The sequence below is a fragment of the Capnocytophaga sp. oral taxon 336 str. F0502 genome (genome assembly GCF_000411575.1).
In the GTDB taxonomy this organism is placed as follows: Bacteria; Bacteroidota; Bacteroidia; order Flavobacteriales; family Flavobacteriaceae; genus Capnocytophaga; species Capnocytophaga ochracea.
On sequence record NZ_KE150489.1, the window covers coordinates 478,209 to 590,448 of the forward strand.

Below are 112,240 nucleotides of genomic sequence, written 5' to 3' on the forward strand. Positions count from 1 at the left end.
TTAGAAAATCGATTCAATAATGTGCCCATTACTTATGTATATCAAGACGATTTTAACCCAAAAGGCATCGAACGTAAAAAACCTTGGGGTACAGGGCACGCTATGCTTTGTGTAAAAGAGTTTGTAAAAAACCCATTCCTCATCATCAATGCCGATGATTATTATGGCAAAGAAGGCTTTCGTTTAATGTACGAAGCGCTCAATGCTGGTAAAGAAAAAACTTTCTTCTCAGGAGGATATCTACTGAAAAACACCCTTAGTGAAAACGGAACTGTTTCACGCGGTATCTGCGAAGTAGACGCCAATCATCACCTACTCTCTATCAATGAAGCTACCAAACTGCGTAAAATTAACGAAACTACTGCCGTAGACGAAGCTACGGGCGCCGAGTATCCCCTAAGCACCTACGTATCTATGAACTTCTGGGGATTTACTCACGAAGTATTGGATATAGCCGACCGTTATTTCAAAGAATTTGTAGCCGAACATAAAGATGACCCTAAATCCGAATTTTATATCCCTATGGTAGTACAACACGCCATTAAGGATTACGGATATAAATTAGAAGTATTACCCAATCACGACAACTGGTTCGGTATGACCTATCACGAAGACCTCGCAATGGTACAAAACGAAATACAAAAATTCGTAGATAAAGGCGAATACCCTGATAAATTCTAATAAAATGTTTAACCCGTAAGAGATAATAAGTTTTTTACTTCTTATCTCTTACCTCTTACCTAAATAAAAATGAAAGAAATAGCCAATCAATTTAACTTAAAAGGAACCCTCCTTTCTGTGGAACCTTATGGCAACGGACACATCAACCGTACGTATTTGGTAAAAACCACCGATACAAATTATATCCTTCAAGGGATTAACAGCAATGTGTTCAAAACCCCTAATAGCATCATCAAAAACATCGAACTGCTCTGGGAAACTGAACCTAACAATCACATCATCCTCCCGATGATGAAAGCTAAACAAGGAGGATACTCCGTAAATGCTGAGGGCATTGTATGGCGAGTATTCCCTTTTGCCGAAGGTTATACTTCTTATGAATTCATCGAAGCTCCTTGGCAAGCCGAAAAAGCTGCCACTGCCTTTGCAACTTTTATGAAAACCTTTGCCAATATCGATACCTCTCGATTGCAGGCTACCATTCCTAATTTCCATAACGGAGATTTACGCTTCCAACAACTCGAAGATGCTTATGCTCAGGCAACTCCTGCACGCAAAGACAAAGCTGAAAAGCTATACGAATTTGCGCAAAAACACAAGGTAATTTTCGACCTTATCCAAAAAGAAGTAGACGAAAAGCGCATTCCTATACGCGTAACCCACAACGATACCAAAATCAATAACGTACTCATCAATAAATCCAATCCCGATGATTTTAGAGTAATCGACCTTGATACAGTGATGCAAGGTATCTTACTGTACGATTTCGGCGATATGGTGCGCACTTCGGTTAGCCCCACCGAAGAAAACGAAGCCGATGAAAGCAAAATTGTTTTCAATACCGAGTTCTTCGAAGCGCTTTGTAAAGGTTTTTCAGTAATGAACCCTGTGATGACTCCCTCAGAGAAAAAACATATCGTCGACGGAGCCAAATATATGATATTCATTATCGGTATTCGTTTCCTCGCCGATTATTTTAATAACGATGTGTATTACAAAATCTCATATCCTGAGGAGAATTACATTCGTGCCCGTAACCAGTTCGTGCTCTTTCAGCGTTTGGAAGACAAAGAAAAAGAACTCAGAGCAATTGCTAAAAAGTACTTTAAATAGGTAATACAAACTTTTAGTTTGAAACTTTGCCAAAGTTGAAACCAAACTAATTTTTAATTTAAAATCTATTTTTTTTACTATGAGAAATGTTTTTATAACCCCCCTTTTACTTATTTTACCACTATCTACGTTTGGACAATCTCCATTCTCAGTGAAAAAAGTAGGAGAAAAAGGAAGTCCTATTTTGTTTATTCCAGGACTTGGCTGCTCCAGCGATGTCTGGCAAGAGACTGTACCTGCTCTGATCACTAACCACACTTGCTACCTGCTTACCTTAGCGGGGTTTGGAGGAATTACCCCTGTAAAGAATCCAAGTTTGGACTATTGGACAGATGCCATTATCTCCTATATCAAAAAGGAGAACATCCAAAAACCTACGATTGTAGGGCATAGCTTAGGGGGCATCCTTGCTATGAAAATAGCTGCTAAAGCCTCTGACCTACTTGATAGAATAGTGATTGTAGATGCTCTGCCTTGCTTGCCTTTGCTTTCTGATCCTAATTTTAAGATAACACCTAACAAGGATTGTACTCCTATGATCAAGGAACTTACAGCAATGCCCAAAGAAGACTTTGAGCGTTCGCAAATGGCTTCAATGATGTACTATACAACAAAGGAAGCCAAGAAGCCTACCATCGTTCAGTGGAGTGTAGCCTCAGATAGGGAGACCCTCGCCAAACTTGTGTGTGAAATCTCTAATACAGACCTCAGAGAGGAAATAAAACAGATAAAAGTGCCTGCCTTAGTGCTCTTAGAGTCCGTATTTACATATTCAAAAGACAACATAAGAGATCAATATCAAAATTTATCTTTGAGAGACCTTAGATATGCCAATAAAGGGCTCCACTTTATTATGTATGATGACTTTGATTGGTATTTGACTCAGCTAAAATCCTTTATAAGATAAGAAATATATTGTCTCTACAAGAAATATCTATTAGAATTGTCTTTGACAGCACTCCCTTTTTCCATTATATTATTTAATTAAGTAATTTCTAAACAAAACTAATAACTAAAATTAAAACTATATGAAACACTTAGAACAAAAGTTTCAAGAAGTATTCGGTGCTCCTGCCGAAAAACAATTCTTCGCACCAGGACGTGTGAATCTCATCGGTGAACATACCGACTACAATGGCGGTAATGTGTTCCCTTGCGCTATCGACAAAGGTACTTACGGTCTCGTAAAAAAACGCAATGACCGCAAATTCCGTATGTATTCTGAAAACTTTGCCGACCTTGGCGTAATGGAGTTCACTCTCGACGAACTTACCAACGACAAAAAACACGATTGGGCTAACTACCCAAAGGGTGTGATTAAAATGTTCCTCGAAGCAGGACAAAAAATCGACTCTGGTTTCGATATTCTCTTCTCTGGGAATATCCCTAATGGCGCAGGGCTTTCTTCTTCTGCTTCTATCGAGATGCTCACTGCTATTGTGCTAAAAGACCTCTTCCACCTCTCTATCGACCCTGTGGAAATGGCGCAATTAGGCAAGAAAACTGAAAACCTATTCATTGGGGTAAACTCTGGTATTATGGACCAATTTGCAGTAGCTATGGGTAAGAAAGACCACGCTATCCTTCTCGATTGCAACACCCTTAAATATGCCTATGTCCCTGTGGTACTCAAAGATGAGGTAATCGTGATTGCCAATACTAACAAACGTCGTGGTCTTGCCGATTCTAAATACAACGAGCGTCGTGCAGAATGTGATGAAGCCTTAGCCGAATTGCAAACTAAATTGCCTATTAAAGCCTTAGGAGAACTCTCTATTGAACAATTTGAAGCCAACAAAGACCTCATCAAGAGTCCCGTTCGCCAAAAAAGAGCTAAACACGCAGTATATGAAAACCAACGTACTCTTAAAGCACAAAAAGAGCTTTCAGCAGGTAATTTAGCTGAGTTTGGTAAATTAATGAATCAATCGCACATTTCTTTGCGCGACGATTATGAGGTAACAGGCGTAGAACTCGATACTTTGGCTGCTCTTGCTTGGGAACAACCTGGGGTAGTAGGTTCACGTATGACGGGAGCTGGCTTTGGCGGTTGCACTGTAAGCATAGTGAAAAAAGACAAAGTAGACGACTTCATTAAAAACGTAGGCGAGGCTTACAAAAACAAAATAGGTTATGCCGCCGATTTCTATATCGCTTCTGTAAGCGACGGTGCTAAAAAACTATAAACAAGACCAAAGTATGATAACCATCAACAAAAGCCTGTTCGGTACTCACAACGGACAGGCTGTCTATCAATATACCTTACAGAATGCGAATGGCTTTCGCGTGTCTGTTTTGAACTTAGGCGGTACTATTACCGAAATAGCTGTAAAAGATAAGCACAACGTACTTAAAAACGTAGTATTAGGCTATGCGCATTTGGAAGATTACATAGGTAATGGCGCTTATAATGGAGCTACCATAGGGCGCACTTCAGGGCGTATTCACAACGCTACTTTCACCATCGACGGGAAAACCTATCATCTATTTAAAAACAATGGTGAAAACTCATTGCACGGCGGTAAAGAAGGTTTTAGCAGTAAAATCTTTGAAGTAAAAGAGCTCGCTAATGGTTTAGAAATGCACTACACAAGTCCTGATGGTGAAGAAGGCTACCCTGCAAAAGTAGATTTCAAAGTGATTTACACTATCACTGAAGATAACAGTCTACACATTGCTTACGAAGCCGTTGCCGATGCCAAAACCTACCTTAATATCACCAACCACAGTTATTTCAACCTTTCAGGTGATATGGAAATGAATGGCGATACCCAAGTACTACAAATCGCTGCTGATAATATTTGTGAATTGGCAGAAGGATTGATACCTACGGGTAATTACATAGCTGTAAAAGGTACTACTTTCGACCTCCGTAAAGGTAAAGTTATCGCTGAGGGTATTGCCGAAGGGCACCCTCAATTCAAAATCACTCGTGCCTACGACCACCCCTTTGTGCTCAACCACAGCGGACTCAAAGGTGCTCCTCAGTTGGTATTACATTCTCCTTATAGTGGTATTACTATGGAAGCCTATACTACCCAGCGTGTGGCTGTGATTTACACTGGTAACTTTTTAGATGATGTTCCTGTATTCGATAAGGTATGTACACACAAAGAAAAGCCCGCTAAAAACCCACGATTTGTAGGAGTAGCTATTGAGATGCAAGATTTCCCTGATGGCATCAATCAGCCGAAGTTTGGGGTAAAACCCTTAGAAAAAGGGGAAGTGTACAAGCAAGAAACCGTTTATAAGTTTCTTATTAAATAACGAATAGTCTTGTTAATTATTAATTGATAATTATTAATCGTGAAAGTTTATATTGAAGTAGAAAAGCTCATCAGTTATGCGGTACTTCATAACTTGGTGAAGGAAGACGACCGTATTCTTGTTACCAATGCTGTTTTGGAAAGTATTGGCTGCGATAGTTATACCGAGTTTACAAAAGAAGAGCAAGCTCAAATCGCTAAAGAGGTAGCCCAGATAACTTATCCTACGGAAGTACTCGACCGCTTAGTGCAGTGGGCAGCTGAGAACGGCACCCTCACTACCGATACGCTTACTTTCCGCGACCTACTGAACTCTAAGATTATGGGACAGGTATTACCTCGTACATCGGTAATTCGCAAAGACTTTTGGCATACTTACCAAAGGAGCAAAGAGCAGGCAACCCAACAGTTTTATGAGCTCAACAAGCAAAGCAACTACATACGCACCGATAGGATTTCTAAGAACATTCTGTGGGAACACGAGAGCCCTTATGGCAATTTAGAGATTACTATTAACCTTTCTAAGCCAGAGAAAGACCCTCGTGATATTGCTGCCCAAAAAGATGTGGTAGCCACTAACTACCCAAAATGTTTGCTCTGTAAAGAGAACGAAGGCTATATGGGACGTGTAAATCACGCTGGTAGGCAAAACTTGCGCACGATTAAGCTGGATTTAGCCAATGAGGAATGGTTTTTTCAATACTCCCCCTATATCTATTACAACGAGCATTGTATCGTCTTTTCGAGTGAGCATCGCCCGATGAAGATTGACAAGGCTTGCTTTGAGCACGTATTGGGCTTTGTAGAGCAATTTCCTCATTACTTCCTCAGTTCTAATGCCGATTTACCTATTGTGGGAGGCTCTATCCTCTCACACGACCACTTTCAAGGCGGACGACACGTTTTCCCTATGGAAAAAGCTACCATAAAAGAACGCGTGAGCTTTAAAGGCTTTGATGATGTAGAAGCAGGCATCGTAAATTGGCCTATGAGCGTATTGCGATTGCGCGGTGAGAAAGACCGCCTCATCGCCTTAGCCGATGTCATCTTGCAATCGTGGATAAACTACAGCGATGAATCATTAGGCATCTACTCACATACTGAGGGTGTGCGTCACAATACGGTAAACCCTGTGGCACGTTTTAAAAACGGCAAATATGAACTCGATTTGGCTTTGCGCAACAACCGTACGGATACTGAGCACCCTATGGGTATCTTTCACCCTTACGAACATCTGCACAATATCAAAAAAGAGAATATTGGGATTATTGAGGTGATGGGCTTAGCGATTTTACCTGGTAGGTTAAAGACTGAAATGGCGAGCATTAAAACCTTGCTTAGTGAAGCTATTACAGCTGGTAACTCTTTCAGCACTGTATATTCCCAAATGAACGCTGACTCTGCTTTGCAAAAACACACTCAGTGGTTAGAACGTTACGTGAGCTCCTCCCCTACTCCACTTTCCATAGAGAACTTAGATAACTTTATTAATAGGAGTATAGGCGATACTTTTTGTGAGGTATTGGAGAATTGTGGCGTGTTCAAACATACTCCAAAAGGAGAAGAAGGGTTTAGGAGATTTGTTGCTCAGGTAAAGTGCGAGCCGCACAGACAGATTAATTAGCAAATGAGAAAATTAGCAAATGAGAGAATGAGAAAATAAGAGAATTAGTAGATGAGAGAATTAGTAGATGAGAGAATTAGTAGATGAGAATATTAGTGGGGCTATGAGTATCTTTAGTAACTCTGGGGAGTAATTGCTAACAACCGTGAATAATTTAGACATTAGTTGTTTGTGGCTAATTGTGCTTTACCTTTTGTATTTTAACTGATAATAAATAACTTATCTATTAAACAATAAAAATAAATACTAAAATATTTGCATAGTATAAAAAATAGTCGTAATTATGCACCGAAAATAAAGACATATTAAAAGCGTTAGCTTTTGTTCTGTTGTCAGAAATCTGGTACATTTCAAAAAGTAATACAGTAACAAAAAGTTGATGCCTGCGTTATAGCGTGGGTTACACTTTCTGTATTACAAAGTTTACCAGAACTCCTGACAACAGATAGTAAGTAATTCACGCTTTCTGTTTTTATGAAAAAAGCGTTAGCTTTATTCTGTTGTTGGGAATCTGGTACATTTCTACAATTTAAGTAATACAGAATAAGTTAGCTTATGGAGCAAAGGAAGCGCAATTGTGTCTTCCTTTGCCGTATGCAACTTCTCTTCTAAGAATAAAGATAACACTCCAGATTTATAACAAAAAATAAAAATATCAATAATAGGCGAAAACCGAAAAGCCTATAACAGAGTAGGTATTATTTTTAAATTTTTAACCAATGAAAAAAGTATTTTTGTATGCATTTTTAGCTATCTCATTAGTTTCTTGTGGGGGATTAGCTAAACAATTTGTAACCTTTACTGGTGACCAACCTTTACAAGAAGGTAAGAGTCGTATTTATGTAATGTTCTACAGTATGAATTCTACACCAATAATATCTCTATTTTGTAATGAGAATTTAATTGGTACAATTGATCACAATGGGTATTTAGCTTTTGATGTCCCATCAGGAGAAAAGTATTCTTTAGAGGCTACTACTGGGCGTCGTGAAGGCTACACTTGGAATAGTAATGCAGGTGAAGAACACTTTACAATTAATGCTAAGGACGGAAAGTCTTACTACCTAAAGCTAAGTTTTGGAAAAAGAGGAAAAGTAGGTGTTTATACTTTTGACTACATACCTAAAGAAGAGGGTGAAAGACTTATCAAAAGATTCCCTAAACCTAAATTGAACTATATAGAAGAAGATGAATAGTCTTCTATATTCAAAATTAACTTATAAATCTGACTGTTTGAATTGCACTATTAATTCAAACAGTCTCTAAAACTCAAAAACAATGAAAAAGATAGTATTTTTAATGCTTTGCCTATTGATAGGGGCAAGCTCTTATGCACAACAAAAGAAAACAGTAAAAAAGAAAACTGTTAAAAGTTACACAACAGAACAAGCTATAGCTTATGTAGAAGACTACTTCAACTTCTATCAAGCTGATTGGGCTTATGATAATATTGAAGCACGAAAAGTGTCAAATAACACCTTTTATATAAAGGTACAAGTTTGTAGTTCAAAAGGTAGTTGTTATGAAACTGAGTATGACTACACAACCAATACTTCCCAAAGGACTAATAAAAAGAAAGAGTTTTGGTGGGATACAAAACTCTACACCCTCGTTATTGGTTCTGGCGGAAAGTATAAAATGGAAGAAAAGTTTAACTATTAACCTAAACTACAATGAAAAATATAATATTTTTAACAACACTATTATTCATTACTTTCTGCTATGGGCAAGAACAACAAAGCTATGAAACTCTCAAAAAATTAGCTGAACAAGGAGATGCTAATGCTCAATACAAATTAGGTGATGCCTATGATCTAGGAAAACTTGGATTAAAAAAATCTGAATATCAAGCTATTTACTGGTATGAAAAAGCTGCTGAGCAGGGAAATGGTTGGGCTCAAATTTCATTAGCATCACTTTATGAATTTAGTGAAACAGAAAAAAACAATATGAAAGCTCTTTATTGGTATGATAAAGCTACAGAATATGAAGACTCAAGAGTTAGTGTACAAGCGATGTGGCAGCTTACAGGTATTTATGAGAAGAAAGGAGAGTACCAAAAAGCTTTTAATTATTACAAAAAGTTTGCTGAAAAAGAAGATGCAAATATTGAAGCAAAAATAGGATATTACTATTCAACTGGTGTAGGTGGAATTGAAAAATCTTATGAAAAAGCAGTCTATTGGCTTACGAAAGCCGCTGAAAAAGGCAAAGCTACTTCTCAATTTAACTTAGCTTTATGTTATGAAAATGGAAATGGAGTAAAGCAATCCTATTCAAGAGCTGCTTATTGGTATAAGAAAGCGGCAGAACAAAATTTTGCAGGAGCACAACATAATTTAGCTTCTCTCTATTATTCTGGTAAAGGAATAGAACAATCAAAAGAAAAAGCTATATATTGGTTTCGTAAAGCTTGTGAAAATTTCAGTGATAGTTCTTGTAAAAAATTGAACGAATTAAAAGGAAATGATGATGAGTGAAAACAACAACTTTTTTTCTTCTAATGAATCTAATTCGGACTCTATAGAAGAAGCCATCAACTCTGCTGTAAAATAAAAGTTTTACTAAAATTTACTACTTAAAATTGCAATTATTAGTGGAACTTACAGCTTTTGAAAAAGTATATTGCCTCAGTCCCAGTGACACTGTATTTTTATATAATGCAGCTACGGTATCCACAGAGAGCAAAAATTACAATTGTGCACTTAAACTATATCAAGAACTTAAAGACTTAGGGTATGATGGTGATGAGATTCTTTTCATAGCTACCAATAGAGATATAGGGCAGGAAGAATCTTTTGCTGATAAAAAACAACGTGACTTAGCACTGAAATCTGGGGCTCACAGAAAGCCAAGAGAAAAAAGATATCCTTCTAAACGTACTGATATAATAAAAAATATTGTCTTTATTTATGTAAAGCAAGGTAAGGTTAACGAGGCTCTCAAAGCATTTGAAGAAGCTAAAAAACTATACCCTAAAGATGCCTCCATAATCCTTGCTAAAGCCAATGTATACTTGCTGTTAGATAACAAAGAAAAATTTAAACAATTAATGCAAGAAACCACTCAATTAGAACCTAAAAATTCTGATATTCAATACAATATTGGTGTGATTAATATGCAACAAGGTAATATTTAGAAGCTCGCAAAGTCTTTGAAAAAGCTCTTAGAATTAAGCCCGATTATACTGATGCGGCTCTTAACATCTCAACAACCTATATCAACGAAGGAAATGCTTTGATTGAAGGAATGAATTCCTTAGGAGCATCAAAAGCTGATAAGAATAAATTTGAAACTTTAAACGCTCAAAAAGATAATTTATTTAGAAAAGGAGCCGAAGAGTTAGAACGCTTCACTAAAGTCAATGGTAAAAATCAAAATATCTTAACTCAACTGAAAAATATCTATGGAACTTTAGGTGATAGTCGCAATTTTCAACGTATTAAAAATTATTAGACGAATAATATGGCAGTTAAAAATTTTTCAGGTAAAACCTTTGTTGCTTTTGTAGATATTTCAGGCTTTAAAGTAATGATGAGTGAAGATAAAAGCCGAGCTGCTGAGGCATTGGATAAATTCTACCAAATAGGATATGAGATATTGCAAAGTTATCATAAGGTAAGTGGTATCTTTATTTCTGATTGTGGAGTGTTATTCGTTTCACAGACTACCTCAATAAACGAACAATTGAACACAATATTAGAAGTTGTTAAGAATATTAACCAAAGAATGTTATATGAAAACTTTATGCTAACAACTAACATTGCTTATGGTGATTTCTCTTACCAAGATAGAGTAGAATTTAATGGAATTTCAAAAAACTTATTATTTGGAAATGCCTATTTAGATGCTTATTCTGATAACACTTCCAAACCTAAAATGGAACCTGGAATGTGTAGAATCTTGAGTAAAAACATAGAAGAGACAAGTTTCTTAGACAGTAATCAGTTCCTAATGAGAAAGAAACAACATTACTATTTTTATTGGAATGTAAATATTCCAGAGCAAATTGCAAACTTTGAACAAGATTATAAAAATGCCAAGTATGATGGTATTTTGCAATCACTAAAAAAATATCATTAAAATTCAAACGGAAAAAGCAGAAATACTTACAGAACCGAACTATTGAGTACTATTAATTCTGTACTTATATTAGTGCGGAGAACAGCTTGATTTTTGGTAGCAAATGACTTAGAAACAGGTGAGAACAAACATTTAAATATTAACAATTTGATCTTTAAAAACAAAATATACCATTCCTTTTTCTCAGGAATTATGGGGTATTTTACTCTATTAGACCAATTAGGATGTATTTTGCAATGTATTAAAGAAATATAGTGGTATTTCTAAAAAGAACAAGAAGCTTTACTTGGTCTTAGAAATTGCTTGGTTCATAACTATGGATTAGCTAACAAGATTTACAATCAAATATTAAAACCTATGAAAAACATTCTTCTTATCATTACCCTATTCACCTCCTTATCTCTCTTTTCACAAGTGAGAAAAGAAGTAGAAAATGGTATTTGGGTAACCTTCCCTAAAAATCCGCAGTATAGTGTAGCACAAGGGGCGCGACAGTATATCGCACAAACAGACAACGCGGTGTGTATGGTGCAGAGTGTAGACCTACCTCAACGCACCCAATATTTAGCGGCTGAAAGAAACTTTTCAGAGGCAGAGAAAAAAGAAGTAGCAGATAGTTTTCTCAACAACTATACTCAAGGGGTGATGGCTTCCTCGGGCAATACCGCACAGATAAGCTCTATCAAAAAAGGAGCTCTCTATGGTAGAAAAATAAGCTATTCAGCGGTCAATCCTGCAACGGGTGAAGTTACTCAACGCAGTAGTGTCGTGCTTTTTGTTCGTGCTAAAGTAGTGTCGGTAGAATGTATAGCAATGAATAACAGCTCCAAAGCTACTACCGAGATGAATAGCTTTTTAAACTCTATTACGGTTAAGTAGCTTCTTATAAACATTTAAAAACTTTGTCAAAGGAAGCAGCGTGCGCTACTTCCTTTGGTATTTTTTTTATTATAAGTAGGGATAAATTTTTAGCATTAGCAAATTTGAAGATTGGAAAATTAGTAAATTAGGAAGTGACGGAAATTAGTTGGAGAATCTCGGAAAGACTCAGATGGTTCGGACAAGTGGAATGAGCTGAGGAAGGGAGTAGGAGGATTCGGAAGAAAACGGAATTTTTCAGAAGAGAGCTGAGAGGGATTTTGGTGAAAAAAGGGTGTAAGATGGGTGGGGTTAGCTTATAGAGAGCTTATAGGAAGCTTATACGAATCTTGGACGATTGGTATAGAAGGGGTGTGTAAAAAATTGATTAATAGTATAATACAACAAGGCTAAAAATGTTAAAAACGGGGTTTCGAGACGAAAGAAAGAGGAAGAGGTGATAGGCCTTAGGCCATAGGCACTAGGGGGAGTGTGACGGAAAAGGGGGAATGCGATGACGGGGAAGCGAAAGAAACCTTCCTCCTATCACATACTCCGCTCTCGCGGACTTCCATTCAAAGGGGGAATGTGATGACGGAAAAGGGAAGTAATCACGAGGGACGAATGGCGAATAAAGAGGGACGGGGGTGACGAATGACAAAGGAACAATAGAAGGAAAATGAGGGTTTTATTTTCGTGAAAGGCAGGTCTACAAAAAATAAGAGTTTATAATAATATACAGTAGATTTGGTTTTAGAAAAGTAACATTCTGTATATTATTTTTATTATTTTTTATATCTTTGCATTTTAAAAGTGATTTTATACGATGAAAAAACGCTTCTTACTACTCCTTCTATTCGGTTTAATACTCTGTCTTACAAAAGTATGGGGGCAGACACACGTGTCGGGTAAAGTGATTGATGAAAACGGCAACCCCGTAGCTTATGCCAATGTGATTTTTGCAAAAACTACCATTGGAGCTTATACCGACGACCAAGGGCGGTTTTCTCTGTATTCGGAGAAAAGACAGAAGGATTTGGAAGTTTCACTTATAGGATACAACACTAGGAAAATACATTTAGACAAAGACAACACCAAGGATTTGGTAGTGGTATTGGTGGAAGGGGAATTGCTCGAAGAGGTAACAGTTGTAGCGAAACCTACTAAGGCACTTTCTAAAAAAGAGAACCCTGCCTATACCGTATTGCAAGGTATTTGGAAGAATAAAAAGAAGCGTGGACTACAAAACGCTACGGCGTATCAGTTTAAAAAACATAGTACAACGGAATTGGGGGTGAACAACCTCGATACCATCTTCTTAAAAAAGGCTTTAGGAAAGGAATATGACACTATCAGGCGTATTCTTTCTGAGAAGAAATACAAAGAGACCTTCTCTCTACCAATGTATCTCACTGAAAAAATAGAAACGGTTTACGGCAACAATCAGTTGGGGAAAAAGCGAGTAGACATAGAAGCTGAACGTGCTCAAGGGATTGTACAACAAGGTTTTGGATTGGAACGCGTAAGTCAGTCGTTTGACGATTTTGATATTTACGACAACACTTATATGATACTGAACAAGCCCTTTGTGAGTCCGCTAGCGGAGTTTGGTTATGGCGTATATCTGTACGTGCTGAGCGATACGATTCAGAGAGACGACCGCTCGTTCTATCGCATCAACTTCTTTCCTCGTGATGACCAAGATTTAGCATTAGAGGGAAAGTTTGAAGTAGACACTAAGACTTATATAGTGAGTTCGATACAGATGCACACTACGGCTAAAACGAATATCAACTTAGTACGTGGACTTTCTTTTGAAAAATACTTTACCATTGCCAACGACAGTATTTACCTTCCTGAACACGAGATACAAGAAGGAGACTTTACACTCCTAACGAAGAAAGATGAGGAAAAGGGATTGTATGTAAAGAACTACATCACTTTTTCGGATATTGTTCTCAACAAGCCTAAACCTGCTAATTTTTATGACGAGCAGGTGGTAAAGGTAGCGAAAAATCAGTTTTACAAAGACGATAGTTATTGGGACGCAAATACCTTAGGAGGGGCAGACCTCACTAAAACGAAAGTTCTGATTCGGGAAGTGGGGAGCAATAAACGCATCAAGATGATAGGTGATGTAACTGATATCGTGACGTCGGGCTATATTCCTATTGGCAATTATATGCAGTTTGGCAGGTTTTGGCAAACTTTCTCGAGCAACAACGTAGAGGGTTTACGGCTAAGAGCTGGCTTTCGTTCGTTCTTCTCTACCGATGACCGCTTCCGCGCCTATGTATACGGAGCTTATGGGGTGAGAGACAAAGAGTTTAAATACGGTATCAGTGGTAAATACCTTATCTCTCACAGTCCGCGTATTACCTTTGGTGCAGGCTATCAGAACGACAATTTGCAATTGGGTACCTTTGTGATGCACGACGATACCAAATTAGATTTTGAAAATACTACCAACTTTATCATTGCTCGTGGTGAGAACTATTATCTTACCCGCAACAGAAAAGTACAAGGTGTTATTAACTATGATATTGTGCCTAACTTGCAGTTTTCAGTATTTGGTACTTACCAAAAACTCACTTCGGCAAGCGAAGAGAACTTCCTCATTGCCTACCGAAACCCCAAGACAGGCGAGGAAATTCACGAATACGACAACTTTTATACAGGGGCACAAATTACCTTTACCCCCAACAGAAAGGTATTTGGCTATGGGGTGGAACAGCGTTATGGCAAAAAGCTCTTCCCGATGTATACCCTTAAATACTCTAAAGGCGTAGACGGTGTATTAAACAGTAAGTTTGATTACGACAAAGTACAAACGATACTCTATAAACCAATTCCCCTTTTCGGGTACGGTATTTTCCACGCTACGGTGGAAGCAGGGAAGGTATTCGGTACAGCACCTCTGATAGCACTAACTCCTACTCCTGCAAACCAATCGTATTCATCAGCTCCTAACACTTTTGCGCTTTTAGATTACTACGATTTCATTACCGACACTTATATCAATGGATATTTTGAGCATCATTTTGATGGGTTCTTGTTCAACCGCATTCCTTTCTTGCAAAAAACGCGCTTTAAGAGTTTAATATTTGGACGATTTGCTTACGGAACACTCTCTGACAAGAACAAACAAGCTAATATTACCAATATTATATTCAATTCACCTGAAAAACTGTATTGGGAATACGGATTTGGGATTGAGAACATAGGGTTAGGAAACTTTCGCTTTATACGAGTAGATTTCGTATGGCGCAACGATTTCAATGATGTGAATGGGGTGCGTAATCCTAAGTTTGGCGTACGGATTGGGATAGTACCATCGTTTTAGGTAAAAGGTAAAAGATAAAAAGGAAAAGGGAAAGCGAGCGAGGGCTCACAGCTGGGTATGTGAGCAAAAGGCAAAAAGTAAAAAGTAAAATAGATACTTTCTAATGAAGCAACAAAATATAAACAACTTAGTTCGGTTAGGAGAACTACTTTCTAAAACCGAACAATTCAACGATATATTTGATAAAGCAGAACAGCAGAACAGTTGGTTTACGCGTGCTAATGTAACATTTGCCTTTAAATCGTGGAGTGAAGCCCTCAGTGAAAACAATGTACAACAATGGCTGTCGCAATATCAATTACCACAAACTACTTCGCCTAAAAAAATATTGATTATAATGGCTGGTAATCTGCCTTTGGTAGGCTTCCACGATTTGTTGTGCGTATTGGTAGCAGGACATAAGGCAATAGTGAAGCTCTCCAGCGACGATGGCGTACTACTTCCCTACCTTATAAAACAGATGAAGGCTTTTGCCCCTGAATGGGCAAAAGCGGTAGCTTTTACAGATGATAAAGTAACTGAATACGATGCCGTAATAGCTACGGGTAGCGATAATACCGCACGCTATTTTGAGTATTACTTTGGCAAGAAACCCCATATTATAAGGAAAAACCGCCATTCAGTAGCCGTACTTACAGGTGAAGAAACACCTGAGGAATTGCAGGATTTAGGTAAAGATATCTTTTTGTATTACGGCTTGGGTTGCCGAAGTGTTTCTAAACTATTTGTACCCCAAGGTTATGATTTCGACCTATTATTTCAGGCTATCTACCCGTATAAAGACATTATTGAAGAACAAAAATACGCCAATAACTACGACTACAACAAAGCCGTTTACCTAATGAGCTTGTATAAACTACTCGAGAACGGTTTCTTACTGCTGAAAGAAGACGAACATTACGGTTCACCTATTGCGACTCTTTTCTATGAATATTACACCAATAAAGAAACCCTAAAAAAGAAATTAGCAACCGACAGAGAAAAGATACAATGTGTAGTAGGTCATAATTTTATAGATGGTGAAATACCCTTCGGGCAAACGCAGACTCCTAAACTATGGGATTACGCCGATGGTGTAAACACGCTTACGTTTTTACTAAATTTGTAACAACTAAATAAAAAGAATTGTTTACATAGAAAAAACACAGATTAACAACCTACTAACTATAAGACAGTTAAGAAATAATTTTATCGTTTTTGTAAAAAAAATGTTCAAAAATATTGCAGGTATAAAAAAAAGTAGTACTTTTGCCACCGCATTAAAGGAGAAGTAGTACTTTAATGGCAGAAAGGTCCGTTCGTCTAGGGGTTAGGACGCAAGGTTTTCATCCTTGTAACAGGGGTTCGATTCCCCTACGGACTACTAAATGCAACTATTAGAAGTATCTTCAAAGGAAAGGTACGGCGATAAAAATAAAACTAATAAAGGAAAATGGCAAACCATAAATCAGCATTAAAAAGAATCAGAAGAAACGAAGCAGCTCGTTTACGCAATCGTTATCAACACAAGACGGCTCGTAACGCCGTGAGAAAACTACGCGCTTTGGAAAATGTAGAAGAAGCCAAAGATCTTTTCCCTAAAGTAGTTTCGATGATTGATAAACTTGCTAAGAGAAATATTATTCACGCTAATAAAGCGGCGAATTTAAAGAGCAGTTTAGCTAAACATATTAACAAGTTAGCTAAATAGTCATTTAGGTTTTAGATTTATCACTAATAGCCAGATTTATGTAAGTAAGTCTGGCTTTGGTGTTTTCAGTAATACAAGAGGTTATGAAGTACAGATTTTATATATTATTCAGTTTATTAACGTGTTTCATTTCGTGTAATGACGACAAAGAGACTAACAAAACAAGGCAAGCGCACAAAGTTAAATCAATTGACTTTGAGGAGTTCAAATTGATAGACCTTACCCCTAAAGCTCAAGAGGATATGAAGCATTGGAAGAGTTTTCAATCGCTGATGCAGGTGATTGTTTCGATGGCTCCTGCCAAGATTAAAAACACAGATGATTTAATGCTCTCAAACCCCGATAGCCTCTTGGTGTACAGTAGACTGTACCCTATCAACTCTAAAACTGAAAACATCAATAGCTTAGTAGAACGTGATTGGCGAGCTCCCGCAGAGGCTTCGAAAGATACTGTTTTTAGGTTTGAAAAGAAAAAGAACAATGAGGTAGCCTCTTTACAATGGAGTAGATTTTTGGTAGCAAACATTCCTTATACTTTTTCTGTAGTTTTAAAAAAAGTAAACTATCCAAAAGTAAACCTAAATTTCTCAGAGTCCAACAGCGATGAACTATCGGCAACCTTTGGATTAGATACGCTTAACTCCTCGACAAGCAACGTAAAAAAGACCACCCTAGAAGACGATTGGAACAGATATCAGATTACTTTTTCACCTAAAAAATCAGCTCCTTACACTATAAAACTTTCCTTAGATGAGAATGCTAAAGAGAATGACAATGTAATTCTGTATCGTTCTGTTTTAGAACTTCCTGCTAAATACTTTCACAAAGTAGGACAGTATTCGGACAAGATTGTGGGGGAACATTCGGAAGTAGAGAGCTCTTATTATTCAGTATTCTTTTGGTTGGTGCAGATAGAAGATGCTTTACGGGAATTACTCAGCGATGACGCTACCTTTCCTGAAAAGATAAATGTTCCTACTGTGAAAGCACGTCTTAGACTTTTCCAAACACAGATAAAAGTCTTAGCTGACAATGTAAAGAACAATCCAGATTTTAAAGAAGAAGAGCTTAAAAGCAATATTTCGCTATTAGGACAAACGTTTAACAGTGTGATTGCGCGTATCAATAACATCTATGGAAACGACTTAGAAGAACGAATGAAGTTTATTGGTACACAAGACACCGATAGTATACCTAAATAAACCTTATTAATTTTATCATATGAAACGAATACTAATTTTATTTTTCTTTACACTGACCACACTGTATGCACAAGAGTACGAAGTAACAGGTACTGTTACTGATGACGCTAAAGACCCATTACCTGGAGTTTCGATAGTAATTAAAGGAACTACCAAAGGTACTCAAACTGATTTTGATGGTAAATACACTATCAAAGTAAAGAATGGTGATATCTTAGAGTTTTCTTATATAGGAATGAAAATCAAACAAGTGAAAGTTACTGGACAGAAGATTATCAATGTAGTTTTAGAAGAAGATAATGTTACACTTCAAGAAGTGGTGGTAACAACAGGTTATGTAGGTAAACGTAATAGAAAAAAAGATAAACAAAAGAAAGCTGTTGCTTATGACATTTATGAACCCTCTCGCGAAACTTATAAAGCGATAGACGAAAGTGGCTTTAAAAGTACAGCTACAGATCCCGTAACTACTTTCTCTGCTGATGTGGATAAAGCTTCCTACAGCAATGTGCGCCGTATGATCAACTATGGGCAAAAACCTGATGAAGATACAGTACGCATAGAGGAACTTATTAATTATTTTGATTATAACTATACACCTCCAGCCGAAGGTAGCAAAACACCTCTCAATGCTACAACAACGCTAAGTAGCTGTCCTTGGAATCCTGATAATTATTTGTTGCGCATTGGATTACAAGCAAAGAAAATAGATCTTACCAAAGCGCCACCTTCTAATATAGTGTTTCTAATAGACACCTCAGGTTCTATGGACTCACCTAACAAGATGCCGTTGCTAAAAGCATCGTTCAAATTGCTTTTGGATAATTTACGTTCAGAAGATAGGATAGCGATTGTAGTTTATGCGAGCCAAACAGGAGTTTTACTGCCTTCCACCTCAGCTAAAGAGAAGAAAAAAATATCTAAAGTGATAGACGATTTGGTAGCTAGTGGGTCTACTGCAGGAGGAGCTGGATTGCAAACCGCTTACAAAGTAGCTAAAAAGAACTTTTTGCCCAAAGGCAATAACCGTATTATCTTAGCAACCGATGGCGATTTCAATGTGGGAATTTCTTCACGTGATAAGTTGCAACGTTTGGTAGAAGAGGAACGTAACAATGGTATATACATTTCTGTATTAGGCTATGGTATGGGAAATTACCGTGATGATATGGCAGAGACTATTGCCGATAAAGGAAATGGTAACTATGCTTATATCGATAATCTTACCGAAGCCAAAAGAGTATTAGTGAATGAATTTGGCGGTACACTTTACACCGTAGCTAAAGATGTGAAATTGCAGTTAGAATTCAATCCCCAATACGTGAAAGAATACCGATTGGTAGGCTATGAAAACCGTGCTTTAGCCAATGAAGATTTTGAAGACGACAAGAAAGATGCTGGTGAAATAGGTGCTGGACATACCGTAACTGCTTTGTATGAATTGGTACCTGCCAAAGGCGCTACAACCGATGGGTTGCGCTATCAAAAACAAGTAGAAAAAGGATTTGCTAACGAATTAGCTTTCCTCAAAATACGCTATAAAGACCCTGTACTAAAAGATGCTAAAAGCGTAGAAGAAAGCACTCCTATCCCTTTTACACTTACTGAGTTCGCTAAAACAGATGATGATTACCGCTTTGCATCAGCCGTAGCTGAATGGGGAATGCTCTTAAGGAACTCTAAATATAAAGCTAAATCCTCATACTCTCAGGTACTTGACTTGGCTAAAAACGCTATAGGTAAAGATGAGGAAGGCTACCGAAAGGAGTTTATCCGATTAGTGGAAGTTTCGGAGAAACTGAAGTAATGAGCTAATGAAAGCCTCACCTCACTTCACATACTCTGCTCTCGCAGACTTCTCCAAAGGAGAGGAAACAATTCATAAAAACGAGTATTTACGGAGCAAAATTGTTCTAACGCTAAGCTATATAATAAAATTAATCTTTATGAAGTATTCAATGACCTTAGGGATACTTTTGCTTGTAACAATTACAGCAAAATCCCAAACGCTCGCCGAGCGTATCAACGCTAAAAATGTAACTTTAATAGATGTGCGTACTCCAAAAGAATACACCGCGGGGACTGCTGAAGGAGCCATTAATATTCCTTTGGAAGAGATGGGTGCCCGATGGCAAGAACTAAAAGGAAAAGAGAATATTGTCCTCTTTTGCCGTCGCGGTATACGCGCTGGCAAAGCACAGGACATTCTTAAAATGCACAACATTACAGCTGTGAATGGCAAAACAGTAGAACACGTAAAATCGTTACAGAAAGTAAACTTAGTCGATAAGCTCACTTTTAAGACTGATAAACCTACTACTTATTTTGTAAAAGACGGCAAGAATGTGAGACAAGTAGCCATAGCTTTAGGTGAAGGAGGAGTGCTAAAAAAACACACTACCAGTATCCCAGCAACTCTTATTATGGTGAAAGGAACTGTACGTTTTCTTATCAATGGAGAAGAAATTGTGCTCAAAGACCTCGATACCTATCAAATACCCGTAGATGTAGAACACGAAGTGATAGGAGTAGAGAAAGAAAATGTATTTATAGTTACGAAGGGAAATTAATCAATTAGCTATTTACAAGATATATAACTTTGCCAAAGCTCGTAGCACAAGAGACTATTAGAGTTTTGGCAAAGTTTTTTATTACTTTTTACCTAAAAAGCAAGGTTATCAATCAATCTTACTCCCTCGGCGTGTACGACTATAAAAGCACGGTAGTCTTTACCTGCTTCTTTTTTGGTAATAGATTGCAAAGTATGCGCATCGGTAATGGTAAAATACTCTAAGGTGAAGTCGGGCTGTTGAGCAAAGACTTCTTCTACCCACGCTTCTACTTCGGCAGGGCTATGAGTAGCAAAACGTTCTTTGGCAGCGAGTAGAGTGCTGTAAATAATGGTAGCACGCTGTTTCATCGACTCGCTGAGGAGAGCATTGCGGGAGCTGAGAGCCAAACCATCGGCATTGCGCACGATTGGGCAAGGAACAATGGTTACTGGCAAGCCCTTTTGTCGCACCATTTGCTGAATAATAAGCAGTTGTTGGTAATCTTTTTCACCAAAATAAGCTCTATCGGGCATTACAATCTCAAAAAGTTTTTTAACAATCGTGCCTACACCATCGAAATGACCAGGGCGAGAAGTACCTTCCATCACTTTGTCTAATCCTGCAAAGTCAAAAGGTTCAGCGACTACTTCTTCGCCATAAATATCGGCTACGGTAGGGGCAAAAATAAATATCTCTTTACTGAACTGAGCAATCTTCTGAGCATCGGCTTCTAAGGTACGCGGGTATTTCTGCAAATCGGTAGGATTGTTAAACTGTGTAGGGTTCACAAAAATGCTCACTACCACTATATCATTCTCTTGTTTAGCTTTTTTTACGAGTGATAAATGTCCGTCGTGTAAAGCGCCCATAGTGGGCACTAATCCAATTGTTTTTCCTTGATTTTTAAGGGTTTCCAATAGGTTATGGAGTTCCTTTTGGTGTGTGTAAATCATCGGTATCAAATCTTTTTTGGGTGCAAACTTATATAAAATTATGGATATGTGCATAATTTTTTGTACTTTTGTGCCTTCTAAGAGCTAATTAAAATAACTAATTACTTTTTATGAAAGATAAAAAAGTACTCTACGTATCGTCGGAAGTGTTGCCTTATTCGCCCTATAGTGAGTTGGCAAAGATGTCATTTGAAGCCCCGAGAATGGTGAATAACAATGGAGGGCAGATACGTATTTTTATGCCCAAGTTTGGTAATATCAATGAGCGACGTCATCAGTTGCACGAGGTGATACGCCTTTCGGGGATGAATATTATTATCAATGACATTGATGTACCTCTGATTATTAAAGTAGCTTCTATCCCTAAGGAGCGCATACAGGTTTATTTTATTGACAACGATGAATATTTCAGGCGCACTGGCACACTCTTTGATGGGGAAAACAATATGTACCCAGACAACGATGAGCGTTGTATTTTCTTTGCTAAAGGTATTGTAGAAACTGTTAAAAAACTTAATTGGTTACCCGATATTATTCATATACACGGTTGGGCATCGGCTTTGTTGCCTCTTTACTTGCGCACCTATTATAAGGATGAACCTATCTTTTCAGAAAGTAAGATTGTTACCTCAGTATTCGATAGCGATTATGAGGGAGCTTTGGACAGTACGCTTATCAATAAAGTGGCTTTTGACGGTATTAGCAAAAAGACGGTAGACCCGCTAAAAAATCCTACTTATTACAATTTGATGCGTGTCGCTATCAAGTATTCGGATGGAGTTGTAGTGGTGAGTGAAGATATGCCTGAGGATTTCCAAACCTACCTGAAAAATCTAAGAAAGCCTGTGCTTTACAACAGTGATAAGGAAACTTTCCAAGATTCTTACCGCGAATTTTACACTAAAATATTAAAGAAATAACAAACGAATGAATAACATACAGAAGATTTTATTTTTTGCTACTATAGTAACACTTTTCAGTGCGTGCTCAAGTAATGATTTTAACGAGATAGATGGTGGACTGCTAAAAAATCCTAATTTTGACACTAATGTATTTACAGCTACTATTCAGGTAAGCCAAGTAAAAGAAAGTGCGGTACAAACCAACGGTTTAGGAGGATATTTATTAGGACAGTATAGCCAAGTTCCCTTTGGTACTAAATCGGCTACCATAGTGGCACAAGTAACATTACCAGCTGTTAATCCGACTTTTGGAACTAAAACACAAGCCTCTGAAAATAAGGATAATAAACAAGAAAAAGAGAAAGTAACCGAAGCTTATTTATACATTCCGTTCTTTAATCCGAACAGTTCTAATAGTAAAGCTACTTATAAAAAAGATGGTGAATATACCCTAGATTCTCTTTATGGACATAAAAACGCTTCTTTCAATATAGACGTAAAAGAGCTCAACTATTATTTAAGTGATATTGATACAGATCTCAACGCTAAAGTATATTATTCTAATAATACTGACCTTACCAATAATTTGGGAGCATCGATAGTGTCAGGTACTACTACCGCTACCTCTTATACCATCAGTAATAAATCTATCACCCGCTATCAGTTTGACAACCCACGAACTACAGAAGATGAAAGTAAAAAAGTACAAGATGTATTAGCACCAGGGTTGCGTATTCCACTAAGCACAAATTTCTTCCAAACAAAAATTATCAACAAGGAAGGCAGTAGCGAACTTGCTAACGCTAATGAATTTAAAAAATATTTTAAGGGGATAAGCGTCAGTGCTTCTAACTTTTCAAAGGATTTAATGATCCTCCTAAATATGGCAAATGCAAAAATAGAGATTGTATATAGCTATGAAACTTCAGGAACGAATTCTACAACTACAGAAACTCGTAAAAATCGTTATGAACTTTCATTGAATGGCATTACAGTAAACTTATTTAACAATTCAGGAGAGAGTTTGACTGATAGCAGTAAAATATACCTCAGCGGAGCCTTAGGACAAACGGCTTCGATTACTATCTCAAATACAGATATTGCCAATATTAAGTCGCAAAAACTAATGGTAACCGATGCGAGTTTATTGTTATATGTGGATAATTCAGTAAGCTATACAAAAGAGCCTGAACGCCTCTTTATCTATAACACCCAAACAGGAGCTGTACTTGTAGATTATCAGTACGACCCAACATCAAATGCTGATTCGTCTACTTATTCATATCTCTATCATCTAGGAAAATTGCAAAAAGAAAACGGAAAAGGAGCTTTTTACCAATTGAGGATTACCAATCATATTTTAAATCTGGTTAATGAAATAGGAACAAATGTACCTTTAGGAATAGTAGTAGCTTCTAATATAAAAAACACTAACTCAGGAGCATATTTGAGAGACACTAATACAAAAGGCAAAATACTATCTTCAGCAGTGGCTACTCCTTTGGGTACTGTTATAAAAGATGTAAAATTGCGTATCAGCTACACTCAACCTAAATAGTGATGGATTTAAGAGATCAGTTAAAATCACTTTTCCCTGACCATATAGAAGAGGAGATACCTCAAGAAGCTCCTTCTAATATTTGGTTGCAGGATGAACCTTTACTATGCAAATACGAAAAACGCAAAGGAAAACCCGTAACCGTAATTGAGGGCTATAATGGCGCAGAAGCCGATTTTAAGATTTTGGCTAAAGAACTCAAAACGTACCTTGGCGTAGGGGGAACTGTGAAAAACGATACTATCCTCATACAAGGTGATTACCGTGACACTATTATGCAACTTCTCAAAAAAAAAGGTTTTAAGGTGAAGCGCATAGGCGGTTGAAAACAATTGACAATTCATAATTAACAAATTAGTAATATGAAATTATTAGAAGGAAAAACAGCTATTATCACTGGTGCTAGTAGAGGCATTGGGCGTGGTATAGCCAAAGTATTTGCATCCCACGGGGCAAATATTGCTTTTTCGTACAGTTCGTCAGTGGATGCTGCAATGGCATTAGAGAAAGAATTAGCTACAAAAGGTGTGAAAGTAAAAGGCTACCAAAGCGATGCTTCTAACTTCGCACAGTCGCAAGAATTTGTAGATGCAGTGGTAGCGGAATTTGGCACAGTTGATATTCTAGTAAACAACGCAGGTATCACTAAAGACAACCTACTGATGCGCATCAATGAAGAAGATTTTGATAAGGTAATAGAAGTAAATCTCAAATCGGTGTTTAATATGACCAAAGCGGTACAGCACATTATGCTTAAACAACGTAAAGGTTCTATTATCAATATGAGTAGTGTGGTGGGCGTGAAAGGCAATGCTGGACAGTCAAACTATGCGGCTTCTAAAGCGGGAATTATCGGCTTTACCAAATCGATTGCCTTAGAGTTAGGCTCTCGAAATATCCGTTGCAATGCTATCGCTCCAGGCTTTATAGAAACCGAAATGACAGCTGTACTTGACGAAAAAGTAGTACAAGGCTGGCGTGATGTTATCCCCCTAAAACGTGGCGGACAACCCGAAGACGTAGCGAATGCTTGTGTGTTTTTAGCCTCTGAAATGTCGGCTTACATCACAGGGCAAGTGCTCAATGTTGATGGAGGAATGCTCACATAATTTTGTTATATCAGAAAAACTTTTTATTTTTGCCGAATGTTAATAAAAAAATATATCATCATCGGTCTGCTGACTGTGCTCTTTACTTCGTGTGGAGAGTATCAAAAAGCCTTAAAATCAAAAGAAGGAAGCGTAAAATACACTGAGGCTGAAAAGCTATATAAGGCTAAAAAATATAAAAAAGCGACACGCCTTTTTGAACAAATAGCTTCAGAATATGCGGGTAAGCCACAAGGAGAACGTATTTATTATATGTTTGGAGATTCTTACTATCAGCTAAAACAATACAGTTTAGCGTCTTATCAGTTTGAACGACTTCAGAAATTATATCCTCGTAGCGAAAAAGCTACAGAGTCGGCTTTCTTAGAAGCAAAATCGCTTTACTTGGAAACTCCTAAATATAGTGTAGACCAAACTTATACTTATCAGGCTCTTGAGAAATTACAATACTTTTTGGATAGATACTCTGATAGTGAATATGCTAAAGAAGCTAACGAGCTAGCCTTAGACTTAGTAACTCGCTTAGAGAAAAAAGAGTTTGAAATAGCTAAACAATACGACCAAATACGCGACTATCAAGCAGCAATGAAGTCGTTAGACAACTTTTTGACCAATAACCCAGGTAGTGTCTTTAGAGAAGATGCGTTGTACACGCGTTTGCATTCAGCTTACGAGTGGGCTATAAATAGTATAGAAACTAAGAAAGAAGAACGCCTCAATACCGCTAAAGAAGCTTACGACAACTTATTGCGTGCCTACCCTGAAACTAAATACAAAAAGGAAGCAGAGAATATGCTTACGAAAATAAACACATCATTAAAAAGTTTTACATCACAAAAATAATATCATTACATTATGGATTTTAAGAAAATAGATGCTCCTACCACTACTGTTACTTATAACAAATCGGCTATAGAAGCACCTACGGGTAATATTTATGAAGCTATCTCTATTATTGCTAAAAGAGCTAACCAAATAAATGCCGAAATTAAAAAGGAATTAGTAGAAAAATTAGAGGCTTTCGCTACTAATAATGATAGCTTGGAGGAAATCTTTGAGAATAAAGAGCAAATAGAGGTATCTCGCTTTTATGAGCGCTTACCTAAACCACAAGCTATTGCTGTAAAAGAATGGCTTGAAGGTAAGATTTATTACCGTGAAGCCGAATAGAATTGGGTATTTATAGATTATTTGTTAGGCTTTAAGCAGTAAGCGTTTGCTTGCCGTTTAGAGCCTTTTTCTAATTATATTTCTGAATTATGAATATCGTACTTGGTATCACTGCAGGTATAGCGGCTTATAAGACACCTCAATTAGTACGCTTGCTCACCAAAAAAGAGCACAATGTAAAGGTAATTCTCACTGAGAATGCAAAAGAGTTTGTAACACCTCTTACCCTCAGTACAGTATCTAAAAACCCTGTGCTAACAAATTTTTCCTCTCCTGAGGGCAATTGGTATAGCCACGTAGAGTTAGCTCTATGGGGAGATGCGATGCTCATCGCTCCTGCTACGGCTAATACCATTGCTAAAATGGCTCACGGTGTATGTGATAACTTACTGTTGGCTACTTATTTCTCCGCTAAAGCACCCGTATTCATCGCCCCTGCAATGGATTTGGATATGTATGCTCACCCTACGGTTACAGAGAATTTAATTAAATTAAAGTCTTTTGGTAATCATATCATTCCCGCAACTTATGGCGAACTTGCTAGCGGACTTGTAGGGCAAGGACGTATGGCTGAACCCGAAGATATAGCCCTGTTTTTAGAGAATGCACTTACCGAAAATCTTCCTTTTAAAGGTAAAAAAATTCTCATTACTGCAGGTCCTACTTACGAGGCAATCGACCCCGTACGTTTTATAGGAAACTTTTCTTCTGGCAAAATGGGGATTGCCCTTGCTAATGAAGCCGTACGACAAGGAGCTGAGGTACATTTAATATTAGGTCCCTCTACTGAAAAGAATATTCACTCACAAATACACTTGCATAGGGTGGTAAGTGCTCAGCAAATGTACGAAGCTGCTGTAATCGAATTCTCTACTTGTGATATCGCTATCCTTGCCGCTGCTGTGGCTGACTATACGCCTGAAACTGTAGCCTCCGAAAAAATTAAAAAGAAAGGCGGTAATCTCAGTCTTACCTTAGTGCCTACCGTCGATATATTGGCATCTTTAGGAAAAATCAAAACTACTCAGACGCTTATAGGTTTTGCCTTAGAGACTGAAAATGAAGTTGCCAATGCCCAAACCAAATTGGAGAAAAAGAATTTAGATGCTATTGTACTCAACTCCTTGCGCGATACAGGTGCAGGCTTTGGTACCGATACTAATAAAGTTACTTTTATTACTAAAGAAACACAAATCAGTTTTCCTTTAAAAACTAAAGAAGAAGTCTCTAAAGATATTTTGACGCAAATATTTGGTATTCTTATAGAAAAGTAATATTTTTGTACTTTCAATCTTATAAAAATAAAACAAATGAAAGCATACATCTTCCCTGGTCAAGGAGCCCAATTTGTAGGTATGGGGCTTGATTTATACGAAAAATCTGCTGAAGCCAAAGCTCTTTTTGAAGCAGCTAATAGCATTCTCGGCTTCTCCATTACTGATATAATGTTTAGCGGTACTGATGAAGACCTCAAACAAACCAAAGTTACCCAGCCTGCTATCTTCTTGCACTCAGTAATCCTTAGCAAAGTACTTGGTAAAAATTTTGCTCCTCAAATGGTTGCAGGACATTCATTAGGTGAATTTTCTGCTTTAGTAGCCAATGAAGCCCTCTCATTTGAAGATGGTTTGCAATTAGTAGCCAAACGTGCTACCGCTATGCAAAAGGCTTGCGAATTACAACCTGGTACAATGGCTGCCGTATTAGGCTTAGACGATAGTAAGGTTGAGGAACTTTGTGCAACAGTTGACGGAATTGTAACCCCTGCCAACTATAATTGCCCAGGTCAGTTGGTGATTTCAGGTGAACTCAAAGCTGTAGAAGCAGCTTGCGAAAAGATGAAAGAAGCAGGAGCTAAGCGTGCTCTTGTATTGCCTGTAGGCGGAGCTTTTCACTCAGTACTGATGAAACCTGCCGAAGAAGAATTGGCAGCAGCGATTGAGCAAACGACTTTCCATAAACCGCTTTGTCCAGTATACCAAAATGTAACTACTACGGCTGTAAGCAATGAAGCTAACATTAAAAAGAACCTCATCAAGCAACTTACTGCTCCTGTGAAATGGACACAAAGTGTACAACAGATGATTGCTGATGGTGCTACCGAATTTATTGAAGTAGGACCTGGCAAAGTACTACAAGGCTTGGTGAAGAAAATAAACAAAGAGGCAGTGGTAGCTTCGGCAGAAATATGATACAAGTAGAAAATTTACATAAATCTTTTAATGGAACTGAAGTGCTCAAAGGTATTTCTACTACTTTTGAAAAAGGTAAAACGAATCTGATTATCGGGCAAAGTGGTTCAGGTAAAACTGTGTTCCTCAAATCACTTTTAGGTCTTTTTACCCCCGATTCGGGCGACATTATCTACGATGGGGTGAAGTACGCTGATATGAAACGCAAAGAACGTGTAGCCTTGCGTCAAAAAATGGGAATGGTATTCCAAGGAAGCGCTTTATTCGACTCTATGACGGTGCTCGAGAATGTGATGTTCCCTTTGAAGATGTTTTCTCAGAAAACACCTGAAGAAATACGCGAGCGTGCTAATATAGTATTGAGCCGTGTAAACTTAGTAAATGCTGATGATAAATTACCATCAGAAATTTCTGGAGGTATGCAGAAACGGGTTGCTATTGCTCGTGCGATTGTAAACCAACCCAACTATCTGTTTTGTGATGAACCTAACTCGGGACTAGACCCTAAGACCTCTATCGTAATAGACAACCTTATTCAGGAAATTACTGAAGAGTTTAACATCACCACCGTAATCAATACTCACGATATGAACTCAGTAATGGAAATAGGGGCTAAGATTGTATTCCTAAAAAATGGTTATAAAGAATGGGAAGGCACTAAAGAAACTATTTTCCGCACCGATAACGAAGCAGTTACTGACTTTGTGTATTCATCGGAGCTATTTAAGAAGGTAAGAAAGGCTTATTTAGAAGAACACGAGGATTAAGATTAATAATTAAATTTCTAAAAAGGCTACCCATAAAATTTATAGGTAGTCTTTTTATTATTAGAGAATTAAGGGAATTTATATTCTAAATCTCACTTAAAAAGAAAAGCTCTCCTTGGAGAAAGGAAAGCTTTCATTGGTTTACTATAAACCCGTGTAAAAATATTTACACAAAACAACACAACTAAATCTTATGAAGCGGTCTGGACGGGACTCGAACCCGCGACCCCATGCGTGACAGGCATGTATTCTAACCAGCTGAACTACCAGACCTTCAGTAAATTTGTGCAATTCATTTCTTCATTGCGGTTGCAAAGGTACTACTTTTTTTATTACTTGCAAATTTTTAGAGTGTTTTTTTAAACTTTTTTTAATCTTTCTTTATAATATATCTGATAATAAACATATTAAAGTATTAGATATTAAAGGTTGTATTGGCTGTTTTTAAATGTAATTCCACTGCATTACTATCGGTAAGGCTTGTAATATAACAAGTAATGCCCATCACCTTGTCATATAACGAGCCATTTTTGCGATACTTTTCAGGTAACTTTTTAAGCAAAAGTTTATCAAATGATGTTTCACGTCCGTTTTCTTGATTGATAATAGCTGTAAAAAAGATATCTAATAAATGTTGCAAAACCACATAGCCCGATACTTCTTTTTCTACTACCTCATCGGATTGGTATATACGTTCCACACTACAATCTATTACATCAGTGATTTGGTGGCGATATTTACTATCATATAAAAGCGACTGGTGAAATTCTCCTGCCAAGATTGCATCTTCATTTTGCAAGAAGATGTCGGTAGCATCTTGTATCAAAGCTCCTATAGCAACTGCGCGCAAATAAGCAATACGTTCTTCTTTAGTTTGTAGTTTGCTATATTTATAAGTATTTATCTTATCTGAGATGATACCACCTAAATACTCTAAGGCTACATCTTCGCTGATAAGTCCTAAGTTGATACCGTCTTCAAAGTCTATAATAGTATAACAGATATCGTCGGCTGCCTCTACCAAGAAAGCTAAGGGATGACGTGCATAACGCAATTCACCATTTACACTATTAGATTTTAGTCCTAAAGTTTCAGCCACCTCTTTGAAGAATTTTTTATCGCCTTGGAAAAAACCATATTTCTTATCAGCTATACGGTCAGTAGGACGTACAGGTAATGATTCTTTAGGATACTTAGTAAAAGCTCCTAAGGTAGCATAAGTAAGCCGTAAGCCCCCCTCTGCCCCCAAACGTGTTTCATTAAGGATTCTAAAGCCATTGGCATTCCCTTCAAAACTACACAAATCAGCATACTCGGCTTCTGTGAGTAAATGTTTGATAGCAGTTCCTTTTTTGAATTGAAAAAACTCTCCTATAGCCTTTTCACCACTGTGCCCAAAAGGTGGATTACCAATATCGTGTGCTACCGCAGCTGCTGCAATAATGGCTCCAAAATCATTAGTTTGGTAGCCCAATTCGCGCAAGTGAGGATATTTGGTGAGCACGTGTTTACCCACAGCACGCCCTAAACTACGCCCCACTACCGACACCTCAATACTATGTGTAAGACGTGTGTGTACAAAACTTGTTTTTGAAAGTGGAATTACTTGTGTTTTGTCTTGCAAGCTACGAAAAGCACTTGAAAAGACCACACGGTCATAATCCATATCAAAACTGAGTCGTGTTTCATCTTCATTTTTTCGCAAACGAAGACTAGTATCACCATATTTATTAAGAGAGAGTAAGTTTTCCCAAAGCATTTTTATTGTTTATTTAAGGTACGGGGTCATAGCCACTTCCTCCCCAAGGGTGGCAACTACATATACGCTTAATAGCCAACCAGCCTCCCTTAAAAAAACCGTACTTTTGCAAGGCTTCTAAAGTGTATTGCGAGCAGGTAGGGGTATACCTGCACGTAGGAGGCTTAAGTGGCGAAATGGCTACTTGATAAAAGCGCACTAAATAAATGAAAAGATACTTCATTTCATTAGTTATTAGTCAGTAGTTATTAGCCGTTAGTTTTCTAACTACTAACAACCAATTTCTAACTACTACTTAGTAAATCGTTCAATTACTTCGTTGCTTACACCAGTATTAGAGAAGCCTCCATCGTGGAAGAGGTTTTGCATCGTTACTTTGCGAGTAAGATCGGAGAAGAGAGATACCGTATAATTGGCACAATCTTGAGCGGTGGCATTACCCAGTGGTGACATAGCATCGGCGTAGGCGATAAAACCGTCGAAACCTTTTACGCCTTGTCCTGCAGTAGTAGCGGTAGGTGATTGTGAAATGGTATTCACTCGCACTTTCTTGTCTTTACCAAAGAAATAGCCAAAACTACGCGCAATAGATTCTAAGTAAGCTTTATTATCAGCCATATCGTTATAATCAGGGAAGGTGCGTTGTGCTGCCATATAAGTAAGGGCAACAATACTACCCCACTCGTTCATTGCATCATTCTTATAAAGCACTTGACATACTTTGTGAAAAGAAAGCGCTGAAACGTCCCAACCTTTTTCGGTGTTCACATAGTTAGACTCGGTATAAGGAATGTTTTTGCGCACGTTTACCGACATACCGATAGAGTGCAACACAAAATCCAACTTACCTCCTAAAATCTCCATAGCTTTAGTTACCAAGTTTTGGAGATCGTCCATATTGGTAGCATCGGCAGGAATGATTTCAGAGCCTGTTTTTTCGGCTAAGTTTTTTATTTGTCCCATACGCATTGCTACGGGAGCATTGGTAAGTACAAACTTACCACCTTCTTCGTGTACACGTTCTGCTGTTTTCCAAGCAATAGAATTTTCGTCTAAGGCACCAAAGATGATACCTCTTTTTCCTTTTAATAAATTATACATAATTTTTTCTTTTATAAAATGAATTTTGTTCCTATGGGGCAAATGTACAAAATATTTCTGTATAAATAAAAAGCTACCTGACATTTTAGGTAGCTTTCTATCTGTATACAATAAGTGTATTACTTTTCAAACGCTTTTAAAGCATTGATAATAATAGCAATACACTCTCTTAATTCCGTTTCATTCATTACCAATGGCGGAGCAAATCTAATGATATTGCCGTGAGTAGGTTTAGCGAGCAAACCATTATCGCGCATCTTTAGGCAGATATTCCAAGCAGTGTCACTCTCTTCGGTATCGTTGATAACCACCGCATTTAGGAGCCCTTTACCACGTACTAAAGTGGCTATTTTTGAAGTTTTGATATATTCGCCGATTTCTTTGCGGAAAATCTCACCCAAACGAGCAGCATTTTCAGCCAAATGTTCATCTTTTACTACCTGTAAGGCTTCAATCGCTACGGCTGCTGCCAAAGGATTGCCTCCAAAAGTACTACCGTGTTGTCCAGCTTTAATCACGTGCATAATACGGTCATCGGCAAGGACAGCACTTACGGGATACACTCCACCACTAAGAGCTTTCCCCAGTACCAATATATCTGGTTTTACATTCTCGTAGTCTACTGCCAAACGTTTCCCGGTACGCGCTACTCCTGTTTGTACCTCATCAGCGATAAATAGTGCATTATACTTTTCGCATAAGGCTTTTGCTCCGCTTAAATACCCCTCGGAAGGGACGTATACACCAGCTTCACCTTGTATAGGTTCTACTAAAAAGCCTGCTACTGTTGCTTTATTATCAGCAAGAACTTTCTCCAAAGCGACTAAATCGTTGTAAGGAACGGAAACAAAACCAGGTGTATAAGGTCCAAAGTTCTTACGCGCATTTTTATCAGATGAAAAAGATACAACTGTAGTGGTACGCCCGTGGAAGTTCTGGTCGCATACGATGATGATGGCAGCACTTTCAGGCACCCCTTTCTGTTCGTACGCCCATTTGCGACATATTTTAATAGCTGTTTCTACCGCTTCAGCTCCTGTATTCATCGGGAGAACTTTCTCGAAGCCAAAATACTCGGTTACGTACTTTTCATACACTCCGAGCTTATCGTTGTAGAAAGCGCGAGAAGTGAGTGTAAGAGTTTGTGCTTGGTCAGTAAGCGCTTTGATAATACGCGGGTGGCAGTGACCTTGGTTTACGGCAGAGTAAGACGAAAGAAAATCGTAGTAGCGTTTGCCTTCGACGTCCCACACATATACCCCTTGCCCTTTGCAGAGTACGACGGGTAGTGGGTGATAGTTATGGGCACCGTACTGATTTTCGAGTGTCATTGCTTGTTCTGAGGTTAATTTATGTGTTATCATATATTTGTGTTATATACTTTTAAAGATAAAATAATATTCATTCTATTACAAAACTATATTTTCATATTTACTTTGTGTCTAATAGTAATTTTTCTATCGTAAAAAACTTGGACAAAGATACAACAATAAATTAAATAATCCTATATATTCATATAAAAAAAGAAGTTTAACGCCTAAATTTTCTTTATATGAAATAGTTTATATCGTTTTATACTTGTAGTATTTTTTCTTTTCACAGAAATAATTCTGCAGTATTTCATACTTTTGAACAATAATTTTATTACAGTGTTAACTATTGATTTTCTTTGTATTAACATTAGATTTTATATTTATCCAAAAAATAGAAAAAAGATTTTTTGTAAAAAATTTCTTTTTATTAAAAAAATATTATACCTTTGCCTCAATTAAAAAATCATAGATTATGGCAGATACAGTATTACAACCAAAAAGTACAGACGTAAAAACAGATACGGAAGTACAACTGACAGGTGCACAACTACAACAAATGCTTGATGCTCACTGTCAAGATATGAAAGCAGGAATGCCAGGATTCCTTTTCTATGGAATTTTGAGCAGTACTGATGGTTCTATCTTAAGTAAAGCTTCTGCTAATGAGGAAGCTTCAAGGATAATTGAGCAAGGCTCTGCTTTTCACCTTACTATTGTTGATCAAGTAAAGAAAGTTGTAGATGGTAATGGTTTAGGAAAATTGGAGTTAGATTATATCCTTATTGAAACAGATAAAATTACGTTTATGCTGATGATTTCAGCTTTAGGTAAATTCTTTTCTATCACCGCTTTAGATAGACCTAAATCAAATATTGGTATCTCAAGAGCTTTACTTTACAAATGTAAAAGAGAATTTGGGACACTATTAGATGATTTTTTTTAGTATTTTTACAAAAAACTATAAAAGCACAAAACAAGAAATATCTGTTTTGTGCTTTTTTATATCAATCAAATAAAACTCTTATAATATCTTATTATTAGCATCTATCATCACAGCTCCTACAGTAGCGTTGCTGGTCTCATCGATGAGGATAGCACTACCCATTGGAGGATTGCTTTGGAAAGTGTCGTATACTAATGGGGAAGCCGTTTTGAGTCGGATTTTTGCGATTTCATTGAGTTTTACACTTTCTACGCCTTCAGTTTGGTTGAGGGTATTGACGTCTATTTTATACTCTATTTCCTTCACAATTGCTTTTACAAGTTTACTACGCTGTTGCAACAAGTATTTATTACCTTCGCGCAATTCGCGTTTATCCATCCAGCATACAATAGCCTCGATATCTTGCCCTTGCTGAGGCTCTGCTCCTTGTTTGGCAAAGTAGTCGCCACGAGAAATATCGATATCGTCTTCGATGTGTAGTACTACTGGGTCACCTGCCTTTGCTTCTGCAACTTCTTCGCCGTTATACTCTATCTTACTGAGTTTTGTACTAATACCTTCTGGTTCTACTATTATCGCATCACCTTTGCGATACGTGCCCGAAATGACTTCTCCCGCATAACCACGGTAATCGTGTAAAGCTTCGGTTTGTGGGCGTATTACATACTGCACCTGAAAACGAGGTTGGTCATAGTTGTCTTTGCTAATTTCTACTGTTTCCAAAAAGTCTAAAAGCGAATTACCTTTGTACCAAGGCATTGCCTCAGTGGTATTCACGATATTATCGCCTACAAAAGCCGAAATAGGGAAATAGTGCACGCTCTTCAATCCTAAACGTTTGGCAATCTCTTCGTACTCTTGCTTGATATTGTTAAACACCTCTTCGCTATAACCTACCAAGTCCATTTTGTTTACGGCTACCACTACCTCTGGGATATTGAGCAGGGAGGCGATGATTGAATGGCGACGAGTTTGTTCGGTTACGCCATTGCGAGCATCTACCAAAATGATTATGAGCTCGGAATTAGAAGCCCCCGTAATCATATTGCGGGTGTATTGGGTATGACCAGGAGCATCGGCGATGATAAATTTGCGTTTGGGAGTAGCAAAGTAGCGGTAGGCTACATCGATAGTAATCCCTTGTTCGCGTTCAGCACGAAGCCCGTCGGTGATGATAGCGAGGTCGATACCATCGTCGTTCTTATTTTTTGATTGTTGTTCCAATGCTTCGAGCTGGTCGGCTAAAATACTTTTGCTATCGTATAACAATCGACCTATAAGGGTACTTTTACCGTCGTCTACGCTACCTGCGGTGATAAATCGTAATATATTCATTTGCTTTATTTCTGTTGAGTAAATATAATTTGGTGCAAAAGTACAAACTAATTGGCAAATTAGCAAATTTGGAAATTAGTAAATGGGGCACGAACTACAAGAAATGCACCAGCAGAGGCGGACTTGTAGAACGGGGTCAGACAGGTGAGAGGTGCGAGTCACGCGGGCGATAGAGGGTTAGAGCTATCGGAAGAAAACAGAGAAGTTCGAAAGTGAGTTAAGAGTGATTTTGGTGAGAAATGGTCGTTAGGAGGGTATGGTTAGCTTATAGGGAGCTTATAGGAAGCTTATACGAATCTTGGACGATTGGTATAGAAAGGGTATACAAATAGTTGATTCATAATATGATACAACAATGATAAAAATGTTAAAAACGGGGTTTCGAAGCGAAAGAAAGGGAAAAGGCAATAGGCCTTAGGCCATAGGCACTAGGGGGGAGTGTGAAGGAAAAGAGAATTGACGGGTCGGGAAATTAGAGAATTAGCAAATTTGGAAATTAGTAAATAGAGTGAGAGGTTCTGGACTATAGGCCATAGGCATTAGGAGGAAGTATGACGAAAAGATAATAGACGGATCGGGAAATTAGAAAATTAGCAAATTTGGAAATTAGCAAATGGAGTGAGAGGTTCTGGACTATAGGCCATAGGCACTAGGAGGGAGTATGACGAAAAAGGGGAAATTAGTGACGGGAAAGGCGAATGAAAAATGGAATTTTGTTATATTGAATTGATGTTATTTAACTCTAAGGGGCAAAAGAAGAACCAATAATAACTCGTATTAAAAGTTTTACTACAAAAAACTTTACTATTAATACCAAATTTTATATTTTTGCGCAAAATAAATCAGAGCTAAAAACAAGCTCATCGCTTAACTGAAATAAGAAAATGAGCTTCTGAGACAATTAAAAGATTATAAGGTAAAAGGTAAAAAAGATGACAAGTGATAAAATGAGAATTGTATTTATGGGGACACCTGACTTTGCTTTGGCGTCGCTAAAAGCATTAGTAGAGAACCATTACAACGTAGTAGGTGTAGTAACGGTAGCCGATAAACCTTCGGGACGCGGACAGAAGCTACACCAGTCGCCAGTGAAACTCTATGCCGAAAGCAAAGGGATACCAGTGTTACAACCCATAAAACTAAAAGATGAAACTTTTGTAAATGCACTGAAAGCCTTACAACCCGATTTGCAAATAGTAGTAGCCTTCCGTATGTTGCCCGAAGTGGTATGGCGATTGCCTAAATACGGCACATTCAATCTGCACGCCTCTCTTTTACCTAACTATCGAGGAGCAGCTCCCATCAACTGGGCAATTATCAACGGGGAAAAGGAAACAGGGGTAACGACTTTCTTTATAGACGAGAAGATTGATACGGGAGCTATTATCGCACAAAAGGTTACACCTATTGGGTCTCACGAAACAGCGGGCACCTTACACGACAAACTAATGGTGCAGGGCGCTGAATTGGTACTAAAAACCGTAGATAGCATTGCAGAAGGGACTTGCACTACCCAACCACAAAACAAAGAAGTAACTTTTGCCGAAGCTCCTAAGATATACAAAGAGACTTGTAAGATAGATTGGCAAGCGGAAGGAATGACAATAGAGCGTTTAGTGAGGGGAATGAGTCCCTACCCTACTGCGTGGACAGCGTTTGTACAAAAAGGAGAAGTGTTAAATGTAAAAGTATATGATGCTCTTTTCGAACCTGTCTCTCATCAATATCCTATTGGGGAACTCTTAGTAGATAAAAAGGGACTACGTGTAGCTGTGAAAGATGGTTATATACAGCTATTAGAATTGCAATTACCTGCTAAAAAACGTATGAAGACCACAGACTTGCTAAATGGGTTCAGCTTTGATAATACCACAATACTATAATGACGAGTCGTAGCACGACAGGCAATTAAAAAACTTTGGTAAAAATTGATTTTCTAATCAGATAATTGACAAACTGGCTAATTGGCTAATTAAAATATTTATCTCTTCTTCTGTATTAAAGCTGTGTAAACATATTCTCAGGCGTTCTTGTCCCGCAGGTACGGTGGGTGCTAAAATCGGTAATACGCCTATATCTTGGGCTTGTAGTACTTCGGCAAGTGCTTTCACTCGTTCATTGCCTGCTACTACTATGGCTTGAATGGCTGAATCAGAAGGAATAAAACCTTGTATTTTGTATTTGGCAATTTGCGTTTTAAAATACTGTATATTATGATGCAGTTGTTCTATTGATTTAGTTGTCTGTAAGGTCTCATATCCTGCCCTAATAGTTGCCACACTATGTGGACTCATAGCAGTAGTATATATGAAAGAGCGTGAAAAGTTCACTAAATACTGTATCACCTCATCTGAAGCTAAAACAGCAGCTCCGTGTGCTCCCAAGCCTTTCCCGAAGGTAACGATGCGGGCAAAAATTTCTTCTTCTACCCCCAATGCTTGCACCAATCCACAGCCGTGTTTGCCAAACACTCCTATGGCGTGAGCTTCGTCTACCGCTATATAAGCCCCATACTGCTTTGCTAATGTTACCAAACGCACCAAATCAGGACTATCACCGTCCATTGAAAAAACTGTTTCAGTAACGATGAGCACCGTTTTATCAGGGGAAGCAAACTTTTTTAAGAGCTTTTCTAAATCGTCTAAATCATTATGTTTAAACTTATAGGAGTTGGCTAAACTCAGTGAAATACCGTCGCGTATAGAAGCGTGACTGTAACTATCGTATAAGATAATATCACCTCGCCCTACAATACAGGAGAAGAATCCCACATTGGCATCATAGCCCGAATTGTACAAAAGAGCTGTTTCGGCGTTATGAAAATGAGCTATATAGCTTTCGGTTTCGGAAAAGATAGGCAAGTTACCCGAAAGCAATCGCGATCCTGTAGCCCCGTGAGGTGCTGTTTGTTGAGGGAGTAATTCAGAGATGCGTTTAGTAATCTCAGAATTTGTACTGAATCCTATATAATCATTGGAGTAGAAATCAATAGCAAAATGGCGTTGTTTGAGACTGCGTAAAGCATTGTGAGCCTCACGTTCAGCTAATTTTTCTTCGATGTGTTTCATTTGAATATTCTTTTATTCTTTCTCCTTTACAGGAAAGAAAAAGGCTCTGGGATGTGCTTTAAAGGCTCTCCATACGCAACGACCTAAATATTTTAGTTCAAAAGCAGGGACTTCGCGAGAACGTAAGGCTATCCATAGCGACAGACCAAAACTCACAATAAAGTTACCTAAACCGATGATGCCTATCCCTAAAATACACCAAAGGATATTCTCCAAGCTAATGATAAAATTCATACCATACAAGCCATAAGCTAAATTACCACTGGCAAAGGTGATGTGGCGTATATCGATGGGCAAACCGAAGAAATGACCTATTGCCCACGCACTTCCCATAAAGACTCCAAACCAAATATTTGAGACGACACTCGGCCACTTTTGTTGCATCCAGTTAGCAACGCGTTGCATACGTAATTTGCCAAAGAAGCCTTTAAGAAAAGGGTGTTCGGAAAGACGATAATAGAAGTTGTTAAAGTTGTTTACACTAGCTACGTTGCCTGCTATAATACCCGATAAGAACAGAAATATCCCTGCAATACAAGCGTGCAAGAATACGGGAGTGTGCCATATATTCAGGTCTTCCAAGAGATGTAAACTCTTTTTGGTAGCGATATTATAACCACTGAGATAACTCATTCCTATCGCCAAAAGCATAGACACAGGAAAAGCCCCAAACACATTGCCCACAAAGGCAATGAACTGCGAACGGAACAAACGCGTGAAGAGTGCTGAGAATTCGGTGTAGTGTTTCTGTTTTTCTTTATTGTTATCGTTGTCGCTGAGGCTCTCTAAAGTCTTAGCAATCGTAGAAGCCGTCATCGCAGGTTGCTTGGTAGCCAAAGTAGACCCTGTGAGGTAGATGAGCACAAAACCAATAGCGTAGTTTAAACTGTAGTTTAGCGCACGAAAAAAATCACTTTGGTCGGGTTGCATCGACATATAGAGTTTTACCAAACACATAAAACCCACGATAACGCCACCCCACAAAGCTGTTTTGAGCATCTTGAAGTACTCACCGGTAGTAGAAGTAATATAGTGTTCACCTGTCTTTCCAGTATAGTTCGTAATCTCGTAGGTGATGTTATAAACACTATCATCTATCAGCTTTCGAATATTGTTCTTCTTAGAATTAGTTTTCACCATATCTAAGTAGAAGGCAATTGTTTTTTCACATTTATCAGCTTCTTTTTCTATAAACAGGTAGTTATAGAGTCGCTTGATGCGTTTTATTTGCTGACGAATGAGCAAAAGAGTTTGGTTCACACTGAAACTCACCCCATATTTAGAAGTATTGGCATCAGCTTTGTTTACGAAATCCTCACACTGACCAGCTAAGATATTCAGCTGTTTGTAATCGAGTTCATGGTCTTGTATATATAAATAAGGCTTATCTTCCTTGGAAAGAGTACGTGCAAGATTGTTCAGTTCATCGTCGAGAGCGATAAAGGGGCTGTTGAGGTGAGCATATTCAGGCACCATACGGCGCACATCAGTTTGCAAGGCGAGCCCTCCCATACGTTGGGAGAGAATCATTATAGCCAAAAGGATTTGCTTGGAAGTAGTTTTGCTCTCACTATCCTCATAGAAAGTAGATACAGCAAGAATTTCAAAGAGTTCTTTCCAGTTATCTAAAGGAATTTGATTTACCCATTTCACATCGGAAGGACGGTAGAAGAGTTGGTTGAGTACGTATTGTATATTCTCTTCCGAAGGCTGGTCGGGCAAAAGCTGACGACTGATACGACGACGCAATTCTTTGAAGAAAGAAACACTGTTCAGCAGACCAGCATCAGTAAAAAGAATTACTTTTTGTTTATTAGCAAATACGTTATGGAGCTTTTCCTTGAAGAAAGCGATGCACTCGGGTTTGTGTTTGATTTCAGTGATGAGTTCATCGATATTGAGAGGAGACTTTTTATTTTTACTTTTGCGACGAAAGTAGTTCACTACATCAAACACGAAGTCAATATCTTCATAGTCTGATGAGTGCATATAAGTCTCAAAGATTTCATAAATAGATTTATATTCTTTTGCGAATCGTAACATATCTTACAATAAATAATTAAGAATTGATAAATTAGAATGGTGCAAAGGTACGAAAAAATTGTCAATCTGCTAATTTGTTAATTAAAAAAGGCTGCCCGAGTAGGACAGCCTTTTGAGTTCTTATCTTTTATTTTTCAACTTATTAGAAGTTGTAGCGTACTCCGAAGCTAAAGGTACGACCTTCGCCAAAGTACACTTGGTTTCTCACATCGATACCTTGGTAAGTTTTACTACTATCAGTGGTGTGAATGCTTGTATATGATTCAGCGATGTAATAAGTATCTAATAGGTTATAGGCGTGAGCTGAGAAAGTGAGACGTTGCTTATCAGTAAGTTGCCATCTATAAAAAGCAGAAAGGTCAAACAAATGATAAGCAGGTAATTTTATAGCTCCTTTTTCGGCTACTGTCTTTTCAGAAAAAGTACCAATATTCAAATTAGCATATAGGTTATCTATATAGCGCCAATCGATATCAAAATTCAAATTCTTCACGGGCAGTACAGTTAATCCTAAAGAAGCTGTTGTTTGAGCTGTTTGCCCTACTTTTGCCTTATCTAAGTATAGTTTGAGCTCTGCAGCCCTACCAACAGGCACCTCATTTCCTTGTAAGTCTATAGCATTACCATTCTCATTCAAAAGAGTTCCTGAGGCATCACCTTTGTAATACCAGTCACCAAATGAGAACATACCATTTAGTTTTAAGTAATCAGTAATAGTAGCTTTGAAATCTACTTCCACCCCATTGTGTATTTCTTGAACACCCAAAATATTTGCATAGCCTGTATTACTGCCACGTCCTCCTGAAGAACTTCCGAAAGTGTAAGTTTGACGAAGGAATCTATCTTTCCAAGTAGTGTGATAAAGGTTTAAATTACCACTGAAGAATTTAGATTTAAAACCATATCCAGCTTCTACTCCAAATATCTTTTCATTGGTAAGCGAAGGATTTAAATAGTTTAGATTGTTAGGATATACAGCGTTGAAGAAAGGTTGCTTAGAATAATATCCTATGTTAGCATACACATTATGCTGTTCGTTGATATTATAATTCACTCCTCCTTTGATATTATAACCTATCAAGTTTTTAAAACCTGTTTTAGTATACATTACCGAATTAGGATTTGTACTTATGGCGCGTGAAACTCCATCTTTCAAAAAGTTATCAATACGTTGGTATGACTGCATAGAGGTAGAACCTTGTAAGAAAGCTGAAAAATGATCGTCGGAGTATTCTAACTGTGAAAAAAGTCCCATCCATTTCACTTCCCCTTCACTACTATAACCTATACGATTTTCAAGAGGTTCTACTTTCTGGAAAGGATTCCAAGAGGGCTTAGTAGATACCGCAGAACGAATTACGGTAGGGGTTGCCAAATTCTTGTTGTTATTTCGTGTATTATCAGTATAACTATCGTTACCCAACAAATCAGTTACTACTTGGTAGTGATAACCATAGTAATAACGACCATCAAGCCCCATATTAATAGTAAAGTGATTATTAATCTGGTGTTGCAGGTTGGTAAGGATACCATACCAGTCGTGTGAGTTTACTGATCCATTTAAGGTAAAACCTTCACCATAACCTGTAAAAGCTCGACCTCCACCTGGATTAGCAATTGTTACGTTCTTTCCTGCTTCTCTTGGGTGTTGCATAGGGAGTAAATCATCTACTGTCTCTCCGTTGTTATAACGCACCACTTTATCGAAATCTATCTGTCCATCATCTCTACGGAAAGAATTTAAATAGTTTTTCTGAAGTGAATAAGTGGTTGTACCACTAGCAGTAGTTTTCGAAGAGATTGAATGTGCCACCCCCGATGAACTTGTTCCCATACCACGCCCTAATGATGCATATACTACAGTACTAAGGGAAGTACTTTCATTGATATTCCAATCCCAATTGAGCATTGCTACTGGTTTGTGATAAACATTTTTCTTAATGGTGTGTTCTTCACCATTTAAGTATCCCCAATCTGAATTATAGCGACGGTTGGGTTTGTCTTCTGAACCATATTTCTGATAATCAGAAATTAGCGGACTTATATTACGTTGATTATGCCATTGTGGAGCCCCTGTGAAGGTAAATTGGAAACTATGCTTTTTAGAAGGTTCATAACCTAATGCAAAATAGTAGCTATAGCCATCAAACTGAGTACCATCTACATATTTACGTCCTGCATTTTTGCTGAACAACACAGAAGCCGACCAACCAGTAAGACTCTTTCCTGTATTGTAAGAAACCGTACCTTTATATTCTTGATTAGTACCATAGTTGAAAGATATATTCCCTCCTTCTTGCATATCCGAAGCACGCAAAATGAAATTCATAGTACCACCTACCGATGCAATCGCCAACTTAGATGCGCCGAGTCCACGTTGTACCTGCATCGCGGAAGTTACATCTGAAAGCCCAGTCCAGTTACTGAAGTATACGGTACCACCTTCCATATCGTTTACAGGCATACCATTAACCATTACAGCCACATTCCTACTGTCAAAGCCTCGAATATTGATTTTAGAGTCACCAAAGCCTCCTCCCCCTTTTGTAGCATAAACAGAAGGCGTTCTATTGAGTACTTCAGGAAGTTCACGTGTACCTAATTTTTCTATAATTTCGGTAGCTTGAATAGTAGATACCGCCACAGGTGTTTTACGCTCTTGTGCAATGTCTAACAAGGTACTTTTACCTGTTACAATTACCTCTCCTAGGGTTTGTTGGTCGCTTGTAAGGGTAATTCGCACGTGCGCCTTACCATTCACAAGTTTATACGAAACTGTCTTGGTAACATATCCAAGATAAGAGAACTCTAAGGTTCCAGTAGGTGAGTCTACATTCAAGGAATACTTACCGTCCATATCAGTAGAAGCTCCTTTGGTAGTCCCTTTAACCAAAACATTTGCTCCCATTAACGGAGCGTTGTAATCACCATCAATTACTTCACCTGTAATAACTCCTTGCTGAGAGTAAAGCATTGATGTGAGAAAAAGTACGGCTACATTTAAAAACCAGCTTTTCATTATATTAGTTAAATTAGTTACGAATGGTTATGGTCAGTAGTGAGCTAAGAAATACTATTTATTCGGAGCAAAGTTACTAACTTTTTTGATATCCCCCAACAGATTTGTCAAAATATTTTCTAACATATTTATTAACAAGGATTCTACTTACACATAAAGCATTAAGTACAAGTATGTTGTACGCTTAAAGTTATGTATACAGCAAAAATAAAGTGTTAAATTTTAACTATTTTTTAATCTTTTGTAGTAGATTTGCGCTCTAAACCGAGCTCATACAGCAATGAATAGACAAAAGAAACATACCCAAGCCTTTGTTCTGGTAGCACTTTTATTCTTACTTTTTGGAGGTTTAACAGTGCTCATACAGCTTTTATTACCTCATCTTCGTGATGTGTTTCAGTTGCATTATTCCGATGCAGCCTATATTCTTCTATCTTTCTTCTTGTCTTACCTATTTTTTTCTATCCCTGCAGGTTTTATTCTCACTAAAATAGGCTATCAGCGGGGCATTATCTTAGGTCTTTTGCTTATCTCTTTGGGTGCTTTGCTCTTCTATCCTGCTGCCGGGGAACGCTTATATTGGGTATTTTTAACTGCTATCTTCGTATTAGGCTGTGGCGTTACTTTCCTACAAGTGGCTATGAACTCTTATATAGTGATTTTAGGCGACGAAGCCACTACGCCTAGCCGGCTCACTTTCTCTCAAGCTTTCAACGCTATAGGCACTACTATTGCTCCTATATTTGGAGCCGCTTACTTACTGAGCAACGAAATAAGAAAAGAAGCTGAAATAGAAGCCTTAGACACTACAGATAAGCTTATTTATTTCCGTGAAGAAACCTTTTCTATACAATTACCTTTTTTGTATATAGCCTTATGGGCACTTGCTTTAGCATTTGTTTTTGCAGTAGTTAAATTACCTTATGTTTATAGAATAAAAGAAGAAGTAAATAAAGACAGTTATTGGAATCTTCTCAAGAAAACTCCCTTACTGTTGGGGACTATAGGTATCTTCTTGTATGTAGGTGCTGAAGTAGTGATAGGAAGTTATGCAGTAAACTACTTCATCAATATGAACATCACTAAGGATATTTTAGAGAGCCCCTCTATGTGCTTTATTGTAGAAACGCTTGGCTTATTGGCAGGAAAACCTCATCTAACCTCAGCCGACCCCAAGGCTATTATAGCTGTTTTTCTCACTTTCTACTGGGGAGGTGCTATGTTAGGACGCTTTATCAGTGTTTATCTCATCAAGTGGATTGCTCCCGCCAAAGTTCTCATTGCTTTTGCTATAGTTGCCATCTCTCTTATTTTGTTTTCTATCAATACCGGTGGTTTGCTCTCAATGTGGACTTTATTAAGTATCGGCCTCTTCAACTCTATGATGTTTCCCACTATCTTTGCACTTGCTTGTGAAGGGATAGACGAACTCAAAACTCAAGCTTCAGGTATCCTTTGTACGATGATTGTCGGTGGCGGACTCTTGCCTATTCTGTACGGTTTCCTTACCGACTATATAGGTTTCCGCTTATCATTCCTCACCTTAGTAGTTTGCTACGGTTATATCGCCTTCTTTGGCTTTTACAAGAACAATAAATAATTTATTAAAGGTTAATGGTCAATAAAAAACTTAGTCAGAGTCCAAGGACTCTGACTAAGTATATAATTTGCTAATTTTCAAATTTGTTAATTTGCTAATTCCACGAACAGTTCTTCTCCTTCTTTTACTACTTTCGCTACTTTCTTACTAGTAAGACCTTTAATGGCTTTATCCCATTTCTTGTTAGAAAATGCCGTTTGTGTTTTGAGAGCATCTAAAAGCAGTCTTTCTGAGGTTTTTAAAAGCTCAAACACTACTTTCTCGTCTTCCGAAAGCTCTACTTCTTTCTTCTCAGGACGCATTTGTGGGAAGAAAAGCACTTCTTGTATGCTCTCATTATTAGTGAGGAACATTACGAGTCTGTCCATACCGATACCCAAACCTGAGGTAGGTGGCATACCGTATTCAAGAGCACGCAAGAAATCTTGGTCAATGAACATCGCTTCGTCGTCGCCTTTTTCTGAGAGTCGCAATTGTTCTTCAAAGCGCTCACGTTGGTCAATAGGGTCGTTCAATTCCGAATAAGCATTGGCAATCTCCTTACCGCATACCATTAACTCAAAACGTTCAGTAAGGTCGGGGTTGTCGCGGTGTTCTTTGGTCAGTGGCGACATCTCTTTGGGGTAATCGGTGATGAAAGTAGGCTGAATGAAGTTACCTTCGCATTTCTCACCAAATATCTCATCTATCAGTTTGCCTTTGCCCATCGCCTCGTCTACCGCAATACCGATAGACTGTGCAAAGGCTCTCAATTCGTCTTCTGTCTTTCCAGTAATGTCAAAGCCTGTGAACTGTTTAATAGCATCAGTCATCGTAAGGCGTGGATAAGGAGCTTTGAAATCTACTGTATGTTTACCAAAGGTCGCCTTAGTAGTACCATTCACGGCTATAGCGCAATGTTCGATTAAGCGTTCAGTGAAGTCCATCATCCAGTGATAATCTTTGTAAGCCACATAAATTTCCATAGCCGTAAACTCAGGGTTGTGAGTTCTATCCATACCCTCGTTGCGGAAGTTCTTAGAAAACTCATACACCCCGTCAAAACCTCCTACAATAAGACGTTTTAAGTAAAGTTCATTGGCAATACGCATATACAGCAGAATGTCCAACGCATTGTGATGGGTGATAAACGGACGTGCACTAGCTCCCCCTGGGATAGCTTGTAGTATAGGCGTCTCTACTTCCAAATATCCTGCATCGTTAAAAAACTGACGCATAGCATTGAAGAGTTTAGTGCGCTTGATAAACACTTCTTTCACTTGTGGATTTACTACCAAATCTACATAGCGCATACGGTAGCGTTGTTCAGGATCGGTGAAGGCATCGTGTACTTTACCATCGGCATCTACCTTAGGCATAGGTAGCGGACGTAATACTTTTGAAAGTAGCGTAAAGTTCTTTACCAATACGGTTTTCTCACCCATTTTAGTGATGAAGAGTGTTCCTTCAGCACCTATAAAGTCGCCTAAATCCAATAACTTTTTGAACACCTCATTGTAAAGCGTTTTATCATCGGTAGGGCACATCTCATCGCGGTTGAAGTACAATTGCATCGTGCCTTCACTATCTTGCAAAGTAGCAAACGAGGCTTTTCCTTGTACTCGCAACGACATTAATCTACCGGCTACAACCACTTGTTTACCTTCTTCATAATGGTTGGCTACGTCCTTAGAGGTAGTATCAACCGGATATAATGGAGCGGGATAAGGGTTTATCCCCAATTCTTTCAATTTAGAGAGTTTTTCTCTGCGAATGATTTCTTGTTCTGATAACATCTTTTTTAATGATTAACGCTTAATGATAAATGGTTAGTGGCTAGTGATTAAATGGAATACTTTTAGGGTGCAAAAGTACGGCGTTTTTTTGACTTACACAATAGTATTCGCAAATAAACACAACGTTCATATTTAAAGTTTTAAGAGTCTTCTCCCTTACAATCCTATTTATTCTGTAAAACAATTCTTCATAATGTGCTTTTGCTAGCAAAGATACTAAGTTATTTCTAAATGTGAACACTGTGCATTGACGTACTTTTATATTCTCTATACACCTCCCATAATACACAAAGAGAGACTAAAAAGTAACTATGCTGATGTTCACCTATAAAAAAGACTACCTAAAGAATTATATTTAGGCAGTCTTTCGTATATGATGTATCGTTTTATGCTATCCAAAAACGTGTAAAGCTTCAAAACTTACCAAAGTAAGATAGCCTAACACAAAACCTAAAAGGGCTATCCATAAGATGTTTTTCACATACCAAAAGAAATTAATCTTCTCCATACCCATAGCTACTACCCCCGCAGCCGAACCGATGATAAGCAAGCTACCTCCTGTACCAGCCGCATAGGCAATGTAGTGCCAAAGACCACTATCCATAGGTTCTTGGAACATACCCATACTAGCCGCTACTAATGGTACGTTGTCTATTACAGCAGAGGCGAAACCTAAGAGCAAAATTACTACGTTTGTACTTGGGATAGTCTCATTCAATGTTTGTGCAAAGTTGAAAAGCGTACCGATAGTTTGCAATGAAGCCACTGCCAAGAGGATTCCTAAAAAGAATAGTATGCTGGAAAACTCGATACGGCTCATCGCACGGTGAATACTGAATTTATCCTTATCAGTTGATGAAAGTTCTCTAATAGGTTTTAATTTTTCAGAAATAAACCACATAGTAGCCAATGAAAAAAGCATCCCTATATAAGGAGGTAAGTGTGTAATCGATTTAAAAATAGGTACAAAGATAATAGAGATAAAGCCTATTACCAACACAGGCATACTGCTCTTGTAAGTAATACTCTCTTCGCTGTTAGAAGTGTCTATTTTCCCTTTGAATACAGGTAAAAACGAAGCAACTAACAAAGGTACTATCAAGCATACAATAGCAGGAATAAGTACGTATTCTACTAATTTAGCAGCGGTTACTTTGTTTTTTACCCAGAGCATAGTAGTTGTTACGTCACCGATAGGAGACCAAGCCCCTCCTGCATTGGCAGCGATCACAATGAGGGAAGCATACCAAATGCGCTCTTTTTGGTCAGGTATGAGCTTACGTACAATGGTTATGAGAATAATGGTAGTAGTAAGGTTGTCGATAATAGCAGAGAGAAAAAAAGCAATAACACCTATAATCCAAAGCAATTTTACTTTGCTTCTGGTGCGAATCATCCGCTTGATGATTTCAAACCCACGGTGCATATCAATGATTTCTACAATGGTCATTGCACCGATTAAGAAGAAGAGTATTTCGGAAGTTTCAGCTAAGTGATGTCGTAGTGCTTCATCAATAGCATTACTGTTGTTAGCTATATCTACGGGTACTAACACTCCGTTGAGCACTTCTAGTACATCAAGGTTAAATACTTTAAGTATCGTCCAACAGATGACAGCCATAGCTAAGGCTGAAATGGTTTTGTCTACCTTTATTTGGTGTTCGGTAGTAATACAAAGATAGCCAATGAAAAAAATGGCAATAATCCACGCTTCCATATAATAAATTCTATTTTAAAAATTAACGTGGCGCAAATGTACTAAAACTTCTCGTTATATACCAAATCTTTTTAAAAGTTTTTATTCGCAGATAGGGCTTGGTACACCACTCCTTGTATCTTTTGGCGCACCAATCGGTTTACCAAAAGTTTATTGTCAGAAGAGGGATAAGTGCGGTTCGAGAGGATAACTATTACTATTTCATTAGTGGGGTCAGCCCACGCAAAAGTGCCTGTAAAACCGGTATGTCCAAAGCTATCCATTGGCACACAACCACAAGTAGGACCTGATTTGCCTAACTGTGGTTTATCGAATCCTAAGCCCCGACGGTTACCTTCTGGACAGTAGTTACAAGTGTTGAAGATTTTTATGGCCTGAGGTTGCAAGAACCACGTACCACCGTAATATCCTTGTTGGAGGTACATTTGCATCACTTTGGCTACATCGTCGGCAGTTCCAAAAAGTCCTGCGTGCCCACCAACCCCTCCTAAAAGAGCAGCTCCTTGGTCGTGTACGTACCCTCGAAGCTCCTGAGAACGAAAGGTCTTTTCATCTTCGGCAGGTGCAATATTTACAGGAGAGAAGCGTTGCAAAGGAAGAAAAGTAAGCTGATAAGCTCCTAAACCTCTATAAAAGTGCTTCTGAACGATTTCTTGTAGGGGCTTCTTGTTTTTTTTTTCTATGTACTTCTTGAAATAATAATAAGGGAGGTCGCTATATAAGTACTTTTTATCTTTGATAAGCTCACTCTCGTCAATTGTTTTATAAATACTGTCAGCATATCCTTCTCTAAGATATAAGTCTTTGGCTACCTCAGTAGGGAAGGAATCACTTTTGGTAGTGCTGTAATACTCAGGCGAGGGTTTCCTATCAAGATCTAAGGTTTTTCGGTAAAAAGGAATCCACGACTGGAACTGAGCATAGTGCGAGAGCACATCTTTCATTGTCATATCTCCCTTGTTTGTATGTTTGAGCTTGGGTAGCAAATCCTCAAAAGTATCTACGGGTTTGAAATCTCCACGCACATAAAGGCGCATCAGTTCAGGGAGAGTAGCCAATATCTTCGTAAGCGAAGCGAGGTCGTAAATAGTGTTGTCGGTCACTTTATTGGCTGGATTGTAATCTAAAGTACCAAAATTCTTGCGATAAACTACCTTTCCTCTTTTGGCAACCAATACCTGCATCCCTGGCGTCATCTTTTGTACTACGGCATCAAGAGCAATACTGTCTATCTCTTTTAGTTTAAGAGAATTGAGTCCCACGCTTTCAGGTAAGCCGTAAGCTAAGCGTCCTATTCTAGGAGTAGCAATTGAAGTGCCTACGGGTAAGTTAGGGTGTGCTGTTACAGGCAAAACTCCTTTGCCCTCAATAGCACCAAAGATGAGTTGAGCAGCTTTCTCTTGCGCTACTTTGTGGTTTTGGTAAGCAAATACAATAGCTTTAATAGAAGCTATATTTTTCACGTCGAGCATCGCATAGGGTCGAGTAAACACTGCGAGGATTACCTTCTTTTTCTTAGCAATATGCTCTAACCATTTCAGTTCGTTCTCTGTAAACTTGTATGCGTCCCAAGGGGTCTTATCTGGTTTGTGCAACCCGATAATAATCGTGTCAAAAGATTCAACTGCTTCATATAGCTGTGCCTCATTCTTAGGCTCAATAAGCACGGTCTCTGCGTATTTGCGTAAGGTGGAATAAAACGCCCAACCACTGTCGTTGCCAAACTTCACATAGGCTATTTTTCGCTTGTCTAAGTCTTTTATAGGCAGTATATTTTCCTTGTTTTGCCCTACCGTAATCGCATTTTCAAACAGTTCCTCAGTGAGCAAATCATCTTCTACCGTGTGCAAAGTCGAGGTTACAGTGCTTTCGTCTAGCTGTTTAAAAGATGTGAGCCCCACTTTGTATTTAGCCATTAGTATTTTCTTTACTGAATGTGCTAAACGTTCCTCACTGATGCGTTTGTTCTGGTAGGCTTTCTTCATTGCCTCAAAACCCTTAGCTACATTAGCTGGCATCAGCAAAATATCGTTACCCGCCAAGAAGGCTTCTACTTCCACTTCGCCTACGGGCAAGTATTCCGATACCCCTTTCATACCAAGTGCATCGGTAAAGATAAGCCCTTGATAACCTAATTTCTTTTTGAGTAAATCAGTAATAATAGCACTTGATAACGACGAAGGTAGCCCTGTTTTAGGTTCTAAGGAAGGAATATTAAGGTGCCCTACCATTATGCTAGCTACTCCTTCTCTGATGAGGGCTTTAAAAGGGTAAAGTTCTACCTCGTCAATACGGTTAGCGGCGAAAGATATAAGCGGTAAAGTTTTATGAGAATCTTTAGATGTATCGCCGTGACCAGGAAAGTGTTTAGCACTGCCCAACACCCCTACCGACTGCATCCCGCGAGTAAAAGCAAGCCCTTTTTGGGTTACATTCTCTTTATCCTCGCCAAACGAACGATTTCCTATAATAGGGTTATTCGGATTTGTGTTAATATCAATATCAGGAGCAAAGTTAAACTGCATACCCAATTGTTTGCAGTGTAACCCTATGCGTCTACCGGTACGTTCTACAAGATAGTTATCTTTGATTGCCCCAAGGGTCATATTCCACGGGTAAGCATAAGTAGAGTCCAAGCGCATCGCCAATCCCCACTCGGCATCCATTGCCATAAAAAGCGGAATTTTAGAGAGTGCTTGGTATTCATTAGTGAGCTTTGCCTGACGCTTCGGTCCTCCTTTGGAGAAGATAATCCCTCCAATGTAGTATTTCTTTATGAAGTCTTTTACCTCTTCGGCTTTTTTTGTGCCTATATGGCTTGAAAATACCGATACCATAAACAGTTGCCCAATCTTTTCATCAAAGCTCATTTTGTTATAGGTGTCGTTCACCCACTGCTGTTGTGCTTGGGCATCGATAGTTGTTAAAGGAGATTTATTCTGGGCAAGTGTAGTAAATAGTGATAAGTTAAAAAAAGTAATTAGTAAATAAGTCTTTCTCATTTTTTAAGATAAAAAGTAAAAGGTAAGAAATAACAGATAAGAGGCGTTTTACTTGCCTTTTACCTTGTTACCTCTTACCTTTTACCTATTAAAATTCGTCTATGTTATAGGCTTTAAGTTTGTTGTAAAGTGTTTTACGTGTAAAGCCTAACAGCTTAGCTGCTTCTGTTTTATTATTATGGGTCTCGTGTAGCGCACTAATAATGAGTTCACGCTCGTTTTCTTTGGTTGAAAAAGAAAAACGCTCGGTAGGGAAATGGCGTGTTTCGGTAATTACAGGCTCTGGCAACTCATTTTCGGTAATATAATCACCTTGTGTGAGTAAGGCAGCGCGTTTCACCGTGTTCGATAGTTCGCGCAAGTTACCTCCCCAAGTGTATAAAAGCATCTTTTGTACCGCCTTTTCAGTAAACCCTTGTACGTTCTTATGTAGCTTTTCATTTGCTTTTTCCAAGAAGTATGAAGCAAATATCATCAAGTCGTCTTTGCGCTCACTTAGCGAAGGTACTTTTATCGAAAACTCGTTCAATCGGTGATAAAGGTCTTCGCGAAACTCTCCTTTTCCTACTGCTGCCAATAAATCTTCGTTGGTAGCTGCCAATACACGAATATCAACTTCTATTTCCTTAGAACTACCAATAGGTTTAATACGGCGCTCTTGTAGGGCACGTAGCAACTGTATTTGGTTGTCATAGCTTAGGTTTCCTACCTCATCAAGGAAAATAGTACCACCATTTGCCTCTTCAAAGTGTCCTTTCTTATCGGTAATTGCTCCCGTAAACGAACCCTTTACGTGACCGAAGAACTCACTCGATGCAATTTCTTTAGGAATAGCACCGCAGTCCACCGCAATAAAAGGCTTGTTACGACGCTCACTTTTCAAGTGAATAGATTTGGCTATCACCTCTTTACCCGTACCACTTTCACCGGTAATGAGTACCGACATATCCGTAGGGGCTACCAAACTGATAAACTTATTCAGCTTTTTAGAAGCGGCACTTACACCTTCTATATATGAATTTTCGTTAGTAACAACAGGCTGAGCAGCTTTGCCAGGGCTGTTGTCCGCCTTCACATTTTCCTTCTTAGGTAACGAAGCCGTACGCGTACTGCTTTGTGCATTCTTAATAACATTCAGTACGTCCTCTTGTTGGAACGGTTTCGATATATAATCAAAAGCACCCAATTTCATTGCCTCTACCGCAGTCGATACTTCCGCATAGCTGGTCATTACCACTACAGGCAAATCTGGATATACTTCTTTCACCTTTTTCAAGAAATTGATACCGTCACCATCGGGCAAACGTAAATCAGTGAATACTAAACTTAGCGATGCATTTAGGCTTTTCTCCGCTTCTTCTAAATTATAACATCTTACTACTTCATATCCATTGCGCTCCAAAAATTTACCTAACATTTTGGAAAAAACTACATCATCTTCTACTAAAAGAATTGGATTCTTCATACTTTATATATGTCTTTTTAAATTAAAAAATATACTGTTTTTAGCCGTTCTCTCACTTATCATCATATGATAAAAATATGAACATCAGCTTTGTGCGTTTAAAAAGCGCTCTTTAAAACAGGACAAAAATTTTGCAAATATACAAAACTTTTCTAATAAACATACTATATTAATAAAAAAAGACTTTCTTTTTTCAAGAAAGTCTTTCTTCAATGCATATAATATAAATACTACTACTAACTCCCAATATTTGTTAGTACTTTAAGCTAGCTTGGCTAAACTTAAAGGAATGTCTTAAAATAGTTTAATAAATGATTGTGTTTAAACAATTAAAATTTTAGCAATGTTCTTAATATAAAAGTTGTTTCCCAACAACACAATGAAATGAAATTTAATTTTTAACAACAGTTTTGTTTAATGATTCTTATCTAACAATGTTTCTTTTAGCAATTTTTTCAGTAATTTAATTTTTAACCATTTTCTGTTTGTAACAAATCATTTATTTTATTACTATGCACAATAAGTTTTATCAACTTACGCTTACTATATAGAAAATTCCGTGCCAAAATACCGTAAATCTGTTCATAACTACATTAAAATACTTATTATCAATATAATAAGTTATTAACAACCTGTTGATAACTTGTTAGTATCCCGTGCGTAACCTGTGTACAAAGTGTGTAGTTATACACAAAACGTGTAAATATGTAACTTTTTTTACACACTATCATTCCTCAGTCCAACCCCTCCTATACAATGTCATCTCCTCCCCTTCTCTTCATCTTATTTTCATCTTAACCTCAATTCAACCATCAAATTCATCTCACAAGTGCTACTTATCCCACAAGTCTGAGTGTACAAAAGAACTATTTTCTCCACTACCCTTCTGTCAATTCTCTACTAATTGCCCGTGTAGCTCGTCTCTACCCGTTGTGCTACACCCTCACATTACCTTCACCATTCGTCCCTCGTTATTCGTCATTTCTTTACTTTCCCGTCTCTACATTCCCCCTCTTTGAGGAAGTCCGCGAGAGCGGAGTATGTGTAAGGGGGAGGTTTCTTTCGCTTCCCCGCCACCACATTTCCCCTTTGAACGGAAGTCAGCGAGAGCGGAGTATGTGTAAAGAGGAATGTTACCCCCTAGTGCCTATGGCCTAAGGCCTATCACCTATTCCTCTTTCTTTCGCCTCGAAACCCCGTTTTTACCGTTTTTAGCCTTGTTGTATTATATTATGAATCAATTATTTATATACCCTTTCTATACCAATCGTCCAAGATTCGTATAAGCTTCCTATAAGCTCTCTATAAGCTAACCCCACCCTCCTTACACCTTTTTTTCATCAAAAACGCCCTTAACCTTCTTCTGAAAATCTCCGTTTCCTTCCGAATCCTCCAATGTATCACTTTTTACGGCACACACTTTGCCAAAGTTTGAAACTTTGGCAAAGTTGATGTTCCAAAAAGTTACTTCTCTCATTTTCTCATTTTCTCATTTTCTCATTTGCTAACTAACCACTAACCATTAACCATTAATCATTTCTTCATTCGCAATTATTTATTATCTTTGCCCCCGTATGAAAATCCTGATTATAGAAGACGAAAAGGAACTGCGCCTCACCCTGCGACAGTTCCTCGAACAAGAACACTTTTTGGTGGAAACAGCGAAAGACTACCCTTCGGGGCTAGCTAAACTTGCCGACTACGACTACGATTGCATTCTTTTGGACATTATGTTGCCCAACGGTAGCGGTATGCAATTGCTCGACGAGCTTAGGGCGATGAAAAAGAACCATTCGGTGCTTATCATCTCGGCGAAAGACTCAGTAGAGGACAAGGTGCTTGGACTCGAAAAGGGCGCTGACGATTATCTTGCAAAACCTTTTCACCTCGCCGAACTCTTGGCTCGCGTCAAATCAATTATACGGCGCAAAAACCAGCAAGGTGAGGAAGTGATTACCCTCAAAAACGTACAGCTCTTCCCCGAAACCCGTACCGTGAAGGTAGGCGATACAACGCTTACTCTCAACCGAAAGGAATACGACCTGTTGTATTACTTTATCATTCGTCCTGAACGATTGGTGGAGAAAACTACCCTTGCCGAAGCCGTCTGGGGAGACTATATCGACCAAGTGGATAGCCTCGATTTTATCTATTCGCAAATAAAGAATCTCCGCAAAAAGCTCAAAACTGCCGAAGCCGAAATAGACCTGCAAGCGGTTTATGGCATTGGTTATAAATTGGTATAACTATGAAAATATCACTGAAAAACTACACCTTGCGCTACCTCACACTCACCTTTTTGCTCATCTTGGCGGTGTGGGCGGCGGTGTTCTACGCTTATATTTTAGATGAGGTGTACGACAATATCGATGACGGACTGAAAGACAAGAAGACGCTTATTATTCAAAATATCCTTCGCCACCCCGAACTGTTAAAGATAAATGAATTTGGTATCGAGGACTTTAGAGTGTACCCTTCGCAAGAAGATTTCTCCGACCACAATATTCTTAGTAATGCCTTTTTCTATATGCCTTTTGATGATGAAGACGAGCCATACAGGGTACTCAAAACCAGCTTCTACGACCGCGATATGAACCCTTATACGCTTGAAATACGCACCTCTACGGTAGAAAAAGACGATTTGCTGTTCAATTTAGCCATTGCGCTGGGGGTATTGTATGTGGTGTTGGTACTCTCAATGTATCTTGTCAATCTGTTAGTTATCAATAAAATATGGAAGCCTTTCAAGGGGATACTCACAGCTATTCGCCAATATGAAGTAGGGAATAAAAACAAACTACAGCCCATCGTTACCGATGTAATTGAGTTCAACGTGTTGCACGACAATATCCAGCAAATGTGGCAACGCAACGAAGTGGTATTTGAAGAACAGAAAGTGTTTATTGAGAACGCTTCACACGAATTGCAAACACCCTTAGCTATTACCCTCAACAAATTAGAACTATTAACCGATGACCCTTCACTGACCGAAAAGCAATTAGTTCAGCTCAGCGAAGTCAAGCAGTCACTAATGCGAATGACTCACTTAAACAAGTCGCTACTGATGCTCACCCGCATAGAAAATCACCAATACAAGCAAGCCGAGAGCATATCGTTTCAAGCACTCACAGCAACTATTATAGAAGATCTCAGTGATTTAATAGCCTTTAAAGAATTGGAAATTACGGTGAAAGAAGATAGTGATTTTCAAGTGGAAATGAATAAGGATTTGGCAACGGTACTCGTGTCGAACTTATTGCGTAATGCCATTAAATACACCGAAAAGGGAAGGGAGATACAAGTCCGTTTAGAAGAAAACTGTTTTCAAGTGAAGAATACTGCCAAAGACGGAATACGCTTACACCCCAACAAGATTTTTCAGCGCTTCCACAAAGGGCAACAGGACGCTACTTCCACCGGCTTAGGCTTAGCTATTGTAAAGTCTATTGCCGATAGTTATCAATTGCAGGTGAAGTATAGTTTTGAAGAGGAAATGCACTGTTTTACTTTAAAGAAGAAATAAAAAACAAAGGCTGTCCGAAAAACATAAACAGCATAAACTTTTCGGACAGTCTTTAATCATTAACCACTAATCATTAACCACTAATCATTAACCACTAATCATTAACCACTAATCATTAACCACTAATCATTAACCATTAATAAGATAGGACAGTGGTCGCTATGTTTAGCCTCGGGGAGAATAAGTGCGCGCTCCATACGGTTTTCTAAGGGAGCAGATACCAAGTGATAATCGATGCGCCAACCCTTATTGTTGTTGCGAGCATTCGCGCGATAGCTCCACCACGAGTACTGATGTGCTTCTTTGTGGAAATAGCGAAAACTATCAATAAAACCACTCTTCATAAACTTATCTAACCACTCGCGCTCTACGGGAAGAAAGCCCGATACATTGGCATTTCGTATGGGGTCGTGAATGTCTATCGCCTCGTGACAGATGTTATAGTCACCACAGATAACGAGGTTAGGCACCTTCTGTTTCAGTTTGTCTATGTACTTTTGAAAGTCAGCCATAAAAGTCAGTTTGAAGTCAAGGCGGTCAGGGTTTGTACCTGAGGGCAAGTACAGACTCATTACTGATAGCGTCTCAAAATCGGCGCGAAGCACCCGCCCTTCCCTGTCCATATAGTCGATACCCGTACCAACTTCCACGTGCTTAGGTTCTATTTTAGAGAGTATTGCTACGCCACTATAACCTTTCTTCTCTGCACTGTGGTAATACTGATATTTATAGCCCAATTCCGAAAAAACTTCCGTAGGGATTTGGTCTTCTGTAGCTTTAATCTCTTGCAAGCACAACACATCGGGGTTAGCGCTTTTCAGCCAGTCGGCAAAGCCTTTCGTAAGCGCTGCCCTAATGCCATTTACGTTATAACTGATAATTTTCATTAGTAGCCTGTTCCTTTTTCTCCTTTTAAGATAGCAATGCCGTTCGATGTACCAATGCGTTGTACCCCTAAGTTCACGTACTGCATAGCTGTTTCGTAGTCGCGTATACCTCCTGAGGCTTTTATTTTTGCCTTGTCTTGCACACATTCTTTCATTAGTTTCACATCAGCAAGGGTAGCTCCTCCTGAGCCAAATCCTGTAGAGGTCTTTACAAAGTCCGCTTTAGCATCAAGAGCCATACGGCAAGCCAAGCGTTTTTCTTCGTCAGTGAGGTAGCAGGTTTCGAGGATTACTTTTAGCACTCTATTCTCACCTACACAGCGTTTCAGCGATATAATTTCGTCTAACGCTTTGTTCACTTCACCAGATTTTAACAAGCCTACGTTTAGCACCATATCAATCTCGTCGGCACCATCGGAGAGAGCTTCACCCGTCTCAAAGTATTTTGCTTTAGCCGACATTGCTCCTAAGGGGAAGCCTACTACGCTACACACCTTGATATCAGTGCCTGCTAAAAATTTCTTAGCTGTTGTTACATAACAGCTATTCACACATACCGAATAAAAATCGTACTCCACTGCTTCTTTGCAAAGGGTCTCAATATCCGCAATGGTAGCCGTTGCTTTTAGAAGCGTGTGGTCAATTAGTTTGTTTAATTCCATATTGTTTTAGTTAAAGTTTAAAACTGAAAAGAATCCAACCGATTCTTTCCTTATTGTCAATTCTTATTTGTTCTTACACTCGTGTTATTACAACTTTCTTCTTAATAGTTGTAAGTAAAGGGAAGTCTAACGCACTTACTTCTGTTTGAAATCTTACAATTTCCGCCTGCGTAGCTCTAAATATTTTTGGCAAAGGTAGATATTTTTTTTCTAACAACAAAGATAGTAAAGCGAATCTAAGGGTTAAAAAGAGTGATTATCTCTGATTTACAATATCGTGGTTGCTTTTGCGTCACATTTCTCGTCATTCATCATTCGTTATTTCTTCTCTTTTTTCCGTCACATTTCCCCTAGTGCCTATGGCCTAAGGCCTATCACCTCTTCCTCTTTCTTTCGCCTCGAAACCCCGATTTTAACATTTTTCCCATCGCTGTATTATACTATTAATCAACTTTTAATATACCCTTTCTATACCAATCGTCCAAGATTCGTATAAGCTTCCTATAAGCTCTCTATAAGCTAACCCCACCCTTCTTACACTCTTTTTTCACCAAAAATCCTTCCAACACACTTTTTATATTTTTCGTTTTTATCCGATAACTAAGACCAGTCCAATTTGTCCGACAAGTCAGACTCGTCAAAAAACCTTTTTTATCACTACCCATTTGCTAATTTCCAAATTTCCTAATTCTCTAATTTTCTCATTCTCTCATTTTCTAATTTTATTTATCTATTATAAAATTTGCTCATTAATAAATTAATTCATACCTTTGCACCCTTGATTCGATATTAAAATTATGGCAGAAGAATTATATAACGAACAACAAAATTCAGCTGAATATTCAGCAGACAATATCCAATCCCTTGAAGGAATGGAACACGTGCGTATGCGCCCCTCAATGTACATCGGCGATGTGGGCACGCGCGGGTTACACCACCTTGTATACGAGGTGCTTGATAACTCTATCGACGAAGCGCTCGCAGGCTATTGCGATACTATTTCGGTAACCATTAATGAGGATAATTCTATCACCGTGGAAGACAACGGTCGCGGTATCCCAGTAGATGTCCACAAGAAAGAAGGCGTTTCTGCCCTTCAAGTGGTAATGACTAAAATCGGTGCCGGAGGTAAGTTCGACAAGGGTTCTTATAAAGTATCGGGTGGTTTGCACGGGGTAGGAGTTTCCTGCGTAAATGCCCTTTCCGACCATCTTACTGCTACCGTATACCGCGACGGCAAAATATGGCAACAAGAGTACCAACGCGGGGTAGCGATGTACCCTGTAAAACAAGTGGGCAACACCGATAAACGCGGTACTAAGGTTACTTTCCACCCCGATGAAGTAATTTTTGAACAAACTATTGAATACAAATACGATACCCTCGCAGCCCGTATTCGCGAGCTCGCTTATTTAAATAAAGGAATTACTATCACCCTTACCGACCTTCGCAACAAAGACGAAAAAGGTAACTTTATCACCGAAAAATTCTATTCACAAAACGGACTAAAAGAATTCGTTAAATTCCTCGATGGCAACCGTATGCCTATCATCGGAAACGTGATAGCTATGGACGGTGAAAAGAATGGTATCCCTGTGGAGGTCGCTATGATTTACAACGATTCATATAACGAGAACCTACACTCTTACGTCAATAATATCAACACTTCCGAAGGAGGTACTCACCTACAAGGTTTCCGTATGGGGCTCACTCGTACCCTCAAAGCCTATGCCGATAAATCAGGCTTGCTCGAGAAGATGAGTAAAGATAAAAAGAACCCTGTGGAGATTGAAGGTGATGACTTCCGTGAAGGGCTTACCGCTGTCATTTCGGTAAAAGTAGCCGAACCTCAATTCGAAGGACAGACAAAAACCAAACTCGGTAACCGCGAAGTAACCTCAGCCGTATCTCAAGCCGTAGGACAAATGCTCGAAGATTATCTCGAAGAAAATCCTAACGATGCCAAAACCATTGTCGAGAAAGTGATTTTGGCTGCTCAAGCACGTCAAGCAGCGCGCAAAGCTCGTGAGATGGTACAACGCAAGAGCGTGATGAGTGGTGGCGGTCTTCCTGGTAAACTTGCCGACTGTTCTGAAGAAGATCCAGCAAAATGCGAACTCTTCCTTGTCGAAGGAGACTCAGCGGGCGGTACAGCTAAACAAGGACGTAACAAAGATATCCAAGCGATACTACCCCTCAGAGGTAAAATCCTCAACGTCGAAAAAGCAATGCAACACAAGGTGTTCGATAGCGATGAAATTAAGAATATCTATACCGCTTTGGGTGTAACTGTGGGTACTGAGGAAGATGCCAAAGCTCTTAATTTGAGCAAGCTCCGTTACCACAAAGTGATTATTATGTGTGATGCCGATGTAGACGGTTCGCACATCACTACTCTTATCCTTACGTTCTTCTTCCGCTATATGCGAGAACTTATAGAGAACGGACACGTGTATATTGCCACACCACCGCTCTATTTAGTAAAAAGCAAAAACAGCAAACGCGAAGAGTATGCTTGGAACGACAAACAACGCGATGCGCTTTCAGCTGAAATGGGCAATGTGAATATCCAGCGTTATAAAGGTTTGGGTGAAATGAACGATCACCAGTTGTGGGATACCACTATGAATCCCGAACACCGCACCCTTCGCCAAGTAACCATCGACAACGCTACTGAAGCCGACCGCGTATTTTCTATGCTGATGGGTGATGAAGTACCACCACGTCGTGAGTTCATTGAGAAAAACGCTAAGTACGCTAAAATCGATGCGTAGTTATAGTATAACAAGCAATAAAAAAGCGCAACACTTGTAACCAAGTGTTGCGCTTTTTTTTAACCATTAATCGTTAACTTCTTACCATTGTAGCAAGTTTTTCTCCCGTATATTCATCTATTTGAGTGAGAACTTCGTCTATTACTGAAGACTCTTTGCCATCTTCGCTCCACAAGCCTCCTTTGAAGTAGAGTTTTTCATCTTTAAACTCAGCAAAAGCTCCAATAGGTGCTGTACAGCCACCTTCCAAAGTGCGAAGAAAATCGCGTTCTAATTGAGTAGCTATATAAGTATAATCGTCGTGGAGAGGGAGTAGTTTTTTCTGCAAGGTTACGTTATCCTCGCGCACCACCACTACGATAGCTCCTTGCGCAGGTGCAGGTAGCATCCAATCCAGTACCAAGTGTTTTTCAGGTAATTTATTAATGCGTTCCAAGCCCGCAGCAGCAAAGATAGCCCCATTCCAAGGGTTATCGGTGAGTTTTTGCAAGCGGGTATTTACATTTCCCCTTAAACTCTCTATATTATGATGCGGGTAGCGGTGTAACCATTGCGCCTTGCGTCGCAAACTGCTGGTGGCTATAGTTGCTATTTCAGCCTCCAAAAACGAAAGGTCACCCTTGTATACTAATACATCGTGAGGATTTCCGCGCTTGAGCACTGCCCCTACGACGATTCCTTCAGGTAAAGCCGTGGGTACGTCCTTCATACTATGTACGGCAATATCTATTTCGCCATTGAGCAAGGCAATATCCAGCGCTTTGGTAAAGATACCGGTAACTCCCATTTCGTAGAGCGGTTTGCTTAGCTCTATATCTCCGTGAGATTTAGTGCTTACTATCTCAGTGGGATAGCCTAAGGTTTTTAATTGGTTTTGTACCGTTTTAGCTTGCCAGAGAGCCAACTCACTATCGCGTGTACCTATACGTATGGTGTTCATTGTATTGAATTTAGAGCGACAAAAGTACAAAATAATTATCAATTAGCAATTGAGAACTGATAAATTTGCTAATTACCAAATTATTTGTATCTTTGCCCAAAACAAGACAATATTAATATGCTAAAATTACATATTACAAACGAAACTGATCAATTAGAAACTGTGATTTTAGGCACAGCTACTAGCAATGGACCTACTCCAAAGCTCGAAGAAGCCTACGACCCTAAATCGGCGGAGCATATCAAAGCGGGTACTTATCCCATAGAAAAGGATATGGTTGCTGAAATGGACGCTTTTTGTGCAGTACTCCAAAAATACGGCGTAACCGTTTATCGCCCTGAAATCATTACTGACTGCAACCAGATATTCACTCGCGATATCGGTTTTGTGATTGAAGATACTTTTATCAAAGCTAATATACTACCCGATAGACAAGAAGAATTTCAGGCTATTGAGTACATCGTAAAACAAATAGACCCTAAAAAAGTGATTACCCCTCCTGCTGATGTACATATTGAAGGGGGCGATGTAATGCCCTGGAACGACCATATTTTCATCGGGACTTATAAAGGGGAAGATTATAAACAGCAAATCACAGCTCGTACTAATGTAGCAGGGGTGGCTTTTATCCAAAAGCTCTTTCCTCAGAAAAAGGTAAAGGAGTTTGATTTGGTGAAATCACAAACTGAGGCGCGCGATAATGCCCTCCACCTCGACTGTTGCTTCCAACCGATTGGTAAAGACAAAGGAATTATCTACAAAGGCGGTTTCCGTTGTGAAGCTGATTATCAGTATTTGGTAGACCTCTTTGGCAAAGAGAATCTCTTTCATATAGAGCGAGAGGAAATGTACCATATGTTTAGCAACATCTTTTCTATTAGCCCAGAGGTGGTGGTTTCTGAAAAGAATTTTACACGCTTGAATAACTGGTTGCGCTCACAAGGTTTTACCGTAGAGGAAATTCCGTATGCCGAGATTGCCAAACAAGAGGGATTGCTAAGGTGCTCTACTTTGCCTCTCAGTCGTTGTGGCAATTAACAAATAACCAAAATGACAAAAAGACTAATTATTTAGATTGTTTACATATTTTATTTTTTTAGAATAAAAGTTCGTCGTATCTTATGTGATTTACGGCGAACTTATTATTTTTGCGCTTGCGAAACACAACTACTGATAGTATCAATTACTAAAAAACTATGTCACAACCCACTATATCTAAGAATAAAACCTTTTACTGCATTGGGCTCAGCTACCAGAAAGCTGATGCAACGATGCGTGGAATGTTTAGTCTTACCCCTGAAAACAAAGACCAATTGCTCTCCCAAGCTAAAAGTGAAGGCTTTGAGGAGCTATTGGTGATTTCTACTTGTAATCGTACGGAGCTCTATGGTTATGCCGAACACCCTTTTCAGCTGATACAACTGCTCTGTGAAAATTCTAATGGGTCGGTAGATGATTTTCAGAAAGTGGGTTACGTAACAAAAAACAAAGAGGCTGTGCATCATCTTTTTGAAGTAGGTACAGGTTTAGATAGCCAGATTCTTGGGGACTTTGAGATTATAGGGCAGATAAAACAAGCCTTTAATCTCTCGCGCGACAAAGGTCTCGCCAATGCTTTTTTGGAGCGATTGATGAATTGTGTTATTAACGCCAGCAAGCGTATCAAGAACGAGACGGCGCTTTCTTCAGGGGCAGCCTCAGTATCGTTTACGGCGGTGCAGTATATTATGCAGAATATACCTAAGGTGTCGCAAAAGAATATTCTTCTCTTTGGTGTAGGCAAGATAGGTCGCAATACGTGCGAGAACCTCATCAAGCACACTCAGAACGAACATATTACTCTTATCAATCGCACGCGCGAGAAAGCAGAACAAATAGCGGGTAAGTTTAATGTAATAGTTAAAGATTTTAACGAGTTACGAAATGAAATTAGCAAAGCTGATGTACTCATAGTCGCCACAGGGGCTGCTACTCCTACGGTGTATAAAGATTTTATCAATCCGGCTCAACCGATACTCATTTTAGACCTTTCTATTCCTAAGAACGTGGAGGAACAAGTGGCAACACTTCCCAATGTAACCCTTTTGCATATGGACGAGCTTTCTAAGCGCAAAGACGAAGCCTTAGAGCGTAGAAAAGAAGCGATTCCACAGGCTTTGGAGATTGTAGAAGAGGTAAAAGAAGAGTTTTTCCAATGGTTAGACAACCGCAAGTTTGCGCCTACTATCAAAGCGTTAAAAGCGAAACTTGAAAGCCTTAAAGAAGCTGAAATGGACTTCCAGCGAAAGAAAATTGAAAACTTTAACGAGCAACAAGCTGAAATGATAAGTAACCGCATCATTCAGAAGATAACCACGCAATTTGTAAATCACTTGAAAGATACCTCGTCAATAGATGAAAGTATCAGTTGGGTACAAGAGGTGTTTCAGTTAGAAGTATAAGACATCTATATAAGAAAAATAAAAAAGACTGCTGTGTAGCAGTCTTTTTTATTTTTTAAGTATTCAGATAAGGATAATCAAAATTTATTTAGAAGACGGATTCGTCGTCAATAAGTTTTAAAACATTTAAGTATTTAGAGGAGCTGAGGTATTTTGCATCGTTGTAATAAGCAAAAATCATTGTTTTTTCTTTGATAGTTTCAATGACTTGTTTATATATGTTTTCGGGCAATACAGGGCAACCTAAACTTCTGCCCATACGCCCCGTACGAGCTATATAATTTTCATTGGCGTAATTGGCAGTGTGGATAACTACTGCACGTTTGGCTAAGTTACTATTATAGCCTTTTTCATCGCCGTACAACATTAGGCTAAATCCTTTACTACCGATGTAAGTGGCACCTGTAATGTAAAAGCCTATACTACTTTTGTTAGATTCCATCGCATCTGAAAAAGAGGAGGACTTTATTTCTCCACTATTTCTACCGTGTGCTACATAGGTGTAATACACTATCTTCATCTTCTCTAAGTCGATGGTATAAAAGCGCTTAGAGCTACTATCTTTTGTAAAATCAATAATAGAGAAGAGGTCTTTTTCGTTTAAGCGGTGTTGCTTTCTGAGAGATTGATAGCCTATATAAGCGTAGCGAAAAGCTTCGAAGCTAAGGTCGTATTGGGCGGCGTTTAGCTCGTTATACAAATCTTTAATGTTAAGTTCGACTTTTTTTAAGGCTAATAGTTTTTCTTTGCTAAGATGGGAATTTTGGGCGTGTACGAAATACAAAAAACTGCTTAATACAAAAATAAGGAATAAGAAAAAATACTTTTTGTTCATAGTGTTGTTGTTCGAAACATTTTTTAATTGTTAAATAAGAATTCATTGCGGGTGCAAAGGTAGTATATTTTTTTTACGTTGTATCAGAAAGGTGACACTTTAACATTTATTTAACACGTTTGAATAATTTCCACAATACCCATAAGAAGTAGCGTAATAGCCTTTGTGATGGTTGATAGCAGTATTTTTCAGCCACACCATAGCGCAATAATTGTACCAATTTGATGTTGATAATGCCAAAAATTAGAAAATGAGGAAATGAGAAAATGAGGAAATGAGAAAATGAGGAAATGAGAAAATGAGGAAATGAGAAAATAGGGATTGTTAGTTTATTCAACTTTGGCAAAGTTTTAAACTTTGCCAAAGTTTGAGATGAAAAAGCGATGTGTTAGGGCTGTTATGGGGTTCGGAAGGAAACGGAGAAGTTCGGAAGAGGAGAGGGAGAGATTTTGGTGAAAAAAGGGTGTAAGCAGGGTGGGGGTAGCTTATAGAGAGCTTATAGGAAGCTTATACGAATCTTGGACGATTGGTATAGAAAGGGTGTGTAAAAAGTTGATTCATAATATAATACAGCGATGCTAAAAATGTTAAAAACGGGGTTTCGAGGCGAAAGAAAGAGGAAGAGGTGATAGGCCTTAGGCCATAGGCACTAGGAGGGAGTGTGACGGAAAGGAGAAGGGATAATTAGGGAATTAGCAAATTTGAAAATGAGAAAATGGGTGGTGTGGAATCTTAGGGCATAGGTAATAGGGGGGAGTATGACAGAAAAGGGGGAGTGTAGTGACGGGAAAGGGGGAGAAATGACGAATGACAAATGCGGACTTTCTTCAAAAGGGGATTGCGGTGGTGGTAAGACGATGCGAGCCATACGGACAGGTGATGAATGAACGAAGGCGCAATGAAGATAAAGTGAAGGCACAATGAAGATAAAATGAAGACACAATGAAGATAAAGTAAAAGTACAATAAAGATAAAGTAAAAGCACAATGAAGATAAAATGAAGGCGCAATGAAGATAAAGCGGAGGTACAATGACGATAAAGTGAAGGTACAATGAAGATAAAGCGGGGGTAAGATGAAGGAGAAAAGAAGCTATTTTAGTGTGTTTGGGTATTTTTTCAGTATATCTTTTTTTGCTTTTCAATTTTATTCGTATCTTTGCACGCTAAGTCAGCAGTAAAGAACTCATTCTATCAAAAGATTACGAAAAATACTTGTCCGTTTCTTCCTTATAACCCTTGTGTTACTTGGGGTTACGGCTCTGCTTTTGACCTTACCCGCCACCCAAACCTTCATCGCTAAAAAGGTGGTGAACTACCTGAATGAAGATTTTGACATCGACCTGAATATAGAGCGCATACATCTGAAAATCAACGGGGATGTGGATATCAAACGAGTGCTTATTCGCGACCACAAGCAAGATACGCTTATTTCGGCAAAGAAACTCACGACTTCTATTTTAGACTTTAAACAGCTGTTTGACGGTAATTTGTACTTTGGACACATAAAGGGTGATAGTCTCATTTTCAATATGAAAACCCATAAGGGCGATACTTTGTCTAACTTGGACGTGTTTGTAAACAAATTCGATTCGGGGGAACCCAGCACGGGCAAGTTTGTGATGAAGGCAAAAAGCATCAAGCTAAAAGACAGCTATTGCCGTATTTCGGACGAGAATAACGCCAACCCTTCTATCTTGAAAGTAGACCATCTGAACACTAAGCTAAATGACTTTAAAATCTTGGGTAGCAAAGTGTTTTTTGAGATGCAAGAAGGGAACTTCCGCTTTGATGACAAACTGAATGTTACCCACCTAAATACACAGTTCAGCTATACCGATAGCTTGATGCAAGCCAAGGATTTGCGACTGCAAACGGCATTGACGGACATTCAGGGTACTATAACGATGTTCTCTCACAACGGTAGTTTTGGCGATTTTGTGAATAAGGTAGTCTTTGACGTTAATCTGCCCAAAGCTACGGTAAACACTACCGATTTGAACGCTTTTTACAATGGTTTCAACGGAGGTAGAAACATTGTGTTAGAGGGCGTAACGATGAAAGGAACGCTGAACAACTTTACTATTCCGCAGGGGAAAATATCTTATCAGAACACACTTATAGAGGGAGATTTAACTTTCCAAAACCTATTAGCAGAACACGCTAATATAGCCGTGATAGGCAAAGGTGTATATGCCGAGAGCATTTATAACGATTTGGCTTACTTAATGCCTAAGGATTTGGGTGAAAATATTCCAGCGGAACTACAAAGGTTAGGGATGTTTTCAGTAGAAGGTGATTTTGCTTACAGAACTACTTCGCTACAAGCCAATGTACTGCTGAAAACCAATGACGGCGAAGCACATATTGACGGCTCTTTGGAAGACCTTACCCATACCGATAAAACGGCTTTTAGAGGCTCGCTCACTACGAATCAGTTTCATTTGGGCAAGATTTTAGACGACCCGACTATGGGCGCACTCACTGCCGATATGACAGTGCGCGGACAAGGATTGAACTTTAAAACTATGCAACTCTACGCCAATGGCACGGTTCATTCGGTGGGCTACAACGGTTATAACTACCAGCGCATAGGTATCAATGGGGAGTTTAGGAATCAGGTGTTTAACGGCAAAATAGACGCAAAAGACCCGAACCTTACAATGAACTTCAACGGACTTGCTGACCTATCGGGCAGAAACAACAAATTTGACTTTCAAGCGGATATTGCTATTGCCGATTTGCACGCTTTACGCTTTATGGAAATGGACAGTGTATCGCAGTTATGTGGTAAGGTAGTGATAGACATTTCGGGCAATCAGTTGGACGATATTGTGGGTAAAATATCATTTAAACACACCAATTACATCAATTCAGCAGGAAGTTTTACCTTTAAAGACTTCGAGGTCGTTTCAACCTTGAACAATGGAGTGAAAGAAATCGCGATTAATTCGCCTGATATTGTGAGCGGGAATGTAAGAGGAAAGTTCAAGTTAGCTGAGCTAAAAAAGGTAATGCAAAATGCCGTGGGAAGTATCTATGCCCAATACAACCCGTATAAGATAGAGAAAAACCAGTACGTAGACTTCCATTTTGATATTTACAACAAGATAGTAGAAGTGTTTGTGCCCAAAGTGAAGATAGGCAGAAACACTTTCATCAACGGGAATATAGATGCCGATAAAGGGAGTTTTAAGTTCCAAATGAAGTCGCCCAGCGTGAATGCATACGGCACTCAGATAGACAGTATCAGTCTTGAAATAGACAATAAAAACCCGCTGTACAATACTTATTTTGAAGTGAAAAAAGCCGATTTTGGGGTGTATGCCATTCAAGATTTTAACCTGATTAATACCACTATCAAAGATACGCTTTTCTTCCGTACTGAGTTCAAAGGGGGAGATACCGGCAGAGATACTTATGAGCTGAATTTCTACCATACTTTGAACAAGAAACAACAGTCGATTATAGGGATTAAGAAATCACTGATAAACTTCAAAGGCAATGCGTGGTATATCAACCGCGAGAATGCGATGAATGAGTACAACAAGATTGTGCTCAACCGCACTGCCGATACGATTAAGGTGAGCAACTTCAAGATGGCGCACCAAAACCAATATATGAACCTCAGTGGGCTCATCACTACCAAAGATTATAAGAACCTGCACTTAGTTGCCCATAACGTAGCGATGGACAAGATAGTACCCGAAATCAAAGGGCTCAACCTCACGGGAACGCTCAATGGTAACGTGTCGCTTACTCAACGCGGGAACTTATATTACCCTTCGGCAGACCTTTTTATACGCTATTTTAAACTGAATGGCTATGACTATGGCGATTTGGAAGTGGGTATCTTTGGTAACAGTGATTTGTCGTCGTTTGATGTAGGGGCGTTTTTCTCTAACGGGCGGGCTCTTGGCTTTGCTACGAGAGGGAAAATTAACTTAGACAAGAAGCGGGGTACTTTGCTCGACCTTACGGCTTATTTTAGAGACTTTGAGCTCTCGCCTTTTAATCCGTTCTTGGAGGGAATCTTCTACAACCTTAGAGGCACGATGTCGGGGCAAGTGAAGATAGACGGTAGCGTAACCGACCCACTGATGGACGGCGAACTCACCTTGCACAAAGCAGGTGTGGGGATTACGTACCTGAAACTCAACACTGATATTCAGGAAGGTGCACGGATAAAGGTAAACAACAAAACGTTTGATATAGACAACTGGCTACTGACCGATACCGCTTATAAAACACAAGCCAAACTGAATGGTTCGATTAGGCATAACAAACTATTAGATTGGTTTTTAGACCTAAGATTGCAAACCCTTGGCAAGCGCTTTATGGTGCTCAATACCCCTTATACTGATGATGCGCTGTTCTACGGGACTGCCTTTATCAAAGGGAATGCGAGCATTAAAGGAGCATTGGACGAAATTGCGATTAAGGTAAATGCGAAGACCGAAGAGGGTACGTCCTTCAAAATACCGCTCAGCGATAGTGAGAGTGTGGGCGATGACTCGTTTATCACTTTTGTAGAGAAGGGCGATAAAAAAGTAAAAATTAACCGAGAATTGGAGTCTATCAAGGGGTTAGAACTGAACTTTGAGCTTGATATTCTTCCTACTGCCGAAGTGGAAATTGTGATGGATAGAAAAACGGGTAGTAACCTTGTGGGGCGTGGGGCAGGTACGCTCCTTATTGAAATCAATACCAACGGTAAGTTCAATATGTGGGGGGACTTTATCACCTATTCGGGCTTTTATAATTTCAAGTACGAAAACATCATCGACAAGCGTTTTACGGTGCTCCCAGGGGGGTCTATTTCTTGGAGTGGCGACCCGCTAAGAGCCACTTTGCGCGACTTGAAAGCGGCTTATAACCTCAGTGCGAACCCAAGTACGCTATTGGAAAGCACCCAGTATAACCGGAAAATCAACACTCAGGTAATCATCAAATTAGAAGGAGAATTGATGCGCCCCGAAACCTTGTTTGACATTACTTTTCCTGATAGTAGTCCGAGTTTGGTATCGGAGCTCAACTACAAACTTGAAGACCAAGACCGCAAGCAGTTGCAAGCCTTTTCGCTCTTGGCACAGGGTTCGTTTATGAGCGAAAAGAATACCGATAACCGTTTGGTAGCTTACAACCTCTTTGAAACGGCAGCAGGCTTGTTTAACCAATTGCTCTCGGACGAAGACAACAAGCTGAACTTGGGAGTATCGTACGAAGCGGGGATTAACGACGGTTCGTCCGACATCAACAGTGACCGTTTGGGCTTTACTGTCTCTACCCAAATCACCGATTGGGCGAGTGTGAATGCCAAAGTGGGTATCCCTGTGGGAGGAGTGAGCCGTACGGCGGTGGCGGGTAACGTAGAGGTACAATTCCGCTTAAACTCCGATGGTAGCCTGACGGCTAAAATATTCAACCGAGAAAACGAATGGCAACAGTATATGCTCGACCGTATAGGGTATGCCCAAGGGGTAGGACTGACCTATTCGGTAGATTTTAATACCTTTAAAGGGTTGATGCAAAAGATATTTAAAAAGGGAGGCAAAGTGATAGAACCCAAGACAGAGAAGTAAAAAATATTTATCGCAATAAAACTTTGGAACAATAATTGCTATTAGACAGAGACTAAATCATTAAAAACACTAGAAATGAGAAGAATATTTATTGTAGCTTTTGCTTTATTTTTAGGCGTATTTCAGGCACATAGCCAGCAAGTAGACAAGGCAAAAAAGCTATTGGACGAAGTGTACAACAAGATGGTTGCTTACAATAATATCTATATAGATTTTAAGTATAACCTCGATAATATTGCTGAGAATATCAATCAGGAAACCAAAGGTAATGTAACCATTGCCAAAAACAAGTATGTGCTGAATTATCTGGGGGCTACTAAAATATACGATGGTCATAAGACCTATACCATAGTACCCGAGAATGAAGAAGTAACCATAGAGAAAAACGCTAATGACGACAATGCCATTACTCCTTCAAAAATGCTTACCTTCTATAAGAAAGGTTATAAGTACAAATGGGATATACAGCAAAATGTACGCGGGCGCAAAATACAATATGTAGAGCTAAAACCGCAGAAAGCTAATACTGATGTAAAGCAAATTCTGTTGGGGATAGATATACAAACTAAACACATCTACAACCTTATTGAAATAGGAAAGAACGGTACTAAAACCACTATCACAGTGAATACTTTTAAAACAAACCAGCCTATTTCGAACAATATCTTTAAATTCGACCGCGAGAAGTACAAAAAAGACGGCTATACTATCAGTGAATTATAGATGAAGATATTAGACCGCTACATTATCACTCAGTTCCTTACTAACTTTTTAGGAGCACTCTCTATACTTGTTCTTATCTTTGTATTCCACACTATCTTTACATACATTGATGAGCTAGCGGGGCGTGGTTTGGAGTTATGGATTATATTCAAGTTTCTAATCTATTTTATTCCGCAACTTATCCCTATCATTATGCCCTTGGCAGTGGTAATAGCCTCTATTATGACCTTTGGGGCATTTGCCGAAAACTATGAATTTGCTGCGATGAAAGCCTCAGGTATTTCGCTAATGCGCGTAATGCGTCCGCTGATTATACTGATGGCATTACTGAGTTTAGGCACTTTCTTTTTAGCCAATAATGTAATTCCAGTAGCTTATCGCGAGGTGTATACCCTTAGATCGAACATTGCCAAAGTGAAGCCTGCTATGGCTATAGCCGAAGGAGTATTCTCTAACATAGGGGAGGATATAAGCATAAAAGTAGGGAAAAAAAGAGGTGATAATGACGAGTTTTTAGAGAATGTGCTCATTCACAAAAAGACTCCAGATAAAGTAAATCGCACTGTAATCAATGCCAAGCGAGGAGAACTTAAGAGTTCTAAGACTAATAGCAACTTCTTACAGCTTATTTTGGAAGACGGGACTTATTACGAGGATATTAAAACCAACTCTTATGAAGCCCAACAAAAAGAACCTTTTGCCAAGGTATACTTTAAAAAATACATCATCAATCTTGACCTTTCGCATTTGAACAATGTAGATTTTAACGAGAAAACCGATGCTACTACCTATCGTATGATGAATGTAGGACAGCTTAATTACGCTATCGACTCACTCCGCACCGATTTCAAACAGAATATTACTGACTATGGCAATAATATGTTTCGCCGTACAGGTTTCTCAGTAGCCCCTTCTACATCCCCTTCTTCCGAAGTAAAAAAACAAGAGAAGCCTAAACCTGCTAAGGAGATTACTTCGGTGAGAGAGCTCTTTAACAAACTGAACAACACACAAAAATCAATGGTACTTGATATGGCTATCAATACCAACCAAGCTCAGTTAGACAATGTGGAGTTCCGGCAAAGCGACCTTGAATATCGCTATAAGTTAATGAACTTACACATTTTAAATCTCAGCGATAAGTTTGCTCTTACGGTAGCTTGTTTTGTGCTCTTTTTCGTAGCGGCACCTTTAGGAGCTTTCATTCGCAAAGGAGGGATTGGTATGCCTTTGGTAATAGCAATGATACTGTTCTTAGCTTATTATTTTATAGGAATGTTTATGAAAAATATAGCTGAGAACAACACTATCAACCCAGCCTTAGCACCGTGGATACCTGCTTTGATACTTCTGCCTTTGGGTATTTACCTCACTACAAGGGTTACTACTGATAAAGAAGTGTTCAATTTCCCTATTACCAATAAGCTAATGCGCTTTGTAGAAGACAAAGTGAAAGAAATAAAAGGGAAAATTAAAAAGAACAAGTAAAAATCGATAATATCTAATTATAAGTTCATCAATGGATATTCAGAGTATTGAGTATCCATTGATTTTTTATAACATCACAATACCGAAAAAAAATGATAAAACCAATCATCAGAGGTAAAGCTAGCGATAAGTTAGGTATGAGAGTAGAGAAAGAGCTATATTATTTAGATGTAATATAAATTAATATCCGTTTTCTACTTTTCTTTTGGTATATTACTCATATAGTGTACTTTTGTCGCATATTTCACTAATTAAATTACTCGACATATGGAGACAGAAATTTTAGCACGGGTGCAGTTCGCACTGACGATTGCCTTCCATTACATCTATCCGCCTTTAAGTATAGGGCTTGGACTACTAATGGTAGCCTTTAAAGGTATCTACCTACGCACTGGTAAAAAAGAGTATGACACGCTCGCCCGCTTCTGGACGCGCATCTTCTCACTTACCTTTGGTTTGGGTGTTGCTACAGGGATTGTAATGGAATTTGAATTTGGTACCAACTGGGCTACCTATTCGCGTTATGTAGGTGATATCTTCGGTAGTGCTTTGGCGGCTGAGGGTGTTTTTGCTTTCGCACTTGAAAGTACCTGCCTTGGTATTGTACTTTTCGGTTGGAACAAAGTAAAGCCTATATGGCACTTCTTGGCTACCCTTGGGGTGTGGTTAGGCTCTATGTGTTCAGCTATCTGGATAGTAATAGCCAACAGCTGGCAACAAACCCCCGCAGGTTATGTAATTGCAGGCGAAGGTATGCAAGCTAAAGCCGTAATCACCGACTTTTGGGCGATGGTGTTCAATCCTTCGAGCATAGACCGTATATGGCACGTGTGGCAAGGAGCGTTCTTGGCTGGTATTTTCTTGGTATTGAGCGTTCACGCTTGGTATTTACTCAAAGGTCGCCACGTAGAAATCTCTAAAAAAGCCTTTAAAGTAACTCTTATCATCGGTACCATTGTGTGCTTGTTGCAATTGGTTTCAGGACACAGCTCAGCTGATGGTGTAGCTAAAAACCAGCCTGAGAAGTTAGCAGCTATGGAAGGGCACTTCAAAACAGGTCCTGGTGATGCTTACATTATTGGTTGGGTAGACAAAAAGAATGAGGAAACTCACGGGTTGAGTATTCCTAAAGGACTTTCCTATATGGTGCATTTTGATGCTGATGCTCCTGTGACAGGTCTTGACCAATATCCAGTGGAAGACCGTCCAGGACAAGTGAATGCTGTATTCCAATTCTATCATATAATGGTAGCTATTGGTATGTTTCTCATCGCACTCACTCTCTATGCTTCTTTCTTATTGTGGAGAGGTAAATTATACAACAAACGCTGGCTCTTGCATATTTTTGTATGGAGTGTACTATTGCCACAAATAGGTAATCAAGTAGGTTGGTTTGCAGCCGAAATGGGTCGCCAGCCTTGGATAGTGTACAAACTCTTGCGCACGAGCGAAGCTCTTTCTAAATCGGTATCGGCTAACCAAATACTCTTTGCGATTATCTTATTCACCGTTATTTATATCATCCTCTTCGCTCTATTCATCTACTTGATGAACAAGAAAATCGTTCACGGTATAGATGAACACGAAACTCAAGAACAATTACAAACAGCATAACATTATACAGATATGGAAACATTTTTAGGAATCGACTACCCTACGTGGTGGTTCATCATTATAGGATTTTTGATTACAGGCTATGCTATTTTAGACGGCTTTGACTTCGGCGCTGGAGCGTGGCATTTGTTCTTCGACAAGAAAAAAGAACGCCGCGTAGCTCTGAATGCCATAGGTCCTGTATGGGACGGTAATGAGGCGTGGTTAGTAATTGGAGGAGCTGGTATTTTTGCTGGTTTCCCACTAATGTATGCCGAATTGTTTTCGGCTATGAACACGCCTTTTATGCTTTTCCTCACCTTTATTATTTTTAGAGCGGTAGCTATTGAGGTACGTGGCAAAGAAGACAGCGACCGTTGGCGCAACACTTGGGATACCGTATATAGCGTGTGTAGCATCGTATTGCCTGTGCTCTTAGGCGTGGTAATAGCCAATGTACTACAAGGACTTCCGTTAGACGAGAACTTTCAGTATACCGGAGGAGCGCTCTTTACTTTCCTTACCCCTTATGCATTACTTGTAGGAGTAATGACACTCTTGCTCTTTATGGTACACGGAGGTTTGTATTTGCTTCTCAAAACTCACGGTGATATGCACCACCGCATAGAGAAACGCATTAACTATGCATACCTCGGCTTTTTGGTAGTGTTTACAGCAGTAGCGATTTACAGTATGCTCACTCCTCATTTAGCTGAAAATATTGCTAATAGCACTGCATTGAAAGTATTCCCTGCGTTATTGCTCCTCAGTATCTTAAGCGTAGCTTTCTTTATGAAGAAAAAAGACTATAAAAAGGCTTTTGTGGGTACTATTCTCACCATCGTTTTTTTTATGGTGATAGCAGCACTGAATTTGCACCCTACTTTCTTGAGAACTACTTTAGAAACAGGCAATAGTATTACCGTATACAACGCAGCAGCTTCTCAAAAATCATTAGAGATTATGCTCACTATTACTGCGATAGGGGCGCCGTTATTGCTTCTCTACACCTATTTCGCCTACAAAGTATTCTGGGGCAAAGTAGAGATTGATGAAAACAGTTATTAATACAAGCCTTATAGGCACTATAAAATAAGAAAGAGAGAAAAGGTTTTAAAACTTTTTCTCTCTTTTATTTTGGTAGGTAAAAAATAATTCGTACTTTTGCGCCCGATTTAAACCATTATTAAATAACAAAGCTATGTATGCAATTGTAGAGATAGCAGGGCAACAATTTAAAGTTAGCAAAGACCAAAAAGTGTTTGTTCACCGTTTGCCTAATCAAGAAGGAGAGAAAGTAGCGTTTAATAACGTACTCCTTTTAGATAACAACGGAACCATCACTGTAGGCGCCCCAGCTATAAATGGAGCTTCCGTAGAAGCAAAGGTTTTGAAACATTTGAAAGGCGACAAAGTGCTCGTGTTCAAAAAGAAAAGACGTAAAGGTTACAAAGTTAAGAACGGACATCGTCAGTTCCTTACGCAAATTGTAATTGAGAACATCGTTGCAAGTGGTGCTAAAAGTACCCAAGCAAAACCTAAGACAGAAAAAGCTCCTGTTAAGTCAGCAAAAGCTGATGATTTGAAAAAGATAGAAGGTATTGGGCCTAAAGCAGCAGAAGCCTTAGTAGCAGCAGGGGTAGACACCTTTGCTAAATTAGCTAAGAAATCAGTTGAAGAAATCAAAACCATTCTATCAGAAACAAGTTCAACCTTGGCACACTTAGACCCTCAAACTTGGGCAGCTCAAGCTCAATTAGCCGCTGACGGCAAATGGGACGAACTTAAAAAATGGCAAGACGAGTTGAACGGTGGTATCGTAAAATAATTGTTAAACCTAAAAATCTAAGAAAAAATGGCTCACAAAAAAGGTGTCGGTAGTTCTAAGAACGGTAGAGAATCTCACTCTAAACGCTTAGGTGTTAAAATTTTCGGTGGTCAAGTTGCCATCGCAGGAAACATTATTGTTAGACAACGCGGAACTCAACACAATGCTGGCGAGAATGTGTATATTGGTAAAGACCATACTTTGCACGCTAAAATCGATGGTATCGTTAAGTTCGAAAAGAAGAGAGATAACAAATCATTTGTTTCTGTTATTCCATTAGAATCATAATAAAGTTTTTTAATGTTACAACAAAAAAAGCCTTTGGAATTCCAAAGGCTTTTTTTGTAAATAATACCATCTTATTCTACTATAATAGTGTATTTAGGGTCTATATTAGTACGCAGGTCAAAAACAAAATCAAAAAAAGCTGCATCATCTTTCTTACCTTGTCTTATCCGCTACTTTACTTTGTTTTTCCTTCGTTTTATTTCCCTCAAAATTAGTGTTTTCTCACCATCTTTAACTATTCATTACCAACTACTTATACACCCTTTCTATACCAATCTTCCAAGATTCGTATAAGCTTCCTATAAGCTCTCTATAAGCTAAGCACACCCTCCTAATAACCTTTTTTCATCAAAATTGCATTCCAGCCTCTTCTGAAATCTTCCGTTTTCTTACGAAGGCTCCGACCTTCCATCACCCATCAGTATTTCTGGTATTATGTTAATGTCAGTTCGATGTATATAAACTGATTTACAATAGTATTTGTGTTATAATCTGTGAAATCCAGCAACGAAGTTGCCAATCCGTGCACATCACAATTGTCAATTGAAAGACTATCCGTGTAATCCGTGCGAGACTTTCAGGCAACTTGCTGCCTATTTGTTTGATTTTTTTTAAAGATTTGTAAGATTTCTGTAGCGTAAGCTACACTTTTTTACATCGAACTCACGTTATATTATTAAAAAAGGTCAGCAAAACTCTTCTTGCTGACCTTTTTCTTCTGTTTTTATTATCCTAATCTTTACTGTATCGTAATCGTATTGAGTTTGTTATAACCTGTTTGAGTTTCCCATACGTCTTTGTTAGCCAAACGAATGCTGTATTCCGGACGATGAGCAAGACTTTGGTAAGGGTCTGGTAAATTCAAATAAATGTCATAAAGCCCTTTGGAAAGATGTTGAGGTAAAGTAATATCTGCTTTCACTTTCACAGTCTTACCTGCAAACCAACGTCGAGGATCGTCATTGAGTTTAAATACTTGTTTTTCCGAAGTGCCTTTTCTCACTAAAACAATCTGCACATTACGACGATTATACGGCGAAGCAAAGCCCTCATTCTTGAGTTCAAGCTCTATTTGCAAATGTCCTCCAGGCACTGGGTTGCCCGTAAATTTACTGTAATTAAGTGCAAAACGATAGCCTAATTTTCTTTTCATATCGTCCATACACCTGTTTTTCCAACTATTAATAGTACCCTCGTGAAAGTCCATATTAATATAACTCCAATGGTACAAAGCCATTTCTCTTAAAGCATTACTACATTCTGTAAAACTATTAGGCGAGGTGCAAGTCTCTCCGCCCATCACCACATACTGGGTCTCCCGCTCCATATACTTGCGGTAGTTTTCATTAGGATAAGTACCCATATTAGGAGCATCGGCTAAAAAGCAATCGTTATGGAAGCCTATGCGTGATAAGTCACTGCTATTATAAGCATTTCCCTCTGTAAGATTCGTATGCACATTTATGTTTTGGGTAAATATCTTTGCCATTGGGTAGCGCACACACACCATTCTGTCCTTAGGTAAAATGCTCAATTCTTTAGCTAATACCTTTCTGCGGGCTTCATAAGCTCCTGCGTTTTCTTGGGGTTCAAAGCCGTAATGATTGGTGTAATACCATTCGCCCCAAACACCCACAAAACCTGCTTCCCATACAGCTATGATATCAGCATTTTCACGAATTATTGGTGCCAATTGGTTAAGGTGTCTTTCCGTCCAATACCACGAGGTATCTCCTCTACCATTGTAATAATCTCCTTGGTCTTTTGAATAAGCAAAGCGTAAAACCACCTTAGAGCCTCCTTCGCGAATGACTCGCATATTATTCCGAATCCGATTTAAAAAGTACTCCGGAATGTCTTTCTCTCGAAAGTTATTCATATAATAAATCGTGAGAATAAGACTTATCCCCTCCTGATTTCGCTTCTGTCTCACCCAATCTGCATTAAGTGTCCAATCGCCTTCCCCTTGGTCTTGATGGGTTAAAAAACCTCTTTCAGGATTTAAAAACACCTCATTAGTACCTTCATATCTCACTGTCTGATTGAGAGAAGGAACTGCTGGGGGCGTAACGGGTGGTATAGGGGTGGTAGTAGACGTAGTAGTAGAGGTTTTGGTAGTAGGTGACTGTGTACCTCCTCCATTGTTAACGTCATCTTCTTTGCTTTGGCAAGAGATTATGGTGGTTAGTAAAACAAAAAATGTTAAAAGATATTTTTTCATAGAATTTTAAGTTTACAATGCATAATTTATTATTTAATCTTTACAAAATAAGGCAATCGCTCCAAAGGTACTTTTAGGGTGTATGCTTTGCCTCCTTTGTACTTTTTGCCTTGTTCGTCTTGCCAAGTGCCTTTGGGGAGTTTTACCGTGCGAATATCGCTTTCGGTCATTACAGGGGCTACTAAATACTTATCGCCCAGCATATATTGGTCTTTGCAATTAGCGAAACCCTGATGAGGAAAAGCGTACTCCATACTGCGCACAATAGGTTCTCCTGTTTGTGCCGATTTTTTAGCTTCGGCTATGATATAGTCGCCTAATTGTTCGTGCCATTTGGCATATTTGATACAGATAGCCAAATTCTCTTTCGATAGAATGCGCCAAGGAGCTACTGAGAATTGCATCATAGGCATCATCGAATGTATTTGGCAAGAGCGCACGATGAGCTTCTGATTGAACTTAGTAGGGTCTACATTCAAGAAACTGCCGTATTCCCCTCCGCCTATCATATCGGGGCAGGCGAAAGCATAACCGTTGAGTCCTGCGGCTATCATATCGGGGACTAAACGGGCTACACCGTCCCAAGAGTAACTCTTGTCCCCCAAACGCTGTACCAAAGCCTGTCCGCCCAATTTCCAGCAAGCGCGGAACTCGTTGTAAGGAAATTCTAGGCCTAATTTACCCCAGAGATAGGTCTGTTCAGTATCGTAAGATTTTTGGTCGAAAACGTCTACATCTTCCGCCAAATAACGCTCTGGGTCACCTGCATCAAACTTAAATCCATCAATGCCGTATTCTTTTTGTAGGTCTTTGAGCATATTCACAAAGTAAGCAAAGGCTTCGGGATTGCTCAGGTCGTAGCAAGCGCTGAGCCCATTCCACCAATCGAGGATAGCAGGGGTGTCAGTTCCTTTTTTCTTCACTAAATAGCCTTTGTCGCGCAAGAAGCGGTATTCTTGGCTATCAGGCGATACAAACGGGCATACCCATACCATTACTTTGAAGCCCATTTGGTGGAGCTGGTTTATCATTTCCTTAGGTGTAGGAAACTTATCGGGGCGAAATTGCCATACGCCATAGTCTTTTTGCCAGTTGTCATCAATCATTATTACTCCCGTTGGCATTCCGTTGTCCAGAATGGCTTTGGCGTAGGCTAAAACGTCTTTTTCGTTCTGATTGTAAATAAGTTCTATCCAAGTGTTGTATTGTGGTTTGGTAAAGAACACTTCGGGGGGGATTACCCCTGAAGGTGGAAAATATTGTTTACTCACTGCCTGATAGGCACTTTTGAGGGTAGAGCCTGCTGTGTGGCAACTCACCTCAGCCCGTGAAGGAGTGATAAGTATCTTTCCGTCTTTAAATTGGTAAGCAAAAGGAGCTTCCGAAGCGATATAACGCCCTTGATTAGAATACAGAAAGGGCACTGATTGGTTGTTAAAATTCTCGGTGCGCAAGTTGTAAATGCGCTCCGATGGTTGGTAAGGCATCTCTTTGCCTACGCCCGTAAAGCCACCCCACCATTGTTCATTGGGTAGTAGGGTGATTTCAGTGGGCTGTTGTGCGCTCGCCCATAGCGAACTGCACAAAGTAATAAAAGCAAATATTCTTTTCATTTGTATGTTTTTAGTCGTTAGTTATTAGTTCTTAGCCGTTAACTTTTTACCTCTTACCTAAAATAAATTCTGAGGGTGATACCCCAAATTGTTCTTTAAAAGCTCTTGTGAAATACGACGGACTATCGATTCCTACTTCGTAGCATACTTCACTGATGAGCTTATCGGTAGTTTTAAGCAGTTCGGCAGCTTTGTCTAAGCGTATTTTGCGAATGTAGTTCGCCAAGGTAAGCTCGGTAGCTTGTTTGGCAAAGCTGTACAACTTAGTGCGGTTCATACCGAGTTCAAGGCAGAGGTTATCTACCGAGAAATGTGGGTTTTGCATATTGGTCACTACCAAGTGAGTGAGCTTGTCTAACTGTTCTTGTTGTTTTTTATCAATCACCTTCTGACGGATATTCTCAATAGGAGCGTGTTGTTTGCTCTTGTTGAGCAAGTTGCGCACATTGGTTTTGAGCAGTTTCACATCAAAAGGTTTCGTAAGGTAGGCATCAGCACCTAACTCAATTCCTTCTATTTGCGACTCTATTTGCGATTTCGCCGTGAGCAATATCACAGGAATAAAGCACGTTTGCAGGTTCTTTTTCAGGATAGCACAAAGCTCAAATCCGTCAATTTTAGGCATCATCACATCCGATATGACCAAATTAGGAAAATGCTGGTTGCACTTCTCAATCGCTTGTTCGCCGTCGGAGGCGAGAATGATGTTGTACTCTTTGATAAAGATGTTTTTGAGTATCATCAGTACCTCGTGATTGTCGTCTACTAAAAGCAAGATAGGTTTATCTTCTTGAGGCAAATTTAACATTTCGTCCTCTTCTTCGCCTATGTGTTCATACTCAACCGCATAGTCCGATAAGTATTCTTTCAGCTGAAAAGCACTGTCTTGCAACTTCTGTTCGGGCAATAAGTAACTATCGTCCATAGGGAAGGTGATGATGACTTCGGTACCTACATTGGGCTTACTGCTAATGATAATCCCACCGCGATGCGCTTCAACTAATGATTTTACCAAAGAAAGTCCGATGCCCGAACCTACTCTTTTTTGTCCTTGTCCCTCTACACGGTGAAACCGTTCAAAGATTTCAGATAAGGTATTCTTCTCCAATCCTACGCCTTCATCTTGCACTTTTACCACCAACTGTTTGCCTGGCAAGGTATGCGTAGTGTTCTCAAAGGCGTTCTTGTAGAGCGGTGTGAGCTCGCTCAAATTCTCTACCGAAATCGATAAGCGTATAGTGCTTCCCGCATTGGAGTACCTAATAGCATTGGAAAGAATATTCGAAAGTATCTTGCTAAAATACTTCTCATCTAACCACAACTTTACTTCTTGTTCAGGTAGTGTTAATTGCAAGGTTATAGCCACTTTGCTTGCCCACTCCTTAAACTCGTTGTAAATGGCTTGCACATAGCTGTTTGCCAAAATATAATTGGCTTTTAGCTGAGGTGTATACACGTCCATACGGTGTATCTCAAGCAGTTCGTTCACCATATTACTGAGCTTACCCGTATTGCGTTTGAGGGTATGCACATACTTATTGGAAGGCATTTCCTCTTCCATTTCAGTTACTGCGTGGCTCATTAGGGTAAGTGGTGTACGGAACTCGTGTGAGACGTCTGTAAAGAACTGCATTTTCATCTGCATTAGCTCTTCTTTATGTCGCTCTTTTTCCTCTTGTACAGCTATGGTATGCTTCATTTGCGTCCATCGCATAAAGTACCTAAAACCTATGTACAGCAAGCCTGCAAGGGCAAATGCATAGAGGGTGTATGCCCACCACGTAAGCCAAAAAGGAGGCTTGGAGACCACTGTAAGCTCGGTCTGCGCTCCGCTCCACTGTTGCCAATCGCCTACCTCTACTAATAGTTTGTAAGTACCATAAGGGAGCTTTTGGTAAGTGGCGTGTGGGGCAGGGTCATTCACGGCTATATAGTGCCAATCAGTGTCGTAATCCTCTAATTTATAACGGTAGCGCAATCGCTGAGGTGCATTGTATGACAAAGTGGTGAAGTACACCGAAAAATCGTTGTTCGGGTACGCTATCGAAAGCGCATCGGTAAACTCTATAGACGAATTGACTACTTTGCCGTTGTTTTCAAACCTGCTAAAATGTACTCTTAGGTGAGCTGACGAAAACATCTGCGCTTGTGGTTTGAAATAGTTAAAGCCGTGTGAGCCCCCAAAGTACAGATTCCCCTCAGCATCTTTGCAAGAGGAAGCCGTCCCGAAACTGTGTCCTTGCAAGCCATCGTTGTTGCTGAAAGCCGCAAAACGCTTTAGCTTTGTATCAAAGAAACTCAAGTAAAAGCCTCCACACCACACATTGCCAAAAGCATCTACTTCCACACTTTCAATATCGTTAGAGGTTGCCCCTTCTTCTATACCGTAATGTTCGGCAGTATAAGTGAGTTTGCCATTAGCGTTATCAGTGAGAACCACCTTGTTGAGTCCGCTACCCATAGTGCCTATCCAATAAGTATCTTTGTCTTTATCAATTGCCCAAAGATAATTACTACTCAGGCTGTGCGGGGTTTTAGCGTCGGCAGCGTATTTGAGCACACGCACTACCTCGCCTTTGGCATTGAGTTGCAATCTGTTTAAGCCCATTACCGAGGTTATCACAAGTTCGTTCTTAGCTTTATCCAAATATATTTTGTGGAGCTTGTTAGTAGATAACCTACGAGGTTCAGGCGTTGTTTCGGTAAAAGTGTATACGTTTTGCCATTGTCCTTTTCGCTCTTCAAAGCACTCCAATCCTGAATAGGTAGTAATCCACAAACGGTGAAAGGTATCGAGCTTGATATCAAATATATAATCGTTGCACTGTGTTGCAAACGAACCGATAATGCGTCGGCTTTGCTTGTCTATCACCCATACCCGTTCCCGAACCGATACGTACAAGTGTGCTTTATCGCTTTGAATACTCGTAACGTTAGGCGAAAGCTCAGGAGCATTGCAATAGTGCTCGTCTAACTGCTGACTCTGGGTGTGAAACCTAATCACTCCGCCGAACTTATTGCCTATATACACATAGCCATCGGGGTCGTAGTGCATCGTGCTTACAAACTCCGAACCCACTTTGCTCTGGGGTTTTATCCATACCGTCTTAAAGAATGCATCGCGCGTACTGCTGTACGATACACCATTAGACCAAGCCGATACCCACAAATTGCTGTCCTTGTCTAAGAACACACTGTTGATATGATTGCTTGCCGAATACGGATTCAAAGGCGAGTGACTGTGTTCTTTCAGCAGAGAAAGACTTTTTTTATCCAACTGAAAGATACTTTCTTCATTCACTACCCACACGTATTGCCCGCTCAATGTAAGAGAAAGCAAATGTTTGTTCAGGTCAAATTCCTTTTTAGCAACTATCGCATAGGTGTTATCGGGCTTACAGGCGTACTTCACTAAGCTATCTCGGTAAATCACCCACAAGTAGCCATCGGCATAGAGCATCTTTACGATACCCGAACCTATGTTGTTCACCTTTTCAGGTAGGGCTTTTAGTCTACCCTTGTCACGAACGTAAGCCGATAACCAAGGAAACCCCGAAAGCCACACTTCTCCTTTTTCGCTCACTGCTATTTGCGGATTGAGTTGCGAAGTAGTGAGTTGTGAGGCAGAGCCAATAGGCAATGTTTTCAGTGTAAGTGCCTTCTCGCGCTGATTCCATACTACTTTAGCACGCCTAATTTGGTTTTCACTCAAAAGCCAAAGTTCATTGTTTGTGCCTTTTTGTAAGAGTTTTACTTTGGTATAGAAAGCCAAATCAAGAGGGTCGTCTATTTTGAAATTGACAAACTGTTTGAGCCGAATATCAAAACAAGCTACTCCTGCTTCGGTAGCTACCCAAAGGTAACGCCCCATAGGTTGCAAACTGTACACACGGTTGTAGTACACCGAGTTGATAGGGTCTTGCTCGTACTTGTAGGCATCAAGGGTATAGCCATCGAAACGGTTCAGCCCTCTGTGGCTGCCTAACCAAATAAAGCCCAACGAATCCTGAGCAATGCAAGTAACGTTGTCGTGCAACAGACCTTCATTGCGCGTAAGATGGTGGAAAAGAAAAGTTTCTTGAGCTTGAATTCTCACCACCAACTCTTCTGTGAAAGCGATAGGAAAGAGAAAATACCACAACAGCAGGATTCGCAGGAGCTTTATCGTTCTGTTCATTTGTCAAAATTTCATTTAGAGGGCAAAGATATAAAATCCTTATCAAAAGCTCAAAATACCCAAATCTAAAAACTGATAAGTAACCTTCATTTCTTCATCTTAGATTCGCCTTACCTTCATCGTAAGTTCGTCTTTTGTTCGTCTTTTGTTCGTTGTAGAGCCACTGTAGAGCCACTGTAGAGCCACTGTAGAGCCACTCTTCGTTCACCTCTTCTTCGTCTTTTCTTTACCCTATTCGTACAGATTACACCTCATCACTATCCTATGGGGTTACCGTAATTTTGATAGTGCGGTATTCAGTGTTGTACTTGTACTCGTCAGCACTTACAGTTCCTACATCAGTTTTATAGCCGTCTTTTGAATAGCTTTTAAAACCACTGCTACTGCCCACTACCACTACCTCATAAGTTCCTGCTTTGTCATACGTATGAGTGTATTTGGTCACACCAGAATCATCGGTAATAGTAATACCTTTTCCTGTATCGAAAGCCTTATAGTCAATAGCTCCAAAGTTAGCCGATTCAACAAAATAATCGCCTATATAGCCAATGCCAGCACCCACGGTAGTAAACAGAATCTGAATATAAGAAAGTGTTGCCATTTTTTTGTTTACAGCACTTTCCCACGCTGAAATGGTACGACCAATATCAAAAGTGTAATCGGTATACTCAGTTTTGGGTTCTACAAATAAATCCCAAACAGTATCGTCTTTGAAGGTTACAGCTGTATCCCCTTCGGCTATACCTCCCAAACGTATCACGATAGGAAACTTTGTTTCTTCGGGGTGTTCGCTTTGGTCGTTAGTACTTTTCAAAGTAGTTGTCGCAAACTTCATTCGTAAAGTCATCTTCTTGTTACTTCCTACTTTGGTGTTTACATTAAGGCGCAAAGCTTCATACCACCAGTTAGGGTGTTTGGCATTCACTTTTACTACATTTTTACCTATGGTAGCATCGGTTACTACTTCGGCTTGACTGCCAACTAAGTTATCACCGCTATTGGCGTTGCGCACTTCAAAAGCGCCATTGGCTAAAGTAGTGCTCCCTACTTGTGTAGAAGTAAAGTCTACTTTGTAAGGTTTCACATCAGGGTCGGTAGGGCGATAGTTTTTACCTTGCAATTCCTCAGAAGTTTTCCCTTTGAGTAAATTGTCTATACTCTTTTGGTAATCGTGCCCTTCATCACCGGTGTAAATAGCCAAAGCATTTACATTGTGATGAATAGTAAAAGTTACGGGGTCGCCTACCTTCACTTGGGTTTTATCAGCTGTTACTGATAGGTCTACGTCTTCAGGTTTATCCTTAGTACAAGCACCCAAAGCCGTGAGTAGCAAACTGCTAATGAGTAATATATATGTTTTCATTTTAATATCCAGGATTTTGAGTTAAATTCTTATTTGCGTCCAATTCGCTAAGCGGAATAGGTAATAGCTGGTGATAAGGGCGAACATTCTCAGGCGCAGCAGGTGCTGGAATACGGCGTTCCTCCCCACTGATAAACGGATTGTTGATACGCCAGTTTTGGAAAGCTTGTACCAAAATGCCACGGCGTACGAGGTCACACCAGCGGTCGGTGGTTTCTCCTACAAGCTCGCGTGCACGTTCATTTAAGATTTCAGTGCGGAAAGCGGTATAATCATCGCTGTAATGTTTAGCTGTCCACATAGCAGTACCTGCATAGTCATAACCATAAGAGGAGGTTTTCCAATCGGGTACTACGGTGTTTACATCGTTGATATGAGTTTTATCCAAATCACGAGGCAATACATCGCGGTGTACGATGCGTCCGCCTGCTTTGTTAGAGATACGAGCGCGTTTGCGCACTAAATTCACCGCATCGTAAGCGCTTTGCACGTTGGTGCCATTCATTGTTAAAGAAGATGAGGGTGTGTAAGCCCCAGGTGAATGGTTTACCTCGTTATAAGCCTCTGCATAGATAAGGAGTACATCAGCAAAGCGAAGTAGCGGTTCATCCATACCAAAGTTCTTGTAGTTATACGAAGAGGTATCAGCTAGTGGGAAACGGCGGAACTTACCGATACTCCACATTACCCAGTTATTGTTTTCGGTAGCCTTACTAAGAGGTTGGTCTACACGGGTATCTTTGTAAATATTGTAGTCCCAACCCCATAACTTACCATTGTCGAGTACTTGCACACGTGGGCAGTTCCACAACCGGCGAATAGAGTCGGAGGGTTCATAAATCATACGGTGGTAATCGGAACTGGAGATGTTATCCCACGAACCTCCTAAGTTCTCATTCCCTCTCATTCCGTAAAGCATTCCTGTGAGGGTACCGGTATCGTCACCTGTAAGACCTTGTACGCACCAAATAACTTCTTTTGGAGCTTCGCTTATTTTGGTTTTAGCGTTGAATACATCGGGATAGTATTCTACTAATTGGTAGCGACCGCCTTGTATGACCTCTTTGGCATAGTTCATTGCTTTGGTGTAGTTTTCAGTAGCCGAACCAAGCACTTCACGTCCGTCGCGTTGTGCTACTGAGGCAAGCCACAAGTGTACTTTAGCTAAGAAACCGCGACAAGCATCTTTGGTAATACGTCCGTATTGGTAACCATTGCCTGTATTGCCTTTTTCGGCTACGTGAGCCATCGAGTAAGTAAAGTCGGCAATGATTTGCTCAAACACTTGCTTTTGTGGAGTACGAGGCACTTTGAGGTTGTTGAGTGATTGGGTTTCTTTTAGTACCAAAGGCACATCGCCAAACCAACGCACCAAATCGAAGTACAAGTAAGCGCGCACACCACGAGCTTCGGCTACATAGCGTTCCCAGTTATTGATGCGACCTTGGTGTTCGGTTACATTATCGATTACCGAGTTGCAGTTCTTAATAGCTGCATAATGTTGTTGCCACATTTGGGTAATATAATCGTTGTCTGACCCAAACTTGTAGTTGCGCAAGCCTCCCCCTTCGTCCCAATCGGCACGTTTGGCAAGGTCGGTACTGATTTGTTTAGTGCCGTGTCCTGTAACATACACATCGGTGAGGTAACGGTAAGTACCGTTCATTGCTTGGCGAGCATCCAATTCATTTTCATAGAAAAATTGAGATGTAGGGGTGCTCTTGGGGGTTTCTTCCAAGAACTTGCCACAACTGCTCAATCCGAGGCTTGCCCCTATTGCTATAATGGTGATAATATGTAATTTCATAATCTATATCTTTTAAAAACCAACTTCTACTGAGAATAAAACCGATGTAGGTCGTGGGTACGGACTCATATCGAGGCCTGGGGCTAAGCGGGCAATAGTTCCATAGCCCGTATTGGCTTCGGGGTCAAACCCTGAATAGCGCGTCCAGAGTGCAAGATTGGTACCGGTAACGCCTACACGCAATTTGTTGAGTTTGTAAGGTTCTAATACTTCTTTAGGCAAGTTGTAACTAAGAGTAACAGTTTGCAAACGCAAGAAAGAACCATCTTCTACCAAGTCACTGCGGAAAGCGTTTTCAGCCCAGAAACCACCTCCAAAGAGCGGGAAGTTACGGTCGGGGTGTGCTTCCGACCACACGTTGTTATAAACGCTTTGTGTGATATTGTCGATATTCTTAGTGCCTGTGAGGTAGTAAGCATTACCGTTTACTACATCGTTGCCATACGACCAACGCAAGAAAGCGTACAATTCCCAACCTTTATAGGAGAAAGTGTTACCTATACCACCCGTGTGCAACGGGTTTACATCGGCTACGGGCACACGGTCATTAGTATCGATTACACCATCGTGGTTGATGTCTTTCACACGCAAACCTCCTAAAGCGACGTTAGGCCCTGGCTGAGCGTTATCCACTTCGTTTTGGTTGTGGAATACACCATCGGCTACATAACCATAATAGATACCTACTGGCATACCTACACGCAAGAGCACATCACTTTTGATTTTGGAGTTGATGCCACGGTCGTAAAATTGTTGATACTGACCTTCGTCTAACGAAAGGATTTTGTTTCGGTAGAAAGAAATATTGAAATCGGTTGTCCATTTGAAATCGCCTTCACGCAACCATTGTGCATTGAAGCTCACTTCGAGACCTTTGTTTTCCATTGAACCTGCATTCTTCCACGCTTTTTGGAATCCCGAAGTAGAAGGGATATTCACTTCCAAAAGCATATCGTCTATGCGTTTGTAATACAATTCAGTAGAAAGGGTGTAACGGTTTTTGAGGAAGGACAAATCTAAACCGATATTGTATTGCTTTTGGCTTTCCCATTTAAGATTGTCGTTAGCAATATTGCTGGTATAACGACCAATTTCCACTTTGTTACCGTCTAATACTACTTTGTTTTTAGCGAGTTGTGCTAAAGATTGGTAAGATGGGATTTGGTTGTTACCTGTCATACCGAAACTACCGCGCAAACGCAAATTGGAAATAGCTTCTATTTTCTTGATAAAGTCTTCTTCGTGAGCATTCCAAGCCAAAGAAACGGCAGGGAAGTAACCGTATTTGTTGTTCTTACCAAATTTAGAAGAACCATCGGCACGCAAAGAAGCGTTGAGTACATACTTGTTGTTATAACTATAAGTAGCCCTACTGATGTAGGATACTAATTGGTTGCCATCATAAGTGTACAAAGGCGCATAGGTTACTAACCCTTGGTTGATACCCCAAATACCTTGTTTGGTATCCTCGAAGTTAGTAGACTTATTGTAAGTATAATCTGTCCAATACTTATTGGCTTCAAAAGCGCCCATTATAGAAAAATAGTGTTTATTGATGCTCTTAGAGTATTGCAAACGGGCTTCATATACCCAGCTGTTCTCATTGCGATGAGAGAGTTCCATACGTCCGCGTTCTGACTGTCCGAACCAAGTGTCAGGTCCCCAAAAACGGTCTTGACCAATAGTGTGTAAACGGTAAGAAGCACTGGTGTTAAAAGTCAAATCTTTAAGCAGTTGATAGCTGAGGTATACATTGGCGTTGAGCTCGTTGTATTTGGTATTGATATCCACTTGGTCTACTGCTACCTTAGGGCTCATCGTACGAATATTAGGATAGCTCATCAGGGTACCAAAACCAGGGTAGTCTAAGAAAGGAGAAGTTTGCAAAGCTTTGAGAACCACTCCATTTTGAGACCAATCGCTTACGGGATTTTTATCCTTAGAAACGGCATAAGAGAGGTTGATACCTGCATTCATCTTATCGTTAATCTTCTGTGAAAGGTTGAGACGTGAAGTAAAGCGATTGAAAGCAGAACGTTTGATAAGTCCTTCTTGGTTCAGATAGCCCACTGAAAGCATATAGCGGGTTTGGTCGGTACCACCCGTGATACTACCGTTAGCTTCGTTTTTAGTACCTGTTTGGGTAACTTCTTTCAGCCAATCTTTTACGGCAGGGTGATTCCAGCCTTTTTCGGCAATCATTCGTTGCCAAAAGTCTATTTGAGGTTGATTGCCCCAAGTACCATAGTCGAGCATTTTGTGAGCATAATCTTCAGCACTGAGTACCTTCAAAGGGATATTAGGCATCATATCAATAGAACTTGCATAACTGAAATTGAATTTTGGTTTGGCGAGCTCTTTTCCTTTTTTGGTGGTGATAAGCACTACCCCATTAGAACCGTTAGACCCGTAGATAGCTGCTGCTGCGGCATCTTTGAGGATTTCCATTGACTCAATGTCGTTAGGGTTTAAACTGAGTAGCGGATTGGTAGCCACATCTTCATTGGTGTTGGTTACCCTTTGAGTAGGCATAGGCACCCCATCAATAACAAAGAGCGGTTGTGTACCTCCTGTGATGGAGTTCACCCCGCGAATTCTAAAGGTGAGTCCGCTGGAAGCAGAACCATCGGAAGAGATGATTTGCACCCCACTCACTTTACCTTGCAACGCTTGCAATACCTGCGACGGACTGCTTTGGGCAATATCTGCCATCTTCACCGAAGCTACTGCTGTAGAGATATCGCTTTTGCGCTGTGTACCGTACCCTACAAGCACTACTTCATCAATCTGAGTTACCTCAGGTTCGAGAGATACATTGAAAGTACGTGTTTTACCTACGGCTATGGTTTTGGAGCGATAGCCCATAAAGCTCACTACTATTTTATCGGTAGGAGCTACACTTAGGGAGAAACGCCCTTCAAAATCAGTAGCCGTACCTGAATGCGCGTGCTCTACGGCAACGCTTGCACCAGGGAGGGGTTGTTTGTTTTCATCGGTAACTACCCCTGTAATAGTTACTTTTTGCGCCAGCATTGGGATACTGAACAGCAAAATACAAATGCTAATGATGCTTTTCATTATATAAAATTTAAAGTTTTTTCTTTGGGACAAAATTAAGGAATACTTAACAAAAAGCACTTTACTTATTGTACATTTTTCTTTACTAAAAGTTATTTTTCTGGTAAAAACGTAAGTAATCAATAAGTTAACGTGAGCTCAACGTAAGAAATATCGTAGTATTTATGTTACGAAAAATATACAGAATAGAAGCACAAGGGCTTTTTAAAAGGAAATAAAAAGGAATTATAAGTAACCAGTAAAAGTGTTTTTTGGTTGAAAAGAGCTTGGGTTAGCTTATAGAGAGCTTATAGGAAGCTTATACGAATCTTGGACGATTGGTATAGAAAGGGTATATAAGTAGTTGATTAATACCATAATACAACGATTAAAAAGTGCTAAAAATGAGGTTTCGAGGCGAAAGAAAGAGGAATCCTCACCCCGACCCTCTCCCAAGGAGAGGGGGAATGTAGTGACGGAAAATCAAAAGAAACCTCTCTCTTTACACATACCCAGCTGTCGCTGGCTACTTTCAAAGGGGGAGTGTAGCGACGGAGAAGGGGGAATGTAGCGACTCACTTATTCGGTAAGCCCCCGAACCCCCGAAGGGGGACAAGCTGGAAAAGGAGACAAACCTTTCCCTTCACACATACCCAGCTGTTGCTGGCTATCTTCAAGGGGGAGTGTAGGGACGAATGACGAGAGACGAATGACGAAGAAATGACGGTGCGAGATACACAGGCGGATAAAATTAGTAAATGAGTTAATTAGCAAATTAGCAAATGGGGGCGGAAGAATTAAATAATGTATATAGAAAAGACGAACAAAGAACGAACAATGAGTGGCTCTACAGTGGGTCTACAACGAACAAAAGACGAACAAAAGACGAAGAAAAGACGAACAAATGATGAACAAAAGACGAAGAAAAAGTGAAGGTAAGTTAAAGCTAAGATAGTGATAAGAAGAAAGTTCGGTTGTATTTATCAATGCAAAAAAAAGGGGATACCAACGCAAAAGCGAAGGTATCCCTTTTTTTAATATATTTAATGATTAAAAATCGATAGAGGTATCGTCTTCTCCAGAGTCTTCTTCTTTCTCCTTGCTACAATCTATTTGGATTTGTACATTCTGAGGAGCAGGGAATGCAGCTTTGGAAACAGCTAAGTCAGCATCGGCATAACACTTTTTCATATAGTATCCCCAAATAGGTAGAGCCATTGTAGCTCCTTGTCCATAAGCCATACTACGGAAGTGTACTGCACGGTCTTCGCCTCCTACCCATACGCCTGTTACAAGATTAGGCACCATTGCGACAAACCAACCATCGCTGTTGTTTTGGGTAGTACCGGTTTTACCAGCTATGGCATTGGTAAATTGGTAAGGATAGCCAGTCATCACATTTTTATATACAGCGTTGTAGCTATCAGCTCCTTTGGTACGTAATCTCGCCCCTGAACCGTAGCGAGTAACACCTTCCAAAAGATTTACTACCGCGCGAGCTACTTCGGCATTTACTACATCGTGAGTTTCAGGAGTATTTTCGAAGAGTACTGTACCGTTTTTATCTTCAATACGGGTAATCAGTACAGGTTTTACATATACGCCTTCATTGGCAAAAGTACCGTAAGCACCTACCATTTGGAAAACAGTGGCATCGGCAGTACCTAAGGCGATGGAAGGAGCTTGAGGCATATTGGAAGTAATCCCTAACTTTTTCACTAAGTTAATGACAGGAAGAGGACCTACTTTATCCATTAAATTCACCGTAATAGAGTTCACAGAGTTTGCTAATGCATATTTGAGAGTCATCATCTTACCGGTAAAGTTACCTGTGGAGTTACGCGGGCACCACGCTTGCAGGTTACCATATTTATGGGCTTCTACACAAGTTTGTATATCGGGCAGCTCTAAACAAGGAGAATAGTGGAGCTGGTCAATAGCTGTGGCATAAACAAAAGGTTTGAAGGTAGACCCAGTTTGGCGAGCTCCTTGTATGACTTGGTCGTACTGGAAATGTTTGTAGTTAATACCACCAACCCAAGCCTTGATATGCCCTGTTTGGGGTTCCATAGACATCATTCCTGTGCGCAAAAAAGCCTTGTAGTACAGTATAGAATCGCGAGGGGTCATTACAGTGTCTTTCTCACCTTTCCAACTGAATACGCGCATATCGGTCTTTTTATAGAAAGAGTCGCGGATTTCCTTTTCGGAATAGCCTAAATACTTTAAGTGAGCCCAGCGATTAGAGTTTTTCATTGCCTTTTCAATTAGGGCTGCGTACTCATCTTTTGAGACCTTCACGAAAGGGAACATAGGGTTCTTTTTAGGGTTATTTTCGGCGTCGAAAGCCTTTTGTAGTCGTTGCATATGAGCTTTAACGGCAGCCTCAGCATAGGCTTGCATCTTAGAATCGATAGTAGTGTAGACTTTTAGTCCATCGAGGTATAAGTTGTGCTTGGTACCGTCTGGCTTAGGATTGTTTTCAATCCAGGTTTTCATATAAGTGCGCAAGTATTCGCGGAAATAGGTAGCCAAGCCGTCGTTATGGCTCTCAGGAGTGAATTTAATTTTTAAAGGCAGTTTTTGTAGAGAGTCTTTTTCCTCTTGAGTAATGTAATTGTTCTTTGCCATTTGGGCAAGTACTACATTACGCCTATTGGTGACGCCTACTTTATTTTTCACTGGATTATAAAGAGCGGAGTTTTTAAACATTCCGACCAGCATTGCTCCCTCTTCTATCTTGAGGTTTTTAGGTTCTTTATCGAAGTAAATTTTGGCAGCAGAGCGTATACCATCGGCATTGTTATTAAAGTCGTAGACATTAAAGTACATTGCCAATATTTCTTCTTTGGTATATTGTTTCTCGAGACGAGTAGCAATGACCCATTCTTTTATCTTTTGAGTATAACGCCCTAAGCCTCTTTTCTTTTCTTTATGGAAGAGCTGTTTAGCCAACTGTTGGGTAATAGTTGAAGCTCCTCCTCTGCTACCGAAGAAAAACATTGCGCGCAAGGTGCCACGCACATCAATACCTGAATGCTCATAAAAGCGTTCGTCCTCGGTAGCAATAAGCGCATCGACTAATGATTTGGGCAAATCTTTAAACTTAATAGGGGTACGATTCTCGTCTAAATAGAATTTTCCTAAGGATTTACCATCGGCGGTAATTATTTCGGTAGCCAAATTGGTTTCGGGATTTTCTAAGTGTTTGAAGTCAGGCATCTCGCCTAATAGTCCCAAAGACGCTGATAAGAACAGCAACATAATTGCTACAATTCCACCAGCAAAGATATACCAAAACCATTTTACGACGGGGCTTATACCCTTTTTGGTTTGACTATTGTTTTCTGTGTCGTTTGTTTTTTTCATATCTTATTTATTAGTTTATCAATGAAAGTTTACTTTCTGTTTTTTACTTCCTCAACTCTTAATCCTACTTCAGTAATTCCTTTGAGCACAGGCACGCCGTTGTTATCGCCTATTTTTCGCATTGCTTGTTCTATTTTTATGAGATATTTACCTTTAGTAGGAAATGTAAAATTCTCTTTATACCACAATTTACTCTCTTTTACGGCTGAATAGCCATAGCCTAACCATTTACCTTCGGGAGTAGCCATTTCGTACTCCAAAGTGTCTACAATTACTTTATTGCTGTTAGGCAATTCCATTTTAGTAATGAGAAACAGATTGCTGAACTCATAATGTTCGTCATTTCGGAGCATTATAAAAAGGTTTTTCTTTGCTACTGTGTCGTTTTCTTCTAATTCAAAAAACATAGGTTTATGCTGTTCCCAACCATTGGGTAGGGAAACATATTGGCTATATTCCACCCCACTATGGCAAGAAATAAGCAAGGTAAAGAAGGTTAGCAGGCTAAGAATTCTCATCTTTTGGTGTATTGTCGTTATTATTAACTTTTTGTTTGTTTTTATAATTAGGGTTCTTTTTGTTATTCCCATTGGTATAATGAGTATTTTTAGGTTTCGCTTGTGGCTTTTGAGCTTGTTTTTCGTTTGCTACCTCTGCATTGTTATTGTTTTTCTTAGCTCCTTGATTGGACTGTGATTTCAGTTGTTTAGAGGAGTTATTATTGTTGCTTTGAGCAGATTTAGCATTCTTTTGACCTCCTTTATTGTCCTTTTTATTGTTGCGTTTGTTCTTTTTGCGCTTAGGAGTATCGAAACGGGTAATGCTATCTTCTTCTACCGGAGCGAGTTCAATGCCCTCATATACTGAGGTACTCTTACGAGAAGACAAATCGGTTACAATGGCGTATTCTTCGAGTTCCTCGATAGGTTCGCCTTTTTTATTAATTTCTAAGATTTCTTTTACACTGTCTACAGATAGTCTGTGCCAAGTAATAGGGTTTTCATCATAAGTGAACCACATTAATCGCTTAAAGATGTCTATCTTTTGACAAGTAGCCATACCGCGTTGTGTATGGAGTTTTGTATCGGTTCTTGGGAAGTCTTGCAGAGCATCTAAATAAGTATCGAGCTCAAAGTTCAAGCAACATTTTAGCTTGCCACATTGCCCTGCTAATTTCTGTGGATTTAAAGAGAGTTGCTGATAGCGGGCAGCCGAAGTAGAAACACTTCTAAAATCGGTAAGCCAAGTAGAGCAACACAATTCGCGCCCACAAGAGCCTATACCGCCCAAGCGAGCTGCCTCTTGACGGAAACCTATCTGGCGCATTTCTATACGCACTGAAAAGGCTTTTGCCATATCCTTAATAAGTTGGCGGAAATCTACGCGTCCTTCAGCTGTATAATAGAAAGTAGCCTTAGAGCCATCACCTTGAAATTCGACATCTGAGATTTTCATTTCGAGTCCTAAGGCAATAGCGAGCTCGCGTGATTGTTTTTGTACTTCAATCTCTTTGGCACGTGACTGTTGCCACACATCTATATCGTGCTGATTGGCTTTGCGGTATACGCGGGGCAAGTCGCCTTCCCAATCTATTTTTCGCTTCTTCATTTGCGAACGCACCAACTCACCTGTGAGCGTTACTACCCCCACATCGTGACCTGAGGGAGCTTCGGTAGCTACGACATCTCCCATTTGCAGAGGGAGCTTGTCGACATTGCGGAAGTATTCCTTTCGACTGTTTTTAAAACGTACTTCCACGCAGTCGAAAAACTCTTGTCCACCAGCTAATTGAGTATTAGCAAGCCAATCGAACACTGAGAGTTTTACACTCCCAAAGCTACTGGCTCGACAGTTGGATATACACCCTTTTTTTGTATGATTGATTGTGCAACTATTGCAACTCATTTTCCTGTTTATTATGTTAATAGTGTTTAGGTAACATACTACCTCAATCGGCAAAAATACAAAAAAATATAATTAGAGCAACAATGTTTAGTGATTATTTTCTTTATTTTTAGGATTATTACCTTAATATAGTCTGTTATTTTAGGTTTATAGACAGTATTTCTAAAAGAGATTTTACAGTAGGAATTGGAGGGAGGATTATATTTTCAGTTTGGTTTTTTAATCTGTTTTTTACGGCTTCGGCGGTAGTTTTACCTATACAAAATATCTGTTGTTCAGCGGTAAGGGTATTGCACGAGCAGTAGCTTTCTACTCCCGACGGACTGTAAAAGAGAATAGCACTTGCGTTCTCTTTTATCTCAATAGGAGTATATTCAGTTTTATAAGCGGTGATTTCTTTTACTTTTAAATTGTTTTCAACAAAGAAGTTGGGGAGGGTATTAAGGCGTTGAGTACCTGCAAAGAAAGCGATAGAGGTAAGTTTTTTTAAGGAAGTTAAGTTTTGCTGTAAATGTTGAACCAAATCAGAGGCATAGTGGGCAAAATGCAATACATTAAAACCGTTTTGAGTGAGTAGTTGTTGAGTTTGCTCACCTACACAAAGAACAGGAGTCTCTTTTAAGGTAGTTGCCAAAGGGTGTCTTGATAGGCTCTTCACTGCATTTTGACTGGTAACAATGAGCAAGTCGTAGGGCGGTGTGAGGCTCATTGTTATAGGGCTTACGGTGATAAAGTTGTGTTCGATGAGGTGTATAGGAAGAACTGAAAGGATTGCTTTCTGTTCTTGGGATAAGACTTTTGTAGAGACGATGGTTTTCATATTTGTTATTTAATAAAAAAACTCGGTGAGTATTGCTACGCACCGAGTTTGGTAATGTTAAAGAGGGGTTCCTTCGTTGGTTTTGAAGCGATACTCTAAATAAGTATAGGCATCGCGCGGTAGGATTTTTATCCATCGCTTGTATTTCAAGAACCACTTGAAACGGATAGAGCTAAATAGCCCTTTGGTTAAATAAGCTGCTATGAAAGGGTGCGCATTTAGCACGATACGTCCTTTATAGGCTTCCTCCTTAATAATGCTTTCAAGTTCTATATTGATTTTATCAATTAGAACGATAGGCGCTTCGATTTCGCCTTCTTTGCTTGGATTCTCTTCTTTTGTTTTGATGTTTAGTTCTTGGCGCACTCGCTGGCGTGTGATTTGTATCAGACCGAACTTGCTGGGAGGCAAGATTTTGTGTTTAGCACGGTCTTCGGCCATTTCATTGCGCAAGTGATCGAATAATACACGGCGGTTTTCGCTATTGCCCATATCGATAAAATCGACGACGATGATACCACCCATATCGCGCAATCGGAGTTGTCGTGCGATTTCGGTAGCAGCGATGAGGTTTACGGATAGAGCGGTGGTTTCTTGGTCGTTATTTTTATTGGAATGGTTGCCACTGTTTACGTCTATCACGTGTAAGGCTTCGGTGTGTTCTATTACGAGGTAAGCTCCTTTTGGCATCGATACGGTGCGACCGAAAGCCGTTTTGATTTGTCGTTCGATATGGAACTTTTCGAATATAGGCACTGATGAGTGATAGAGTTTTACGATATTCTCTTTCTCAGGAGCAATTTCTTGTACGTATTTTTTTATCTGTTCATAGAGTTGCTCATTATCTACGTGAATACCTGTAAAGGAATCGTTGAACATATCGCGGAGGATAGCCCCCGTTTTGTTCACTTCACTCATTACCTTAGAGGGAAAAACCGCTTTTTGAATTTTTCGGCACATCAAAACCCAACGATTGAAGAGACTTTGCAAATCCTTGTCGAGTTCCGCTACTTTTTTACCTTCGGCTACGGTGCGTACAATCACACCAAAACCTTTGGGTTTAATGCCTTGCAAGAGTTTACGCAAGCGTTCTTTCTCGGCTTTACCTTCTATTTTCTGAGAGATAGAAATGCGGTCAGAAAAGGGAACCAACACGAGGTAACGACCTGCGATAGAGAGTTCAGAGCTGATACGAGGACCTTTGGTGGAGATAGGTTCTTTTACTATCTGTACCAGTATAGGTTGATTAGGTTTAAGTGTTTCGGCTACAGAACCATTTTTATCGATATCGGGTTCTAAGGGAAAATCTTTAAGAGAAAAGTCTTTTAGTTTTCCAGAGATTACCCATTTAAGGAACTTCAGTAGAGAAGCTAATTGGGGGCCTAAGTCGTGATAATGCAAGAAGGCGTCTTTTTCGTGACCTACGTTTACAAAAGCTGCATTGAGCCCTTGTATAGGTTTGCGTACCTTAGCGAGCATTATATCTCCTACTCCTAAGCCGTTAGTATCTTCTTCTTTATGAAGTTCGATGAGCCTACCGTCTCTGAGCAAAGCAAAATCTACGTAAGAGGAACCAGAACGAATGATTAATTCTTTGTCCACTTTGTTGGATTTTAGTTAAACAATACTACTTTAAAGAGAAAAAGTAGTTAAAAACTACTTTTTCTTTTTGTGGCGATTAGCTCTCGCTCTTTTTTTGCGTTTGTGGTTAGCCACTTTATGTCTTTTTCTTTTTTTTCCGCTTGGCATAACTTAATTATTTAATATATTGTGATTTATTAATACAATGTTATTTTTTCGCTTTTTTATCAGTTTTAGCTACTTTTACCTTAGCTTTAACTCCTTCAACGAATACTTTTGCAGGTTTAAAGGCAGGAATGTTATGAGCGGGAATTTTCAAAGTGGTATTCTTAGAGATGTTACGTCCAGTTTTTTCAGCTCTAGTTTTGATAATAAAGCTACCGAAGCCTCTAAGATATACGTTTTGACCACTTTCTAATGTGTTGATTACTTCGTTCATAAAGTTTTCAACCGTTAGTTGAACGTCGTTTTTATCAAGACCCAACTTGTCGGAAATCTTTGATACAATTTCTGCTTTTGTCATCTTTATATTGTTTTTATTAATAATATTCTCTAAATCCTTTCAGCGTGCAAAGGTACAAATTAATTATTTAATAAACACTATGTTAGAACAACTTTTTTTATTTTTTATTTTTTAGTATCTGATAATTAGCTGTTTAAAATACTGTTTTCTAATATTTTACAATTAAAATATACTTTTGCCATATCGCGGTAGATTTTTACGTTACTGATTGAAAATAAGTTTTAACTATTATCTTTTAACTGTAAGCTGGGCTACGTCGTGCCAAAAAGAGGGGTAGGATTTGCTCACGACTTCTTTATCGGCTATTTCGAGGGTAGTTTTTAGCATCAAAGGTGTGAAAGCCATTGCCATTCGATGATCGTTATAGGTAGCAATGCTAATGCCAGAACGCAAGTGTGGGCAAGGTGCTAAATGCAAGCTATCGTGAGTAATACTTACTTCTACTCCTAACTTTCTCAGTTCGGTTTGTAGTGCTTGAAGGCGGTCGGTTTCTTTGATTTTAAGAGTGTGTAAGCCTGTTAAATGACACTCTAAGCCCATTGCTACACAAGTAACGGCAATGGTTTGTGCTATATCGGGGGTGGCATTTAGGTTATACTCGAAACGCTTTTGCTGAGGTTCAGCTACTTTTTCAATGGTTAATTCATTACCTTTGAATGAGGAGTGCACTCCAAAAAACTCATAAATAGTTTTTAAGGCACTATCACCTTGCAGGCTATGCGGTTTAAAATAGGACAATGAAAGGGTGGTGCCTATGGGCGATAAAGCAACAAAAGCATACCAATAGGAGGCGGAAGACCAATCGGATTCTACTTCCCAACTGTTATGTAGTAAGCTTTTTCCTTTCATTGTGTTTACCTTTATAGTATTGGCTTTGAACGATACTTGCTCTTGTCCTATGCAATGAGCTAAGAGATTGATAGTCATTTTTAAGTAAGGCAGAGAGGTAACTTCGCCTTCCAAATGCAAGGTGAGTCCGTTAGGCAAAGCAGGAGCAATAAGCAATAAAGCTGAACTGTACTGACTACTGACGTTGCCTTGGATATGTACTTCGTTGTTAATAAGCTTTTTTCCCCTTATATATATAGGTGGGAATCCTTCTTTTTCAGTATATGTAATATCGGCGCCTAACTGTTGTAATGCATTTACTAATAGGTGTATGGGTCTTTCTTTCATTCGGGGAGAACCTGTGAGGAGGACTTCTTTGCCCTGTTGTATTGCGAAATAAGCGGTGAGAAAGCGCATTGCAGTACCTGCGTGATGAATGTCTACAACTTCTGTATGAGAGCTAAGAGCTTGTTGTAGCAGTAGGGTATCATCGACAGTGGAGAGGTTTTGCACAGTGAGTTCAGGAAAGAGCGCTTGCAATATAAGTGCTCTATTGCTTTCGGACTTGGAGCCTGAGAGCAACAAATGTTTTCCTGACTGTAATGTGGAATGAGGTAATTGTATGTTCATAAGGTAAAAGGTAAAAGGTTAATGGGTGATAGGTGTTTAATAGAGTGCAAAGGTAGGGAATAATGCTGATAAAACCAAAAATGCTGATAATTAACTTTTGCAAAGGTGCGAGCCACACAGGCAAAAACTTTGGCAAAGTTTGAGATGAAAAAGCGATGTGTTGAGACTGTTAGGAGGATTCGGAAGGAAACGGAGAAATTCGGAAGAATTAATTCAGGTAAAAGATAAAAAATGAGCTGTAAGGAGGGTGGGGTTAGCTTATAGAGAGCTTATAGGAAGCTTATAGGAAGCTTATACGAATCTTGGACGATTGGTATAGAAAGAGTATATAAATAATTGATCCATAATATAATACAACAAGGCTAAAAATGTTAAAAACGGGGTTTCGAGGCGAAAGAAAGAGAATCCTCACCCGTCCCTCTCCCAAGGAGAGGGGGAATGTAGGGACGGAAAAAATAATGAAACATCCCCCCTAGCCCCCTCAATGAGGGGGAATGTGGCGAGTTACTTATTTGGTAAGCCCCCGAACCCCCGAAGGGGGACAAGCTGGAAAAGCTGACAAACCTCCCCTAGCCCTCTCCAAAGGGGGAATGTAGAGACGTGGGATTATATCGGTTGTGGTTTTACCTTTTAGCTCTTACCTGCGTAAGCTTTGCGTTAAACATTCTTAAAAGATTCTTAATTGATACTTAAAGTTTCACAGGAGTAGCGCGATGGCATAGGGGATGTGAAGGAGAATTATATAACGAAAAGTGTATAATTTTCAGAGAGTTATAACAGAAAACAGGTAGAGATATTGGGTAAAGGTAACAGAGGAGTGTAAAAAAAATAGACAATTATTTTTGTGTAGATATTTCTTTTTCGTATCTTTGCACCGTGTATAGTACCCAGTGGGTATGATTTATAATGTTTTTAGCAATGTTTTAATTCGTATTTTAAAATGAAAGTAAGCAATTTTTTTAAATACATAAGTGTTTTTCTGCTTTTATACTTCCTTGGTATTGAAGGAGTGCAAGGACAGCATAATAAATTAATTTCTGCACAAACAAATTTTTATTTTGTTTGTGCAAGTGCTACTAACAACGGAAAACTTCAACCTAACAACCCTAACGATAAATCGGGTTTTAGAGTTAGGGTGCGTTGGTCTCCCCCCTTACCAAATGCAGATAATAAATATATATTCGAACTTTCTGATGCAAACGGAAGTTTTAATAACCCGACTGTCCTACCAACTCTAAATACAAATTTTTGGCCTTCAAAAAGTACCTTAAATACTGCTCAAACCTTTGATGCCTATGTAACTTTCCCTAATAATTTAAATGGAAAGAAATATCGTATTCGGGTGCGTTCTACTAATCCTGCAAGTGAGTTAATAGCTACTATTGACAATAGTTCTGAACAATATTTCGAAGGCTCATATATGAATGTTATACAAGCTTTAAGGACTACTCCTTCTGGTAATGTAAACCTTTGCCCTGGACAATCATTAGAGTTATCCGTTTCTCAGATTTTTGCTAATACAGGAAGTACTAATATTTCAGATTATACTTATATTTGGTATAAAAAACCCGTAGGAGGAAGTGGTCACGGTGTAGTTATTCCTAACCAAACAGGACCTAAACTAACTGTAACCGAACAAGGTGCTTATGCTGTTGCTATTGACTATAGTGGTAATTGTAGTGAAAATAAATCAAAATCTGACTTTATTTCTGTAAGAGTTACAGGAGGAGGGCAATCGTTGGTGTTGAGTAGTTCGGCTACTGAGATATGTAGCTCAGAGAGCTTTACCCTTACTGCTACCCCTGCGGGCAATGAGACTTATACGTGGTATCGCGACAATACTAAGTTGGGCGAAACTAACGGGGTGGCTACCTATGTGGTGTCGCCCCCCAATAATCTTCCGGGTAAATACCGCGTACAGATAGGCAACGGTAGTGCCTGCGATGTGCGCTCCAATGAAATAGAAATAAAACATAAAGATGCTATTAAAGCTAATATTACTACCACGGGGGGCAATGTATTGTTACCCAACAAACAGCGTACCCTCAGCGTAAACACCACTGCCCAAAATCCTTCGTACAAATGGTTTAAGGACGGGGTGGAAATACCGGGGCAAACTGCCAATACTTATGTAGCCACCAGCGCAGGCAAATACAAAGCCCAAGTAACCCAAACGGGCAGTTGTGCCTCGACGGTAGAAACTGAGGAGTACGAACTTAAAGCTCCTGATAGCTTCAAGGTGAGCATCAAGCCTAAAACTTCTTATCAGCCCTGCGAGACGAACAGCATAGACCTCACGGTAGACAAAATCACAGCCGTATCGGGTGCTACTGAGCTTACGATAGACCCGAGTGACTATTCGTTTTTCACTTTCCAATGGCAAAGAGAAACGGGCGGTGCATTTACGGATATCAACACCACGCAAGAAATCACCCTTAACAGCGCTACCCAAAACGGCAAGTACCGCTTGAAAATAACGGCTTCGGGGTTTCCTGCCATTCCTGAATCGAATGTATTGGATATTCAATTGCAGGACAGCAATGCATTGCGCATTAACAACAGTGTAGACAATGTGGATTTCTGTGGAGAGGTGTATACACTCACGGTTACCACTGGTGCCGACCCTACGGCTACTTACACTTGGTTTAAAGACCGTGCGCAGATAGCGCAAGGGGTAGGAATGACCCAATATGGGGTAACTGCGACAGGAGTGTATTACGCTACCATAGGCGGTACGGGCGGAGGTTGCCCCGCTACGTCTAACTCGGTAGTGGCAAAGCGCACCGTTATCACAGCACGTTGGGCGGAAGAGATGAACAGTCGCGAGATTTACTACCCTGCAAAAACTACGGTACTGAAAATATCGCACAATATGACCAACCCCACTGTGGAATGGAAGAAAAACGGCACCGTAATAGCAGGCGCTACGGGTGTGGAATACACGGTTACTGATACACCTGTATCGGCTGACGTATACGAAGCAAAAATCACCGATGGCGGTAGTTGTGGTACAAGTATCAGCCTTACCCCTATTTACTTTGAAACCATTGCTGATATTAAAGGCGTGAGAGTAGGAACGGTAGCATCTACCAACTGTGAAACCCGTACGCAAACCACTCTTGAAGTACAAAAAATAACCGTACAGCTAAGCAGTAGTGGAGAACAGGTGGAAGTAAAGAAAATAGATTACCAATTCTTTAACTTCCAATGGCAAAAAGACAACAACGATGTGCCAGGCGAAACTCGACAGCAGTTTGTCGTGTCGCGCGCAGGCAACTCAGAATCGGCTAAATATTCAGTGCGGGTTAGTTATGGTACGATTATCAAGACTTCGGACGAAAAACCAGTAGCCTTTACTCCTATCCCCGATTTTGAAATATCGTCGGCTGACGGTGCGAAGAGAACAGTATACCTTTGCCAAGGAGGAACTATTAGTCTTACCGTAGCTGCCGATAGCTTCGACCCTAACTCATCAGTAGCCGATAGTTTTTCATACGTATGGAAGAAAGTAACGAGTGCCAATTACACTAACGACACTCCCATAGGCAGTGAAAACCCTACGGCAAGCGTGAACGAAATAGGCGAATACTATTTAGAAATTAATAACGGCGGTTGCCCTAAACGCGCTCATATACAAGTGAAGAACTATCAAGTAGGCGGTTTGAAATTGAGTTTAATGCGCGACAGTCAAGGCACTGCTCCTGTGAAACAAGTATACCAAACCAGTACAGCACGAGAGCGCAAGTTCGATGTGCGTATAGGTGATAGATTAGTTGCCGAAGGGGGAAATAAATTCAGCTGGACAAAAGACGACGGCACGGTGAAATACGGCACAACTTTGGAGGTGACCTCTGAGGATATGTCGGGTTCTTATACACTGAAAGAGGAGTCGTGCGTGGCAGCAGGCGAGAACATATTGCCTTTTGAACTGAATATCTACCAAGTGGTGGAAGTGCCTAATGTGGTAACTCCTAACGGCGATGGTATTAACGATAAGTGGGAAATACCGTCGGTATACCTCACTCCGAAAGTGAAGGTAACAATATACTCACAAGAAGGTAAAGAAGTACTCTCGACAAACAACTACCAAAATAATTGGCCTGATGAGCGTACTTTCAATGACCTTGGCAAGCGTGCGCTTATCTATATCTATACCCTCAAAGGTGAGATTACCGAAAACGGCGAAACGAGAAGCGTGGATAAGAAAGGAACCATTACAATACTTAAATAAGAATTGACGATGAAGATAGTACATAACATAACGATAACAGTGTTGGCGCTTAGTGTTCAGTTTTTATTTGCACAAAGTGATGGTAATTACCTACCCTACGAAATGCCTGGACATACGGCTGTAAAATACAACACCTACCTAATGAACCCTGCGTTTCCAATATTTAGCAAGAATGAGTCGCAAATTACCTTCTTTCATCGCAACCAGTGGATGGGCTTTAAGGAAGATAAGTTCAATACCTTTGGGCTCTCTTATGGCAAGAAGTGGGGTGGCGATGCAGGTAGAAAGAATGATTACTACGATGGCAACAATATGGCACACGGGTTGGTTTTCCAACGTACAGCAGGTATATTTGCCAATATAGGTATACTAGGGAACTACGTACACCAAGTAGAGATATCAGATGATAACTTTTTGCGCTTAGGGCTAAACGTAGTGTTTGCCCGCAGTAGTATCGACAGAAATAAAGTGCGCACAAACGTGCAAGACCCCTTGATAGAGAATGCGAAACCTACGAGTATCATCAACTTACAACCAGGGGTAGATATAAACTTTAACTTCTGGCATTTTGGTATTACCGCGGAGAACCTCTTAGACTATTCGTTTTCGGCAGGAGAAATGGCAGTGCCTTTTAATGAAAAGTCGCTCACCGCTCACGTGATGTATCGCAAAGAGTTGGATTCTCGTAGTGATTTCTTAGAAGATGGTTTTTTCAGTATATATGCTAAAGCTAAGAGAACTAAAGATAATTTTCAAATGGGCGGACACGTGATGTTGGACGTTCCTCTGGGTTGGGCTTACGCCGGTTATGACCAAAAATATGGAGCTTTCGGTGGCATAGGCTTCAACGTGACTAACCACTTGAGCGTAGGATTTGGCTACGAACAAACCATTGCTAATTATGTAGCTGAATTGGGTGGTAGTTATGATGTGGTAGTTTCTTATCAGTTTGGTGGCAAACATCACATTAAGAAACCAATTAAGACCACTCCTCCTGAACCTACTGTGGTAACACCTCCAACGCCTAAGGTAGTAACTCCTACGGTAACAGAAACGAAAACACCTACGGTAGAAACTCCTAAAACAACAACTAAAACACCTACTGTTCAAGAAGAATTAGACAAGCGCATAAGAGTGGTAGAAGACCCAAAAATAGAGGGTATAGCGCAAGGCTATTATGTGATTGCAGGAGTATTCCAAAATCCTAAAGGAGCTTACCAAATGAGACGAGATATAGAGAATTTAGGTATCAAAGTATTTACATTTAAAAATAAAGAAAATGGTATGCACTATATCTATATTGATAGAGCTTATGAATCGCGCGGAGAAGCAGGTGAAACATTGCTCAACTTGTTGAAACGCCCTGAATTTAAAAACTCTAACATTTGGGTACTAAAAGTAGGCAACTTATAAAGCATTTTAAGTAATATAAAAACGATGCTTTGCAATAGTAAAGCATCGTTTACTTTTTGAAAAGAAACATAAACTAAAAAAGAAAATATATGAAGAGTAACTTTTTGAAAATAGCAATATGCCTTATAGGACTATTAGCTTTACAGGCTTGTAGCACTGTAGATAGCCATAGATATCCTCACGGGAAAAAAGCAGCTACAAAAACTGCGAATATAAAAACAGGTATATATAAGACGAATGTAACAGCTACCTATTATCACGATAAGTTCAATGGAAGAAAAACTGCTAGTGGGGCTGTATTTAGCAATAGTAAGCTCACCACGGCACACCCCTCGTTGCCTTTTGGTACTCAATTAAAAATTACCAATCGTATAAATGGCAAATCAGTAGTTGTTACTGTTACTGATAGAGGTCCCTTTACCAAAGGGAGAGAGCTCGACCTCTCTAAACGTGCCTTTATGGAAATCACTGACAATAAAAACAAAGGATTGATACAAGTAGATATAGAGATTGTAGAATAAGGAGTTTTACTCCTTATTTTTTTTGCATTATTAGAAATAAGCAAATAAAAAAAGAGCAACTCTTCATCAGAATTACTCTTTTTATAAGAAGGCGGCGACATACTCTCCCACAACAAGTGTAGTACCATCTGCGCTAAAAGGTTTAACTGCTCTGTTCGGAATGGTAAGAGGTGAGACCTTTGACTATAACCACCTTAAATCTTTAGGCCTTAGGTTGTGCGACTCAGAACTAATACCTGATGCCTGTGGCCTAATGCCTTGATATTTTAACATATAGGGATAAAAAACATATTTTCTCAATTGACAATTGATAATTAACAATTGTTGTGATGCTAACGCTCTTTAAAAGAATCTCTACGCGCGAAAAGTCTACGGGTGATTAGTATTACTCGGCTATGATGTTACCACCGTTACACCTGTAACCTATCAACGTGGTCATCTCCCACGACCCTTAAAAGAAATCTCATCTTGTGGCGGGTTTCGTACTTATATGCCTTCAGCACTTATCCCATCCGCACTTAGCTACTCTGCTATGCCCTTGGCAAGACAACAGATACACCAGCGGTGCGTCCAACTCGGTCCTCTCGTACTAGAGTCAGATCCACGCAAATTTCTAACGCCCACAGTAGATAGAGACCGAACTGTCTCACGACGTTCTGAACCCAGCTCGCGTGCCACTTTAATGGGCGAACAGCCCAACCCTTGGGACCTTCTCCAGCCCCAGGATGTGACGAGCCGACATCGAGGTGCCAAACCCCCCCGTCGATGTGAGCTCTTGGGGGAGATCAGCCTGTTATCCCCGGCGTACCTTTTATCCTTTGAGCGATGGCCCTTCCATACGGAACCACCGGATCACTATGCTCTACTTTCGTACCTGATCGACTTGTGGGTCTCTCAGTCAAGCCCCCTTATGCCATTGCACTCTACGCACGGTTACCAAGCGTGCTGAGGGAACCTTTAGAAGCCTCCGTTACTCTTTTGGAGGCGACCACCCCAGTCAAACTACCCTCCACGAATTGTCCCCTGCATCGCAGGGTTAGACCTCAGATAAGCAAAGGGTGGTATTTCAACAACGACTCCACAACTACCAGAATAGCCACTTCATAGTCTCCCACCTATCCTACGCATCACTTATCCAAGACCAATACGAAGATATAGTAAAGGTGCACAGGGTCTTTTCGTCCCACTGCGGGTAATCGGCATCTTCACCGATACTACAATTTCACCGAGCTCATGGCCGAGACAGTGTCCAAATCGTTACACCATTCGTGCAGGTCGGAACTTACCCGACAAGGAATTTCGCTACCTTAGGACCGTTATAGTTACGGCCGCCGTTTACTGGGGCTTCAATTCAAACCTTCGTGTTACCACTAAGCTCTCCTCTTAACCTTCCAGCACCGGGCAGGTGTCAGACCCTATACCTCATCTTTCGATTTTGCAGAGTCCTGTGTTTTTGATAAACAGTCGCTTGGACCTCTTCACTGCGGCCTATCTTACGATAGGCGACCTTTCTCCCGAAGTTACAGGTCTATTTTGCCTAGTTCCTTAGCCATGAATCTCTCGAGCGCCTTAGAATTCTCTTCCCAATCACCTGTGTCGGTTTACGGTACGGGCATTAATCTTCGCTTTTCTTGGAAACGTTATCACCACTCTATCACCTCGACCGAAGCCTCAGTGTACTATCAAAGCCATAACAGCTCCTTTAACGTACTATTCCGTCAGTACGCGGTAGTTATCTCGTTCCGTCACTTTTATTAGATTAATGGTACAGGAATATTAACCTGTTGTACATCCACTTTCCCTACTCGGGTGCGCGTTAGTCCCCGACTAACCCTCAGCTGATTAGCATAGCTGAGGAAACCTTGATCTTTCGGCGGGCAGGTTTCTCGCCTGCCTTATCGTTACTTATGCCTACATTTTCTTTTCTATCAGCTCCACTATGTCTCACAACTTTAGCTTCTACGCCTATAGAATGCTCCCCTACCGGTATATCTTTCAATAACCCCATAGCTTCGGTAATATGCTTATGCCCGTTTATTATCCATGCCCAACCGCTCGACTAGTGAGCTGTTACGCACTCTTTAAATGTATGGCTGCTTCCAAGCCAACATCCTAGCTGTCAGTGCAGTCAGACCGCGTTTGGTCAACTTAGCATATATTTGGGGACCTTAGCTGATGGTCCGGGTTCTTTCCCTTTAGGATATGGACCTTAGCACCCATACCCTCACTGCTGATGAGCATTTAATAGCATTCGGAGTTTGTCAGGAATTGGTAGGCGATGAAACCCCCGCATCCAATCAGTAGCTCTACCTCTATTAAACTCACATCAACGCTGCACCTAAATGCATTTCGGGGAGTACGAGCTATTTCCCAGTTTGATTGGCCTTTCACCCCTACCCTCAGGTCATCCGAAGTCTTTTCAACGACAACCAGTTCGGTCCTCCACGCTGTGTTACCAGCGCTTCAACCTGCCCAAGGGTAGATCACCAGGTTTCGCGTCTACTACTACCAACTTAACGCCCTATTCAGACTCTCTTTCGATGCGGATTCGTATCTGAAATACTTATCCTCGCTGGTAACAGTAACTCGTAGGCTCATTATGCAAAAGGCACGCCGTCACAGCCTAACGCTGCTCCGACCGCTTGTAAGCGTATGGTTTCAGGGTCTGTTTCACTCCGTTATTCACGGTTCTTTTCACCTTTCCCTCACGGTACTAGTTCACTATCGGTCTCTCAGGAGTATTTAGCCTTACCGGATGGTCCCGGCCGATTCAGTCAAGGTTCCTCGTGCCCCGACCTACTCAGGATTCCCTTAAGGTTTATATCGCTGTGCCTATACGAGACTTTCACTCTCTATGGTGTGTCTTTCCAAACACTTCTAATCCAGCTCTACAACCTATATTAGGGTCCTACTACCCCCGTATTGCCGTAACAATACGGGTTTGGGCTGTTCCCATTTCGCTCGCCACTACTTTGGGAATCACTTTTGTTTTCTTCTCCTCCGCCTACTAAGATGTTTCAGTTCAGCGGGTTTGCTCACCTTTACGGTGTAGTACATCTTCAATGTACTGGGTTGCCCCATTCGGATATTTGCGTATCATTTCGTATGTGCCAATACACGCAACTTTTCGCAGCTTATCACGTCCTTCTTCGCCTCTGAGAGCCTAGGCATCCCCCATACGCCCTTACATAACTTTTCGCGCTTGTAGTCCTAGTCAATTGACAATTAACAATTGATAATTGACAATTATCTAGGTACCTCTCGTTCTCTTTGATTCTTTTTAATTCTTTCGTTAGATTATCAATAATCTATTATTGATCTCTTATGCTTTTTATCCCAATATGTCAATGTACGGTTCCTCACCCTAACCCTCTCACAAGGAGAGGGAACTTGTGGGTGTGTTGTGGAGAATAAGGGATTCGAACCCTTGACCCCCTGCGTGCAAGGCAGGTGCTCTAGCCAGCTGAGCTAATTCCCCCTGTCTCTAGGTAAGAGATATGTGGTAAGAGGTAAGAGGATCCTTCCTCTAGCTCACTCCTAGAAATTTCCTTCTTTTTAAGCTTTTTTTGCTTGTAGTCCCAGGCAGACTCGAACTGCCGACCTCTACATTATCAGTGTAGCGCTCTAACCAGCTGAGCTATGAGACTGCTTATTCAATTAGCAAATTCGTAAATTAGCAAATTTGCAAATTTTATTTTGTTGCCAGCAAGATTTAAAGAATCAAATATACCATAAGTCCTTTAATCGTTAATTATTAACCATTAATAATTAAATCGGTCGTCTCTAGAAAGGAGGTGTTCCAGCCGCACCTTCCGGTACGGCTACCTTGTTACGACTTAGCCCCAGTCACTAGTTTTACCCTAAACAGCTCCTTGCGGTGACCGTCTTCAGGTACTCCCAGCTTCCATGGCTTGACGGGCGGTGTGTACAAGGCCCGGGAACGTATTCACCGGATCATGGCTGATATCCGATTACTAGCGATTCCAGCTTCACGGAGTCGAGTTGCAGACTCCGATCCGAACTGTGACCGTCTTTATAGATTCGCGCCTGCTCACGCAGTGGCTGCTCTCTGTAACGGCCATTGTAGCACGTGTGTAGCCCAAGATGTAAGGGCCGTGATGATTTGACGTCATCCCCACCTTCCTCTCGGTTTGCACCGGCAGTCCCATTAGAGGGCTCGACTTAACTCGTTAGCAACTAATGGCAGGGGTTGCGCTCGTTATAGGACTTAACCTGACACCTCACGGCACGAGCTGACGACAACCATGCAGCACCTTGAAAACTGTCCGAAGAAAAAGGCATCTCTGCCCCTGTCAGTCTCCATTTAAACCTTGGTAAGGTTCCTCGCGTATCATCGAATTAAACCACATGCTCCACCGCTTGTGCGGGCCCCCGTCAATTCCTTTGAGTTTCATTCTTGCGAACGTACTCCCCAGGTGGGATACTTATCACTTTCGCTTAGCCACTCAATCCTTAAACCAAACAGCTAGTATCCATCGTTTACAGCGTGGACTACCAGGGTATCTAATCCTGTTCGCTCCCCACGCTTTCGTCCATCAGCGTCAATTAATTGTTAGTAATATGCCTTCGCTATCGGTGTTCTGTGTAATATCTAAGCATTTCACCGCTACACTACACATTCCAACTACTTCACAACCATTCAAGACCAACAGTTTCAAAGGCAGTTGCTCAGTTGAGCTGAGCGCTTTCACCCCTGACTTACCAGCCCGCCTACAGACCCTTTAAACCCAATGATTCCGGATAACGCTCGCATCCTCCGTATTACCGCGGCTGCTGGCACGGAGTTAGCCGATGCTTATTCGTAAGGTACCGTCATCAAACTACGCGTAGCCCTTATTCTTCCCTTACAAAAGCAGTTTACAATCCATAAGACCTTCATCCTGCACGCGGCATGGCTGGATCAGTCTTCCGACCATTGTCCAATATTCCTCACTGCTGCCTCCCGTAGGAGTCTGGTCCGTATCTCAGTACCAGTGTGGGGGACATCCCTCTCAGAACCCCTATCTATCATCGCCTTGGGGAGCCGTTACCTCTCCAACTAGCTAATAGAACGCATACTCATCTTTCACCACCGTAGCTTTAATATAAAAACGATGCCGTCCCTATATACTATGGGGTATTAATCCAAATTTCTTCGGGCTATCCCCCAGTGAAAGGCAGATTGTATACGCGTTACGCACCCGTACGCCGGTCTCAGTTACCCGAAAGTAACTTCCCCCTCGACTTGCATGTGTTAGGCCTGCCGCTAGCGTTCATCCTGAGCCAGGATCAAACTCTTCATCGTTAAATTCTTTTATATCTTCTAACCGATCTTCAAGTTATTGACTTCAGGTTTCACTCAATCCTTTAAATCTTCTTTGTGCTGTACAACATTATGTCAAGGTACGTGTTGTTT

76 protein-coding genes, 4 tRNA genes, 3 rRNA genes and 2 pseudogenes (1 of these 85 running past the window's edge) are annotated in these 112,240 nt (G+C 39.9%); 48 read left to right on the forward strand and 37 right to left on the reverse strand.

Going from position 1 to position 112,240, the window contains the following annotated elements; genetic code table 11:
- The 19 genes and pseudogenes from HMPREF1528_RS05475 to HMPREF1528_RS05565 all read left to right on the forward strand — a co-directional run.
- Positions 1-681: the 3' portion of an NDP-sugar synthase gene (locus HMPREF1528_RS05475; RefSeq protein WP_016478962.1), read on the forward strand. Its footprint begins 183 nt before the window's first position; 681 of the gene's 864 nt are visible here — the last part of the coding sequence; the start codon falls outside the window, past its left edge; the stop codon is at positions 679-681.
- Positions 682-750: 69 nt separating this feature from the next.
- Positions 751-1,794 carry a phosphotransferase enzyme family protein gene (locus HMPREF1528_RS05480; protein ID WP_016478963.1) on the forward strand — a complete coding sequence of 348 codons (1,044 nt, stop codon included), beginning with the start codon at positions 751-753 and terminating at the stop codon, positions 1,792-1,794.
- A gap of 79 nt (positions 1,795-1,873) precedes the next feature.
- Positions 1,874-2,701, forward strand: a complete 828-nt coding sequence (locus HMPREF1528_RS05485) for an alpha/beta fold hydrolase (RefSeq protein WP_016478964.1) — start codon at positions 1,874-1,876, stop codon at positions 2,699-2,701.
- Between the two features lie 121 nt (positions 2,702-2,822).
- On the forward strand, positions 2,823-3,980 hold the full coding sequence (locus HMPREF1528_RS05490) for a galactokinase (protein ID WP_009412982.1): 1,158 nt from the start codon (positions 2,823-2,825) through the stop codon (positions 3,978-3,980).
- Between the two features lie 13 nt (positions 3,981-3,993).
- Entirely contained in the window at positions 3,994-5,061 is a 1,068-nt protein-coding gene (locus HMPREF1528_RS05495; protein WP_016478965.1) for an aldose epimerase family protein, read from the forward strand.
- A 39-nt stretch (positions 5,062-5,100) separates the two neighbouring features.
- A complete protein-coding gene (locus HMPREF1528_RS05500) occupies positions 5,101-6,684 on the forward strand; it encodes a UDP-glucose--hexose-1-phosphate uridylyltransferase (protein WP_016478966.1) in 1,584 nt (527 codons plus the stop codon).
- Positions 6,685-7,403: 719 nt separating this feature from the next.
- A complete protein-coding gene (locus HMPREF1528_RS05505) occupies positions 7,404-7,880 on the forward strand; it encodes a hypothetical protein (RefSeq protein WP_016478967.1) in 477 nt (158 codons plus the stop codon).
- 82 nt (positions 7,881-7,962) lie between these two features.
- On the forward strand, positions 7,963-8,346 hold the full coding sequence (locus HMPREF1528_RS05510) for a hypothetical protein (RefSeq protein ID WP_016478968.1): 384 nt from the start codon (positions 7,963-7,965) through the stop codon (positions 8,344-8,346).
- A gap of 11 nt (positions 8,347-8,357) precedes the next feature.
- A complete protein-coding gene (locus tag HMPREF1528_RS05515) occupies positions 8,358-9,164 on the forward strand; it encodes a tetratricopeptide repeat protein (RefSeq protein WP_016478969.1) in 807 nt (268 codons plus the stop codon).
- 128 nt (positions 9,165-9,292) lie between these two features.
- A pseudogene (locus HMPREF1528_RS05520) lies at positions 9,293-10,140 on the forward strand (tetratricopeptide repeat protein); the annotation flags it as partial.
- Positions 10,141-10,149: 9 nt separating this feature from the next.
- Positions 10,150-10,767, forward strand: coding sequence for a hypothetical protein (locus tag HMPREF1528_RS05525; protein WP_016478973.1), 618 nt, complete (start codon positions 10,150-10,152; stop codon positions 10,765-10,767).
- A gap of 357 nt (positions 10,768-11,124) precedes the next feature.
- On the forward strand, positions 11,125-11,646 hold the full coding sequence (locus HMPREF1528_RS05530; protein WP_016478974.1) for a hypothetical protein: 522 nt from the start codon (positions 11,125-11,127) through the stop codon (positions 11,644-11,646).
- Positions 11,647-12,451: 805 nt separating this feature from the next.
- Positions 12,452-14,968 (forward strand): DUF5686 and carboxypeptidase-like regulatory domain-containing protein, encoded by a 2,517-nt coding sequence (locus HMPREF1528_RS05535; protein WP_016478975.1) that lies wholly within the window; start codon positions 12,452-12,454, stop codon positions 14,966-14,968.
- A gap of 103 nt (positions 14,969-15,071) precedes the next feature.
- Positions 15,072-16,076, forward strand: coding sequence for an acyl-CoA reductase (locus tag HMPREF1528_RS05540; RefSeq protein WP_016478976.1), 1,005 nt, complete (start codon positions 15,072-15,074; stop codon positions 16,074-16,076).
- A gap of 183 nt (positions 16,077-16,259) precedes the next feature.
- A tRNA-Glu gene (locus tag HMPREF1528_RS05545) sits at positions 16,260-16,331 on the forward strand.
- Positions 16,332-16,400: 69 nt separating this feature from the next.
- On the forward strand, positions 16,401-16,658 hold the full coding sequence (gene rpsT, locus HMPREF1528_RS05550) for a 30S ribosomal protein S20 (protein WP_016478977.1): 258 nt from the start codon (positions 16,401-16,403) through the stop codon (positions 16,656-16,658).
- Between the two features lie 83 nt (positions 16,659-16,741).
- A complete protein-coding gene (locus HMPREF1528_RS05555; protein ID WP_016478978.1) occupies positions 16,742-17,860 on the forward strand; it encodes a hypothetical protein in 1,119 nt (372 codons plus the stop codon).
- Positions 17,861-17,879: 19 nt separating this feature from the next.
- Positions 17,880-19,667, forward strand: a complete 1,788-nt coding sequence (locus tag HMPREF1528_RS05560; protein WP_016478979.1) for a vWA domain-containing protein — start codon at positions 17,880-17,882, stop codon at positions 19,665-19,667.
- 139 nt (positions 19,668-19,806) lie between these two features.
- Positions 19,807-20,430 carry a rhodanese-like domain-containing protein gene (locus tag HMPREF1528_RS05565; protein WP_016478980.1) on the forward strand — a complete coding sequence of 208 codons (624 nt, stop codon included), beginning with the start codon at positions 19,807-19,809 and terminating at the stop codon, positions 20,428-20,430.
- A gap of 92 nt (positions 20,431-20,522) precedes the next feature.
- Here the strand turns inward: HMPREF1528_RS05565 and panC are convergent, their stop codons facing one another.
- A complete protein-coding gene (gene panC, locus HMPREF1528_RS05570) occupies positions 20,523-21,419 on the reverse strand; it encodes a pantoate--beta-alanine ligase (RefSeq protein WP_016478981.1) in 897 nt (298 codons plus the stop codon).
- Between the two features lie 56 nt (positions 21,420-21,475).
- Here panC and HMPREF1528_RS05575 point away from each other — a divergent pair, with 56 nt between their 5' ends.
- The 9 genes from HMPREF1528_RS05575 (at position 21,476) to HMPREF1528_RS05615 (ending at position 29,063) form a co-directional block, all read left to right on the forward strand.
- On the forward strand, positions 21,476-22,285 hold the full coding sequence (locus HMPREF1528_RS05575) for a glycogen/starch synthase (protein ID WP_009411690.1): 810 nt from the start codon (positions 21,476-21,478) through the stop codon (positions 22,283-22,285).
- A 7-nt stretch (positions 22,286-22,292) separates the two neighbouring features.
- The gene (locus tag HMPREF1528_RS05580; protein WP_016478982.1) at positions 22,293-23,825 is read left to right on the forward strand and encodes a DUF4270 domain-containing protein; all 1,533 of its coding nucleotides are present in this window, start codon (positions 22,293-22,295) and stop codon (positions 23,823-23,825) included.
- 2 nt (positions 23,826-23,827) lie between these two features.
- Entirely contained in the window at positions 23,828-24,151 is a 324-nt protein-coding gene (locus HMPREF1528_RS05585; RefSeq protein ID WP_016478983.1) for a translation initiation factor, read from the forward strand.
- Positions 24,152-24,187: 36 nt separating this feature from the next.
- Positions 24,188-24,934 carry a 3-oxoacyl-[acyl-carrier-protein] reductase gene (gene fabG / locus HMPREF1528_RS05590; RefSeq protein ID WP_016478984.1) on the forward strand — a complete coding sequence of 249 codons (747 nt, stop codon included), beginning with the start codon at positions 24,188-24,190 and terminating at the stop codon, positions 24,932-24,934.
- A 36-nt stretch (positions 24,935-24,970) separates the two neighbouring features.
- Positions 24,971-25,777: an outer membrane protein assembly factor BamD gene (locus HMPREF1528_RS05595; RefSeq protein ID WP_016478985.1), complete on the forward strand. Its 807-nt coding sequence runs from the start codon at positions 24,971-24,973 to the stop codon at positions 25,775-25,777.
- Between the two features lie 12 nt (positions 25,778-25,789).
- Positions 25,790-26,104: a DNA-directed RNA polymerase subunit omega gene (locus HMPREF1528_RS05600; RefSeq protein ID WP_002670957.1), complete on the forward strand. Its 315-nt coding sequence runs from the start codon at positions 25,790-25,792 to the stop codon at positions 26,102-26,104.
- Between the two features lie 89 nt (positions 26,105-26,193).
- The gene (coaBC, locus tag HMPREF1528_RS05605; RefSeq protein ID WP_016478986.1) at positions 26,194-27,378 is read left to right on the forward strand and encodes a bifunctional phosphopantothenoylcysteine decarboxylase/phosphopantothenate--cysteine ligase CoaBC; all 1,185 of its coding nucleotides are present in this window, start codon (positions 26,194-26,196) and stop codon (positions 27,376-27,378) included.
- A gap of 36 nt (positions 27,379-27,414) precedes the next feature.
- Positions 27,415-28,296 (forward strand): ACP S-malonyltransferase, encoded by an 882-nt coding sequence (gene fabD, locus HMPREF1528_RS05610; RefSeq protein ID WP_016478987.1) that lies wholly within the window; start codon positions 27,415-27,417, stop codon positions 28,294-28,296.
- On the forward strand, positions 28,293-29,063 hold the full coding sequence (locus HMPREF1528_RS05615) for an ABC transporter ATP-binding protein (RefSeq protein WP_009411683.1): 771 nt from the start codon (positions 28,293-28,295) through the stop codon (positions 29,061-29,063). The genes fabD and HMPREF1528_RS05615 overlap by 4 nt, the downstream gene beginning before the upstream one ends.
- A gap of 199 nt (positions 29,064-29,262) precedes the next feature.
- On the opposite strand, the gene HMPREF1528_RS05620 is transcribed toward HMPREF1528_RS05615, so the two are convergent.
- From HMPREF1528_RS05620 to rocD, 5 genes are all read right to left on the reverse strand, one after another.
- Positions 29,263-29,336 (reverse strand) — tRNA-Asp (locus tag HMPREF1528_RS05620).
- Positions 29,337-29,478: 142 nt separating this feature from the next.
- Complete coding sequence (dgt, locus tag HMPREF1528_RS05625; protein ID WP_016478988.1) at positions 29,479-30,822, reverse strand: dGTP triphosphohydrolase; 1,344 nt, start codon at positions 30,820-30,822, stop codon at positions 29,479-29,481.
- Positions 30,823-30,835: 13 nt separating this feature from the next.
- Positions 30,836-31,045, reverse strand: a complete 210-nt coding sequence (yidD, locus tag HMPREF1528_RS05630) for a membrane protein insertion efficiency factor YidD (protein WP_002680684.1) — start codon at positions 31,043-31,045, stop codon at positions 30,836-30,838.
- Positions 31,046-31,113: 68 nt separating this feature from the next.
- Positions 31,114-31,923, reverse strand: coding sequence for an enoyl-ACP reductase (locus HMPREF1528_RS05635; RefSeq protein WP_009751608.1), 810 nt, complete (start codon positions 31,921-31,923; stop codon positions 31,114-31,116).
- Between the two features lie 119 nt (positions 31,924-32,042).
- Positions 32,043-33,287, reverse strand: a complete 1,245-nt coding sequence (gene rocD, locus HMPREF1528_RS05640) for an ornithine--oxo-acid transaminase (RefSeq protein WP_016478989.1) — start codon at positions 33,285-33,287, stop codon at positions 32,043-32,045.
- A gap of 421 nt (positions 33,288-33,708) precedes the next feature.
- Here rocD and HMPREF1528_RS05645 point away from each other — a divergent pair, with 421 nt between their 5' ends.
- Positions 33,709-34,179, forward strand: a complete 471-nt coding sequence (locus HMPREF1528_RS05645; RefSeq protein ID WP_009411679.1) for a hypothetical protein — start codon at positions 33,709-33,711, stop codon at positions 34,177-34,179.
- Positions 34,180-34,257: 78 nt separating this feature from the next.
- Here the strand turns inward: HMPREF1528_RS05645 and HMPREF1528_RS05650 are convergent, their stop codons facing one another.
- Entirely contained in the window at positions 34,258-35,514 is a 1,257-nt protein-coding gene (locus HMPREF1528_RS05650; protein WP_016478990.1) for a sulfate adenylyltransferase subunit 1, read from the reverse strand.
- 932 nt (positions 35,515-36,446) lie between these two features.
- On the opposite strand from HMPREF1528_RS05650, the gene fmt reads away from it, so the two are divergent.
- Positions 36,447-37,397, forward strand: coding sequence for a methionyl-tRNA formyltransferase (gene fmt / locus HMPREF1528_RS05655; protein WP_016478991.1), 951 nt, complete (start codon positions 36,447-36,449; stop codon positions 37,395-37,397).
- A gap of 57 nt (positions 37,398-37,454) precedes the next feature.
- Here fmt and HMPREF1528_RS05660 read toward each other — a convergent pair whose 3' ends face one another.
- From HMPREF1528_RS05660 to HMPREF1528_RS05670, 3 genes are all read right to left on the reverse strand, one after another.
- Entirely contained in the window at positions 37,455-38,582 is a 1,128-nt protein-coding gene (locus tag HMPREF1528_RS05660; protein ID WP_016478992.1) for an aminotransferase class I/II-fold pyridoxal phosphate-dependent enzyme, read from the reverse strand.
- Between the two features lie 12 nt (positions 38,583-38,594).
- Complete coding sequence (locus HMPREF1528_RS05665; protein WP_016478993.1) at positions 38,595-40,625, reverse strand: hypothetical protein; 2,031 nt, start codon at positions 40,623-40,625, stop codon at positions 38,595-38,597.
- A gap of 142 nt (positions 40,626-40,767) precedes the next feature.
- A complete protein-coding gene (locus HMPREF1528_RS05670) occupies positions 40,768-43,644 on the reverse strand; it encodes a TonB-dependent receptor (RefSeq protein WP_016478994.1) in 2,877 nt (958 codons plus the stop codon).
- A gap of 280 nt (positions 43,645-43,924) precedes the next feature.
- Between HMPREF1528_RS05670 and HMPREF1528_RS05675 the strand changes: the two genes are divergently transcribed.
- Positions 43,925-45,244, forward strand: a complete 1,320-nt coding sequence (locus HMPREF1528_RS05675; RefSeq protein WP_016478995.1) for a sugar MFS transporter — start codon at positions 43,925-43,927, stop codon at positions 45,242-45,244.
- Positions 45,245-45,330: 86 nt separating this feature from the next.
- Here HMPREF1528_RS05675 and lysS read toward each other — a convergent pair whose 3' ends face one another.
- The 5 genes from lysS to HMPREF1528_RS12610 all read right to left on the reverse strand — a co-directional run bounded on the left by lysS (position 45,331) and on the right by HMPREF1528_RS12610 (position 54,680).
- Positions 45,331-47,019, reverse strand: a complete 1,689-nt coding sequence (gene lysS / locus HMPREF1528_RS05680) for a lysine--tRNA ligase (RefSeq protein WP_016478996.1) — start codon at positions 47,017-47,019, stop codon at positions 45,331-45,333.
- A 391-nt stretch (positions 47,020-47,410) separates the two neighbouring features.
- Positions 47,411-48,736, reverse strand: a complete 1,326-nt coding sequence (gene nhaD, locus HMPREF1528_RS05685; protein ID WP_016478997.1) for a sodium:proton antiporter NhaD — start codon at positions 48,734-48,736, stop codon at positions 47,411-47,413.
- A 71-nt stretch (positions 48,737-48,807) separates the two neighbouring features.
- Positions 48,808-51,738 (reverse strand): glycoside hydrolase family 3 N-terminal domain-containing protein, encoded by a 2,931-nt coding sequence (locus tag HMPREF1528_RS05690; protein WP_016478998.1) that lies wholly within the window; start codon positions 51,736-51,738, stop codon positions 48,808-48,810.
- 88 nt (positions 51,739-51,826) lie between these two features.
- Entirely contained in the window at positions 51,827-53,203 is a 1,377-nt protein-coding gene (locus HMPREF1528_RS05695) for a sigma-54-dependent transcriptional regulator (RefSeq protein WP_002670899.1), read from the reverse strand.
- Between the two features lie 1,324 nt (positions 53,204-54,527).
- Entirely contained in the window at positions 54,528-54,680 is a 153-nt protein-coding gene (locus HMPREF1528_RS12610; RefSeq protein WP_016478999.1) for a hypothetical protein, read from the reverse strand.
- A 97-nt stretch (positions 54,681-54,777) separates the two neighbouring features.
- Here HMPREF1528_RS12610 and HMPREF1528_RS05700 point away from each other — a divergent pair, with 97 nt between their 5' ends.
- Positions 54,778-55,449, forward strand: a complete 672-nt coding sequence (locus HMPREF1528_RS05700) for a response regulator transcription factor (RefSeq protein ID WP_009411863.1) — start codon at positions 54,778-54,780, stop codon at positions 55,447-55,449.
- Positions 55,450-55,451: 2 nt separating this feature from the next.
- The gene (locus HMPREF1528_RS05705) at positions 55,452-56,726 is read left to right on the forward strand and encodes a sensor histidine kinase (RefSeq protein ID WP_016479000.1); all 1,275 of its coding nucleotides are present in this window, start codon (positions 55,452-55,454) and stop codon (positions 56,724-56,726) included.
- Between the two features lie 122 nt (positions 56,727-56,848).
- On the opposite strand, the gene HMPREF1528_RS05710 is transcribed toward HMPREF1528_RS05705, so the two are convergent.
- On the reverse strand, positions 56,849-57,613 hold the full coding sequence (locus HMPREF1528_RS05710) for an exodeoxyribonuclease III (protein ID WP_016479001.1): 765 nt from the start codon (positions 57,611-57,613) through the stop codon (positions 56,849-56,851).
- Positions 57,613-58,275 carry a deoxyribose-phosphate aldolase gene (deoC, locus tag HMPREF1528_RS05715; RefSeq protein ID WP_015782573.1) on the reverse strand — a complete coding sequence of 221 codons (663 nt, stop codon included), beginning with the start codon at positions 58,273-58,275 and terminating at the stop codon, positions 57,613-57,615. The genes HMPREF1528_RS05710 and deoC overlap by 1 nt, the downstream gene beginning before the upstream one ends.
- 797 nt (positions 58,276-59,072) lie before the next feature.
- Here deoC and gyrB point away from each other — a divergent pair.
- Complete coding sequence (gyrB, locus tag HMPREF1528_RS05725) at positions 59,073-61,049, forward strand: DNA topoisomerase (ATP-hydrolyzing) subunit B (RefSeq protein ID WP_016479002.1); 1,977 nt, start codon at positions 59,073-59,075, stop codon at positions 61,047-61,049.
- Between the two features lie 73 nt (positions 61,050-61,122).
- Here the strand turns inward: gyrB and hemC are convergent, their stop codons facing one another.
- The gene (hemC, locus tag HMPREF1528_RS05730) at positions 61,123-61,989 is read right to left on the reverse strand and encodes a hydroxymethylbilane synthase (RefSeq protein WP_016479003.1); all 867 of its coding nucleotides are present in this window, start codon (positions 61,987-61,989) and stop codon (positions 61,123-61,125) included.
- Positions 61,990-62,106: 117 nt separating this feature from the next.
- Between hemC and HMPREF1528_RS05735 the strand changes: the two genes are divergently transcribed.
- On the forward strand, positions 62,107-63,027 hold the full coding sequence (locus tag HMPREF1528_RS05735) for a dimethylarginine dimethylaminohydrolase family protein (RefSeq protein ID WP_009421148.1): 921 nt from the start codon (positions 62,107-62,109) through the stop codon (positions 63,025-63,027).
- Between the two features lie 158 nt (positions 63,028-63,185).
- A complete protein-coding gene (hemA, locus tag HMPREF1528_RS05740; protein ID WP_016479004.1) occupies positions 63,186-64,430 on the forward strand; it encodes a glutamyl-tRNA reductase in 1,245 nt (414 codons plus the stop codon).
- A gap of 88 nt (positions 64,431-64,518) precedes the next feature.
- Here hemA and HMPREF1528_RS05745 read toward each other — a convergent pair whose 3' ends face one another.
- Positions 64,519-65,265, reverse strand: coding sequence for a murein L,D-transpeptidase catalytic domain family protein (locus HMPREF1528_RS05745; protein ID WP_016479005.1), 747 nt, complete (start codon positions 65,263-65,265; stop codon positions 64,519-64,521).
- Positions 65,266-66,504: 1,239 nt separating this feature from the next.
- Between HMPREF1528_RS05745 and HMPREF1528_RS05750 the strand changes: the two genes are divergently transcribed.
- The 7 genes from HMPREF1528_RS05750 to rpmA all read left to right on the forward strand — a co-directional run bounded on the left by HMPREF1528_RS05750 (position 66,505) and on the right by rpmA (position 76,765).
- Positions 66,505-70,845 carry a translocation/assembly module TamB domain-containing protein gene (locus HMPREF1528_RS05750; protein ID WP_016479006.1) on the forward strand — a complete coding sequence of 1,447 codons (4,341 nt, stop codon included), beginning with the start codon at positions 66,505-66,507 and terminating at the stop codon, positions 70,843-70,845.
- Positions 70,846-70,920: 75 nt separating this feature from the next.
- On the forward strand, positions 70,921-71,568 hold the full coding sequence (locus tag HMPREF1528_RS05755; protein WP_002670855.1) for a LolA family protein: 648 nt from the start codon (positions 70,921-70,923) through the stop codon (positions 71,566-71,568).
- Positions 71,569-73,056: an LptF/LptG family permease gene (locus HMPREF1528_RS05760; protein ID WP_009409927.1), complete on the forward strand. Its 1,488-nt coding sequence runs from the start codon at positions 71,569-71,571 to the stop codon at positions 73,054-73,056.
- Between the two features lie 267 nt (positions 73,057-73,323).
- Positions 73,324-74,670: a cytochrome ubiquinol oxidase subunit I gene (locus HMPREF1528_RS05765; protein WP_016479007.1), complete on the forward strand. Its 1,347-nt coding sequence runs from the start codon at positions 73,324-73,326 to the stop codon at positions 74,668-74,670.
- A 12-nt stretch (positions 74,671-74,682) separates the two neighbouring features.
- Positions 74,683-75,717, forward strand: coding sequence for a cytochrome d ubiquinol oxidase subunit II (gene cydB / locus HMPREF1528_RS05770; protein ID WP_016479008.1), 1,035 nt, complete (start codon positions 74,683-74,685; stop codon positions 75,715-75,717).
- Positions 75,718-75,850: 133 nt separating this feature from the next.
- Complete coding sequence (gene rplU / locus HMPREF1528_RS05775) at positions 75,851-76,477, forward strand: 50S ribosomal protein L21 (protein ID WP_009420522.1); 627 nt, start codon at positions 75,851-75,853, stop codon at positions 76,475-76,477.
- Positions 76,478-76,504: 27 nt separating this feature from the next.
- Positions 76,505-76,765 carry a 50S ribosomal protein L27 gene (gene rpmA / locus HMPREF1528_RS05780; protein ID WP_002670844.1) on the forward strand — a complete coding sequence of 87 codons (261 nt, stop codon included), beginning with the start codon at positions 76,505-76,507 and terminating at the stop codon, positions 76,763-76,765.
- Between the two features lie 739 nt (positions 76,766-77,504).
- Here rpmA and HMPREF1528_RS05785 read toward each other — a convergent pair.
- From HMPREF1528_RS05785 to HMPREF1528_RS05810, 6 genes are all read right to left on the reverse strand, one after another.
- Positions 77,505-78,986 carry a DUF4832 domain-containing protein gene (locus HMPREF1528_RS05785; protein WP_016479009.1) on the reverse strand — a complete coding sequence of 494 codons (1,482 nt, stop codon included), beginning with the start codon at positions 78,984-78,986 and terminating at the stop codon, positions 77,505-77,507.
- A 29-nt stretch (positions 78,987-79,015) separates the two neighbouring features.
- Positions 79,016-80,599: a glycoside hydrolase family 31 protein gene (locus tag HMPREF1528_RS05790; protein WP_016479010.1), complete on the reverse strand. Its 1,584-nt coding sequence runs from the start codon at positions 80,597-80,599 to the stop codon at positions 79,016-79,018.
- Between the two features lie 46 nt (positions 80,600-80,645).
- Positions 80,646-84,776, reverse strand: a complete 4,131-nt coding sequence (locus tag HMPREF1528_RS05795; protein ID WP_016479011.1) for a response regulator — start codon at positions 84,774-84,776, stop codon at positions 80,646-80,648.
- A 262-nt stretch (positions 84,777-85,038) separates the two neighbouring features.
- Entirely contained in the window at positions 85,039-86,139 is a 1,101-nt protein-coding gene (locus HMPREF1528_RS05800) for a DUF5017 domain-containing protein (protein WP_016479012.1), read from the reverse strand.
- 1 nt (position 86,140) lies between these two features.
- Positions 86,141-87,946 (reverse strand): RagB/SusD family nutrient uptake outer membrane protein, encoded by a 1,806-nt coding sequence (locus tag HMPREF1528_RS05805; RefSeq protein ID WP_016479013.1) that lies wholly within the window; start codon positions 87,944-87,946, stop codon positions 86,141-86,143.
- A gap of 12 nt (positions 87,947-87,958) precedes the next feature.
- Complete coding sequence (locus HMPREF1528_RS05810) at positions 87,959-91,024, reverse strand: SusC/RagA family TonB-linked outer membrane protein (protein ID WP_016479014.1); 3,066 nt, start codon at positions 91,022-91,024, stop codon at positions 87,959-87,961.
- Between the two features lie 783 nt (positions 91,025-91,807).
- Between HMPREF1528_RS05810 and HMPREF1528_RS13065 the strand changes: the two genes are divergently transcribed.
- On the forward strand, positions 91,808-91,936 hold the full coding sequence (locus HMPREF1528_RS13065) for a hypothetical protein (RefSeq protein ID WP_255348474.1): 129 nt from the start codon (positions 91,808-91,810) through the stop codon (positions 91,934-91,936).
- A 117-nt stretch (positions 91,937-92,053) separates the two neighbouring features.
- Here the strand turns inward: HMPREF1528_RS13065 and HMPREF1528_RS05815 are convergent, their stop codons facing one another.
- The 7 genes from HMPREF1528_RS05815 to HMPREF1528_RS05845 form a co-directional block, all read right to left on the reverse strand.
- Complete coding sequence (locus HMPREF1528_RS05815; protein WP_009409916.1) at positions 92,054-94,372, reverse strand: penicillin-binding protein 1A; 2,319 nt, start codon at positions 94,370-94,372, stop codon at positions 92,054-92,056.
- Positions 94,373-94,401: 29 nt separating this feature from the next.
- Positions 94,402-94,890 (reverse strand): gliding motility lipoprotein GldH, encoded by a 489-nt coding sequence (locus tag HMPREF1528_RS05820; protein WP_009409915.1) that lies wholly within the window; start codon positions 94,888-94,890, stop codon positions 94,402-94,404.
- Positions 94,877-96,187: a stage 0 sporulation family protein gene (locus HMPREF1528_RS05825; protein WP_034567870.1), complete on the reverse strand. Its 1,311-nt coding sequence runs from the start codon at positions 96,185-96,187 to the stop codon at positions 94,877-94,879. The genes HMPREF1528_RS05820 and HMPREF1528_RS05825 overlap by 14 nt, the downstream gene beginning before the upstream one ends.
- Before the next feature lie 226 nt (positions 96,188-96,413).
- Positions 96,414-97,097 (reverse strand): uroporphyrinogen-III synthase, encoded by a 684-nt coding sequence (locus HMPREF1528_RS05830; protein WP_016479017.1) that lies wholly within the window; start codon positions 97,095-97,097, stop codon positions 96,414-96,416.
- 57 nt (positions 97,098-97,154) lie between these two features.
- On the reverse strand, positions 97,155-98,699 hold the full coding sequence (locus HMPREF1528_RS05835) for a ribonuclease E/G (protein ID WP_002670818.1): 1,545 nt from the start codon (positions 98,697-98,699) through the stop codon (positions 97,155-97,157).
- Between the two features lie 187 nt (positions 98,700-98,886).
- A complete protein-coding gene (locus HMPREF1528_RS05840) occupies positions 98,887-99,201 on the reverse strand; it encodes an HU family DNA-binding protein (RefSeq protein WP_002670816.1) in 315 nt (104 codons plus the stop codon).
- A 228-nt stretch (positions 99,202-99,429) separates the two neighbouring features.
- Entirely contained in the window at positions 99,430-100,659 is a 1,230-nt protein-coding gene (locus tag HMPREF1528_RS05845) for a 3-phosphoshikimate 1-carboxyvinyltransferase (protein ID WP_016479019.1), read from the reverse strand.
- Between the two features lie 494 nt (positions 100,660-101,153).
- Here HMPREF1528_RS05845 and HMPREF1528_RS13140 point away from each other — a divergent pair.
- The 4 genes and pseudogenes from HMPREF1528_RS13140 to HMPREF1528_RS05865 all read left to right on the forward strand — a co-directional run.
- Positions 101,154-101,228: pseudogene (locus HMPREF1528_RS13140) on the forward strand (phosphinothricin acetyltransferase); the annotation flags it as partial.
- 371 nt (positions 101,229-101,599) lie between these two features.
- Positions 101,600-104,890, forward strand: a complete 3,291-nt coding sequence (locus tag HMPREF1528_RS05855) for a gliding motility-associated C-terminal domain-containing protein (RefSeq protein WP_016479020.1) — start codon at positions 101,600-101,602, stop codon at positions 104,888-104,890.
- A 9-nt stretch (positions 104,891-104,899) separates the two neighbouring features.
- Positions 104,900-106,303, forward strand: coding sequence for a PorP/SprF family type IX secretion system membrane protein (locus HMPREF1528_RS05860; protein WP_016479021.1), 1,404 nt, complete (start codon positions 104,900-104,902; stop codon positions 106,301-106,303).
- A gap of 89 nt (positions 106,304-106,392) precedes the next feature.
- Complete coding sequence (locus HMPREF1528_RS05865) at positions 106,393-106,824, forward strand: septal ring lytic transglycosylase RlpA family protein (protein WP_016479022.1); 432 nt, start codon at positions 106,393-106,395, stop codon at positions 106,822-106,824.
- 86 nt (positions 106,825-106,910) lie between these two features.
- Here the strand turns inward: HMPREF1528_RS05865 and rrf are convergent.
- The 5 genes from rrf to HMPREF1528_RS05890 form a co-directional block, all read right to left on the reverse strand.
- A 5S ribosomal RNA gene (gene rrf, locus HMPREF1528_RS05870) occupies positions 106,911-107,021 on the reverse strand.
- Positions 107,022-107,183: 162 nt separating this feature from the next.
- Positions 107,184-110,023: ribosomal RNA gene (locus tag HMPREF1528_RS05875) — 23S ribosomal RNA — on the reverse strand.
- Positions 110,024-110,228: 205 nt separating this feature from the next.
- Positions 110,229-110,302 (reverse strand) — tRNA-Ala (locus tag HMPREF1528_RS05880).
- 95 nt (positions 110,303-110,397) lie between these two features.
- Positions 110,398-110,471: transfer RNA gene (locus HMPREF1528_RS05885), tRNA-Ile, on the reverse strand.
- A gap of 140 nt (positions 110,472-110,611) precedes the next feature.
- A 16S ribosomal RNA gene (locus HMPREF1528_RS05890) occupies positions 110,612-112,129 on the reverse strand.
- The 16S, 23S and 5S rRNA genes sit together here with 2 tRNA genes alongside, the layout of an rRNA operon.
- Positions 112,130-112,240 lie beyond the last annotated feature (111 nt).

Bases quoted from the DNA above. Each gene is read 5' to 3' on its own strand.
- HMPREF1528_RS05480 (WP_016478963.1), top strand. From the start codon at position 751: ATGAAAGAAATAGCCAATCAATTTAACTTAAAAGGAACCCTCCTTTCT.
- HMPREF1528_RS05485 (WP_016478964.1), top strand. From the start codon at position 1,874: ATGAGAAATGTTTTTATAACCCCCCTTTTACTTATTTTACCACTATCT.
- HMPREF1528_RS05490 (WP_009412982.1), top strand. From the start codon at position 2,823: ATGAAACACTTAGAACAAAAGTTTCAAGAAGTATTCGGTGCTCCTGCC.
- HMPREF1528_RS05495 (WP_016478965.1), top strand. From the start codon at position 3,994: ATGATAACCATCAACAAAAGCCTGTTCGGTACTCACAACGGACAGGCT.
- HMPREF1528_RS05505 (WP_016478967.1), top strand. From the start codon at position 7,404: ATGAAAAAAGTATTTTTGTATGCATTTTTAGCTATCTCATTAGTTTCT.
- HMPREF1528_RS05510 (WP_016478968.1), top strand. From the start codon at position 7,963: ATGAAAAAGATAGTATTTTTAATGCTTTGCCTATTGATAGGGGCAAGC.
- HMPREF1528_RS05515 (WP_016478969.1), top strand. From the start codon at position 8,358: ATGAAAAATATAATATTTTTAACAACACTATTATTCATTACTTTCTGC.
- HMPREF1528_RS05525 (WP_016478973.1), top strand. From the start codon at position 10,150: ATGGCAGTTAAAAATTTTTCAGGTAAAACCTTTGTTGCTTTTGTAGAT.
- HMPREF1528_RS05530 (WP_016478974.1), top strand. From the start codon at position 11,125: ATGAAAAACATTCTTCTTATCATTACCCTATTCACCTCCTTATCTCTC.
- HMPREF1528_RS05535 (WP_016478975.1), top strand. From the start codon at position 12,452: ATGAAAAAACGCTTCTTACTACTCCTTCTATTCGGTTTAATACTCTGT.
- HMPREF1528_RS05540 (WP_016478976.1), top strand. From the start codon at position 15,072: ATGAAGCAACAAAATATAAACAACTTAGTTCGGTTAGGAGAACTACTT.
- rpsT (WP_016478977.1), top strand. From the start codon at position 16,401: ATGGCAAACCATAAATCAGCATTAAAAAGAATCAGAAGAAACGAAGCA.
- HMPREF1528_RS05555 (WP_016478978.1), top strand. From the start codon at position 16,742: ATGAAGTACAGATTTTATATATTATTCAGTTTATTAACGTGTTTCATT.
- HMPREF1528_RS05560 (WP_016478979.1), top strand. From the start codon at position 17,880: ATGAAACGAATACTAATTTTATTTTTCTTTACACTGACCACACTGTAT.
- HMPREF1528_RS05565 (WP_016478980.1), top strand. From the start codon at position 19,807: ATGAAGTATTCAATGACCTTAGGGATACTTTTGCTTGTAACAATTACA.
- panC (WP_016478981.1), bottom strand. From the start codon at position 21,419: ATGCACATATCCATAATTTTATATAAGTTTGCACCCAAAAAAGATTTG.
- HMPREF1528_RS05575 (WP_009411690.1), top strand. From the start codon at position 21,476: ATGAAAGATAAAAAAGTACTCTACGTATCGTCGGAAGTGTTGCCTTAT.
- HMPREF1528_RS05580 (WP_016478982.1), top strand. From the start codon at position 22,293: ATGAATAACATACAGAAGATTTTATTTTTTGCTACTATAGTAACACTT.
- HMPREF1528_RS05585 (WP_016478983.1), top strand. From the start codon at position 23,828: ATGGATTTAAGAGATCAGTTAAAATCACTTTTCCCTGACCATATAGAA.
- fabG (WP_016478984.1), top strand. From the start codon at position 24,188: ATGAAATTATTAGAAGGAAAAACAGCTATTATCACTGGTGCTAGTAGA.
- HMPREF1528_RS05595 (WP_016478985.1), top strand. From the start codon at position 24,971: ATGTTAATAAAAAAATATATCATCATCGGTCTGCTGACTGTGCTCTTT.
- HMPREF1528_RS05600 (WP_002670957.1), top strand. From the start codon at position 25,790: ATGGATTTTAAGAAAATAGATGCTCCTACCACTACTGTTACTTATAAC.
- coaBC (WP_016478986.1), top strand. From the start codon at position 26,194: ATGAATATCGTACTTGGTATCACTGCAGGTATAGCGGCTTATAAGACA.
- fabD (WP_016478987.1), top strand. From the start codon at position 27,415: ATGAAAGCATACATCTTCCCTGGTCAAGGAGCCCAATTTGTAGGTATG.
- HMPREF1528_RS05615 (WP_009411683.1), top strand. From the start codon at position 28,293: ATGATACAAGTAGAAAATTTACATAAATCTTTTAATGGAACTGAAGTG.
- dgt (WP_016478988.1), bottom strand. From the start codon at position 30,822: ATGCTTTGGGAAAACTTACTCTCTCTTAATAAATATGGTGATACTAGT.
- yidD (WP_002680684.1), bottom strand. From the start codon at position 31,045: ATGAAGTATCTTTTCATTTATTTAGTGCGCTTTTATCAAGTAGCCATT.
- HMPREF1528_RS05635 (WP_009751608.1), bottom strand. From the start codon at position 31,923: ATGTATAATTTATTAAAAGGAAAAAGAGGTATCATCTTTGGTGCCTTA.
- rocD (WP_016478989.1), bottom strand. From the start codon at position 33,287: ATGATAACACATAAATTAACCTCAGAACAAGCAATGACACTCGAAAAT.
- HMPREF1528_RS05645 (WP_009411679.1), top strand. From the start codon at position 33,709: ATGGCAGATACAGTATTACAACCAAAAAGTACAGACGTAAAAACAGAT.
- HMPREF1528_RS05650 (WP_016478990.1), bottom strand. From the start codon at position 35,514: ATGAATATATTACGATTTATCACCGCAGGTAGCGTAGACGACGGTAAA.
- fmt (WP_016478991.1), top strand. From the start codon at position 36,447: ATGACAAGTGATAAAATGAGAATTGTATTTATGGGGACACCTGACTTT.
- HMPREF1528_RS05660 (WP_016478992.1), bottom strand. From the start codon at position 38,582: ATGAAACACATCGAAGAAAAATTAGCTGAACGTGAGGCTCACAATGCT.
- HMPREF1528_RS05665 (WP_016478993.1), bottom strand. From the start codon at position 40,625: ATGTTACGATTCGCAAAAGAATATAAATCTATTTATGAAATCTTTGAG.
- HMPREF1528_RS05670 (WP_016478994.1), bottom strand. From the start codon at position 43,644: ATGAAAAGCTGGTTTTTAAATGTAGCCGTACTTTTTCTCACATCAATG.
- HMPREF1528_RS05675 (WP_016478995.1), top strand. From the start codon at position 43,925: ATGAATAGACAAAAGAAACATACCCAAGCCTTTGTTCTGGTAGCACTT.
- lysS (WP_016478996.1), bottom strand. From the start codon at position 47,019: ATGTTATCAGAACAAGAAATCATTCGCAGAGAAAAACTCTCTAAATTG.
- nhaD (WP_016478997.1), bottom strand. From the start codon at position 48,736: ATGGAAGCGTGGATTATTGCCATTTTTTTCATTGGCTATCTTTGTATT.
- HMPREF1528_RS05690 (WP_016478998.1), bottom strand. From the start codon at position 51,738: ATGAGAAAGACTTATTTACTAATTACTTTTTTTAACTTATCACTATTT.
- HMPREF1528_RS05695 (WP_002670899.1), bottom strand. From the start codon at position 53,203: ATGAAGAATCCAATTCTTTTAGTAGAAGATGATGTAGTTTTTTCCAAA.
- HMPREF1528_RS12610 (WP_016478999.1), bottom strand. From the start codon at position 54,680: ATGAGAGAAGTAACTTTTTGGAACATCAACTTTGCCAAAGTTTCAAAC.
- HMPREF1528_RS05700 (WP_009411863.1), top strand. From the start codon at position 54,778: ATGAAAATCCTGATTATAGAAGACGAAAAGGAACTGCGCCTCACCCTG.
- HMPREF1528_RS05705 (WP_016479000.1), top strand. From the start codon at position 55,452: ATGAAAATATCACTGAAAAACTACACCTTGCGCTACCTCACACTCACC.
- HMPREF1528_RS05710 (WP_016479001.1), bottom strand. From the start codon at position 57,613: ATGAAAATTATCAGTTATAACGTAAATGGCATTAGGGCAGCGCTTACG.
- deoC (WP_015782573.1), bottom strand. From the start codon at position 58,275: ATGGAATTAAACAAACTAATTGACCACACGCTTCTAAAAGCAACGGCT.
- gyrB (WP_016479002.1), top strand. From the start codon at position 59,073: ATGGCAGAAGAATTATATAACGAACAACAAAATTCAGCTGAATATTCA.
- hemC (WP_016479003.1), bottom strand. From the start codon at position 61,989: ATGAACACCATACGTATAGGTACACGCGATAGTGAGTTGGCTCTCTGG.
- HMPREF1528_RS05735 (WP_009421148.1), top strand. From the start codon at position 62,107: ATGCTAAAATTACATATTACAAACGAAACTGATCAATTAGAAACTGTG.
- hemA (WP_016479004.1), top strand. From the start codon at position 63,186: ATGTCACAACCCACTATATCTAAGAATAAAACCTTTTACTGCATTGGG.
- HMPREF1528_RS05745 (WP_016479005.1), bottom strand. From the start codon at position 65,265: ATGAACAAAAAGTATTTTTTCTTATTCCTTATTTTTGTATTAAGCAGT.
- HMPREF1528_RS05755 (WP_002670855.1), top strand. From the start codon at position 70,921: ATGAGAAGAATATTTATTGTAGCTTTTGCTTTATTTTTAGGCGTATTT.
- HMPREF1528_RS05760 (WP_009409927.1), top strand. From the start codon at position 71,569: ATGAAGATATTAGACCGCTACATTATCACTCAGTTCCTTACTAACTTT.
- HMPREF1528_RS05765 (WP_016479007.1), top strand. From the start codon at position 73,324: ATGGAGACAGAAATTTTAGCACGGGTGCAGTTCGCACTGACGATTGCC.
- cydB (WP_016479008.1), top strand. From the start codon at position 74,683: ATGGAAACATTTTTAGGAATCGACTACCCTACGTGGTGGTTCATCATT.
- rplU (WP_009420522.1), top strand. From the start codon at position 75,851: ATGTATGCAATTGTAGAGATAGCAGGGCAACAATTTAAAGTTAGCAAA.
- rpmA (WP_002670844.1), top strand. From the start codon at position 76,505: ATGGCTCACAAAAAAGGTGTCGGTAGTTCTAAGAACGGTAGAGAATCT.
- HMPREF1528_RS05785 (WP_016479009.1), bottom strand. From the start codon at position 78,986: ATGAAAAAATATCTTTTAACATTTTTTGTTTTACTAACCACCATAATC.
- HMPREF1528_RS05790 (WP_016479010.1), bottom strand. From the start codon at position 80,599: ATGAAAAGAATATTTGCTTTTATTACTTTGTGCAGTTCGCTATGGGCG.
- HMPREF1528_RS05795 (WP_016479011.1), bottom strand. From the start codon at position 84,776: ATGAACAGAACGATAAAGCTCCTGCGAATCCTGCTGTTGTGGTATTTT.
- HMPREF1528_RS05800 (WP_016479012.1), bottom strand. From the start codon at position 86,139: ATGAAAACATATATATTACTCATTAGCAGTTTGCTACTCACGGCTTTG.
- HMPREF1528_RS05805 (WP_016479013.1), bottom strand. From the start codon at position 87,946: ATGAAATTACATATTATCACCATTATAGCAATAGGGGCAAGCCTCGGA.
- HMPREF1528_RS05810 (WP_016479014.1), bottom strand. From the start codon at position 91,024: ATGAAAAGCATCATTAGCATTTGTATTTTGCTGTTCAGTATCCCAATG.
- HMPREF1528_RS13065 (WP_255348474.1), top strand. From the start codon at position 91,808: ATGTATATAGAAAAGACGAACAAAGAACGAACAATGAGTGGCTCTACA.
- HMPREF1528_RS05815 (WP_009409916.1), bottom strand. From the start codon at position 94,372: ATGAAAAAAACAAACGACACAGAAAACAATAGTCAAACCAAAAAGGGT.
- HMPREF1528_RS05820 (WP_009409915.1), bottom strand. From the start codon at position 94,890: ATGAGAATTCTTAGCCTGCTAACCTTCTTTACCTTGCTTATTTCTTGC.
- HMPREF1528_RS05830 (WP_016479017.1), bottom strand. From the start codon at position 97,097: ATGAAAACCATCGTCTCTACAAAAGTCTTATCCCAAGAACAGAAAGCA.
- HMPREF1528_RS05840 (WP_002670816.1), bottom strand. From the start codon at position 99,201: ATGACAAAAGCAGAAATTGTATCAAAGATTTCCGACAAGTTGGGTCTT.
- HMPREF1528_RS05845 (WP_016479019.1), bottom strand. From the start codon at position 100,659: ATGAACATACAATTACCTCATTCCACATTACAGTCAGGAAAACATTTG.
- HMPREF1528_RS05855 (WP_016479020.1), top strand. From the start codon at position 101,600: ATGAAAGTAAGCAATTTTTTTAAATACATAAGTGTTTTTCTGCTTTTA.
- HMPREF1528_RS05860 (WP_016479021.1), top strand. From the start codon at position 104,900: ATGAAGATAGTACATAACATAACGATAACAGTGTTGGCGCTTAGTGTT.
- HMPREF1528_RS05865 (WP_016479022.1), top strand. From the start codon at position 106,393: ATGAAGAGTAACTTTTTGAAAATAGCAATATGCCTTATAGGACTATTA.